91 protein-coding genes, 1 other RNA gene and 1 pseudogene (2 of these 93 running past the window's edge) are annotated in these 115,343 nt (G+C 28.2%); 49 read left to right on the top strand and 44 right to left on the bottom strand.

From position 1 onward, the window contains the following. On the top strand, window positions 1-745 hold the 3' portion of the coding sequence (gene fabD, locus MPF13_RS07875; RefSeq protein ID WP_249981836.1) for an ACP S-malonyltransferase. Its footprint begins 143 nt before the window's first position; only the last 745 of its 888 coding nucleotides appear in the window; the start codon falls outside the window, past its left edge; its stop codon occupies window positions 743-745. Window positions 746-806: 61 nt separating this feature from the next. Here the strand turns inward: fabD and MPF13_RS07870 are convergent, their stop codons facing one another. The 4 genes from MPF13_RS07870 to MPF13_RS07855 form a co-directional block, all read right to left on the bottom strand. Beyond that, complete coding sequence (locus MPF13_RS07870; RefSeq protein WP_249981834.1) at window positions 807-1,052, bottom strand: hypothetical protein; 246 nt, start codon at window positions 1,050-1,052, stop codon at window positions 807-809. A 12-nt stretch (window positions 1,053-1,064) separates the two neighbouring features. Beyond that, window positions 1,065-2,000, bottom strand: coding sequence for a tRNA modification radical SAM protein MnmL/YtqA (mnmL, locus tag MPF13_RS07865; RefSeq protein WP_249981832.1), 936 nt, complete (start codon window positions 1,998-2,000; stop codon window positions 1,065-1,067). A gap of 70 nt (window positions 2,001-2,070) precedes the next feature. Beyond that, a complete protein-coding gene (gene galE / locus MPF13_RS07860; RefSeq protein WP_249981830.1) occupies window positions 2,071-3,081 on the bottom strand; it encodes a UDP-glucose 4-epimerase GalE in 1,011 nt (336 codons plus the stop codon). Between the two features lie 9 nt (window positions 3,082-3,090). Then, window positions 3,091-4,239 carry a DegT/DnrJ/EryC1/StrS family aminotransferase gene (locus MPF13_RS07855; RefSeq protein ID WP_249981828.1) on the bottom strand — a complete coding sequence of 383 codons (1,149 nt, stop codon included), beginning with the start codon at window positions 4,237-4,239 and terminating at the stop codon, window positions 3,091-3,093. 99 nt (window positions 4,240-4,338) lie between these two features. On the opposite strand from MPF13_RS07855, the gene MPF13_RS07850 reads away from it, so the two are divergent. Then, a complete protein-coding gene (locus tag MPF13_RS07850; protein ID WP_249981826.1) occupies window positions 4,339-6,726 on the top strand; it encodes a penicillin acylase family protein in 2,388 nt (795 codons plus the stop codon). Here MPF13_RS07850 and MPF13_RS07845 read toward each other — a convergent pair. From MPF13_RS07845 to MPF13_RS07835, 3 genes are read right to left on the bottom strand one after another with little or no spacing between them, the layout of a single operon-like run. Further along, window positions 6,723-7,409: an RluA family pseudouridine synthase gene (locus MPF13_RS07845; protein WP_249981824.1), complete on the bottom strand. Its 687-nt coding sequence runs from the start codon at window positions 7,407-7,409 to the stop codon at window positions 6,723-6,725. The genes MPF13_RS07850 and MPF13_RS07845 overlap by 4 nt on opposite strands. A gap of 5 nt (window positions 7,410-7,414) precedes the next feature. Beyond that, window positions 7,415-8,026 carry a ribosome biogenesis GTP-binding protein YihA/YsxC gene (gene yihA / locus MPF13_RS07840; protein WP_249981822.1) on the bottom strand — a complete coding sequence of 204 codons (612 nt, stop codon included), beginning with the start codon at window positions 8,024-8,026 and terminating at the stop codon, window positions 7,415-7,417. 2 nt (window positions 8,027-8,028) lie between these two features. After that, window positions 8,029-8,796, bottom strand: a complete 768-nt coding sequence (locus tag MPF13_RS07835) for an alpha/beta fold hydrolase (RefSeq protein ID WP_249981821.1) — start codon at window positions 8,794-8,796, stop codon at window positions 8,029-8,031. Between the two features lie 202 nt (window positions 8,797-8,998). Between MPF13_RS07835 and mraZ the strand changes: the two genes are divergently transcribed. The 15 genes from mraZ to MPF13_RS07760 all read left to right on the top strand — a co-directional run bounded on the left by mraZ (window position 8,999) and on the right by MPF13_RS07760 (window position 27,649). Continuing rightward, on the top strand, window positions 8,999-9,466 hold the full coding sequence (gene mraZ, locus MPF13_RS07830; RefSeq protein ID WP_249981820.1) for a division/cell wall cluster transcriptional repressor MraZ: 468 nt from the start codon (window positions 8,999-9,001) through the stop codon (window positions 9,464-9,466). Then, the gene (rsmH, locus tag MPF13_RS07825; protein ID WP_249981819.1) at window positions 9,453-10,352 is read left to right on the top strand and encodes a 16S rRNA (cytosine(1402)-N(4))-methyltransferase RsmH; all 900 of its coding nucleotides are present in this window, start codon (window positions 9,453-9,455) and stop codon (window positions 10,350-10,352) included. The genes mraZ and rsmH overlap by 14 nt, the downstream gene beginning before the upstream one ends. 1 nt (window position 10,353) lies before the next feature. Continuing rightward, window positions 10,354-10,683, top strand: a complete 330-nt coding sequence (locus MPF13_RS07820; protein WP_249981818.1) for an FtsL-like putative cell division protein — start codon at window positions 10,354-10,356, stop codon at window positions 10,681-10,683. Window positions 10,684-10,739: 56 nt separating this feature from the next. After that, entirely contained in the window at window positions 10,740-12,701 is a 1,962-nt protein-coding gene (locus MPF13_RS07815) for a PASTA domain-containing penicillin-binding protein (protein ID WP_249982324.1), read from the top strand. Between the two features lies 1 nt (window position 12,702). Next, window positions 12,703-14,169, top strand: a complete 1,467-nt coding sequence (locus tag MPF13_RS07810) for a UDP-N-acetylmuramoyl-L-alanyl-D-glutamate--2,6-diaminopimelate ligase (RefSeq protein ID WP_249982323.1) — start codon at window positions 12,703-12,705, stop codon at window positions 14,167-14,169. A 2-nt stretch (window positions 14,170-14,171) separates the two neighbouring features. Then, entirely contained in the window at window positions 14,172-15,398 is a 1,227-nt protein-coding gene (gene mraY / locus MPF13_RS07805) for a phospho-N-acetylmuramoyl-pentapeptide-transferase (RefSeq protein ID WP_249981816.1), read from the top strand. Window position 15,399: 1 nt separating this feature from the next. Beyond that, window positions 15,400-16,734 carry a UDP-N-acetylmuramoyl-L-alanine--D-glutamate ligase gene (gene murD / locus MPF13_RS07800; protein ID WP_249981815.1) on the top strand — a complete coding sequence of 445 codons (1,335 nt, stop codon included), beginning with the start codon at window positions 15,400-15,402 and terminating at the stop codon, window positions 16,732-16,734. A 67-nt stretch (window positions 16,735-16,801) separates the two neighbouring features. After that, window positions 16,802-17,986 carry an FtsW/RodA/SpoVE family cell cycle protein gene (locus MPF13_RS07795; protein WP_249981814.1) on the top strand — a complete coding sequence of 395 codons (1,185 nt, stop codon included), beginning with the start codon at window positions 16,802-16,804 and terminating at the stop codon, window positions 17,984-17,986. Then, on the top strand, window positions 17,970-19,064 hold the full coding sequence (gene murG / locus MPF13_RS07790; RefSeq protein WP_249981812.1) for an undecaprenyldiphospho-muramoylpentapeptide beta-N-acetylglucosaminyltransferase: 1,095 nt from the start codon (window positions 17,970-17,972) through the stop codon (window positions 19,062-19,064). The genes MPF13_RS07795 and murG overlap by 17 nt, the downstream gene beginning before the upstream one ends. After that, window positions 19,061-20,413 carry a UDP-N-acetylmuramate--L-alanine ligase gene (gene murC / locus MPF13_RS07785; RefSeq protein WP_249981811.1) on the top strand — a complete coding sequence of 451 codons (1,353 nt, stop codon included), beginning with the start codon at window positions 19,061-19,063 and terminating at the stop codon, window positions 20,411-20,413. Before murG ends, murC begins: the two co-directional genes overlap by 4 nt. Further along, window positions 20,403-21,128, top strand: a complete 726-nt coding sequence (locus tag MPF13_RS07780; RefSeq protein WP_249981809.1) for a cell division protein FtsQ/DivIB — start codon at window positions 20,403-20,405, stop codon at window positions 21,126-21,128. Before murC ends, MPF13_RS07780 begins: the two co-directional genes overlap by 11 nt. Window positions 21,129-21,135: 7 nt before the next feature. Then, on the top strand, window positions 21,136-22,470 hold the full coding sequence (gene ftsA / locus MPF13_RS07775; RefSeq protein WP_249981807.1) for a cell division protein FtsA: 1,335 nt from the start codon (window positions 21,136-21,138) through the stop codon (window positions 22,468-22,470). 56 nt (window positions 22,471-22,526) lie between these two features. Continuing rightward, window positions 22,527-24,434, top strand: coding sequence for a cell division protein FtsZ (gene ftsZ / locus MPF13_RS07770; RefSeq protein ID WP_249981806.1), 1,908 nt, complete (start codon window positions 22,527-22,529; stop codon window positions 24,432-24,434). 180 nt (window positions 24,435-24,614) lie between these two features. Continuing rightward, on the top strand, window positions 24,615-27,239 hold the full coding sequence (locus tag MPF13_RS07765; RefSeq protein ID WP_249981805.1) for a DUF6923 family protein: 2,625 nt from the start codon (window positions 24,615-24,617) through the stop codon (window positions 27,237-27,239). Window positions 27,240-27,433: 194 nt separating this feature from the next. Further along, window positions 27,434-27,649, top strand: a complete 216-nt coding sequence (locus tag MPF13_RS07760) for a hypothetical protein (protein WP_249981804.1) — start codon at window positions 27,434-27,436, stop codon at window positions 27,647-27,649. 166 nt (window positions 27,650-27,815) lie between these two features. On the opposite strand, the gene MPF13_RS07755 is transcribed toward MPF13_RS07760, so the two are convergent. The 6 genes from MPF13_RS07755 to MPF13_RS07730 form a co-directional block, all read right to left on the bottom strand. After that, window positions 27,816-27,980, bottom strand: coding sequence for a hypothetical protein (locus MPF13_RS07755; protein ID WP_249981802.1), 165 nt, complete (start codon window positions 27,978-27,980; stop codon window positions 27,816-27,818). Between the two features lie 17 nt (window positions 27,981-27,997). Next, window positions 27,998-32,134, bottom strand: a complete 4,137-nt coding sequence (locus MPF13_RS07750) for a LamG-like jellyroll fold domain-containing protein (protein WP_249981801.1) — start codon at window positions 32,132-32,134, stop codon at window positions 27,998-28,000. 575 nt (window positions 32,135-32,709) lie between these two features. Further along, the gene (locus tag MPF13_RS07745; protein ID WP_249981800.1) at window positions 32,710-33,600 is read right to left on the bottom strand and encodes a hypothetical protein; all 891 of its coding nucleotides are present in this window, start codon (window positions 33,598-33,600) and stop codon (window positions 32,710-32,712) included. A 94-nt stretch (window positions 33,601-33,694) separates the two neighbouring features. Beyond that, complete coding sequence (locus MPF13_RS07740) at window positions 33,695-34,759, bottom strand: 7TM diverse intracellular signaling domain-containing protein (protein WP_249981798.1); 1,065 nt, start codon at window positions 34,757-34,759, stop codon at window positions 33,695-33,697. 123 nt (window positions 34,760-34,882) lie between these two features. After that, window positions 34,883-36,070 (bottom strand): pyridoxal phosphate-dependent aminotransferase, encoded by a 1,188-nt coding sequence (locus MPF13_RS07735; protein WP_249981797.1) that lies wholly within the window; start codon window positions 36,068-36,070, stop codon window positions 34,883-34,885. Window positions 36,071-36,104: 34 nt separating this feature from the next. Then, a complete protein-coding gene (locus MPF13_RS07730) occupies window positions 36,105-37,196 on the bottom strand; it encodes a fatty acid desaturase family protein (protein ID WP_249981796.1) in 1,092 nt (363 codons plus the stop codon). 122 nt (window positions 37,197-37,318) lie between these two features. Between MPF13_RS07730 and rsmG the strand changes: the two genes are divergently transcribed. Then, window positions 37,319-37,948, top strand: a complete 630-nt coding sequence (rsmG, locus tag MPF13_RS07725; RefSeq protein ID WP_249982322.1) for a 16S rRNA (guanine(527)-N(7))-methyltransferase RsmG — start codon at window positions 37,319-37,321, stop codon at window positions 37,946-37,948. A gap of 15 nt (window positions 37,949-37,963) precedes the next feature. On the opposite strand, the gene MPF13_RS07720 is transcribed toward rsmG, so the two are convergent. From MPF13_RS07720 to MPF13_RS07705, 4 genes are all read right to left on the bottom strand, one after another. Continuing rightward, window positions 37,964-38,881: a glutaminase gene (locus MPF13_RS07720; RefSeq protein ID WP_249981795.1), complete on the bottom strand. Its 918-nt coding sequence runs from the start codon at window positions 38,879-38,881 to the stop codon at window positions 37,964-37,966. A 72-nt stretch (window positions 38,882-38,953) separates the two neighbouring features. After that, window positions 38,954-39,877: an SMP-30/gluconolactonase/LRE family protein gene (locus MPF13_RS07715; RefSeq protein ID WP_249981794.1), complete on the bottom strand. Its 924-nt coding sequence runs from the start codon at window positions 39,875-39,877 to the stop codon at window positions 38,954-38,956. A gap of 139 nt (window positions 39,878-40,016) precedes the next feature. Next, a complete protein-coding gene (gene lysS, locus MPF13_RS07710) occupies window positions 40,017-41,711 on the bottom strand; it encodes a lysine--tRNA ligase (RefSeq protein ID WP_249981792.1) in 1,695 nt (564 codons plus the stop codon). A 693-nt stretch (window positions 41,712-42,404) separates the two neighbouring features. After that, window positions 42,405-42,905 carry a DUF456 domain-containing protein gene (locus MPF13_RS07705; protein WP_249981790.1) on the bottom strand — a complete coding sequence of 167 codons (501 nt, stop codon included), beginning with the start codon at window positions 42,903-42,905 and terminating at the stop codon, window positions 42,405-42,407. A 167-nt stretch (window positions 42,906-43,072) separates the two neighbouring features. Between MPF13_RS07705 and MPF13_RS07700 the strand changes: the two genes are divergently transcribed. The 5 genes from MPF13_RS07700 to MPF13_RS07680 all read left to right on the top strand — a co-directional run bounded on the left by MPF13_RS07700 (window position 43,073) and on the right by MPF13_RS07680 (window position 47,725). Beyond that, window positions 43,073-43,435: a BlaI/MecI/CopY family transcriptional regulator gene (locus MPF13_RS07700; protein ID WP_249981789.1), complete on the top strand. Its 363-nt coding sequence runs from the start codon at window positions 43,073-43,075 to the stop codon at window positions 43,433-43,435. Between the two features lie 132 nt (window positions 43,436-43,567). Beyond that, the gene (locus MPF13_RS07695) at window positions 43,568-44,986 is read left to right on the top strand and encodes a M56 family metallopeptidase (protein WP_249981787.1); all 1,419 of its coding nucleotides are present in this window, start codon (window positions 43,568-43,570) and stop codon (window positions 44,984-44,986) included. A gap of 5 nt (window positions 44,987-44,991) precedes the next feature. After that, window positions 44,992-46,245, top strand: coding sequence for a tetratricopeptide repeat protein (locus MPF13_RS07690; RefSeq protein WP_249981785.1), 1,254 nt, complete (start codon window positions 44,992-44,994; stop codon window positions 46,243-46,245). 35 nt (window positions 46,246-46,280) lie between these two features. Then, window positions 46,281-47,207, top strand: coding sequence for an energy transducer TonB (locus tag MPF13_RS07685; RefSeq protein ID WP_249981783.1), 927 nt, complete (start codon window positions 46,281-46,283; stop codon window positions 47,205-47,207). Window positions 47,208-47,248: 41 nt separating this feature from the next. Then, complete coding sequence (locus MPF13_RS07680) at window positions 47,249-47,725, top strand: hypothetical protein (protein WP_249981781.1); 477 nt, start codon at window positions 47,249-47,251, stop codon at window positions 47,723-47,725. A 71-nt stretch (window positions 47,726-47,796) separates the two neighbouring features. On the opposite strand, the gene obgE is transcribed toward MPF13_RS07680, so the two are convergent. The 4 genes from obgE to MPF13_RS07660 all read right to left on the bottom strand — a co-directional run bounded on the left by obgE (window position 47,797) and on the right by MPF13_RS07660 (window position 53,907). Next, window positions 47,797-48,786, bottom strand: coding sequence for a GTPase ObgE (obgE, locus tag MPF13_RS07675; RefSeq protein ID WP_249981780.1), 990 nt, complete (start codon window positions 48,784-48,786; stop codon window positions 47,797-47,799). A gap of 170 nt (window positions 48,787-48,956) precedes the next feature. Then, on the bottom strand, window positions 48,957-50,075 hold the full coding sequence (locus tag MPF13_RS07670) for an adenylate kinase (RefSeq protein ID WP_249981779.1): 1,119 nt from the start codon (window positions 50,073-50,075) through the stop codon (window positions 48,957-48,959). A 96-nt stretch (window positions 50,076-50,171) separates the two neighbouring features. After that, entirely contained in the window at window positions 50,172-53,150 is a 2,979-nt protein-coding gene (secDF, locus tag MPF13_RS07665) for a protein translocase subunit SecDF (protein WP_249981777.1), read from the bottom strand. Window positions 53,151-53,304: 154 nt separating this feature from the next. Then, the gene (locus tag MPF13_RS07660) at window positions 53,305-53,907 is read right to left on the bottom strand and encodes a hypothetical protein (protein WP_249981776.1); all 603 of its coding nucleotides are present in this window, start codon (window positions 53,905-53,907) and stop codon (window positions 53,305-53,307) included. A gap of 186 nt (window positions 53,908-54,093) precedes the next feature. Here MPF13_RS07660 and MPF13_RS07655 point away from each other — a divergent pair, with 186 nt between their 5' ends. Together MPF13_RS07655 and MPF13_RS07650 are read left to right on the top strand one after the other, a co-directional pair. Then, window positions 54,094-55,770: a formate--tetrahydrofolate ligase gene (locus MPF13_RS07655; RefSeq protein ID WP_249981774.1), complete on the top strand. Its 1,677-nt coding sequence runs from the start codon at window positions 54,094-54,096 to the stop codon at window positions 55,768-55,770. Window positions 55,771-55,779: 9 nt separating this feature from the next. Next, window positions 55,780-56,208, top strand: coding sequence for an SRPBCC family protein (locus MPF13_RS07650; RefSeq protein WP_249981773.1), 429 nt, complete (start codon window positions 55,780-55,782; stop codon window positions 56,206-56,208). A 57-nt stretch (window positions 56,209-56,265) separates the two neighbouring features. Here MPF13_RS07650 and mdh read toward each other — a convergent pair whose 3' ends face one another. The 3 genes from mdh to gyrB form a co-directional block, all read right to left on the bottom strand. Further along, on the bottom strand, window positions 56,266-57,192 hold the full coding sequence (gene mdh / locus MPF13_RS07645; RefSeq protein WP_249981772.1) for a malate dehydrogenase: 927 nt from the start codon (window positions 57,190-57,192) through the stop codon (window positions 56,266-56,268). Between the two features lie 133 nt (window positions 57,193-57,325). Continuing rightward, window positions 57,326-58,363, bottom strand: a complete 1,038-nt coding sequence (locus MPF13_RS07640; protein ID WP_249981770.1) for a DUF6588 family protein — start codon at window positions 58,361-58,363, stop codon at window positions 57,326-57,328. A gap of 188 nt (window positions 58,364-58,551) precedes the next feature. Further along, on the bottom strand, window positions 58,552-60,489 hold the full coding sequence (gyrB, locus tag MPF13_RS07635; RefSeq protein WP_249981769.1) for a DNA topoisomerase (ATP-hydrolyzing) subunit B: 1,938 nt from the start codon (window positions 60,487-60,489) through the stop codon (window positions 58,552-58,554). Window positions 60,490-60,855: 366 nt separating this feature from the next. Here gyrB and MPF13_RS07630 point away from each other — a divergent pair, with 366 nt between their 5' ends. The 14 genes from MPF13_RS07630 to trpA all read left to right on the top strand — a co-directional run bounded on the left by MPF13_RS07630 (window position 60,856) and on the right by trpA (window position 76,117). After that, the gene (locus tag MPF13_RS07630; protein WP_249981768.1) at window positions 60,856-62,124 is read left to right on the top strand and encodes a porin; all 1,269 of its coding nucleotides are present in this window, start codon (window positions 60,856-60,858) and stop codon (window positions 62,122-62,124) included. A 279-nt stretch (window positions 62,125-62,403) separates the two neighbouring features. Next, the gene (locus MPF13_RS07625) at window positions 62,404-62,673 is read left to right on the top strand and encodes an Asp-tRNA(Asn)/Glu-tRNA(Gln) amidotransferase subunit GatC (protein WP_249981766.1); all 270 of its coding nucleotides are present in this window, start codon (window positions 62,404-62,406) and stop codon (window positions 62,671-62,673) included. A 2-nt stretch (window positions 62,674-62,675) separates the two neighbouring features. Further along, the gene (locus tag MPF13_RS07620) at window positions 62,676-64,076 is read left to right on the top strand and encodes an amidase family protein (RefSeq protein ID WP_249981764.1); all 1,401 of its coding nucleotides are present in this window, start codon (window positions 62,676-62,678) and stop codon (window positions 64,074-64,076) included. After that, a complete protein-coding gene (gatB/aspS, locus tag MPF13_RS07615; protein ID WP_249981762.1) occupies window positions 64,076-67,405 on the top strand; it encodes a bifunctional amidotransferase subunit GatB/aspartate--tRNA ligase AspS in 3,330 nt (1,109 codons plus the stop codon). The genes MPF13_RS07620 and gatB/aspS overlap by 1 nt, the downstream gene beginning before the upstream one ends. Before the next feature lie 172 nt (window positions 67,406-67,577). Then, a complete protein-coding gene (locus MPF13_RS07610) occupies window positions 67,578-68,138 on the top strand; it encodes a helix-turn-helix domain-containing protein (RefSeq protein WP_249981761.1) in 561 nt (186 codons plus the stop codon). Window positions 68,139-68,202: 64 nt separating this feature from the next. After that, on the top strand, window positions 68,203-69,027 hold the full coding sequence (locus tag MPF13_RS07605; RefSeq protein ID WP_249981759.1) for a CPBP family intramembrane glutamic endopeptidase: 825 nt from the start codon (window positions 68,203-68,205) through the stop codon (window positions 69,025-69,027). Window positions 69,028-69,273: 246 nt separating this feature from the next. Next, entirely contained in the window at window positions 69,274-70,665 is a 1,392-nt protein-coding gene (locus tag MPF13_RS07600; protein WP_249981757.1) for an anthranilate synthase component I family protein, read from the top strand. Between the two features lie 71 nt (window positions 70,666-70,736). Beyond that, window positions 70,737-71,339, top strand: coding sequence for an anthranilate synthase component II (locus MPF13_RS07595; protein ID WP_249981755.1), 603 nt, complete (start codon window positions 70,737-70,739; stop codon window positions 71,337-71,339). A 5-nt stretch (window positions 71,340-71,344) separates the two neighbouring features. After that, on the top strand, window positions 71,345-72,334 hold the full coding sequence (gene trpD / locus MPF13_RS07590) for an anthranilate phosphoribosyltransferase (RefSeq protein WP_249981754.1): 990 nt from the start codon (window positions 71,345-71,347) through the stop codon (window positions 72,332-72,334). 1 nt (window position 72,335) lies between these two features. Next, complete coding sequence (locus MPF13_RS07585; protein WP_249981753.1) at window positions 72,336-72,506, top strand: hypothetical protein; 171 nt, start codon at window positions 72,336-72,338, stop codon at window positions 72,504-72,506. Window positions 72,507-72,597: 91 nt separating this feature from the next. Further along, window positions 72,598-73,386, top strand: a complete 789-nt coding sequence (trpC, locus tag MPF13_RS07580; RefSeq protein WP_249981752.1) for an indole-3-glycerol phosphate synthase TrpC — start codon at window positions 72,598-72,600, stop codon at window positions 73,384-73,386. Between the two features lies 1 nt (window position 73,387). Beyond that, window positions 73,388-74,083: a phosphoribosylanthranilate isomerase gene (locus MPF13_RS07575; protein ID WP_249981750.1), complete on the top strand. Its 696-nt coding sequence runs from the start codon at window positions 73,388-73,390 to the stop codon at window positions 74,081-74,083. Window positions 74,084-74,161: 78 nt separating this feature from the next. Continuing rightward, on the top strand, window positions 74,162-75,346 hold the full coding sequence (trpB, locus tag MPF13_RS07570) for a tryptophan synthase subunit beta (protein WP_249982321.1): 1,185 nt from the start codon (window positions 74,162-74,164) through the stop codon (window positions 75,344-75,346). Window positions 75,347-75,349: 3 nt separating this feature from the next. Continuing rightward, entirely contained in the window at window positions 75,350-76,117 is a 768-nt protein-coding gene (gene trpA / locus MPF13_RS07565) for a tryptophan synthase subunit alpha (protein WP_249981749.1), read from the top strand. 77 nt (window positions 76,118-76,194) lie between these two features. Here trpA and MPF13_RS07560 read toward each other — a convergent pair whose 3' ends face one another. The 4 genes and pseudogenes from MPF13_RS07560 to MPF13_RS15680 form a co-directional block, all read right to left on the bottom strand. Further along, complete coding sequence (locus MPF13_RS07560) at window positions 76,195-76,833, bottom strand: TonB-dependent receptor plug domain-containing protein (protein ID WP_249981748.1); 639 nt, start codon at window positions 76,831-76,833, stop codon at window positions 76,195-76,197. 128 nt (window positions 76,834-76,961) lie between these two features. Beyond that, the gene (locus tag MPF13_RS07555) at window positions 76,962-77,780 is read right to left on the bottom strand and encodes a T9SS type A sorting domain-containing protein (protein ID WP_249981747.1); all 819 of its coding nucleotides are present in this window, start codon (window positions 77,778-77,780) and stop codon (window positions 76,962-76,964) included. Between the two features lie 198 nt (window positions 77,781-77,978). Beyond that, entirely contained in the window at window positions 77,979-78,395 is a 417-nt protein-coding gene (locus tag MPF13_RS15685) for an FKBP-type peptidyl-prolyl cis-trans isomerase (RefSeq protein ID WP_249982320.1), read from the bottom strand. Continuing rightward, a pseudogene (locus MPF13_RS15680) lies at window positions 78,387-78,809 on the bottom strand (FKBP-type peptidyl-prolyl cis-trans isomerase); the annotation flags it as partial. The gene MPF13_RS15685 and the pseudogene MPF13_RS15680, both read right to left, overlap by 9 nt. Before the next feature lie 174 nt (window positions 78,810-78,983). Between MPF13_RS15680 and MPF13_RS07540 the strand changes: the two are divergent. Next, the gene (locus MPF13_RS07540; protein WP_249981746.1) at window positions 78,984-81,200 is read left to right on the top strand and encodes an FUSC family protein; all 2,217 of its coding nucleotides are present in this window, start codon (window positions 78,984-78,986) and stop codon (window positions 81,198-81,200) included. An 18-nt stretch (window positions 81,201-81,218) separates the two neighbouring features. Here the strand turns inward: MPF13_RS07540 and MPF13_RS07535 are convergent, their stop codons facing one another. From MPF13_RS07535 to MPF13_RS07515, 5 genes are all read right to left on the bottom strand, one after another. Then, on the bottom strand, window positions 81,219-82,841 hold the full coding sequence (locus tag MPF13_RS07535) for an amidohydrolase (protein WP_249981744.1): 1,623 nt from the start codon (window positions 82,839-82,841) through the stop codon (window positions 81,219-81,221). A gap of 9 nt (window positions 82,842-82,850) precedes the next feature. After that, complete coding sequence (locus MPF13_RS07530) at window positions 82,851-84,284, bottom strand: M20/M25/M40 family metallo-hydrolase (RefSeq protein WP_249981743.1); 1,434 nt, start codon at window positions 84,282-84,284, stop codon at window positions 82,851-82,853. Window positions 84,285-84,333: 49 nt separating this feature from the next. Continuing rightward, window positions 84,334-85,065, bottom strand: coding sequence for a hypothetical protein (locus MPF13_RS07525; protein WP_249981742.1), 732 nt, complete (start codon window positions 85,063-85,065; stop codon window positions 84,334-84,336). A gap of 67 nt (window positions 85,066-85,132) precedes the next feature. After that, on the bottom strand, window positions 85,133-86,896 hold the full coding sequence (locus MPF13_RS07520) for a hypothetical protein (RefSeq protein ID WP_249981741.1): 1,764 nt from the start codon (window positions 86,894-86,896) through the stop codon (window positions 85,133-85,135). Next, a complete protein-coding gene (locus tag MPF13_RS07515; protein ID WP_249981740.1) occupies window positions 86,896-89,967 on the bottom strand; it encodes a tetratricopeptide repeat protein in 3,072 nt (1,023 codons plus the stop codon). The genes MPF13_RS07520 and MPF13_RS07515 overlap by 1 nt, the downstream gene beginning before the upstream one ends. 162 nt (window positions 89,968-90,129) lie before the next feature. Here MPF13_RS07515 and MPF13_RS07510 point away from each other — a divergent pair, with 162 nt between their 5' ends. Together MPF13_RS07510 and MPF13_RS07505 are read left to right on the top strand one after the other, a co-directional pair. Next, a complete protein-coding gene (locus MPF13_RS07510) occupies window positions 90,130-90,816 on the top strand; it encodes a cell division ATP-binding protein FtsE (protein WP_249981739.1) in 687 nt (228 codons plus the stop codon). Then, entirely contained in the window at window positions 90,816-91,691 is an 876-nt protein-coding gene (locus MPF13_RS07505) for a glycosyltransferase family 2 protein (RefSeq protein ID WP_249981738.1), read from the top strand. The genes MPF13_RS07510 and MPF13_RS07505 overlap by 1 nt, the downstream gene beginning before the upstream one ends. On the opposite strand, the gene MPF13_RS07500 is transcribed toward MPF13_RS07505, so the two are convergent. Continuing rightward, a complete protein-coding gene (locus tag MPF13_RS07500) occupies window positions 91,665-92,750 on the bottom strand; it encodes a glycosyltransferase (protein ID WP_249981737.1) in 1,086 nt (361 codons plus the stop codon). The genes MPF13_RS07505 and MPF13_RS07500 overlap by 27 nt on opposite strands. A 446-nt stretch (window positions 92,751-93,196) precedes the next feature. Next, window positions 93,197-93,589, bottom strand: a transfer-messenger RNA (tmRNA) gene (gene ssrA, locus MPF13_RS07495). 131 nt (window positions 93,590-93,720) lie between these two features. Between ssrA and MPF13_RS07490 the strand changes: the two genes are divergently transcribed. The 3 genes from MPF13_RS07490 (at window position 93,721) to MPF13_RS07480 (ending at window position 95,583) form a co-directional block, all read left to right on the top strand. Continuing rightward, on the top strand, window positions 93,721-94,923 hold the full coding sequence (locus tag MPF13_RS07490) for an NAD(P)-dependent oxidoreductase (protein ID WP_249981736.1): 1,203 nt from the start codon (window positions 93,721-93,723) through the stop codon (window positions 94,921-94,923). Continuing rightward, window positions 94,913-95,146: a DUF3820 family protein gene (locus MPF13_RS07485; protein ID WP_249981735.1), complete on the top strand. Its 234-nt coding sequence runs from the start codon at window positions 94,913-94,915 to the stop codon at window positions 95,144-95,146. Before MPF13_RS07490 ends, MPF13_RS07485 begins: the two co-directional genes overlap by 11 nt. 65 nt (window positions 95,147-95,211) lie before the next feature. Continuing rightward, window positions 95,212-95,583: a DUF1801 domain-containing protein gene (locus MPF13_RS07480; protein WP_249981734.1), complete on the top strand. Its 372-nt coding sequence runs from the start codon at window positions 95,212-95,214 to the stop codon at window positions 95,581-95,583. On the opposite strand, the gene MPF13_RS07475 is transcribed toward MPF13_RS07480, so the two are convergent. Both MPF13_RS07475 and kdsA read right to left on the bottom strand, forming a co-directional pair. Then, window positions 95,584-96,534 carry a transglutaminase domain-containing protein gene (locus MPF13_RS07475; protein WP_249981733.1) on the bottom strand — a complete coding sequence of 317 codons (951 nt, stop codon included), beginning with the start codon at window positions 96,532-96,534 and terminating at the stop codon, window positions 95,584-95,586. Window positions 96,535-96,752: 218 nt separating this feature from the next. Further along, entirely contained in the window at window positions 96,753-97,571 is an 819-nt protein-coding gene (kdsA, locus tag MPF13_RS07470) for a 3-deoxy-8-phosphooctulonate synthase (protein ID WP_249981732.1), read from the bottom strand. A gap of 162 nt (window positions 97,572-97,733) precedes the next feature. Here kdsA and MPF13_RS07465 point away from each other — a divergent pair, with 162 nt between their 5' ends. Then, complete coding sequence (locus MPF13_RS07465) at window positions 97,734-98,732, top strand: M28 family peptidase (protein WP_249981731.1); 999 nt, start codon at window positions 97,734-97,736, stop codon at window positions 98,730-98,732. Continuing rightward, on the top strand, window positions 98,732-99,088 hold the full coding sequence (locus tag MPF13_RS07460) for a TfoX/Sxy family protein (RefSeq protein WP_249981730.1): 357 nt from the start codon (window positions 98,732-98,734) through the stop codon (window positions 99,086-99,088). The genes MPF13_RS07465 and MPF13_RS07460 overlap by 1 nt, the downstream gene beginning before the upstream one ends. Window positions 99,089-99,120: 32 nt before the next feature. Here the strand turns inward: MPF13_RS07460 and MPF13_RS07455 are convergent, their stop codons facing one another. Together MPF13_RS07455 and MPF13_RS07450 are read right to left on the bottom strand one after the other, a co-directional pair. Beyond that, a complete protein-coding gene (locus MPF13_RS07455; protein ID WP_249981729.1) occupies window positions 99,121-99,567 on the bottom strand; it encodes a hypothetical protein in 447 nt (148 codons plus the stop codon). 36 nt (window positions 99,568-99,603) lie between these two features. Beyond that, on the bottom strand, window positions 99,604-105,993 hold the full coding sequence (locus MPF13_RS07450) for an alpha-2-macroglobulin family protein (protein ID WP_249981728.1): 6,390 nt from the start codon (window positions 105,991-105,993) through the stop codon (window positions 99,604-99,606). Between the two features lie 159 nt (window positions 105,994-106,152). Here MPF13_RS07450 and MPF13_RS07445 point away from each other — a divergent pair, with 159 nt between their 5' ends. Beyond that, window positions 106,153-107,508: a UDP-N-acetylmuramate--L-alanine ligase gene (locus MPF13_RS07445; RefSeq protein ID WP_249981727.1), complete on the top strand. Its 1,356-nt coding sequence runs from the start codon at window positions 106,153-106,155 to the stop codon at window positions 107,506-107,508. Here MPF13_RS07445 and MPF13_RS07440 read toward each other — a convergent pair. The 5 genes from MPF13_RS07440 to trkA all read right to left on the bottom strand — a co-directional run bounded on the left by MPF13_RS07440 (window position 107,489) and on the right by trkA (window position 113,674). Continuing rightward, on the bottom strand, window positions 107,489-108,535 hold the full coding sequence (locus MPF13_RS07440) for a nucleotidyltransferase family protein (protein WP_249981726.1): 1,047 nt from the start codon (window positions 108,533-108,535) through the stop codon (window positions 107,489-107,491). The genes MPF13_RS07445 and MPF13_RS07440 overlap by 20 nt on opposite strands. After that, window positions 108,525-109,664, bottom strand: coding sequence for a hypothetical protein (locus MPF13_RS07435; RefSeq protein ID WP_249981725.1), 1,140 nt, complete (start codon window positions 109,662-109,664; stop codon window positions 108,525-108,527). The genes MPF13_RS07440 and MPF13_RS07435 overlap by 11 nt, the downstream gene beginning before the upstream one ends. A gap of 336 nt (window positions 109,665-110,000) precedes the next feature. Then, complete coding sequence (locus MPF13_RS07430; RefSeq protein ID WP_249981724.1) at window positions 110,001-110,792, bottom strand: hypothetical protein; 792 nt, start codon at window positions 110,790-110,792, stop codon at window positions 110,001-110,003. A gap of 32 nt (window positions 110,793-110,824) precedes the next feature. Further along, window positions 110,825-112,324, bottom strand: a complete 1,500-nt coding sequence (locus MPF13_RS07425) for a TrkH family potassium uptake protein (protein ID WP_249981723.1) — start codon at window positions 112,322-112,324, stop codon at window positions 110,825-110,827. Between the two features lie 3 nt (window positions 112,325-112,327). Beyond that, window positions 112,328-113,674, bottom strand: a complete 1,347-nt coding sequence (trkA, locus tag MPF13_RS07420; RefSeq protein ID WP_249981722.1) for a Trk system potassium transporter TrkA — start codon at window positions 113,672-113,674, stop codon at window positions 112,328-112,330. A 182-nt stretch (window positions 113,675-113,856) separates the two neighbouring features. Here trkA and MPF13_RS07415 point away from each other — a divergent pair, with 182 nt between their 5' ends. Further along, a protein-coding gene (locus MPF13_RS07415) for a multiheme c-type cytochrome (RefSeq protein ID WP_249981721.1) crosses the window boundary here: on the top strand, window positions 113,857-115,343 show its 5' portion. Its footprint extends 406 nt past the window's final position; only the first 1,487 of its 1,893 coding nucleotides appear in the window; the start codon lies at window positions 113,857-113,859; its stop codon lies off the right edge, out of view.

Genomic DNA, 115,343 nt, shown 5'->3' with positions numbered 1-115,343 from the left:
AGGAACTGCAGAACAATTAAAAGAAACGAAAGTTACGCAACCAGCTATCTTTTTACATTCTGTAATTTTAGCAAAGGTTTTGGGTGATTCTTTTCAGCCAGAAATGGTTGCAGGACACTCTTTAGGAGAATTATCTGCATTAGTTGCTAATGGAGTATTGTCTTTTGAAGATGGATTAAAATTAGTTTCTAAACGAGCTTTAGCAATGCAAAAAGCATGTGAAATTGCACCTTCTACAATGGCTGCAGTTTTAGGTTTAGCAGATGATATAGTAGAAAATACTTGTGCAGAAATTGATGGAGTAGTGGTTGCTGCAAATTACAATTGCCCAGGGCAGTTAGTTATTTCTGGAGAAATTGAAGCTGTAAAAAAAGCATGTGAAGTATTGACTGAAAAAGGAGCAAGAAGAGCATTGTTATTACCAGTTGGTGGAGCATTTCACTCACCAATGATGGAGCCTGCAAGAGAAGAATTAGCTGCAGCAATTGAAGCAACTCAATTTAGTGAACCAACTTGTGCTGTGTATCAGAACGTTGTTGCAAAGGCTGTTACAAACCCTGATGAAATTAAAGAAAACTTAATTGCACAATTAACTGCGCCAGTAAAATGGACGCAATGTGTACAAGCTATGATTGCTGATGGTGGAACTGAATTTATTGAAGTTGGACCAGGTAAAGTTTTACAAGGTTTAATGCGTAAAATAGATAGAAGTGTTGCTGCTAGTGGAGCAAGTTTAGTTGAATAAGGTGGTTTAAATCAAACTTATAAAACAAAAAAGCGAACTTTTAAAAGTTCGCTTTTTTGTTTTATTTTATAACTACAATTTCATCAAATTCATTTTTCCAAACCCCATCTTTAAGAGTTATTGCTCCATATGTATCATGCATGTATATATTTCCTATTTCGAAATTATGATCTTTTCCGTTTAAAAATTCTGGAATACAAATTTCATGACCATTAGAGTTATAAGGTTTATAACCTTCGTCACAACGATCTGAGTCGCAATTATAAAATAAAGTAATTCCTACAATTAATAATAATGCTTTTTTCATGATTTTTGTTTTTTAAAGATATTGATAATTTTTTCCTTGCCAAATATTTTCTGTTTCTAATTTTTTATCAATTTTAGAAACTATTTCAAAATTTTTAATTCGATTCCAATTAGGTGCAATTAGTAAATCTGATGGAGCTTCGCTTATAAAGCGTTCAATAACAATGTCTGGTCTTAGTAAACTTATAAATTCTGTAATAAAATCGATATAGCTTTCTGATGTAAAAAGATTAAAGTCTTCTGGATTTTGTTTGTATTGATTTGCCATTATTGACTTTTTTACAATTTGTAAATGATGTAATTTTAAAGTTTTTATAGGAAGTTTAGAAATTTCAATAGCATGATTTAGTAAATCTTCTTTTGATTCTCCTGGTAAACCTAAAATTAAATGCGCTCCTAAATGAAATCCTTTGTTTTTACAAAGTTGATAAGTTGCAATTGTATCTTCAAAAGAATGACATCTGTTTACTTTTTCTAAAGTTTTATTTAGAGTGCTTTCTACTCCAAACTCCAAAGAAATAAAATACTTTTTTGATAGAAAATCTAAATACTCTATAATTTCTTTAGAAATACAATCTGGTCTAGTACCAATTACCAATCCTATTACATTAGGAACACTTAAGGCTTCTTCATACATTTTTTTTAGCGACTCAAAATCTGAATAGGTATTTGTGTATGCTTGAAAATAGGCTAGATATTTTTGTGATTTGTATTTTTTTGAAAACCTTAAAATACCTTCTTCTAATTGTTGTTTAATTTTTTTTTGAGGCTCGCAATAATCTGGATTAAAAGTGTCGTTATTACAGTATGTGCAACCTCCATAACCTTTAGATCCATCTTTATTTGGGCATGAAAAACCAATGTCTAATGATATTTTTTGAACTCTTTCTCCGAAGTTCAATTTTATAAAAGAAGAAAAATCTAAATACCTTTTTCCTGTAAACTTCATTTAATTATAAATGATTTTGAGTTTGTAATAAAAAAAAACTCCAATGTTTTATTGGAGTTTTTTTTGTTATTTAGTTTTGAGCTTGCTGCCATTTCCAAGCAGACTCTAAAGCTTCTTCTAAACTTTTTTCTGTTTCCCAGCCTAGTTCTTTATTCGCTATAGTTGTATCTGCAAAAGCTGCTGTAATATCTCCTTCTCGTCTTCCAACAATTTTATAATTTAATTTTAAATTATTTACTTTTTCAAAAGCGTTGATAATTTCTAATACAGAGCTACCTTTTCCTGTACCAACATTAAAATACTCATAGTTTTCTTTGTTGTTTTTATTGATTAATCTCTGTAGAGCTGCAATATGTGCTTTTGCTAAATCTACCACATGAATATAATCTCTTACAGCTGTACCATCTTCTGTTTCATAATCATCACCAAAAACAGATAATTCATCACGCATTCCTGCTGCAGTTTGAGTTACAAAAGGAATTAAATTTTGTGGAACTCCTAAAGGTAATTCACCAATTTTTATAGAAGAATGGGCTCCAATTGGATTAAAGTATCTTAAAGCAATAATATTTAAATCATGTGCTTTACTAGCATCTTTTAAAATTTCTTCACCAATTTGTTTTGTGTTTCCGTAAACAGATTCAGCAGTTTTTACAGGAGCTTTTTCTGTAATTGGTAACTCATCTGCTTGACCATAAACTGTACATGAAGAAGAGAAAATGAAATTATCTAATTTTCTATCTCTCATTTCTTGCAATAAGTATACTAAAGACCCAAGATTGTTTTCATAGTAATCTAATGGTTTGTGCATGCTTTCCCCTACAGCTTTAAAGGCTGCAAAATGAATGATTCCATCAACTTTATTGTTATCAAAGAAGTTTTTTACATCATTTTTAACTCTTAAGTCTATTTGATGAAAGTCTGGTTTAGTACCAGTTATTTCAGCAATTTTATCTAATACACCAATAGAAGTGTTAGATAAGTCATCAATAATTACTACTTCAAATCCTTCGTTTTGTAATTCTACTACAGTGTGAGAACCTATAAAACCTAATCCACCAGTTACTAATATTCTTTTCATGTTATTTTATTAATTAACGAAATTTAAAATCGTTTGTGTTATAAATGTTAATTGCTCTTGGTCTAATTCAGTATGCATTGGTAAAGAAATTACTGTTTTTATTAACTCGTTAGTAACAGGGAAATCACTTTCTTTATAACGAGAATCTGCATATGCTTTTTGAGAATGTAGTGCAACTGGGTAATAAATTGCATTCGGAATTCCTTTTTCTAACAAATGTTTATGTAAAGCATCTCTTTTACCATTTGTAATTTGTAATGTGTATTGATGAAATACATGGCAGTTACAAGTATCACAAATTTCATTACAAGCATTTGTAGTTGGTGTAATAATATTTTCTGATACAGATAATGTTTTATTGTAAAAACGAGCTGCATTTCTTCTAGCTTCACAATAAGAATCTAATAAAGGGAGTTTTGCTTTTAAAACCCCTGCTTGTATAGAGTCTAACCTAGAATTTACACCTACTACATCATGGTAATAGCGAGTGTACATTCCGTGATTTACAATTCCACGAATTGTATGTGCTAATTCATCATCATTGGTAAAGATTGCTCCACCATCACCATAACATCCTAAATTTTTAGAAGGGAAAAAAGAAGTTGTTCCTACATTTCCAATAGTTCCTGCTTTCTTTTTTGTTCCGTCTTTAAAAGTGTAATCTGCACCAATTGCTTGGGCATTATCTTCAATTACAAAAAGATTATGTTCTTTTGCAATTTCCATTACTGCATCCATATTTGCTAATTGACCAAATAGGTGAACAGGAACAATTGCTTTTGTTTTAGGTGTAATTGCTTTTTTTAATGCATCAATGTCAATGTTAAAAGTTTTTGCATCAACATCGACTAAAACAGGTGTAAGTTTAAGTAAACCTATAACTTCTACAGTTGCAGCAAAAGTAAAATCGGCAGTAATAACTTCATCTCCTTGTTCTAAACCTAAACCCATCATTGCAATTTGCAAGGCATCAGTTCCGTTTGCACAAGGTATTACATGTTTAACGTTTAAGTATTTTTCTAAGTCTGCTTGAAACTCATGAACCAAAGGGCCATTTATATATGCAGATGAATTTAAAACCTGCTCAATTGAGGTGTTTACGGTTTCTTTTATTTGTTGATATTGACCTTGGAGGTCAACCATTTGAATTTTTTTCATATAAAAAATTTTGCTCATCAAAAATACAAACTTCCTTTCATTTTCTTTGTAGTTATACGTAAATAATATTTCTGTTATCTTTGAAAAAAATCAATTTTTATGAAGTTTTTAAAGCGTTCGTTAAGAATTCTATTATTTCTTGTTGTTTTAGTGTTTGTTTCTGTTTGGTTGTACTCTAAAACATACAAACCAAACTATTCAGGAGAACTAGAATTAAAAAATATTTCTAAAGAAGTTACTGTTTATTTTGATGATATTGGAGTGCCTCATATCAATGCAGAAAATCAGAAAGATGCCTATGTTGCTCTGGGGTATTTACATGCTCAAGACAGGTTGTGGCAAATGGAATTAATAAGAAGACTTGCAGCAGGAAGATTGTCTGAAATTTTTGGAAAGAAATTAATAAGAACAGATAAGTTTTTTTCTGGGTTAGGTATTGAAGAAGCATCAACAAAAACTATTTTGAACTTAGAAAAAAATTCTGAAAATTATAAAATGGTTGTTGCATATTTAAATGGTATAAATCAATATATAGCAGAAGGTAAAACCCCAATTGAGTATACTTTAGTTGGTGTTGAAAAAGAAAATTTTACAATTAAAGACATGTACAATGTTTTTGGTTATATGGCCTTTAGTTTTGCAATTGCTCATAAAACAGATCCGATATTAACAGAAGTAAAAGAAAAGTTAGGAAAAGCTTATTTTAATGAATTAATTGGTGTTGAAAACAAGAATTTAACATTAATTAAAAATGAAATAAACGAAGAAATTAAAGGTGATTTAGCTAGAGAAATGCATCGTTTATTTGAAGGTTTACCAATTTCGCCATTTATTGGTAGTAACTCTTGGGTAATAGGAGCAGATAAAACTAAAAACGGAAAAGTGATTTTTGCAAATGATCCTCATATTTCATTTGCACAACCTTCAGTCTGGTATCAGGCTCATATTAAAACTCCAAATTACGAATTGTATGGTTTTCATTTAGCTTTGGTTCCTTTTCCTTTGTTAGGTCATAATAAAGATTATGCTTACGGTTTAACAATGTTTGAAAATGATGATGTAGATTTTTATATAGAGGAAGAAAATCCAGAAAATGCTAATCAATACAAAACAGAAGTTGGTTTTGTTGATTATGATTTAGTAAAAAAGAGGATTAAAGTAAAAGATGAGCAAGATGTTGTTTATACAATAAAAGTAGGTAGACATGGCCCAATTATGAATGATATAATTGATCATTTAGATGATGAAAGGCCTATTGCAATGCAATGGATTTATACAAAATTAGAAAACAAGATATTAGATGTTGCATATGAAATTTCTCATGCCAAAAATTTGTCTGATTTTAAAAACGGAGCAAGTAAGTTGCATGCTCCTGGTTTAAATATGATGTATGGAGATGCAAAAAACAATATTGCATGGTTTGCATCTGGTAAGTTGTATAAATACAGAGATTCCTTATACACAAAAACCTATTTAAATGGAGCTTCTGGTGAAGATGAGATTTTAGAGTATTTAGATTTTAAAGACAATCCTCAATCTATTAATCCTGCTGTAAATTATGTTTATTCTGCAAACAATCAACCAGATTCTATTGTTGGAATGTTATATCCTGGGTATTATTTAAATGAAGATAGAGCAAAAAGAATTGTAAGTTTTTTAGAACCAAAAAATGATTGGACTAAAAATGATGTTGCAAAAATGATTAATGATGTTACCTCACCAAATGCACCTATTGTTGCAGCAAATTTAATTAAATCAATAAATGTTTCTGAGTTTTCTGTCAGTAAAAAAAAGGCCATAAGTATTCTTGGTGATTGGAAAGGTAATTTTGAAAAGCATGAAGTTGGACCTGTAATTTATAATAGGCTAGTATATGAATTTCAAAAAAATACTTTTGCTGATGAATTGGGTAAGGGCTATAATCAATTTGTAAACACACCTTTTGTAGAAAAAGTTTTACCAGTTCAAGCTAAAAGAAATCAATCTATTTGGTGGGATAATGTTACTACTAAAGATAAGATTGAAACAAAGCAAGAAATAGTAACTAGTTCGTTTAAGAAAGCATTTAGTTTTTTAGAAAATCAATTGGGAGAAAATGTTGATAATTGGACTTGGGATAGAGTAATTTCTGTAGAATATAAGCATGCAGTAGGTGAGGTTCCAGCTTTAAGAAAATATTTTAATGTAGGTCCATTTGTTACAACGGGAGGAGATCAGGTTATAAATAATCAAATTTATAATATAGATTCTACAGGATATTATAAGGTAAAAGCAGGTCCTTCTACAAGAAGAATTGTCGATTTTTCTGATGTAGATAATAGTTTAGCAATTATACCAACAGGTCAATCTGGTAGAGTTTTTAGTAAGCATTATAAAGATCAAGCTAAAAAGTACTTAAATGGGGAGTTTGTAAAAATGAAAATTAATCAATCAGAAATTGAAAAAAGCGAAAACATTTTAATTTTTAAACCTACAAAGGGTAATTAATTACAAGCATTCCAAATTACTTCATTTGGTGTTGGAGCAAAAACTTTAATTGATTCTTTAGAAACAGGATGTGTAAATTCTATTTTACGAGCATGTAAATGTATGCTTCCGTCTTTGTTGCTTCTGTTAAAGCCATATTTTAAATCACCTTTTATAGGACTTCCTATATTAGATAATTGTGATCTAATTTGGTGATGTCTTCCAGTTTCTAAATCAATTTCTAATAAAGAATAATTATCTAGTTTTTTTATAACAGAATAATGTAGGATGGCTTTTTTACTTCCTTCAATTTCTTTGCTGAAAGCAGTAGATTTATTGTTTTTAGGATTCTTCTTTAAGAAATTTATTAAGGTGTCTTTTTCTTTCTTTGGATGATTTTTAACAACTGCCCAATAAGTTTTATTAATTGTTTTATCTCTCAGCATTTTGTTAAGACGTTCTAAAGCTTTAGAGGTTCTTGCAAAAATTATAATTCCAGAAGTGGGTCTATCTAATCTATGAACAACTCCTAAATAGACATTTCCTGGTTTGTTGTATTTATCTTTTATATATTCTTTTACAACATCGCTTAAAGGTTTGTCTCCAGTTTTGTCACCTTGTGTAATGTCTCCTGCACGTTTATTTATAATAACAATATGATTGTCTTCAAAGAGAACTTGTAAATTTTCTTTAGTAGAATGCATGCTGATTATTTAAAATCTTTGGCAACATCTTCGTTGATATTGTCAATAAAGTTTAAAAAATCTTTACGACCTAATCCACTAGAAGATGAAGTAATAAAAGACATTGGTAAAGATTCCCAAGTGTTAAGAAGTTTCTTTTTGTAAGAAGTAATTTGTTTATTTAGTTTAGAGCTTCCTAATTTATCAGCTTTTGTAAAAACTATACAAAAAGGAATTTGATTTTCACCTAAAAACTTCATAAATTCTAAATCAATTTTTTGAGGATCGTGTCTAGAATCTATTAAAACAAAAGTACAAACTAGTTGCTCTCTTTCTTTAAAATAATTTTCAATAAAATACTGAAAAATCGTTCGCTTCTTTTTAGATACTTGAGCATATCCATATCCAGGTAAATCAACTAAAAACCACTCGTCATTAATTTTAAAATGATTAATTAGTTGTGTTTTTCCTGGTTTTCCAGAAATTTTAGCTAAATCTTTACGCTCCATCAACATATTTATTAATGAAGATTTACCCACATTAGATCTACCAATAAAAGCGTATTCAGGAATCCTGTCTTTTGGAGCTTTTGTAACATTGCTGTTACTCATTACAAACTCAGCTGATTTTATTTTCATAGTTATGCTAAGTTTTTAGAAATCAACCAATTTTGAAGAATTTCATTGAATTCTTCTGGTCTTTCCATCATAGCAGCATGACCACATTTGTCTATCCAAAACAACTCTGAGTTAGGTAATAATTTATGAAAATCATTAGCTGCTTCTGGTGGTGTAACTTTGTCTTGTTTTCCCCAAATTAAACAGGTTTGCTGTTTCATTTCAGGCAAATCTTTTGCCATGTTATGTCTAATTGCACTTTTAGCAATTGCTAATGTTCTAATAAGAGAGTTTCTATCATTAATAACTACATAAACATCATCAATTAACTCTTCTGTGGCAATTGCAGGATCATAAAAAACATCTTGTGCTTTTTTGGTTACATAACCTCTGTCTCCTCTTTTTGGGTAACTATCTCCCATTGAGTTTTCATAAAGGCCAGAACTTCCTGTAAGTACAAGTCCACTTACTTTTTCAGGGTAATGTTTTGTAAAATATAGTGCTATATGTCCTCCTAAAGAGTTTCCTAATAAAATGGCGCTTTCAATTTCTTTAAACTCCATAAATTCTTTTAAAAACTTAGCTAAGTTTTTAACATTAGTTTTTATAAGAGGAAGAGAGTATAAAGGTAATTCAGGAATTAAAACCTTATACCCGTTTTTAGAAAAATGATCATAAGTAGAGCCAAAATTACTTAGAGCTCCCATTAAACCATGTAAAATAATAATAGCAGGTCCTTCACCAGCTTCTGCATATTTAAATTTTCCTTCAGTAATTAACTCGTTAGTCATTTATTTTCAATTCGCTTAATAGCAAATGTAATTCTTTTTTATGAATTAAATAATGTTTTTAGACTTCCCTTAGTTTTAATAATTAGCAATAAGAGTGTGCAATGAATTGTTAATAAAAGCGTTATTTATTAACAAAGTGGTAAAAAGTGGTAAAAAGTGGTAAAATTTATATATTTTTGATTTCAATTAAACGTTTTTTTGAGTGATTAACCTAATAGGTACATATGAATGTAAGGCAGATGCTAAAGGGAGGATGATGTTTTCATCAGCTTTCAAAAAGCAATTGTCTTCTGTGTTACAAGAAGGTTTTGTGGTTAAAAGAGCTGTTTTTCAGCCTTGTTTAGAGTTGTATCCAATGAAGGAGTGGAATTTAATGATGGAGAAAATTAACAAGCTAAATAGGTTTAATAAAAAGAATAACGATTTTATTAGAAGGTTTACTGCTGGTGTTAAAATGGTGGAGTTAGATGCTTCTGGTAGGATTTTAATTCCAAAAGATTTATTTGAATTTGCAGGGATTAAAAAGCAAGTGGTAATGTCATCCTCAGTAAATATTATTGAGATTTGGGATAAAGAAAAGTATGAAAAAGCAATTGATGATGCGTCAGATGATTTTGCTGATTTGGCTGAAGAAGTAATGGGAAATACAAGTGTAGATGAATTATCATAATCCAGTTTTATTGCATGAAAGTATAGATGGACTCGCTATTAAAAAAGATGGGGTTTATGTTGATGTTACTTTTGGAGGTGGAGGTCATTCAAAAGAGATTTTGAATAGACTTGGTGAAAATGGAAGATTGTTTGGTTTTGATCAAGATCCTGATGCACAAGAAAATGTAATTGATGATAAGCGTTTTGTTTTAATTCCAGAAAATTTTAGATATATATCTAGGTTTTTAAGGTTTCATGGAGTTAGAAAAGTAGATGGGGTTTTGGCGGATTTAGGGGTTTCTTCTCATCAGTTTGATGAAGCTGAAAGAGGTTTTTCAACTCGTTTTGATGGTGATTTAGATATGAGAATGAATCAAAAATCTAAAACATCTGCAAAAGAAATTATCAATAATTATTCTGAAGAAAAATTAGCTGAGATTCTGTTTTTGTATGGTGAGTTGAGAAATTCAAGAAATATTGCAAAAACAATTGTAGAAAAAAGAGAAGAAGAAAAGATAGATACAAGCTTTCAGTTAAGAAAAGCTTTACAAAGATATTTGCCTAAAGCAAAGGAGCATAAAATTATAGCTCAAATATTTCAAGCAATTAGAATTGAAGTAAATGAGGAGTTGGATGTGTTAAAAGAGTTTTTAGAGCAAATGCCTAATTTGTTAAATGAAGATGGGAGGTTAAGTGTAATTTCTTATCATTCTTTAGAAGATAGGTTAGTAAAAAGATTTATAAGGACAGGATTATTTAGTGGCGAGCCTGAAAAAGATGTTTTTGGAAATAGTGATGAACCGTTACAAAAAGTTGGAAAGTTAATAGTGCCTACCCCACAGGAAATTAAGCTCAACAATAGGGCTCGCAGCGCTAAATTAAGAATAGCAACATTAAAGAAATAGAATGTCTAAAGTTAAGAAAGGGGTTTATGGATTTCTTAGAGGAAGCTTTCTAACAGATGAGTCTGCTTTTAAGAATTGGCGAATCATATTTTTTGTTGTTGGATTGCTTTTAATTATGATAACAAGTGCTCATAATGCAGATAAAAAAGTAATACGAATTTCTGAATTAAATAAAAAAAAGAGAGAATTAAGAGCTGAATATGTAGATACTGGGACGATTCTAATGAGAATGAAAATGGAATCTAATATCAGGGAAAAAGCAAAAAAAAGAGGATTGAAGCCTTTGCAATCTCCACCAAAAAAAATAAAAGTAACAATTAAAGATAAATAATATTGGCAACTCACAAAAAAAGCATACTTACAAAATTCTACTTGGTAGCTGCTTTTATGACGCTGTTTTTGCTAGTAATTGTATTTAGGGTTTTTACTATTCAATATTCAGAAGGAGATAAATACAAAAAACTTTCTACAGAATTAACAATTAGACAAGATACCATTTATGCTAATAAGGGTAATGTTTATGCTTCTGATGGTAATTTGTTAGCAACATCAATGTCAAAGTTTACAATAAGGATGGATTTGGTGGCTGTAAACAACAATCTTTTTGAGAAAAATATTACTGGTTTGTCTAGTGAGCTTTCTAAAATGTTGGGCAAGTCTCAGAAATATTATCAAGAAAAGTTAAGAAACGCTAAAAAGAGAAAGCATAGGTATTTGTTAATTGCCAGAAATATAGGTTATACAGATTATCTAAAAATGAAGCAATTCCCAATTTTTAATAAAGGAGTTTATAAAGGAGGGTTTATTGCAGAGCATAAGACTGTTAGAGCGCATCCAATAGGAAAAATAGCAGCAAGAACAATTGGTTATGATGATTATAGAGGTGGAGCAGGAATTGAGGGGGCTTTTTCAGATTTTATGGAAGGTGAAAATGGGTTGAGATGGAAGCAAAAAATTGCTAAAAATCAATGGAAGCCAATTAATGATGTAAATGAAAAAGAGCCAATTGATGGTCATGATATTATTACTACAATAGATGTAAATATTCAAGATATTACACATCATGCTTTGTTAGATAAGTTAGAGTATTTTGAGGCTGATCATGGTTGTGCAGTAGTAATGGAAACTGCAACAGGAGAAATTAAGGCTATTTCTAATTTAGGTAGAACTTCAAGTGGTGCTTATTATGAAAAAAGAAATTATGCAGTTTGGGAAAGTCATGAGCCTGGGTCAACTTTTAAATTAGCAAGTTTAATGATTGCTTTAGATGATAAAGTAATAGATACTTCAACAGTTGTTGATACAGAAAAAGGAAAAATATTTATACATAATAGAAAAGTAGAAGATTCAAGAAGGGGTGGTTATGGTAAAATTTCTGCAGGAAGAGTTTTTGAAGTTTCATCTAATGTTGGAATTGTAAAGCTAATTAAAAAGCATTATGATGATAAACCAGAAAAATTCATTTCTAAATTAGAAGATTATGGCTTTACAAAACCTGTAGGTTTTCAAATTAAAGGAGAAGGAAAACCTTATGTTCCAAATCCAAAAGAAAAATCTTGGAATAAGATTTCATTAGAATGGATGTCTTGGGGGTATGGAGTTTCAGTAACACCAATGCAAACTTTAATGTTTTATAACGCTGTTGCAAATAATGGTGTTATGGTAAAACCAAGATTTATTAAAGAATTGCGAAGACAAGATAAAACTGAGAAAATATTTGAAACACAAGTTTTAAACTCTAAAATAGCTTCAAAAGAAACTTTAAGTAAACTTAGAAAAGTAATGGAAAATGTGGTTATAAAAGGAACTGCAGATAATATTTACTCTTCTAATTTTTCTATGGCAGGTAAAACTGGAACTGCAAAAAAATACATACCAAGAACAAAAAATAAAAACGGAAAATGGGAAGGTGGTTATTATTCTACAAAACATTATGTAGCATCTTTTGCTGGTTTTTTTCCTGCTGATAAACCTAAGTATTCTTGTATAGTAGTTGTTCATGATCCTAAAAAAGAAAAAGGATATTATGGTGCAACTGTAGCTGCTCCTGTGTTTAAAGAAATAGCTCAAAAAATTTATACAACAACTCCAGTAGATAATCAGTCTGTAGAAGATAAAGTTGAGTTTTTAGCAATTAAAAATCAATTTGAAAATTTTGATAAAAAATTAAATAAAGAACATCAGAGAGTTCCAGATGTTAGAGGAATGTCTGGTATGGATGCTTTGGCTTTGTTAGAAAATATTGGGTTAAAAGTGAAGTTTTCTGGTGTTGGAAAAGTGAAATCACAATCACTTAAAAAAGGTGAGAAATTAATAAAAGGTAAAACAATTTTTTTAAAACTTTCTTAAGCTGAAAAATTTAAAAGACATATTATATAAGGTTTCAATTAATCAAGTATTTGGAAATACAAATGTTGAGGTTCAAAACATTGTTTTTGATTCAAGAAAAATTGAAAAAAATGATGTTTTTGTTGCACAAAAAGGTGTAACAGTGGATGGTCATTTATATATAGATAAAGCAATAAATTTAGGTGCTTCAGTAATAATTTGTGAAGATTTTCCTATAGAGAAGAAAGAGGGAGTTGTTTATGTTGAAGTTGCAGATGCAAACATTGCTTTGGCAATAATGGCTTCTAATTTTTATGATAATCCTTCAGAAAAATTATCATTAATAGGAGTAACAGGCACAAATGGAAAAACAACAATAGCATCATTACTGTATCAATTATTTAAAAAAGCTGGTTTTAAAGTTGGTTTATTGTCTACAGTAAAGGTTTTGGTAGATGAAACTGAATATAAATCAACACATACTACACCAGATTCTGTGGCTATAAATAGTTATTTAGATAAAATGTTAGATGCTGGTGTTGATTATTGTTTTATGGAAGTGAGCTCTCATGGAATTCATCAAAAAAGAACAGAAGGATTAACTTTTGAAGGTGGAATTTTCACCAACTTATCTCATGATCATTTAGATTATCATGAAACCTTTGCTGAATATAGAAATGTAAAAAAATCTTTTTTTGATTCATTATCAAAATCTGCTTTTGCATTAACAAATTTAGATGATAAAAATGGCAACTTTATGTTGCAAAACTGTATAGCTAATAAGCAAACTTATGCAGTTAAAACCTTGGCAGATTATAAAGCTAAAATTTTAGAAAAACAGTTTTCTGGAACATTGCTTAAAATAAATGACACAGAAGTTTGGACAAAATTAATTGGAGAATTTAACGCTTCTAATTTATTAGCCATTTATGCAGTTGCAGAATTATTGGGGTTAGAAAAATTAGAAATACTAACAATTATTAGTCAGTTAGAAAATGTTAGTGGACGTTTTGAGTATGTTATTTCTGATGACAACGTAACTGCAATTGTAGATTATGCACATACACCAGATGCGTTAAAAAATGTGCTTGAAACCATAAATGATATAAGAACAGGAAATGAAAACTTATACACTGTAGTTGGTTGTGGAGGAGATAGAGATAAAACAAAAAGACCAAAAATGGCTCATATTGCTTCGCAATTAAGCAATCAAGCAATTTTTACTTCAGATAATCCTAGATCAGAAAACCCACAAGCAATTTTAGACGAAATGGAAGTAGGGGTGTCTCCAGAAAATTATAAAAAAACGTTATCAATTTTAGATAGAAAACAAGCAATAAAAACAGCGTGTAAGTTTTCAGAAAGTGGAGATATCATATTAATTGCTGGTAAAGGACATGAAAATTATCAAGAAATAAATGGAGTAAGAACTCATTTTGATGATTTAGAAGAAGTAAGAAATTGTTTTAATCAATTAAAAAATAATTAAGAATGCTATATTATTTATTCGAATATTTAGAGAGTCAATTTAGCTTTCCTGGAGCAAGTGTTTTTCAGTTTATAACTTTTAGAGCAGCTGCAGCATTTATTTTGTCGTTATTAATTTCTTCTATTTATGGTAAGAGAATTATTAACTTTTTAAGAAAACAACAAGTTGGTGAAACAGTTAGAGATCTTGGTTTAGAAGGACAAAAACAAAAATCTGGAACACCAACAATGGGAGGTGTTATTATCATTTTAGCAACATTAATTCCAGCTTTATTGCTGGCCAAATTAGATAACATTTACATTATACTTTTAATAATTACCACAGTATGGATGGGCTTAATTGGTTTTATAGACGATTATATTAAAGTTTTCAAAAAAGACAAAGGAGGTTTAAAAGGTAAATTTAAGGTCTTAGGTCAGGTTGGTTTAGGTGTAATTGTAGGTTCTATGCTTTATTTTAATGATGGTGTTACAATAAAAGAACAGTTGCCAAAAGATCAGCAAATAGTTAATAAAGAAGGAAGAAAAATTGTTTTTGGAGAAGCACATAAATCAACAAAAACAACTGTGCCGTTTTTTAAAGACAATGAATTAGATTACTCTAAAACGTTAAGTTTTTTAGGAGATGGTTATGAAAAATATGGCTGGATTGTTTTTATACTAATAACTGTATTTATTGTTACAGGTATTTCTAATGGAGCAAATTTAACTGATGGTATAGATGGTTTAGCTGCAGGTTCTTCTGCAATTATAGTAGTTACGTTAGCGGTGTTTGCTTGGGTTTCTGGTAATATCATTTTTGCTGATTATTTAGATGTAATGTATATACCAAATTCTGGTGAAATGACTGTTTTTATTCTGGCGTTTGCAGGAGCTTTAATAGGATTTCTTTGGTACAATACATATCCAGCACAAGTGTTTATGGGAGATACAGGTAGTTTAACTATTGGAGGTATTATAGCAGTTATTGCAATTGCCATTCGAAAAGAATTATTGCTTCCAATTTTAGCAGGAATATTTGTTGTAGAAAATTTATCTGTAATAATGCAGGTTTCTTGGTTTAAGTACACAAAAAAGAAATTTGGAGAAGGAAGAAGAATATTTAAAATGTCGCCTTTGCATCACCATTATCAAAAATTAAGTTATCACGAAAGTAAGATTGTTGTTCGTTTTTGGATTGTAGGAATTTTACTTGCTGTGTTTGCAATTGTAACTCTAAAATTAAGATAAATTGAAAAGGTTAGTAATTCTTGGTGGAGGAGAAAGTGGTGTGGGTACTGCACTTTTAGGAAAGCAAAAAGGATATGAAGTTTTTGTATCTGATAAAGGAGAGATTGCTACAAAATATAAAGAAGTTCTTGTAAATAATGAAATCTCTTTCGAAGAGAAACAACATACAGAAAGCAAAATTATAAATGCAGATGTTGTTATGAAAAGCCCTGGAATTCCAGATAAAGTAGCTTTAGTAAAAAAGTTGAAAGAAAATTCAGTTCCTGTTATTTCAGAAATAGAGTTTGCAGCACAATTTACCAATGCAACTATTGTAGGAATTACTGGTTCTAATGGTAAAACAACAACAACATTATTAATGCATCATATTTTAAAAAGTGCAAATTTTAATGTTGGTGTAGCAGGAAATATAGGAGATAGTTTTGCGCAACAAGTTGCAGAACAAAATTTTGAAAACTATGTGTTAGAGTTAAGTAGTTTTCAGTTAGATGGAGTTGAAAAATTCAATAGTCATATTGCAATTTTAACCAATATAACACCAGATCATTTAGATAGATATGATTATGATTTTAATAATTACATAGAATCGAAATTTAGAATAACAAAAAATCAAAAAGCAACCGATTATTTAATTTATGATGCAGATGATGAAGCAATCAATAATTGGTTAAAAAATAATAAAACAGAAGCAAAATTAGTTCCGTTTTCAATAGAAAGAAAATTAAAATTCGGAGCCTTTTTAGAAAACAACAATATTATAATCAACATTAATAAAGATAAACTTACTATGCCATTATCAACTTTGTCAATTAAAGGAAAACACAATACTAAAAACGCTATGGCAGCAACAATGGCTGCTCAACTTTTAAAAGTTAGAAAACAAACTATTTTAGAAAGTTTAGAAAACTTTGAAGGTGCAGAACATCGTTTAGAAAATGTATTAAAGGTAAGAGGAGTTGAATATATTAACGATTCTAAAGCAACAAATGTAAATGCTACATTTTACGCATTAGAGTGTATGGATAAAACTACAATTTGGATTGTAGGTGGTGTTGATAAAGGGAATGATTATAATGATTTATTACCACTTGTAAGAGAAAAAGTTAAGGCTATAGTTTGTTTAGGTTTAGATAACGATAAAATTAAGAATACGTTTGGTAATGTGGTTGATATTATAGTTGAAACAGCAGGTGCAGAAGAAGCAGTTAAGGTTTCTCATAAGCTAGCAGAAAGAGGAGAAACAGTATTGTTGTCTCCAGCTTGTGCAAGTTTTGATTTGTTTGAAAACTATGAAGATAGAGGTAGAAAATTTAAAAAAGCGGTAAGAAATCTTTAACAAAATTAAAGAATACAAAAGTAATGAATCTAAAAACCTAGTAATCTAGGTATTTGTAAATCTAGTAATGAAAACCATTTTTCAACATATTAAAGGAGATAAAACCATTTGGGCAATAGTTGCAATTTTAGCAATATTCTCATTTATGCCAGTGTATAGTGCAAGTACAAATTTGGTTTATGTTGTTGGTAATGGTTCTACTTTAGGGCATTTGGTCAAACATATTGTTTTATTAATTATGGGTTTTGCTATAATTTATGGTGTTCATAAAATTCCTTATAGATATTTTTCTGGAGGTTCTGTTTTAATGTTACCAGTAGTTATTGTTTTGTTGATTTTTACTTTAGCTCAAGGAACAACAATTGGAGGAGCCAATGCAAGTAGATGGATTAGAATTGGAGGAGTAGGGTTTCAAACATCTACATTAGCAGGCTTGGTTTTAATGGTTTATGTTGCTAGGTATTTGGCTAAAAACAAAGAAAAGATAATTAACTTTAAAGAGAGTTTATGGCAATTATGGTTGCCAGTTTCAGTTGTTTTAATGTTAATTTTACCAGCAAACTTTTCTACAACAGCTATTATTTTTGTGATGATTTTAATGGTTGCTTTTATTGGAGGATATCCATTAAAATATATAGGTTTTATTTTAGGAGCAGGTGTTGTTGCTCTTTCCTTTTTTATTCTTATAGCCAAAGCTTTTCCAGATGCAATGCCTAATAGAGTTCAGACTTGGCAAAGTAGAATTGAAAGTTTTTCTGACAAACAAGGTAAAGAAGCATATCAAGTTGAAAAAGCAAAAATTGCTATAGCTACAGGAGGAACAATTGGTTTAGGTCCAGGAAAAAGTGTACAAAAGAATTTTTTACCACAATCTACGTCCGATTTTATTTTTGCAATCATAGTAGAAGAATATGGGTTGATAGGAGGTTTTTTAGTAGTCTCAATATATTTTATTTTATTATTTAGAATTTTTGTTGTGATAAAAAAGACAACAACAATTTTCGGAACTTTATTGGTGCTTGGTGTAGGTATTCCAATTATTTTTCAGGCAACAATAAATATGGCTGTAGCAACAAATTTATTTCCAGTTACAGGTCAAACGTTACCACTAATTAGTAGTGGAGGTACTTCTATTTGGATGACGTGTTTTGCATTAGGTATGATTCTTAGTGTAAGTGCTTCAAAAGAAGAAACAGAAGAAGATATTTTAGATGATAACCCATTAGACATACTACATGAAACAATCGATTAACATATTAATTTCTGGTGGAGGAACAGGAGGACATATCTATCCTGCAATTGCAATTGCAAATGAAATAAAATTGCGTTATCCAGATGCTAATTTCTTATTTGTAGGAGCAAAAGATAAAATGGAAATGGAAAAAGTTCCGCAAGCGGGATATGAAATTAAAGGATTATGGATTTCTGGAATTCAAAGAAAATTAACTGTAGATAATTTATCATTTCCTTTTAAAATGTTGAGTAGTTTAAGAAATGCGTCTAAAATTATTAGAAAATTTAAACCAGATGTAGCTATTGGTACAGGAGGTTTTGCAAGTGGACCAACTCTAATTGTGGCCAATTCTAAAGGGATACCAACTTTAATACAAGAACAAAATTCTTATCCAGGAATTACTAATAAATTGTTGAGTAAAAAAGCAAATAAAATTTGTGTTGCTTATGATAATTTAGATAGATTTTTTCCAGCTGATAAAATTGTGAAAACAGGAAATCCTGTTCGTCAAGATTTATTGTCTGTTCATACTAAAATAGAAGAAGGTAAATCGTTTTTTAAGGTAGATAAAACTAAACAAACAATTTTAGTTTTAGGAGGAAGTTTAGGTGCGCGAAAAATAAATCAATTAGTAGAAGAAAACTTAGAATTTTTTAAAAATCAAGAAGTACAAGTTATTTGGCAATGTGGTAAGCTGTATTTTGAAGAATATAAAAAACACAACGAATTAGAAAACATACAAGTACATCAGTTTTTAAATAGAATGGATTTAACTTACGCTGCTTCAGATATTATAATATCTAGAGCAGGAGCTAGTTCGGTTTCAGAATTATGTATAGTTGGTAAGCCAGTAATTTTTATACCTTCTCCAAATGTGGCAGAAGATCATCAAACAAAAAATGCAAAATCAATTGCAGATAAACATGGTGCAATATTGTTAAAAGAAAGTGAGTTAGAAACTTTTCCAATAATATTTGAAACCTTGTTAAAAGACAAAGGGAAACAAGAACATTTATCAGAAAATATTAATGAATTAGCATTGCCAGGAGCAACAACAGATATTGTTAATGAAGTTGAAAAATTATTAAAAAAGTGAATTTAAATACTATACATAACGTCTATTTTGTCGGAATTGGAGGCATAGGAATGAGTGCAATAGCTCGTTACTTTGCAGCTAATGGAAAAAGTGTGGCAGGTTATGATAAAACTCCTTCTCAAATTACAGCTGAGTTAGAAGGCTTAGGAGTAGAAATTCATTTTGAAGACAGTTTAAAAAGTATCCCAATTTCATTTTTAAATAAAGAAAAAACATTAGTTGTTTATACACCAGCAATTCCTAAAAATCACGTAGAATTAAATTATTTTTTAGATCATAATTTTACAGTTTTAAAAAGGTCAGAAATTTTAGGTAAAATTACTGAAACTACATTTTGTTTAGGTGTTGCAGGTACTCATGGTAAAACAACAACTTCTTCAATTTTAGGTCATATTATGGCTCAGGTAAAAGCAACGTCTTTTTTAGGAGGAATTGCAGAGAATTATAATTCGAATTTAATTTTAGGAGAAGATAAAGTTAGTGTTGTAGAGGCAGATGAATTTGATAGGTCTTTTCTTAGGTTGAGTCCTAATATTGCATGTGTAACTTCTATGGATACAGATCATTTAGATATTTATGAAAAACCAGAAGCTTTGCAAGAATCGTTTAGAGAATTTGCAAACAAGGTATCAGAAACGCTTATTGTAGCAAAAGGGGTGCCTTTAAATGGTTTAACTTATGCAATAGATGAAGAAGCAGATTATAAAGCATTCAATTTAAAAATAAAAAACGGAAAATATATTTTTGATGTTAAAACACCCTCGTCAGAAATAAAAAATATTGAATTTAATTTACCAGGACAACACAATGTTATGAATGCTTTGGCTGCATTAGCAATGGCAAATGTTTATGGAGTTTCATTAGAAAATATTAAACAAAGTTTGGCAACTTTTAAAGGTGTAAAACGTAGATTTTCGTATAAAATAAAAACAGAAGATTTTGTTTTAATTGATGATTATGCACATCATCCTACAGAAATAAATGCAGTACAAAATTCTGTTAGAGAAATGTATCCAGAAGAAAAAGTTTTGGTTGTTTTTCAGCCTCATTTATTTTCTAGAACAAGAGATTTTATTGATGATTTTGCTGAAGCTTTATCTAAGTTTGATGAAGTGTTGTTGTTAGATATATATCCTGCTAGAGAACTTCCAATAGCTGGAGTTGATTCTGATTGGCTATTGAGTAAGATAGACTGTAAGCAGAAAAAAATGACACAAAAAAATGATTTGGTAAAAGATATTAAAAATTCTTCAGCAAAAGTGTTAACAATGCTAGGTGCAGGAGATGTTGGGGTTATGGTAAATGAGGTAACTAAAGAACTTTTAAAAACTATGAAAAATGAAGTTTAAAAGGTTTTTAAAATATGTTGTTTTCCTATTGTTAATAGTAGGTTTGGGCTTTTTGTCAAGTTTTTCAATTAAAAGAAATTTAAATAAAAAGGTAGCCAAAGTAGAAGTAGAATTTGAAGCAGGAGATAATAATTTTTTAACTCATTCTATGGTTAATAAATTGTTAATACAAAATGGAACAAGTGTGAAAAACCAAGCAAAATCTGTAATAAATTTATACAGTTTGGAAAGAACCATGTCTAAAAATCCATATGTTGAAAAAGCATCTGTTTTTTTAACAATTGCTGGTACATTAAAATCAATTATAAAACAGCGTACACCTGTTGCAAGAATTATAAAAGAAAATAGTTCTTATTATGTTGATAAGCAGGGAGTAAAAGTTCCTTTGTCTACTAATTTTTCAGCAAGAGTTATGTTGGTTTCAGGCATAAAAAAGGATGCAGAAGTAGAAGAAGTTTTACCTCTAATTTCGTTTATTTTAGAAGATGATTTTTTAAAAAAAGAGGTGGTAGGAATAACCAAATTTGAGAATCAAGAATATCAAATTTCTGTAAGAAGTGGAGATTATAAAATAGATTTTGGAAAATTATCTAAAATGGATATAAAATTTAAGAAGTTAAAAGCGTTTTATAATAAAACATTTGAAGATAAAACGATTCAGAATTATAAATTGATTAATGTAAAATATCACAACCAAGTTGTGTGCACTAAATAAATCTAAAATGGAAAACAATAAAATAGCAGTTGGTTTAGATATTGGTACAACCAAAATTGTTGCCATGATTGGTCGTAAAAATGAATACGATAAGATTGAGGTTGTTGGTATTGGAAAAGCCAAAAGTTTAGGAGTAAAACGTGGTGTTGTAAGTAATATTACACAAACTATACAATCTATTCAACAAGCTGTAGATGAAGCAGAAAGTGTTTCTGGAGTTAAAATAGAAGAAGTTGTTGTAGGTATTGCTGGTCAACATATTCGTAGTTTACATCATAGTGATTATATCACAAGAAATAATGCTGATGAAGTTATTGATGAAAATGATATTGAAGATTTAGTAAATCAAGTTCATAAATTGGTTATGCTTCCTGGAGAAGAAATAATTCATGTTTTACCGCAAGAATTTAAAGTAGATTCTCAAGCAGATATTAAAGAACCAATTGGTATGTATGGTGGGCGTTTAGAAGCTAATTTTCATGTTGTAGTTGGTCAGGTTTCATCTATTAGAAATATTGGACGTTGTGTAAAAAGTGCTGGTTTAGGTTTAAATGAAATTACATTAGAGCCTTTAGCATCAGCTTCTGCTGTTTTAAGTCAAGAAGAAAAAGAAGCAGGAGTTGCTTTAATTGATATAGGTGGAGGAACAACTGATTTGGCAATTTTTAAAGACGGAATAATTAGACATACTGCAGTAATTCCTTTTGGAGGAAATGTAATTACTGATGATATAAAAGAAGGTTGTTCAATTATAGAAAAACAAGCCGAACTTTTAAAAGTAAAATTTGGTTCTGCATGGCCTGGAGAAAATAAAGAAACAGAAATAGTTTCTATTCCTGGATTAAGAGGTAGAGAACCAAAAGAAATAACATTAAAAAATTTATCTAAAATAATACACGCAAGAGTTCAAGAAATAATAGAACATGTGTATTTAGAAATAAAAAATTATGGACATGAAACTGCAAAAGGAAAATTAATTGCAGGTATTGTGTTAACTGGTGGTGGATCTCAATTAAAACATCTTCGCCAATTAGTAGAGTATATTACAGGTATGGATGCAAGAATTGGTTTTCCTAATGAGCATTTAGCAGGAGATTCAGATGAAACTTTATCAAGTCCATCTTATGCAACAGCAGTTGGTTTGTTAATGGAAGGGTTAGAAAAAGGGTTTAAAGAAGAAGAAGTAGAAGAGGTTGAAGAAGAAATTATAGAAGAAAAACCAGAAGATTCTATTAAAGAAGAGGTAGAGCCAATTCCAGAAGCAAAGCCAGTACCAAAAAAGAAGTCGTTTTTTGAAAAGTTTACAGAAGGTTTAAAAGACTTTTTAGACAACGCAGAATAAAGTTGATAAAAGAGAACAAAAAATTTAAAATTAAAATAAACAATAGATAGGTTATTATGAGCGCAGAATTTGATAACATTTCATTTGACATGCCAAAAACACAATCTAATACCATTAAAGTAATTGGTGTTGGTGGTGGTGGAAGCAATGCAGTAAACCACATGTTTACGCAAAATATTAAAGGAGTAGATTTTGTAATCTGTAATACAGATGCACAAGCTTTAGAAAACAGTCCTGTTCCTAATAAAATTCAATTAGGAGCAAACTTAACTGCTGGTTTAGGAGCTGGAGCAAATCCAGAAGTTGGAGCACAAGCAGCTAAAGAAAGTATGCAAGAAATTCAGCAAATGTTAAATACCCAAACAAAAATGGTATTTATTACTGCTGGTATGGGAGGTGGTACAGGAACTGGAGCTGCCCCAATTATTGCTAAAATTGCTAAAGATATGGATATCCTAACTGTGGGTATTGTAACTATGCCATTTGCATTTGAGGGTAGAAGACGTTCTAAACAAGCTCAAACAGGAATCGATCAACTGCGCCAAAATGTAGATTCTTTAATTGTTATTAATAATAATAAACTACGTGAAGTTTATGGAAACCTTGGTTTTAAAGCAGGTTTTTCTAAAGCAGATGAAGTTTTATCTACTGCTTCTCGTGGAATTGCAGAAGTTATTACACATCACTATAAACAGAATATAGATTTACATGATGCTAAAACTGTACTTTCTAATAGTGGAACTGCAATTATGGGTTCTGCAAAAGAAGAAGGTCAAACAAGAGCTAAAAATGCTATTGTAAAAGCATTAGATTCTCCTTTATTAAATGATAATAAAATTACAGGTGCTAAAAATGTATTGTTATTAATTGTATCTGGTACTAATGAAGTTACGTTAGATGAAATTGGAGAAATTAACGATTATATCCAAGATGAAGCTGGTTACGATGCTAATATTATAATGGGTATTGGTGAAGATGAAGAATTAGGAGAGGCAATTGCTGTAACTATTGTTGCTACAGGTTTTGCTGCAGATCAACAAAATACCATTACAAATACAGAGGTAAAAAAAGTGGTTCATACATTAGAAGATGAACAAAAAGCTACTTATGATTTTAGTGAGAAAAAAATTACGAAATCACCTACTTTAGAAGAACCTTTAACTAATAAAACAGAACAAAAAATAGTTCATGTTTTAGAAGAAGAGGAAGTTGTAGTGCCAAAAACAGATACTTTAAAATCGAATGAAGAAGTAACAAATACAAATGTTATTTTTGATAATGTAGAAGTTGAAAATATAACTGAAGACGATTTTGTAATTACAGATGTAACTCCAGTTATAGAAGAAAAGGTAATTGAAGAAGTAAAACCTACTCAATTTGAATCATTGTTTGATATGCCTTTAAATTCTACAAACGATATTAAAGCAGATGAAGAAATTCGTTTTTCTTTACAAGAAGAAACTCAAGTAAATGTTAACGAAATTGAAGTTTTTGATGCAGAAGAAATTGTTTTTGAAAGAAAAGAAGTTGAAACTCGTTATGTTTTAGAAGATTTTGATGCGCAACCAACAATTGGTAAAAGTTCTGCTTTTGTAGAAAAAAAGATTGAAAACAAAGTTGAAGAAGAAGAAATTAAGTTTGAATTAAAAACAAAATCTCCATCAGTAGATGTTAATCAAACACAAATTCAAAGCGAAGAAGTTTCTCCTTTAGATTTAACAATTACAGAACTACAAAAAAGAGCAGAAGAACGTCGTAAAAAAATGAAAGGTTTTAACTATAAGTTTAATGACCAAATGAATAAGAATATAGATGAAATAGAACGTCAACCAGCTTATAAAAGATTAGGGGTAGATTTAGATACTAATGCATCTATTAGTAATAATAAGACATCTATGAATAAAGATACAGATGAAATTATTTTAAAATCTAATAATTCTTTTTTGCACGATAATGTAGATTAAAAATTAATTAAATATTTATAAAAAAATCACATCTTTTAGGTGTGATTTTTTTTGCAATAAACACAAGAAAACAACTTAGCTATATTAATAATACCATTTATCGAAACTTTTAAGTAAATAATCTTTCCTAAGCATATTTTAAGTCTATTTAAAGCTACTTTTATAATAAAAAGTACAAAAATGAAAACAATTCTACACTCAACAGGAAAAAAAACATTATTTACATTAATAATATTATTAGGCTTTTTTGGCTACGCTCAAGAACCTTTTGAATGCGATTACAATGCGTATTTATTTCAAAAAAACGATGTTTACGCTTTAGATTTAGCTTCAGGTAGTTCTTATTTAGTAGCAGAAAATATAACTGAAGATTATATTAACGCTACAGGATACAACTCTGCTGATGGTTACATTTGGGGGTCTTTAAGATCTAGTAAAGATATAGTTAGAATTGGTAAAAACTTTAATGTAGAAAAATTTACGATTGATGAATTATCAACAACAAATAGATATGTTGGAGATATAAGTGTAGATGGTATTTATTATGTTAAAGCAGGTAGTTCAACAACTTTTTACAAAATTGATTTAAACCCAAATTCTCCAACTTATACACAATTAATAAGTGAAGAAATATTATCAAAGAATTTAAATATTCATGATTGGGCTTTTAATGCAGTAGATGGAAATTTATATACAGTAGAAAGATCATCAAATAAATTATATAGAATTGATTCTGAAACGTATGAAATTACAGATTTAGGAGAAGTACCAATTTTATCGGGTTTAAGTTATACTTATGGAGCAGTATATTTTGATGCATCAGGACGTTTTTATGTTTCTGCTAATCAAACAGGTACTGTTTATATGATTAAAAATGTTCAAGGTTTAAATGTTGGAGATTCTATGGAATCTAATCTGTTTGCATTTGGTCCTTCTAGTAGTTCTAATGATGGTGCAAGATGTCCTACAGCTCCAGTTCCTCAAGAAGATTGTATTAATGGTATTGATGATGATGGTGATGGTTTAACAGATTGTGAAGATCCTGCTTGTTCAGGTGTAGCAGCTTGTCCTGTAATAATTGTTCATGAGGTTTCTAGTGGTAGTGATGGTGGTTTAGAAAGTAACGATCGTCTTTCAGAAAAAATAAATTTAAGAAATTATTTAAGAAAAAAAACAAACTTTAATTTTGATAAAACAAAAGCTAAAAAAATAGTAAAAACAGAAAGTTATAAGAAAAAATCTACAAATGCTGCAGGTTTTAGTTTAACAGATTTAATTCCTTTAGATGCAATTACAGGAACCACTGCAGTAGAATCTTCACCTACAGATTTAATAGATTTAACAAATGCAACAGAACTTTACTCAGTAGATTATGTAAAAGATAATCAAACAGTTGCTGTAATACTTGCAACTAAAACAGAAAATGGAGTTTATGAACATACTAAGTTTATTTGCGACAGATTATTAGGAGCAGAATTACAGTCTGTTTCTACTATAGAGTTAGTAGATGATGAAGTTTTTGAAGATGTTAAGTTTATAAGATCAATCATAAAAAACACAAATGGTAATATTGAGTTTGTTCTTAGTTTTTCTGGTAGATTAATTAATAACGAGCAAAATTTTGAAATTGATAGTCACTGGAATATTGATAAATATGAAAAGGATGTAACTTATTATAATTTCCAAATTTGGGCAGATTCTGTAGATGATTTATATAGTTTAGCAACAGAAACGTTAGAATTATTTGAAGCACAAAAACCTATATCAGAATATAGTACATCAAGTCCTCCACCATTATTTGTTAAAAAAGGTGAGTATAAAAACGGGGCATTAGAATTACAATTAATAAATATTAGAAGAAGCAAAAGTATTGTTGTAGATGCTGGTTTTAAAAGAACAGAAACTTCGCAAACAGAGTATTTTAATGAGTCAATAGCTTTACAAGGAACTTATATTGAGAATTTAATTATAGATACTGGAAATATTTTTGATATAGGATTTAGAATTGAAAACGAATACAATTTAACACCAGATGATATATTTATGTCTGATGGAGTTTGGGGGAAAGATGATTCTCCAAAAGGTACAACAGTTAGTGAGTTTGTAATATCTCAAAATGATGATATTTATTCTGGAAATGGTCATAGGGTAGAAAGAAATATATCTTTAAAATCTACAACTAGCGAATACGTATCTGCTTTTAGATCTTTTACACCTAGATACACAGCTGTAGATTTATCTCAATATGATGTTTTTGAAATTGATGCAAGTGGTACAGGAGAATTAGAAATTACAATAGCAAAAGAAGGTATTGGTGAATGGGCTAATCAATTTAGAACCACAATAACTTTAAATGAAAATGAAACCCATTATGCAATTCCTTTTGCTCATTTTACATCAGCAGCTGGTGGTAAGATGGATTTATCTGACGCTTTAAACTTAGTATTTACAATGTCTTCAGATGGAACTAAAGTTGTAGATAAAGAAATGAATTTAAAAAATATTCAATTTACAGAGCAAGTATTAAGTGTTGGCACAGAAGTAATTGCAGAGAATGAAGTTGTTGTAAATCCAAATCCTTTAAATATAAGTTCAGAATTAAGCTTTTATGCAGAAACAGATGCAAACACTCATATTGAAATTTATAGTATAACAGGTGCCTTAGTAAGAAAATTTGAAGAAAATACGATGATAGGTAATAATAAGTTCCAATTAAAAAGAGATGGCTTAAAAACAGGAATGTATTTCATTAAAATTAGAAATGATTTTAGAAATTATAAAACTTTAAAACTTATAGTTGATTAAAAATTAGTTAAATAAATTTTGTTAAAAAACATCTCGTTTTTATTTAATTACGAGATGTTTTAAAAAATAAAATACCATTGTCGTAAACTATAAACACTACAAGTGTTTGTTTTTAAGGTGTTTAGTTGGTTTTTGTTTTGTAACATTTGTTTTAAAGAGTCGTCTGTAATATATAAACAACTAAACCATAAACCATGAAATATTTACAAGCAATACCAGTACAAGAAAGAGGAATTTTAACTTCTACATACAAACAAGAAATTAAAAATAGTAAAGTTTTAATAAAGACTAAATCTGTTTCTAGAGTTAAATCTATGATTTTAAATCATCATGGAAAAATTGAAAGTCAAACAGGAACGATAATACAGGTTTCTTTATTTATAGCTGCAATTATTTTATTTTCTTCTTAATAATATTTAAAGTCATTTCACTTTAAGAAAACAAATAATTAAAATAAAAACATTTTTTTTTTTTTTTTTTTTTTGATATCTCATAGCTTATGCTATGAGGTGTCTTTTTTAGGTAAAAAAAATCCCACAGAAAAACTGTGAGACTTTTAAATTTCCCCTTTTTCAATTAAAATCCGTTTCCTGGACTTTCTGGACTTGCAGCTTGTGCTGTTTTAGGATTTAATAAAATATACATTCCTAAAGCAGATAATGCAGTGTATTTTCCATAGTTACCAATTTTCTTAATAGCTTCTTTACGAGATATTTCTTTATGTGTTGAGTTATTTTTCATTTTTCTACAGATTTAAATTATTTTAAGATAATTGTTTTGCTCAAAATTCCTTTTTCGGTTTCAAGTTTTACAATATAAACACCAATTGAAATATTAGATAAATCTATATCCATTGTACCTGTTTTTTTAAATTGAGATTTAAAAACCTGTTTTCCAATGGATGAGAAAATTTGAAGATTCGAATTATAGTTATCTAAGTTTGTTATTTTTATAGTTTTACCAATATTAAAAATGCTAACTTTAGAAAGAGAATTATTAATATTTGTGCTTAAAGTTTTATTTGAAGTATGTAAATAAAATCTACCAATAGCATTTATATCATTTTCAATTATAATTTCTTCTGTTGTGTTATTGTTAGTTAAATCGATAAATTTATTTTGAATTTTGTCTTCTAGAAATAAATTTAAATTAGAAGGTAGGTTGTTGTAGCTTGCAGAAAAACGAATAATTTCTCCTTTTTTGGCAGTTACTCCAATTGGTATTACTATGTTTTCAAAATTATTATTTGGTAATGATTGAATTGTATAATTATTGTTGTTTTCGTTGTTTATTAAACGTGTAAAAACATCTAAACTAGCTCCGTTAAAATTGCCTATATCATAACCAGGGTCTAAACCTAAAGTAGCATTTTTAAAATATTTAATATCAGTAGTTACATAGTTGTTTTTATTTGATAGTTTTAAAGTTATACTAGGAGTTGATAGATTTTTTTCAAAAGTAGATGTGCTAGATACTGGTTTTATGCTTCTTTTGTTTTCATTGAATTTAATTTCTGTTTGTCCAGACTTCATAAAAACAAAGAATCCTTGTCCAGGAGGAAGAGAACGACTTGTTGCATCTACTTCAGAAACCGCAATATATTTATTCTGTGTATTATCCCACAAGTACAAGCTTTTAAAGTTATCATCTAAAGCAGTAAAGTTATCATTTAAAAAACTAGATGAAGTATTTTTATTTGCTGGGTAATAGGTTGTAAATGGGTTCCCAATAGCATTCCATTTATTATCAATTAACGTTTTTGTAAGATCGTCAACAGCTAAAGTTCCAGTAAAACTAACTTCACCATCAGTACTTCTTGAAATTGAGTAGCTCTGTCCTGCTATAAATTCTGTAACTGAAGATACATCTGCATCATAATATATCCATTTGTTTCCATCTGTTTGTGAGTCATCATAATAAGCAATTGCATATCTATTTGGATTTGGAGTTGGATTAACACGAATATCATTAGCTGTATTTTCTGCAAAAGTTTTTATAGTTTGTCCAGAAACAGGAGGAGTTACAATACTCCACTTATTAGCTAATAAACCACCTCTTTTATAAGTAATGTTTCCAGTAGAAGTACCTTCTACAAATAAAACACCACTAGTAGTTTTGTCTGAATTTAAATTTAGTATACCATTGGTTGAAAATGAGTTTTGAATAGTAAGTTCTTTGTCTTTTGGAATATTTAAAGTAGCAGTGTTTTCTAATGTAAAATCATCAATAACTAAATTATCTACATCTATTGTAACTGTTTGACCAGAAGCGATAATTGTTTTGTTTACTTGAGAGGGTACAACACCTAAACTCCAATTACTTGCTGTTGACCAATTACCAGTTATAGCAAAAGTATTAGTTGCCATTATTCCGTTTTGAAAAGTATTTGTAACACCTTGTACAAAATTTGAAGAGGTACCTGATTTTGCAAACCCATTAAGTGAACCAGATAAATTGTTAGAACTACTATCTGTAATTGTTATAATTCCAGAATTATCTGCTTCTGCTATTCCTTCATTCATTTTGTAATAAGCAGCTAGATTTGGTGTGTTTGATGGAAGTGTTTTATCTTTTTGAGCTAATATTTCTGAAGCTGATAATACTTTTGTCCATATTCTAACTTCATCTATATCTCCATTAAAAAAGTGTGCATTATTTCTTGCTCCTATTTCAATATCTGCACTACTGCTAAACATAGTACCTGATACATTATATGAACCAGCAGCTATACCATTAATATATGCATTCATTACAGAGCCATTAAAAGTTAATGCTATATGAGACCAGGTACCAGCATTAATAGCTGTTGAAGATTCAAAGTATTGGTCTGTACTACCATCTGTAGTTACTGTAAATTCTATCTTACCAGAAGAAAGTAGTATAAAGGCAAAAGCTTCTTGGTTATTTGCATATTGACTTAAATATGTTTGTGTTCCTAAAACATCTGGTTTTATCCAAGCTTCTGCAGTAAAACCTGAACTAAAATCAAAAACAGGATTATCTGCAATGGTAATTCTATCATTAGTGCCATCAAAATTAAGCGCATTATTTAGTAAAATGACTTTTACATCTCCATAAGAGGTTCCTTGGGTATTAGTAGCGTAGGCTCTGTAATAATAAGTTGTTTGACTTGTTAAACCTGTTATGTTTTCAGAAAATATACCTACTCCAGTTCCATTTGTACTTTTTGTTACTCCAGGATCTCCAATTTTAGGGTTTGTATCTGTAGATGAATATAAAATACCACGTTCTGTGACTGGACTGTATCCTTGACTGGTAATATTACCTGCTAATGATGCAGAATTGGCAGTTACTGTGGTTGCATCTGTTGTAGAAACGATTGGGATATCATTTAAAGTAGTGAAACTTTTTATAGCTCCATAGGCAGTTCCTTTACTATTAATAACATATGCTCTATAATAATAAGTGGTTCCTTTTTTTAAAATAGAAATGTTTTTGGTGAAATCTAAATTTCCAGTGCCATAGGTGTCTTTTGTTACACCTGTTTTTCCAATTTCAGGATTTGTATTTGTAAATGAGTATACAATACCTTTTTCTGTGATAGCATTTCCTTTATCATCTATACTGCTTCCACCTAAATTTGCACCATTTAAAGAAATGTTATTTGCATTATCAGTAATAATTGAAGGTAAATTATTTATGAAAATAAATGTATCTAAAAATTCTACAAAAGGATAATAATAATTTACATTAGTTATAACTACTTTGTCAATATTTGTAAATTTTGAAGCGTCCATTGTATAACTACCATCCGAAAAAATATTGGTTTCATCTACACCATTACTTATAGCACCATCGCTAGTGAAGGCTTCAATTTTTTCTATGTATGAAGCCCCAGATCCATTATAATAAAAAGAAATAAAGTCAAATTCATCAGTATTATTTTCGGCAGTAATAGTTATTGTTTCTCCACCTCCTGTTGTTGCACCTCTAAGTGAGTTTGACCCATTTTCTCCTTGATTAGTGTCTCTTTCCCAATTGCCATTAGAAACAACAAATTTTAAACCTTTTGAGATATAGGTGTTAGAACCATGAGTATCACCATCGTTCCACGTTTCATTATCAAAATCAACAATAGTTGGAGAAGCTTTATAAGTTGTAAAACTTTTTACTTTTCCATACCCTGTTCCTTCACTATTAATGGCATAGGCTCTATAATAATATGTTGTGTTTGCAGATAATCCATTTATAGTTTCAGAAAAACTTCCTAAACCAATAGTTCCGTTTGTATCTTTAATAACGTTAATTTCTCCAAACTCTGGGGTTGGATCTGTAGTAGAGTAAAGTATACCTCTTTCTATTATTGCTAAGCCATTATTGTGAGTTACATTTCCTCCCATTATTGCAGAGACATTTGTAAATTTATTTTTAGCTATTGTATTTGTTGTTAGAACAGGAATTAGACTTGAAGGATTTTGCGAAATAATAAAAGCTACATCTTCTGTACTTCTTTCACTAAAAACAAACATAGTACCATTTTGATAAGGGTTTAAATATGAATAACCTAGTTCAGTTAATCCTATAAGCTGAAAAGTGTAAATAGTATTTTTAGTAACTGCTAAAGGAGTATTAAGTATTAAATCTTGATAAGAGTAATCTGATGATGAAGTATAATTATCAATTAATGTGACAGATTGACTTACTAATTCTGTTCCGGAAATAGTTGCACCTGCATATATTTTTAAAGTACAGTTGCATGCTAAGTTATTTGTTACACCTATACTTATTATTGTTCCATCCACAGATGTTTCAAAAGATTGCCCAGTCTGAGTTCCAAGATAAGTAGCAGCAACATTATCGTTTGTAACGTTTACTTGTGAAAAAATTAGCCCAATATTAAAGAAAAACGTTATTAAAAGTATTATTTTTTTCATTACATATAAATTTATTTATTCTTAAAGTGATTTTATTTTCTGTTTTATCTTTTTATGTATTTGCCATATTGAAACTATTTTGTATGAAGCATATAGAATGTATATTACAATTGGAATTGTAATAAAAAGATAAGTTTGGGTTTCTTGCTTTATACTTAATAATAATAATATGATACAAACACTTATAGAAAAAACTATGAGGTATTTTGTAAATGTTTTAACTTTTATCCTATTTTCTTTTAAAGTATATAACAATGATTTTTTATGTATTTCTTGATGCATAGCTTTTTAATTCTGGTACAATTTTATGAAGATATTGAAATGATTTGCCCATCTTTTCAGATAGTTAAGCCTATCCTTTTAGATAGTTTATTATATACAAACCCTTTATTTCATTGGTTTTTTAGTAAATGAAACTTGTTTTTTAAAAAACTTTAAATTTTAGATGCTTTAGTAACTAATATTAGTTACTATTTTAGTTTGTAGTAAAAAGAGAAATTATAGTGTAACAAAAAACCGTAAAATAATTTTATAGTTAAAATTGTTTTACGGTTTGTTATAATAAAATTAAAGAGTTATTTTTTATGAGACAAATATCCAATAATTGCTACACTTTGAGATTCCATTATTTGTCTTGGTGTTACTACAGTATCATTAGTTACAGAAAAAGGCATTTCTAGTTTAATATCTTTTTCATTTATGTCCCAAGAAACTAGATCTAAATCAACTAGTGTTAATTTATCTTCTGGTTTAGTTGTTACTAATGTGTCAATAGCTAAAGGGATTTTAGCATCCATAAAGATATCTGCAACCAAGGGAGAGCAAGCAATCATCTCTTTTTTGTGAAACTTACTATAATATTGCACTAATGTTGTGATGGATAAGATTAAAAGGCTAGCTTTAGTTAAGCCATATTTTTTTACTAAAACTTTATATAAAGTTCCTGTATTGTAGCGTAAAGAACATAAAACAGACAGTAACCAAGCTGTTTCAAAGGAATATTTTAAAGAAGTATTGTTATAGTACTCTCTAATTACTGTATTGATTTTTGTCTCAAAATCATCAAATTTAGTTTTATTGATATGTCTACAAACATAAATGGTTTGAACACTTGGTTCTTTCATTGTATCTTTTAGACTAGCTTGATCTATACCACGTGTACCAGCTTGAACTATTCTGTCTTGGAAGTTCGGTTGTTCTAACGTAGATGCTCTATAAATATCTACATTACCCCAAATTGCTGCATGATAAATATTCTTATAGGTTTCTGGGTTTTTTCCTGGATCACACCAAGCAATTGCAAAATGTATTAAATACCAACCAATTGCTTTCAGTTTTTCTGACTGATTTTTATATTTCTGCTCTTTATTTTTCCAAATATTTTCTACTTCCTCCCAATTAAAATCTGGATATTCAAAAATTAAAATATCCCCAATTTGTATGTCTGAATGTTCTAACTCTTTCATTTTTTTAAAGTTTAAATTGAATACAATTCTAATAAATAGCATTTAAATTAGTGCTACTATTTTAGGTAGTTTTGTGTAAAAAAGAAAGTATTTACTAGGTATAGAGTATTCTTGTATTTATTTCATTTCTCTTTTTAATATCTAATTTTTCATAGATATTTCTAGTATGAAATTTTACCGTGTTTATAGAAACAAATAATTCATCAGCAATTTTTTGATTGTTAAGTCCTTTTGCTAAATACAAAAATACATCAGTTTCTCTTTCAGTAAGTTTATGTTCTTGAGCAATAATTTCAATCTTTTTTTCAAGAACATTTTCTTCTGGAGAATTTTTAGATTGTATTTTTTCTTCTAAAATTAATACTCTTGAGATATATTCTTGTAGTTGCACACTTATTAATGTGTTTTCTTTTTGGATTTTTTTAATTCTATATGCCAAAGCAAAAGAAAGTAACATGATTTCTAAAGCTCCACCAATTTCTATAGATGATAATACAAGTTGATTGGTTGGTATCCAATTGGCACCATGCATGGTTCTTATTAGTAGGCCTAACACATAAGGTATCCAAGCCAATAAGTAAAACTTTGCAACTACTAATCCCTTTCTGTAGGCAATAATAGCTACGATTATATAAGAAGGAAAAGATAATAATACTAACCATCTGCCAAATGGAGTAATCTGTTTTAATGTGAGAATAAAACTAAGAAGAGTTAATAATAAACTTAAGCAGGCAATTACCCACATAAATTTGTTTAGTAGTTTATGGTGTTCTTTTAATTCTAAGAAAATCGCCGCAAATCGACTGGAAAAAAACATACTAATTCCAGCAAAAGTGATGTAAATAGTTTTATCTAAATTTGGTTGATTTGGCCAAAAATATTGACCACTTATTTTATTAATTGCTAAAGAGGTTAAAAGCCCAAAAATTACAGTGCCAACATAATACAAATAAGCTTTATCTCTTAAAGAAAAATATAATAAGAAATTATAAATTGCCATCACCAACATTAAACCTATGAAGATGCCTAAAAGTAAACTTCTAGGATCTGTATTTACAATAAAGTTATTGATTGCTTCTGAGTTTTGGTTATCTATAAAAAGGATGTAACAATAACTAGAAACATTTGGATTAATGATTGATAGTAAAAATGAAAGCATAAATTTTTATAAGATTAAAAACAGAAAAATCTACTTTTATAGATTGGTTAATGAGGTAAAAATAAAAAATCTCACAGAAATTCTGTGAGATTTTTAATATTGTTTACTGAGTTGAAAATAAATTTAACTCAAAGCTTCTTTTATTCTTTTAATAGCTTCTCTTATTTGTAATTCTGATGCTGCATAAGAAATTCTAATACAGTTTGGTGTACCAAAAGCATCACCAGTAACTGTAGCAACATTTGCTTTTTCTAAAATAAATAAAGAAAAATCACTTGCAGTTTCAATTTTTACACCATCAATAGTTTTACCAAAGAACTCAGAAACATCAGGGAATACATAAAAAGCACCTTCAGGAACGTTTACTTTAAAACCATCAATTTCTCTTAATAAACCTATAATTATATCTCTACGAGTTTTAAACTCATCAACCATAAATTGTATTTTAGAAACAGGTGCTAATAAAGCAGTAATTGCAGCTCTTTGAGCAATACAGTTTGTACCAGAGGTAACTTGACCTTGCATTTTTGTACAAGCTTTAGCAATCCATTCTGGTGCACCAATAAAACCAATTCTCCAACCAGTCATAGCAAAAGCTTTTGCTAAACCATTAACTGTAATTGTTCTATCATACATGCTTTCAATAGCAGCAAAACTAAAAGGTTTAGTCTCGTAATTTATGTGTTCATAAATCTCATCTGATAAGATGTAAATCTGTGGGTGTTTTTCTAAAACTGCAGCCAAAGCTCTATATTCTGCTTCACTGTATATAGTTCCACTAGGGTTATTTGGAGAGTTAAAGAAAATCATTTTTGTTTTAGGAGTAATAGCAGCTTCTAATTGTTCTGGAGTAATTTTAAAATCAGTTTCAATAGAAGATGGTATTTCTACATAAGTTGCTTCACATAAAGTAGCAATTGCAGAATAACTAACCCAATAAGGAGCAGGTAATAATACTTCATCTCCTGGGTTTAATAATACTTGAGCAATGTTTGCAATAGATTGTTTTGCTCCTGTAGAAACAACAATTTGACTTGGTTTGTAGTCTAAATTATTATCACGTTTAAATTTTGTACAAACAGCTTCTTTTAAATCTGCATAACCATCTACAGGTGAATATGAATTGTAGTTTTGGTTAATTGCTTCAATAGCAGCGTCTTTAATAAATTCTGGTGTATTAAAATCTGGTTCTCCCAAACTTAAACCAATAATATCTTTGCCTTCTGCTCTTAATTCTCTTGCTTTAGCAGCCATTGCTAAAGTTTGTGATACAGGTAAACTGTTAATTCTGTCCGATAATGGATTTTTCATTTTTGTATTAGTTGTGTTGTGGTTGTTGTATTACTTATGCTACTTCTGGTTTTTGTCCTAAAACTCCTAAATGTCTAAAATGCTCTACAATTGCTTTACTCATTGTATTGTATTCGTTGTAAGGTAAATTAAACTCCTTAGCAGTTTCTTTTACAATTTTAGCTAATTTGTTATAATGTACATGAGAAATGTGTGGAAAAATATGATGTTCAACTTGATGATTTAACCCACCAGTATAGAAATTTACCAACCAGTTGCTAGGTGCAAAGTTAGAGGTTGTGTATAATTGATGGACTGCCCAAGTGTGTTCTAAATTTCCATCTTTATCTGGTAATGGCATCTCTGTATTAGGAACAATATGTGCCAATTGAAAAACCAAACTTAAAATCATTCCTGCAGTATAATGCATTACAAAAAAGCCAATTAAAACTTTCCACCAAGAAACATCTAAAACTAAAATTGGTAAAGCAATCCATAAAAAATAATAGATTATTTTAGAAATAACCAATTTAGTCCATTCTGTAGCTGGATTTGGAAATTTACCATAAGACAATTTTCTTTTTAAATAACGATGCATTTGTTTTACATCTGTTGTTATTGCCCAATTAATAGTTAATAATCCGTATAAAAAAATAGAATAATATTTTTGAAATTTATGAATATTAAACCATTTAGAGTGTTGAGAAAAACGAATAATTCTTCCAGCATCAATATCTTCATCATGACCTTCTACATTTGTAAAAGTATGGTGTAATACATTGTGTTGTACTTTCCAGTTATAAACGTTACCAGCTAAAATATAAATACTGCTTCCCATCAGTTTATTTACCCATTTTCTTTTAGAAAAAGAATCATGATTTGCATCATGCATTACATTCATACCAACACCAGCCATTCCAATTCCGGTAACAACCATTAAAAGTATCATTGTCCATTGAGGCATAGCTACTGTTAATACCAAAATAAATGGTACTAAAAAAAGCGAAAACATTATAATTGCTTTAGTGTACAATTTCCAGTTACCAGTTCTTTTTAACTTATTATCTTTAAAATAAGTATTCACTCTTTTGTTAAGAGTTCTAAAGAACTTAGCCTTATCTACCCTAGAAAAATTTATTGTTTTCATTTGTGTTATCTATAATCTACAAAAATATACAATTTGTGATATCTTTTTATGATAAACGTCAGAATTTGTTAAGAATTGTTCCAAAACAAATAACTATTTTTGCAATTCAAATATATTTATTGATGGAAATTATAAAGAAATATTTTAAAGATTTAACTGAAATTCAAATTGAACAGTTTTCTAAGTTACAAGAATTGTATAAAGATTGGAATTTAAAAATAAACGTAGTTTCTAGAAAAGATATAGATGAATTGTATTTACGTCATGTTTTACATTCTTTAGGTATTGCAAAAGTTATGCAGTTTAACCCTGGAGCTAAAGTAATGGATGTTGGTACAGGAGGTGGCTTTCCTGGGATTCCGTTAGCAATTTTATTTCCAGAAGTACAATTTCATTTAGTAGATTCTATTGGTAAAAAAATAAAAGTTGTAAATGAAGTTGTAGCTGGTTTAGGTTTAGAAAACGTAAAAACTACTCATGGTAGAGTAGAAGAAGTAAAAGATACTTATGATTTTATTGTAAGTAGAGCAGTAGCTCAAATGGAAACTTTTGTACGTTGGAATAAAGGTAAAATTGCGAAACAACAAAACCACGATTTAAAAAACGGAATTTTATACTTAAAAGGAGGTGATTTAACAGAAGAGTTAAAACTTTATACTTCTGCAACTATTTATAATTTACCAAATTATTTTGAAGAAGACTTTTTTGAAACTAAAAAAGTGGTTCATTTAGCAATGAAGTATAAAGGATAATCTTAATTATAGTTTTTAAAATATAGAGTTTTCTGTATTTGTTGTAAATTTTTCTAAAAATAACATGCCTTTATAAGAGTTTCCTTTTGGGTTTAATTTTGGGCTCCAAACAGTAATACAAAATTCATTTGGATGCACTGCAATAATACCACCACCAACACCACTTTTACCTGGTAAACCAACTCTAAAAGCAAACTCACCAGATTCGTCATAAAAACCACAAGTAAGCATAATTGCATTAATCCTTTTAGCTTCAGAAGTTGTTAAAATGTTTTCATTTTTGTTATTTGTATAAGTTTCATCTGCTAAATAGAGAAAAATTTCTGACAATTCTTTACAACTCATTTCTAAAGAACAGGTATAAAAATAAAAATCTAAAACTGCATCAACATCGTTTTTAATGTTACCAAACGATTTAATAAAGTTACAAAGTGCAATATTTCTAAAGCCAGATTTTTTTTCTGATTGTGCTACTTTTTCGGAATAATTTAAAGAAGAATTGTTAGAAATGTTTCTACAAAAAGTTAAAAAATCTTCTTTAGGGTTTTTTAAATGACTCATTAAAATATCACAAACAACAATGGCTCCTGCATTAATAAATGGGTTTCTTGGTTTTCCAAAATCTGCTTCTAATTGTAATAAAGAATTAAACGGATTTCCAGAAGGTTCTACATCTACACGATTCCAAATATTTTCTCCTATAAGTTTGTATGCTAGTGTAAGAGTTAAAATTTTAGAAATACTTTGTATTGAAAATTTCTTATTGGCATCTCCAATACCAAAACCTTCATTATTTATTGTACTTATATGAATTCCAAAATTATTTTCATCAACATTTGCAAGTTCAGGAATGTAATTAGCAACTTTACCAGGATCATCAATACTTTTTAAATCCTTATAAATGTTTGTAATAATCTTTTTATAATTCTTCATTGAAAGTTGTTTTTTAATTTATCAAAACTAATGAAAATATAAATTGAAAAAACGAATCAATATTAATAGAATTTAATGTTTTATCTCTGGTAAATCAAAAGGATGCTGAAACCCTTTTTTAGTTAAATCCACACGATATAAATTTTTGGTTGCAGTAACAAATAAAGTTTTTTTATTGATACCTCCAAATGTACAATTGGTGGTAGGTTCTGGAAATAAAATCGAATTTATTTTAACTCCTTTTTTATTAAATACTTGAACTGTTAATTTAGATGTTATGTATAAGTTTCCTTCTGTATCTAAAGCCATTCCATCTGCAAGCGATTTAACGTTTCCATCATTAGCATTTGTTAAAGTTGTAAAAACGGTTTTATTATTTATCGATCCGTCTTTTGTATTGATATCATATTTGTAAATATTATGAGAGTCAGAATCATTAACAAAAAGAGTTTTACCATCGTTAGAAATTAAAACACCATTAGGAAAAGTATAGTTATCACCATTATCAGCAATTGTTAAATTACCATTAGGGGTTATGTAGTAAATTCTTCTTTTAGATTGAAATGCAGGATTTCTTCTAGTAGGGTCAGAAAAATAGATTCCTCCTTTTTTGTCAATACATAAGTCATTAGGATTGTCAAAACGATTGTTATTATAACTAGAAAATAAAGTTTTTATTAATGTTCCATCAGTTTTTCTTTTTGCAATATTTCCTGCTCTAAAACCACAAATAACTAAATTGTTATTATTGTCAAACATTAAACCATTACAACCATCAGTATTATTATTAAAAGCTAATGTAAAAGTATTTTTAGATACAGAATATTTATATATTTTTTTAGCTGGAATATCAGAAAAGTAAATGAAATCTGAATTATCCCAAACAGGACCTTCTATAAAACGAAATTGATCTGTACTTAATTTAATTACTTCTTGTGATACGTTTGTGTAAGAAAAAGTAATTAATAATAAAAGAGTTAAAAGTTTTGTTTTCATGATGTGGTTTTTAGAATCACGAAACTAAAGTTTAAAACAAGTATTTAGGTAAAAATTTTATCTCATAATTGATTAAAATTACCTCATAAAAAAAGCACCTATAAAAAATAGGTGCTTTTTATTATATATAAGTTGTGTTTTATAAAACTTCTACAAACAAACCTTCATCTGTTTTAGAAACTTTGGCAACTTCTTTCTTGGTTAAGCCTTTAATGGTTTTATCCCATTTTTTGTTTGATAAACCAGATTGTGTTTTTAATGCTGATAAATCTATTTTTTCTGCTTTCGTGATAATTGCTAAAACAGCTTTTTCTTCATCATTCAATTCTACAGCAGGTGCTTTTTTCTCAGGTCTCATTTGAGGGAAGAATACCACTTCTTGTATAGATTGATTGTTTGTTAAGAACATAATTAATCTATCCATTCCAATTCCCATTCCAGAAGTTGGAGGCATACCATATTCTAAAGCACGCAAGAAATCATGATCTATAAACTCTGTAGCTTCATCATCTCCTTTTTGGGCTAATTTTAATTGATGTTCAAAACGTTCACGTTGGTCTATTGGGTCATTTAATTCAGAATATGCATTTGCAATTTCTTTACCACAAACCATCAACTCAAATCGTTCTGTTAATTCTGGATTGTCTCTGTGTTCTTTACAAAGAGGAGACATTTCTTTTGGATAATCTGTAATAAATGTTGGCTGAATGTAGTTTCCTTCACATTTTTCACCAAAAATTTCATCAATTAATTTTCCTTTACCCATAGTTTCATCAACAGGAATATTCATTCCTTTTGCAGCTGCTCTAATTTCATCTTCAGTTTTTCCAGTAATATCAAAACCAGTAAAATGTTTAATAGAATCTGCCATTGTTACTCTAGCATAAGGTGCCTTAAAGTCAATTTTATGCTCACCAAAAGTAGCTTCAGAAGTTCCATTTACAGCAATTGCACAATGCTCTAAAAGTTGCTCACAGAAATCCATCATCCAATTGTAATCTTTGTAAGAAACATAGATTTCCATGGCTGTAAATTCAGGATTATGAGTTCTGTCCATTCCTTCATTTCTAAAGTTTTTAGAGAATTCATAAACACCATCAAAACCACCAACAATTAGTCTTTTTAAATATAATTCATTAGCAATTCTCATATATAATGGAATGTCTAAAGAGTTGTGATGTGTAATAAAAGGTCTTGCTGCTGCACCTCCAGGAATTGGTTGTAAAACTGGAGTTTCAACTTCAAAATATCCAGCATCGTTAAAGAAAGAACGCATTGCATTAAACAATTTTGTTCTCTTAACAAATACTTCTTTTACATGCGGATTTACAACTAAATCTGCATAACGTTGTCTGTATCTTAACTCAGGATCTGTAAAAGCATCATACACTTTACCATCTTTTTCTTTTGGTAAAGGCAAAGGTTTTAAAGCTTTACTTAACAAAGTAAAATCTTTAACACGTACTGTTTTTTCTCCAACTTTAGTTGTAAACAATTCTCCTTCTATACCAACAAAATCTCCTAAATCTAATAATTTTTTAAAAACATCATTGTATTTGGTTTTGTCTTCTCCTGTACAAATTTCATCTCTGTTAAAGTACACTTGTACTCTTCCTTCACCATCTTGTAATTGTGCAAATGAAGCTTTTCCTTGTACATTAATAGACATTAATCTACCAGCTATAATTACCTTTTTACCTTCAGCATAATCGTCCTTTATTTTTGTAGAATTAGAGTCTATTGGAAATAAATCTGCAGGATAAGGATTGATGCCTAATGCACGTAATTTTACAAGCTTTTCTCTACGTACAACTTCTTGTTCTGATAATTGCATTTTAATGTCTTTGTTTACTGTTATTTATTAAAGAATGCAAAGATACAATGCTTTGTTTTAATAGACAATTGAGAATAAAATAAAAAAGTGCTATAAAATTTGCGAATATGTAAAAACGTTGTATATTTGCCAGCTGCTTTTTGTTAGGGCAGCATTAGTTGTGTTGTTTTTGGCATTTTTGTAAAAGTGTCATGGTTTTGTTAACCAATGGAAAGCTACCCTGAAATGGGTCGCTTTTTTTTTGTCCTAAACTTTTTTTTTTGAAGCTATTTCCTGCTTTTCGCACTCGCTTTTTTTAGTTTGTTCTCGATACTAATTTGCAAAAAAGCAAATTACTCGAACTTACACTAAAAAAGAGCTCAAACAATGCTTCAATCAGGGCTAAACTTGTTTGCTAACTTTTTGTATGACATTAATAAAGTTTATTTAGATCTTAAATGGGCCTATTTTTAATTTTTGTAAGAATTCAAATTGTATAAATTGGCAAGCATCTAAAGAACGAAGTGGTCTGTATGAGAAATTGAAATACAATGTAGAATTCAATAAAATTAAAATCAGTCTAGATTTTTGTTTCTTTTCATCAATGGAAAAGAAAAAGAATAAAAAGAATTCTAGCAACTACAAAATATAAGATAAAAGGTGTTGGATAACTTATATCTTTTTAACGCTCTATTTAGTCCTGTAATATGAGAATTAAAAAAACTCTCCTTTTACTTCCCAAAACTGAATTAAAAACAATACAAAATACACTGCAGCAATAGAAAACTTAATAGTTGCAGATGCTAAAAAGCCTAAGAAAGCTCCAAAAGATGCTTTTAAAGCTCTGTTTGTGTCTTTACTATCATATAACATTTCGCCTATAAATGCACCTAAAAATGCACCAATTAACATACCAAAAGGAATAGGTGAGAGCAAACCAACAATTAACCCAATTGTGGTTCCATAAACTCCATATTTTGTTCCTCCAAAACGTTTAGTACCCATTGCAGGTATAAAATAATCGAGAATCCAAATTAAAACTGCTAATCCTAATGTAATTCCTAAGAAAGTCCAATCCATAGGAATAATTTTTGTTGTGTGTAGCAGCAATAACCCAAACCAACTTGTTAAAGGTCCAGGTAAAACAGGTAAAAATGAGCCAACAATTCCTAAGCAAACTAAAATAAAGCCTAAGAGTAATAAAAATATATCCATAGTTTTTTTTAATAATTATACTAGCTTAAAGTCAATAATCGCGCCAGTTTTCTAAATATAAGACGAAATATTTAATTGTTTGTTACAAATCTTATCAACTAAAAAATTAGTTTAAACTAAATATTTAGTTATATTTGTTTTATTAAACTAAAAAATTAGTTGAAAAAATGAGCAAACAATTAACAAAAGCAGAAGAACAAATAATGCAAGTTTTGTGGGATTTGCAAGAAGCAACTGTAAAAGAAGTAATTGAAAAATTACCAGAGCCAAAACCAGCATACAATACTGTTTCTACAATTATAAGAATATTAGAAAATAAAGAATTTGTTGGGCACAAGCCTTTAGGAAGAGGTTTTATTTACCATCCTATAATAGATAAAGAAGCTTATAGTAACCAAAGTTTACACAAATTAATGAATGGTTATTTTAATGGCTCTTTTAAAAGTATGGTTTCTTTTTTTGTAAAAGAAAATAAAATGGATGTTTCTGAATTAGAATCTATTTTAAAAGAAGTGAATAAGAAAAAGTAAGTAAGCAGTTTGCAGTTGTAGTTTTCGATAAAACTTGTCATTTAGAATGAAACGTAGTGAAATTGAGAAATCGTTTAAATTCAGATTTCTCCACAAGGTCGAAATGACAAATCAAAAATAAAAATTAAAAATATGATAAATTATATTTTACAAGTAATCTTATTCCAAGTGTTATTCTTGGCTATTTATGATTTCTTTTTTAGTAAAGAAACTTTCTTTACTAAAAATAGATGGTATTTAATGGCAACTCCATTATTGTCTTTTTTAATTCCATTTATTAAAATACCAACGTTTCAAAAAGCAATTCCTCAAGAATTGATTATTCAATTACCAGAAATTGTTTTATCACCAGAAAAAGTAATTCAAGAAACAGAAATTTATCAATCTGTAAGTTATATTTCCATTTTATTTTGGATAGGAGTAATAGCTTTTTCAATCTTGTTTTTAGTTAAATTGTTTAGAATAGCTAACTTGGTTAGAAAATACGAGGTTCTTAAAAAAGATAAATTTACTCTTGTCTTTATTCCTAAACAAACAAAGGCATTTTCTTTTTTCAATTATATTTTTCTAGGAAATGAAATTTCTATTTCACAACAAAAATTAATTATAGAGCATGAGTTGGTACATAGTAAACAAAAACACTCTTTAGATTTATTGTTCTTTGAGTTTTTAAAAATAATGATGTGGTTTAATCCTATGATTTACTTCTATCAAAAAAGAATCACTTTAGTGCATGAATACATTTCTGATGCAATAGCTGCAAAATCTGAAACTAAAGAAACCTATATAAATAATTTGCTATCCAACTTTTTTCAGGTTGAAAACATTGCGTTTGTCAACCAGTTTTACAAACAAACCTTAATTAAAAAAAGAATTATTATGATGAAGAAAAATCAATCAAAAAAAATGAATCAATTAAAATACTTATTGTTGGTTCCTGTAATAGTAAGTATGCTTTTTTATACTTCATGCGCCTCTAAACAAGTAAAAAAGGAACTTTCTAATTTAGAAAAGAAGTTGAAAGAAGAGAGGGTAATTAAAGATTCCCAAATAAAAGAACTAACTCAAATCAATCAAAAATTAGGAGATTCTATTGTTAAGTTAAATGAAGATAGAAAGTTTCATTTAAAGACAGTAAATTTTTTAAAGAAAAAGATTTATAATGTTTCATCAAAAGAATATGTGGAAACTGAAGAAGTTTCATTTATGGCAATAGATAAAGCACCCACTTTTCCTGGTTGTGATTCTGGAGATAAGGCTTGTTTTTCAAAAGGAGTTCAAAAACATTTTATAAAGAATTTTGATTCAGATTTACCAAATAAGTTAGGTCTAGAATCTGGAAAGAAAAGAGTTTTTATTGGTTTTAAAATTGATAAAGAAGGGAATATTGTAAATGTAAATGCAAGAGCTCCTCATCCAAAAATTAAAGCAGAAGTTATTAGGGTAATGAATACTTTGCCACAAATGATTCCAGGAGAAAATAATGGTAAAAAAGTGGTCGTTAAATATTCAATACCATTTACTATTTTTATTGCAAAAGACACAAAATAAAATTTATGAAAAAGAAAATTTTACTTGTATTATTATTTGTAATTGTAAAAGTCGGGGCACAAACTTCGACTTTTTCTGCTATAGATAGTTTGTTTGCAAAAGGAAGATATCAATCAGCTTTAAAAGAATTAAAAGCTATAAAACCACCTACATTTTTATCAAATTATAAAACTGCAATTATTTATGAATCTATAGATAATTATAAAAAATCAGCTGAATTTTTAGAAAAGGCTTTAATTTTTAAAGATGATTATCAAACTAAAATAAAACTAGCAAAAGCTTATCAAAGATTAAAAAAATCTAATAAATCTATTGCTATTTATAAAGAATTGGTAGAGTCAGATTCATTAAATCTTATCTTAAAATATCAGTTAGGTAAATTGTATTTAGCTTCAAAAAAAGGAACCAAAGCTATTGAAACATTTAAGTATTTAATTAAAAAAGATGCTTTAAATGCTCATTATTCTTATCAATTAGGTATTGCTTATGCTTTAAATAACGATAGAAATAGAATGATTAATAGCTTTTTAGATACTTATAAAAAAGATTCTTTACACCTAAAAGCAATTATAAGACTAGCTTCAGGTTTTAGTAAATTAAAAGAAAAAGATTCTACACAGATTTTTGTTGATAAAGGATTGAAATTAAATGAACTAGAAGTAAATTTAAATAAGTTAAAAATAAATCAATTATACAGAGATAAAAAATATACAGAAGCAATTCCGTATTTATTAAAGCTAGATACAATTGTAAAAGGTGACACTTATTTTACATCTATGTTGGGCAGAAGCTATTATAATATAGATAGCTTAAATATTGCTATGAAATATTTTAAAAAATTAAGTTCTATTGATAGAGAAAATTTTAAAGCACATACTTACCAAGGACACATTTTATTAAAAAAAGAAAAATATAAAATAGCAAGTCTTAAATATAGAATTGCAACTTTTTTAGGGAAAGAAAAACGTGATGAAGAATATTATGGGTTGGCAACAGTTTATTATAAATTAAAGAACCCAAAAGATGCAATTATTAATTTTGAAAAAGCCTATAAAGAGAATAGAAATAATTATAAAGCACTGTATCAATTAGCAAAACTATCTGATGATTTTTATAAAGATAAAAAAATAGGATACAAGTATTATATAAGATATTTAGAGAGGTTTCAAGAAAGAGATAGTGTAATAACTAATTTTGTAAAAAAGAGGGTTTCAGAAATAAAAAAAGACTATTTTTTAAGAGGAGAAAAATTAGAATAAATGATTATTTTTGCAGTAACTACTAAAAGTTTGCAATGAGAATATTTATTTTATCCTTAATATTAATTTTCAATATCTTATCTACAAATGCCCAAGACAAAAAAGATATTGCTAAGGTGTATTTTAAAAGAGCAAAAATAAGTTTTAAAGAAAACGACTTTATTAAAACTGAAAAATACTTAGAGAAAACAACTTTTTATAATGAAGGAATTTTACATAAAGAAATTGCTATTTTTGGAGCTAATTTTTATTTTAAAACCAAAAAATACAAGAAAGCTAAAGAGTATTTAACTGCTTATTTTAAATTAGAAAAAAATAAAAAAACAGCAGAATATACAGACATGCTAGTTTTGTATACAGATACTTTAGACGCAATAACAAATTCTTCTAAACCAATTAAAGAAACTAAAAAAGTTATACCCGTTGTTAATCCAGAAATTATAAAAAAGCCAATTAAGGAAAAAACAAACGTAAATAAAAAAACAACTATAAAGGAGGTTGAAGATAATTCAGAAGAAGAAGAAGGATCTAACTCTGTAAATGAAAGTACTACTACAAATGAAGAGCTAGATAGTGGTTTAGTAAAAGATGTACCTTTTTTAATTATAGAAAATGTGCCCGTTTTTCCTGGTTGTTCAGGTAGTAAAACAGAACTTAGAGACTGTTTTTCTAAAAAAGTTCAGTATCATTTTTCTAGAAAATTTAATGCAGATTTGCCTAATAAATTGGGTTTGTCTGCAGGTAGAAAAAGAGTTTTAATTAATTTTACAATTAAAAGAACTGGATTTGTAGAAGATATAGTGGTTAGAGCTCCTCACCCTGCAATTAAAAATGAAGTGATAAGAGTAATGGAGCTTTTGCCAAAGATGAAGCCAGGTACTCAAAGAGGAAAAAATGTGAATGTAAAATATGGAATTCCATTTACATTGATAGTTGATGGTATTGAAGAAAAAAAAGAGTAAATGTCTTTATATTTTAGTAAATTCACGCAATAAATAGTTTTATGTTTTTGCGTTTACTTACTTTTTTATTAATTATTGTTTTTTGCACTTCGTGCGATAAATTTTCGTTTTCAAAAAATACTCAAAAAAGTACGTTAGATACAATAGTAGATTATTCATCAGTAGATACTTTTCCTTCTTTTAAAGAGTGTGATTCTATTATAGATAAGAATCAAAAATCTACTTGTTTTAGAAACACAATTCATCAAAAAATAGGAGAGGAGTTACAAAAAAATACGTTTACTATAAAAGATTCTATAGATGAAGTTATTTATGTTGATTTGTTAATTAATTCTAATGGAATTTTTTCTTTAGATTCAATACAGTCTTCATTAAAAATTAAAACAGAAATACCTAGTTTAGATAGTGTTATTAAAGCTAGTATTAAAAAGTTACCTAAGATTTTTCCTGCAAATAAAAGAGGAATTCCAGTTACTACAAAATATCAGTTGCCTATTAGAATTCAGTTAAAAGATTAATTACATTTTTGTAATAAAAAAATCCTGCAATTTGCAGGATTTTTATTTTTGAATTCGATTGAAAAATGCATTTAATTTAGCATTTCCCAAAGTTTATCTTTTAATTCTTGCAAACCTTTTTGAGCTACAGAAGAAATAAATATAGCTTCAACACCTTCTGGTAATTCAGCTTTAATTTCTTCTTTTAACTCCTCATCTAACATGTCAGATTTAGAAATAGCTAATAACCTTTCTTTATCTAATAATTCAGGATTGTGCTTTTTAAGCTCATTTAAAAGAATTCCATATTCTTTGTTAATATCATCACTATCTGCAGGTATTAAGAATAACAAAGCAGAGTTACGTTCTATATGTCTTAAAAAACGATGTCCTAAACCTTTTCCTTCTGCTGCACCTTCTATAATTCCAGGAATATCTGCCATTACAAAAGTTTTATGATTTCTATGCTCAACAATTCCTAAGTTTGGTTTAAGAGTTGTAAATGCATAATCTGCAATTTTTGGTTTTGCAGCAGTTAAAACTGATAATAAAGTAGATTTTCCTGCATTAGGAAAACCAACTAAACCAACATCTGCTAGTAATTTTAATTCTAATCTAAACCAACCATCAAAACCATCCATACCAGGTTGTGCATATCTTGGTGTTTGATTAGTTGATGATTTAAAATTCCAGTTTCCAAGTCCACCTTTTCCACCACGTAATAAAATTACTTCTTTTTGGTCTTCAGTAACTTCAACAATTACTTCATCTGTATCAGCATCTTTTATTATTGTACCTAATGGAACATCAATATAAATATCTTCTGCATCATGACCTGTACTTCTACTAGCACTTCCTGCACCACCACTTTCTGCTCTAAAATGACGTTTAAATTTTAGGTGAAATAAAGTCCACATATTTTTATTTCCTCTTAAAATAATGTGTCCTCCACGTCCTCCATCTCCACCATCAGGACCACCTTTGGTAATAAACTTTTCTCTATGCAAGTGCATAGAACCTTGGCCACCTTTACCAGAAGAAGCGTATATTTTTATGTAGTCTACGAAGTTACCTTCTGTCATTTTTTCTTGTTTTAAACATTGATTTAAATTACCTAACAGCCACAGGTTGTTCTCCTTATTAATTTACAATCTTCAGTCTTAATTATTGTTTAAGCGTGTAATTGTTAAATCGCCTTATGCAATAAATGTTTAAAGGTTATACATTTAAACAATTACACAGTTACACATTTTTAAAGTGTATCAAATACTTTAGAAATACGTTGTGTAATGTCTTCTATAGAACCTACACCATTAATTCCATAATATTTATTTTGCGCATCAAAAAAGTCTTTTAGGATGGCAGTTTTAGTATTGTATTCGTTAAAACGATTTCTGATTTTTCCTTCATCAGTATCATCTGTTCTTCCACTTGTTTTACCTCTTTCTAACAAACGAGTTACTAAAACATCTTCTGGTACTTCAAGAGCAACCATACCGTTTATTTGTTCACCTTTTTCTGCTAAAAAAGCGTCTAAAGCTTTAGCTTGAGATTCTGTTCTTGGAAAACCATCAAAAATAAAACCTTTTGCATCTGCATTTTTGTTTACTTCTGCTTTTAGCATGTTAATAGTTACTTCATCAGGAACTAAATCTCCTTCATCCATATATTTTTTAGCTAACAAACCTAGTTCTGTTTGGTTTTTAATGTTAAATCGGAATACATCTCCTGTAGAAATATGTACAAGGTTGTACATGTCTTTTAAGAATTCTGCTTGTGTTCCTTTTCCTGCTCCTGGAGGGCCAAATAATACGATGTTTTTCATTTTAGGTTTTGTTGATAGTTGATATATTGCTGGGTAATTTCTTCCAATACCATTATAATCTAATCCGTAACCAACAATAAATTTATCTTCAATACTTTTTCCGATATAATCTATTGGAAGTTCTTTTTTAAATACATCTGGTTTAAAAAATAACGTCGCAACTTTTAGTTGTTTTAAGTTTTTGTCTTTAAAGATATTATAAATTTCTTGAAGTGTGTTTCCAGTATCTATAATATCTTCTAAAATAATAACAGTTCTTCCTGTTAAATCTTCATTAATACCTACTAATTGTTTTACATTTTCGGTAGAAGTTGTACCACTATATGAAGCTAATTTTACAAAAGAAACTTCACAGTCATTATTAAATTCTCTAATAAAATCGGCAGCAAACAAGAAACATCCATTTAAAATACCTACAAAAATAGGAACTTCATCTTTTGGTAAATCTGCTTGTACTTGTGCTGCTAAATGTTTTACAACTTTAGCAATTTCTACCTCATCTATATAAGGTTTAAAGTATAAATCTTGAAGTTTAATTATGCTCATGAGAATGCAAATATAATAGTATATGTTTAATGAAAAAACCGTTTTTAAATTCTGATTGTCAGTTTAAAAACGGTTTTAAATTATTTTAAAATAAAATTAATTATTTTTTTCTTCTTTTTTTGAAGTATCAAACATTATAGGTGTTGCCACAAATAATGAAGAATAAGTACCTACTGCTACACCAATTATTAAAGCAAACATAAACCCTTTAATAGAGTCTCCTCCAAATAAGAAGATTGCTAACATTACTAATAATGTTGTTAATGATGTATTAATTGTTCTTCCTAATGTAGAGCTTAATGCTTTATCTACTACTTCACTGTATTTCCAGTTAGAGTGGATTCCTGCAAATTCTCTAATTCTATCAAAAATTACCACAGTATCATTCAGAGAGTAACCAACTACTGTTAGAATTGCTGCAATAAATGATTGTCCAATTTCCATATCAAAAGGCATAAATTTATATGTAATAGAGAATACTCCTAATACAATTAAAACATCATGGAATACTGCAATTACAGCTCCAATAGAGAAAGATACCTTTCTAAAACGTAATAAAATGTATAAGAAAACTACTAATAAAGACCCAAATACTGCATATAAAGCTGATGTTTTAATATCATCTGCAATTGTAGGTTCTACTTTAATAGAACTCATAACACCTGCTCCTTGTTTTTCGAAACCTGGTTTAAAGTTTTCGTAAGTAGTATCTCCTAAATAAGATTTTAATCCTTTGTATAAAGCATTTTGTACTTCTTCATCTACTTCTTGACCTTCTTCATCAATTTTATAAACTGTAGTTATTTTTAATTGATTAGCAGTACCATAAGTTTTTACCTCTGGAGCTGTACCAAAAGCATCTTTTAAAGTATTAGCAACTTCTGTAGCATTCATGTCTTGTTCAAAACGAACAACATAAGAACGTCCTCCTTTAAAATCTACACCTTGTTTTAATCCAATAGAGAAAATAGAAACAATACCAGCAATAATGATAGCTCCAGAAATTACATAAGCAATTTTACGTTTCTTTAAGAACTCTACATTTATGTTTTGGAACCATCCTTTAGATATAGATGTGTTAAATGTTAAGTTGTTTCCTTTATTTACAGATCTGTCAATTAATAAACGAGTAATAAATACTGCAGTAAATAAAGAAGTAGCAATACCAATCATTAATGTTAAAGCAAAACCTTTAATTGGTCCTGTACCAAAAACATATAAAATAATACCAGTTAATAATGTAGTAATATTAGCATCAATAATAGCAGATAATGCTCCTTTTACAGAGAATCCTTCTTCTACAGATTGTTTTAAACCTTTCTTTTTAAATAAACCTTCTTTAATTCTTTCGAAGATAATTACGTTGGCATCTACAGACATACCAATTGTTAAGATAATACCAGCAATACCAGGTAATGTTAACACAGCTCCAAATGAAGCTAGAATACCAAAGATGAATAAAATGTTTACAACTAAAGCAATATCAGCATAAATACCTGCTTTACCATAATATAAAATCATCCAAAGTAAAACTAAAACAATTGCTAAACCAAATGATAAGAAACTTGCATTAATAGCTTCTTTACCTAAAGAAGGTCCAACAACTTGTGCTTGAATCATTCTTGCAGCAGCTGGTAATTTACCTGCTTTTAAAACAGTTGCAATATCTTCTGCTTCTGCAATTGTCATGCTTCCACCAGAAATAGATGTTCTACCACCTGTAATAGGTAAATTAACTGAAGGAGCAGTATATACATAGTTGTCTAAAACTACAGCAACAAATTTACCTTGATTTTCGGTAGTCATTTTTGCCCATTGTTTAGTTCCAGAACTATTCATAGTCATGCTAACTTCTGGTTTGTTTAATTGGTCAAAAACTTGGGCAGCATCTAAAATTACATCACCTTCAATATTTGCTTTCCCTTTTCTGTTTCCTTTAATTGCATATAATCCAATTAATTCTGTAGTTCCATCTGAAGATTTATTAGATTTATAATCCCATAAGAATTTTACATATTTTAAATTAGTAGGTAATAAAGCTCTAACTTCTTTTCTATTTAATAAACTATTAACAGTAGCAGTATCTAAAACTTTAGCTTGCCCAACTAAAGAACTCATTTGTTGTTGAGACTGAGCTACATTTGGGTAAAAGTATGTGAAAAGGTTTTTTTGATTTACGTTAGTAGAATCTTTAGTTTCTCCTAATAAATCATCAATATCATCTTTTTTAGTAGAATCTACAGCTTTTTCAATTACTGAAGTGTCTTTTAATAATTCTGCAATTTTTGTGTTTGCAGAGAAAAAGAAGTTTTGAACTTCTGCATTTGTATAAACTTCCCAGAATTGTAATTCTGCTTTACTAGTAATTAACTTAGATACACGATCTATATCTTTTGCTCCTGGTAATTCAATTTGAATTCTACCAGAGTTTCCAATTCTTTGAATTTTTGGAGAAGCAACACCAAACTTATCAATTCTACTTCTTAAAACCTCTAAAGTAGTTATAATAGAACTGTTAATTTCTTCTTGTAAAGTTTCTTTAACAGTTTCATTTGCTTCATTAAAAGAAATTTTTTCGCTTAAAGCTTTCGTTCCAAAAATAGATGGAGCACTTAATTTTGTGTCTCCAGCAATATTTTCAAATTCTTCAAAGAATAAGTCTAAGTAATTTTCATTACTGTTTCTTTGCTTAATGTCTGCAGCGTTTAAAGCGTTGTTAAAAGCTTCATTTTTAGAGTCGTTAGATAAACTTTTTAATACCTCTTTTACAGAAACTTGTAAAATAGCATTAATACCACCTTTTAAATCTAAACCTAAATTCATTTCTTTAGATTTAACATCATCATAAGTGTAAGAAGCTATTCCTAAATCTATAACATCTTTGTTAGCTACACTGTCTAAGTATTTTCTTTCTAAAGTTACTTTTTGTCTAGCATCTTTATCAGCACCTTTAGATTCAGCATATTTTACAGCTTTGTCTTCTACATTATTTACAAAAAATGTAAATGATAATTGGTATAAACTTACCAATCCAAAAAGGATTGCAAATAATTTTATAAGTCCTTTGTTTTGCATTTTATAATTTATTTATGGGTCAAATTTTTTAAAACGAGCAAATATATAGTTTCTCGCAAAACCTGACAATAATTTTTATTGATTGTTTGTTGTTATTATGAGTTTGAAACTCATTATTTTAAAGGGATTTAAAAAACGTAAAAGATTACACTTTTTAACTAACAAAGTTAAAAGGACCTGCTCTAACTTCTGGTTCTTTACATGTAGATCTATCCTTTGTAAAAGGATTGTTTTGAGATGCTTTAAAAGTGTTTGTAAAAAGTTTATCAGCTTTGCGTTGAGTTACTTTTTTAAAGAAAGCATAATGGTTGTATGTGGTAAATCTATCTGAACTTGATTTAAATTCAAAAACAAATTTAAAATCAGAATTAGAAATGTCACTTTCATTAGTTAGCTCATAGATATCTAAATTATAACTATAAGGGTTATTATTTTCTTCTTTATTTTTTGAGCTCTTATTTATGAGTAATTTACTTTCTTTAGCAAGTTCTTTTTTAACATTATCAATATCGATATTGCTGAAATAAGAAATCTTTAAAGTACCATTTTGATTTTTTTTGATATTGATATTTACAATACCAACTTTTTGAAGCTTTTCTTTAACTTCTGTTATTGCTTCTGCAATATTTTTTTTGTCAATTTTAGAATCAACAAACTCTAAAACAATTTCTTGATTAGGTATAGAAACCTGCTCTTGAAATGCTCCAAAAGAAATAAATAGTAAGAATAAAGTACCAAAGTACCATTTTGCTCTCATTTGCCAAATATATAAAAAGATTGCTTTTTACGTCTCAAAATTGTCATCTATTTTTATCAAAATGTAAGATTATTTAATTGTGTTATGTGTAATTTTTTTATGTTTTTATGAGGTGTTTTTGTGAAGTATTAAAAATGATTATATTTATTTGATTAAATTCGTAAATAATAATACTTAATTTCAAATATGACACATTTAACAGATATAGAAATTGCTCAGGCAAAAAAACTGAATCATATTAAAAATATTGCTAAAAAATTAGAAGTTGATGAAGATAGTTTAGAAATGTATGGAAAATACAAAGCTAAACTTCCTTTAACTTTAATCGATGATAAAAAAATTGCAGCTAACAATTTGGTCTTAGTAACAGCTTTAACTCCAACACCTGCAGGAGAAGGAAAAACTACAGTTTCTATAGGTTTAACTGAAGGGTTAAATAAAATTGGGAAACAAGCTACAGTTGTTTTAAGAGAACCTTCTTTAGGGCCTGTGTTTGGAATTAAAGGTGGAGCAGCTGGTGGAGGTTATTCTCAAGTAGTTCCTATGGAAGATATTAACTTACATTTTACTGGAGATTTTAACGCTGTTGAGAAAGCTAATAATTTATTGTCTGCTTTAATTGATAACAATATACAAAGCAAAACAAATAACTTAAATCTTGACCCAAGAACCATTCTTTGGAAACGTGTTATTGATATGAATGATCGAGCTTTAAGAGATATTACTATTGGTTTAGGAGGTACTGCAAATGGTATTCCAAGACAAGATGGATTTAATATAACTCCAGCATCTGAGGTAATGGCAATTCTTTGTATGGCTTCTAACTTAGAAAATTTAAAAGAAAGATTAGGAAATATTTTTATTGGTTTTACTTTTGATAAAAAACCAATATTTGCTAGAGATTTAAAGGCAGAAAATGCGATGGCAATTTTATTAAAAGATGCTATTAAACCAAATTTAGTACAAACTTTAGAAGAAAATCCAGCAATTATTCATGGAGGTCCGTTTGCAAATATTGCACAAGGAACCAATACAATTATAGCTACTAAAATGGGTTTGTCTTTATCTAATTATGTAGTTACAGAAGCTGGTTTTGGGGCAGATTTAGGTGCTGAAAAATTTTTAAATATTAAATCTTCATTTGCAAAACTAAATCCTAAATGTGTTGTGTTGGTTGCTACAATTAGAGCTTTACGTCATCATGGAGGTGCTGCAAAAGAAGATTATAACAGACCAAATTTAGAAAGAGTTTCTATTGGTTTTAAAAATTTAGAAAAACATATAGAAAATATTAGAAAATTTAATATTGAGCCTGTTGTGTCTGTAAATTCATTTACTTCAGACTCTAAAGAAGAGGTAGAGTTTGTAATTAAAAAATGTGCAACTTTAGGTGTTAAGGCAGTGTTATCTGAAGGTTGGGCAAAAGGAGGTGAAGGAACAAAAGCGTTGGCTGAAGCAGTAGTAGATGTTGTAGAAAATAAAGCAACCCAATATAAACCCTTATATGATTGGAATTCTCCTATAAAAGATAAAATAGAAATCATAGCCAAAGAAATTTATGGAGCTTCTAATGTTGAGTATAGTAAAAAAGCGCAATTAAATTTAAGAAGAATAGATCGTCTAGGGTTTAATGATTTTGCTATTTGTATGGCAAAAACACAAAAGTCATTTTCTGATAATGCATCATTAATAGGAAGACCAGAAGGTTTTACTGTAACTGTTAGGGAAATTGAAATAGCTGCTGGTGCACAATTTGTAATTCCTATTTTAGGTAAAATGATGAGAATGCCAGGGTTACCTGCTGTACCTGCTTCTGAAAATATGACTATTGATAATGATGGAGTTATTTTTGGGTTATCTTAAAATATAAATATGAAGCCAATTGTTGTTGATATAAATATAAAAACTTCAAAAGAACGAATTTGGAACGCAATTACTAATGTCAATGAAATGAGGTATTGGTTTTTTGATAATATTCCTAATTTCAATGCAGAAATCGGTTTTAAAACGTGGTTTGTTGTTAAAAATGAAGAACGTGTTTTTTATCACCTTTGGGAAGTTGTACAAGTTGAAAACTTTAAAAGCATAAAAGTAGCTTGGACATATCCTGATTATGTTAAAGATTCCTTTAATGTAACTTTTTATATAGAAGAATTGGAAAATGATTTTATCAACTTTAAAGTAAAAGCAGAAGGAATAGAAAAATTTGAACAATTTTCGATTCCAGAGTTTACTAGAAAGAGTTGTGTTGAAGGGTGGACTTATTTTACAAGCAGATTAAAAAAATATATAGAGCAATAAAAAAAGTCCAGCTTTAAAGCTGGACTTTTTTTATTTTATAAAATCTAAAATAGGTTTTTATAATTCTAACAATCCGTTAGTTTTAGAAACACCTGCAGCAGATTCTTGCATATGAGCTTTTTCAGCATCGTTTAAGTTGATTTCTACTATGCTTTCAATTCCGTTTTTACCTAAAACAACAGGAACTCCAATACATAAATCATTTAAACCATATTCTCCTTCTAATAAAGTAGAACAAGGATAAATTTTCTTTTGATCACAAGCAATAGCTTGAACTAAACCACTAACAGCAGCTCCAGGAGCATACCAAGCAGAAGTACCTAATAAACCAGTTAATGTTGCTCCACCAACTTTAGTATCTTGTAATACTTGTTCTAATCTTTCTTCAGAAATAAATTCAGAAACAGGAACAGAATTTCTTGTTGCTAATCTTGTTAAAGGAACCATTCCTTTATCAGAGTGACCACCAATTACCATACCATCAACATCAGAAATAGGAGCACCTAAAGCTTCTGCTAATCTGTATTTAAAACGAGCAGAATCTAAGGCTCCACCCATTCCAATAATTCTATTTTTAGGTAATCCTGTAGTTTTATGAACTAAATAAGTCATAGTATCCATAGGATTAGAAACAACAATAATAATTGTATTTGGAGAATGTTCAATTAAACTAGAAGAAACAGTTTTTACAATTCCAGCATTAATACCAATAAGCTCTTCACGAGTCATACCTGGTTTACGAGGAATACCAGAAGTAATTACACAAACATCAGAACCTGCTGTTTTAGAATAATCATTTGTACTTCCTGTAATTTTTGTGTCGAAACCATTTAAAGAAGCAGTTTGCATTAAATCCATTGCTTTACCTTCAGCAAAACCTTCTTTAATGTCTAAAATAACAACTTCTGAAGCAAAGTCTTTAATTGCAATGTATTCTGCACAACTTGCACCTACTGCACCAGCTCCTACTACTGTAACTTTCATATCTTTTGTTTTTAAGTTTTATAATCAAATTGATAATTGCAAAAGTACAAAAATTAAGCAAGGTTTTAGTTTTGTATAACAAAAAAAAGACACCTATACAAGATGTCTTTTTTTGTTATATTTTTATTTATTATTATCTAATACTAATAGCAACTCCTGCAGAAAAAGTATTGTATTCTTGAAAAGCATAACTACCAAATATTTTAAAGAATCCTAAACTTAATCTAGCTCCTAATGTTGTTGTAACACCACTAGACTCAAAATCTAAATTAGATGGAACGCTTAGGTTTTTTGTTACTTTGTCGTTTGGAGCAGGGAAACCTGTGTCGTATACACCAGTAAAAGTTCCAGACATAGCATAACTAGCATTACCACTGTTGTAGCCAAAACCTCCGTAAATATTAATAATAGGGAAGTTTAAAGAAGCAATTGCTTGTACTGTATAAGCTTTTAAATTGAATTCAGTTAATGCATTTTGTACCTGAATCTCTCCAGAACTCTGATCAGCAATTCCATAATTTACATCCATAGTTGTATAGGCTGCTAAAAGAGAAATATGCAAAGGTGTTTTGTCTAGAGGTCCAAACCAATTTGTGATTTCTTTTTTAAGCCCTACACCTAACATTTTTACAGACCCATCATCTTCTCCAATATTAGTTTCAGGAACAAATCTTAACATTCCTTCAAGTTTAAAAGGAAGACCAACACTTAGTTGAACTATAGGTGCTGGAACTGCTTTTGCAGGTAAATCAGATAAAATTCCACCAGGTGAATCAAAGTTTGCAGATACATTATTTCCGTTAATTGTAGTGTTTACAGTCATAGAAGTAGTTCCACTTGGTCCTGCAAAAGTTGAAGCTGTGGTTGATGAGGAAGTTACAGAAGTTAATCCAAGTGCAGAAATATTAAATAATTCCTTTTCAGTAGGTATTGCTGCTCCACTTAGACCAATAGCTAAATCAAATCCAAAAGTTTTGTGAACTTTAGCTGTATGGTACCATCCGTTATTCATTGCATTAATAAAGCCTTCCATTCCTGGAGAAAAATAGGCTTCCATAAGTTTTTGAGAATCTGATGCATCTGCTAAAAGAATTGCTTCAAACCCTTCTTGTGCGTTTGTATTAAATGATAAGGTAAATATACTTATCAGAATTAAAATGTACTTCTTCATTTGTTTAGTGTTTAGTTAATATTTGTTTAAGTTTTTGGGTAATAATATAAGCTAATATATAAAAATATGTTAAAATATTATGGGATAAGTTGCTTTTTTGTTGGTTAAATGCTGATTTTGGTTATTAATTTTCATAAAAAAAACTCAACAATTTGTTGAGTTTTTTTTATGAAAATTAATATTTGGCTTTATGCATCAATATTAGCATATTTAGCATTACGTTCTATAAAGTCTCTACGTGGTGGAACTTCATCTCCCATTAACATAGAAAAAACTCTATCTGCTTCTGTAGCATTATCAATAACAACTTTACGTAAAGTTCTAAATTCTGGGTTCATTGTTGTGTCCCAGAGTTGTTCTGCGTTCATCTCTCCAAGACCTTTATATCTTTGAATATTAACAGATCCACCCATTTTTTGAGCAATTAAATCGCGTTGGTTATCATCCCAAGCGTATTCTCTTTTTTGTCCTTTTTTAACTAAATATAATGGAGGAGTAGCAATGTAAATATACCCTTGCTCAACCATTTCTCTCATGTATCTAAAGAAGAATGTTAATATTAAGGTAGCAATATGCGATCCATCAACATCGGCATCACACATAATAACTACTTTGTGGTAACGAATTTTAGATAGATTTAAAGCCCTTGGATCTTCTTCTGTACCAATAGAAACACCTAAAGCAGTAAACATGTTTTTGATTTCTTCGTTTTCAAAAACTTTGTGTTGCATTGCTTTTTCTACGTTCAAGATTTTTCCACGAAGTGGTAAAATTGCCTGAAAGTTTCTGTCTCTACCTTGTTTTGCTGTTCCACCTGCAGAATCTCCCTCAACTAAGAAAATTTCACATTGAGCAGGATCTGTTTCTGAACAGTCTGATAATTTACCAGGTAAACCACCAATAGACATTACAGTTTTACGTTGAACCATTTCTCTGGCTTTACGTGCTGCATGTCTAGCAGTTGCTGCTAAAATTACTTTTTGAACAATAGTTTTTGCATCATTAGGGTTTTCTTCTAAGTAATCAGTTAACATTTCTGATACTGCTTGAGATACTGCAGAAGAAACTTCTCTATTTCCAAGTTTTGTTTTTGTCTGTCCTTCAAATTGAGGTTCTCCAACTTTTACAGAAACAATTGCTGTTAACCCTTCTCTAAAATCATCACCAGCAATTTCAAACTTTACATTTTTAAGTAATCCAGACTCATCTGCATATTTTTTTAAGGTATGTGTTAAACCTCTTCTAAAACCAGATAAATGTGTACCTCCTTCATGAGTATTGATATTATTTACGTAAGAATGTAAATTTTCTGAATATGAAGTGTTGTAAACCATAGCAACTTCAACAGGAATACCATTTTTTTCTCCTTCCATAGAAATTACAGAAGCAGTTAGTTGCTCACGAGTAGAATCTAAATATTTTACAAACTCAGATAATCCTTCAGTAGAATGAAAAGTTTCAGCAATAAAGTTTCCTTCATCATCTGTATTTCTTTTATCTGTTAAGGTTATTGTAATTCCTTTATTTAAATAAGCTAACTCACGCATACGTGTAGCTAGTGTATCGTAATTGTATTCTGTAGTTTGTTGGAATATAGACTTGTCTGGTAAAAAAGTTACAATTGTACCTGTAAAATCTGTTTCTCCAATAGTTTTTACTGGGTATAAAGTTTTACCTCTTTCGTATTCTTGTTGCCAAACTTTTCCTTCTTTATGAACTGTAGCTGTTAAGTGATCTGATAATGCATTTACACAACTAACACCTACACCATGTAACCCACCAGAAACTTTGTAAGAGTCTTTATCAAATTTACCACCAGCACCAATTTTAGTCATAACAACTTGTAGAGCTGATACTCCTTCTTTTTGATGAATTCCTACAGGAATACCACGTCCATTATCTTTAGTAGTAATAGAGTTGTCTTCGTTAATTGTAACATCTATTCTGTCACAATGTCCTGCTAAAGCTTCATCAATAGAGTTGTCTACAACTTCATATACTAAGTGGTGTAAACCACGTACACCTACGTCTCCAATATACATTGACGGACGCATTCTAACGTGCTCCATACCTTCCAGCGCCTGAATACTGGAAGCGTCATAATTATGTTTTTTTTCTTCGCTCATTATCTGTCTCTAATATTTGTTTTTATAGGTTTGTTGCCTAAAAATGCAACCTACCAAATATAAATAAAAACATAGGTTTTTAAAGGTGTTTGTTAATAAAAATGAAAAATGTTAATAACTAAGAAAGTGTCTTAAAACCTCTAAAAATCATCTTATTTTATAATTTTATAAATTTTGAAATAGAAATTATAATAAAATTATTGAAAGTTGTTTATTTGTTAGATTTTGAAATTCATTTTTTTAAGAATTTAACCTAAAGGAATCGTTTTAGTAAAAAAATGAATTATTTTTTTAAACATGATGTTTGTCACTTTATGCAAAATAATATCAGCATAGTTTTGTGGCTAATTTAAGAATAAGAATAGAATGAATTTAGTAAAAAGTAGCATTAAGATTTTTGTAGTAGCAATTATTTTATTGTCATCAATTTTTGTAAGTGCACAAGAAAAAGAAAAATTTAAACCAACAATTAAATGGAATGTTAGAGCGCAATTATGGTTGCGTTATTCAGATTTAAACGAAGGTTCTTTAGTAAATGGTGAACCTACAAGTACTTATGCAGATGTTTCATTAAGAAGATTAAGAATTCCTGTTACCTCTCAATTAACTCCTAAGTTATATTTCTATTCTATTATTGGTGGAAATAATCATAATTTTAAATCTAAGAATTTTCCTATGAGAATTTTAGATTTGTATGCTGAGTATGCTTTTAGTAAGGCTTTTGAAATTGGTATTGGTAAATCTGGTTGGCAAGGTTTAAATAGATGGAATGTTCGTTCTAATAAAACATTAATGGGATTAGATTCTCCACTTTTTTCATTAAACACAGTAAATAAAACTGATGATATTGGTAGGGTTTTAGGTGTTTGGGTTAAAGGTCAGGTTGGTAAAATAGATTATCGTTTATCTTTTGGAAACCCAATTGCTGTTACTAATATTCCTTCTGGAGGAGTAGATTTTGCAAATAATAGACCAAGAATTAAAACTTCTTCTTATGTAATGTATCAATTTTTTGAGCATGAATCTAATAAATCAGCGTATCCTACTGGAACCTATTTACAAGCTAAAAAAGTTTTTAATATTGGAGCAGGTTTTCAGTTTCAAGAAAAAGCAATGAGTGATGGAGATGCTTTATTAGCAACTACTAATTTATACGATATGAAACATTGGGCTGTAGATTCTTTTTTAAATTTACCTTTAAATAATGAGGGTGCAATTACAGCTTATTTAGGTTTTTACGATTACGATTTTGGTAAAGATTACATTAGAAATGTAGGAGCAAACAATCCTACTTCAGGAGGAGGATCTGATTTTAATGGGGCAGGTGTTGCATTTCCAATGATTGGTACAGGTACCACTTGGTATACTCAATTTGGATACGCTTTTAAAAAATCTAAATTTTTAGGATATCCAATGGTAATTCAACCTAATATTGCAATTCAAAGTGCTAATTGGGATGCTTTAAATGATCAAATGACTGTTTATGATTTTACAGTAAACTTCTTAATGGATGGTAAACACGGAAGAAAAATGAGTTTTGGGTATCAACATAGACCAATTTTTGATGCAACTACCATGAATCAAAAAAATTATAAAGGAATGTTTGTAATGCAATATCAAATTTCTTTAAAATAAATTTAATTAAAATTCTCTTTTTTAAGGTTTTTTAATGTATTCATAATTTAGTGTAGATATTTTATGAATCTAACAATCCTTTTACAAAATCTTAAAAAAGAAGTTTTTATAAGATATATTCTGTCTATATTTGTCAACGTTAAAATTAAAAAATGACAAATAATAATAACAATCGTAATTTCAATAATCCTAATTTTTAGGGTAGGAAGGTTGTTGTTTAAAAATATATAAATAAAGCCTTCCAAATTTGGAAGGCTTTTTTAATTTAAAATCGAAAAGATGAGTAAAATGATGACAGTCGACGTTCTGTCGAGTATTAAAGGAGCAAAAGAGTCTGAAACTGTAAGTAAATTATTTGATGTAATTAAAAATGCAAATACATCAAATAATAATTCTTTTAATATAAATCATAATAATGCTGTGTCTTTAGATGATTTAAGAGAAGATGAAGTAATTGATAGTCCTCAAATTGAAAAGGATATTATCATTGAAAATTTTCCAAACAAAAAAAACGGATATTTAGTTGTTTCTAAAGTGATAGAAGAATAAATATGGAATCGCAAATACATCAAATTCATCAACAATTGATGAACAAAGAAATCTCTTGTACTCAGTTAGTTCAAGATAGATTAGATTTATTAAAATCAAACACTCAAAATACAGTCAATTCACTTTTAGATGTAAAAGCTTTAGAATTAGCAGCTAATGTTGATGCTAAAATTGAAAGCGGGCAAGAAATTGGTTTGTTAGAAGGAATTCCTTTCGGAATTAAAGATGTGTATATGGTTCAAGGAACATTAACAACTTCTAGTTCAGAATTGTTAAAAAACTATAAATCATCATATACTGCAACTGCAATTCAAAAATTGTTAGATGCAGGTGCAATTCCGTTAGTAAAAGAAAATTGTGATTCTTTTGGTCACGGTTCATCTTCTGAAAACACCATTTTTGGAGCAGTTAAAAATGCTATAAATCCTGAGTTAGTTGGTGGAGGTTCAAGTGGAGGTTCTGCAGTTAATGTAGCTAAAGATTACACTGTTTTTTCTATAGGAGGAGATACAGGAGGTTCAATTCGTCAACCAGCAGGTTACAATAAAGTGTATGGTTTAAAACCAACCTATGGAAGAATTTCTAGATATGGAATTATGGCGTACGCTTCTTCTACAGATTGTGTTGGTCCAATAGCAAAATCAATAGAAGATATTAGAATTGTTTTAAATGTGATGAGTGGTAAAGATGTAAAAGATCAAACTACGTATCAATCAAAAGCAATTTCTGAAGAAGCTGTTTTAAATGCAGATGAAATTAAAACTGTTGGGTACTTTAAAAACTTTATAGAAAGTGAAGCAATTGATGCTCAAGTAAAGTCAGATTTTTTAGCATCGATAGAAAAAATAAAAGCAAAAGGAATAGAAGTTAAAGAATTAGATTTCTTTGAATCTGATACGTTAGTATCTACGTATTATACATTAGCAATGGCAGAAACTGCTTCTAATTTATCTAGATTAGATGGTACAAATTACGGAGCAAGAATTGAAGGAGATAATTTAAAAGATACATATTCTATTACACGTTCAGAAAATTTTTCTGAAGAAACAAAACGTAGAATTGTTGGTGGAAACCAAGTATTATCTCAAGGTTTTTCTGATGAAATTTATTTAAAAGGATTGAATTTAAGAGATCAGATTTCAGAAAATTTTGAAAAAGATTTTAAAGAAGTAGATGTAATTTTATCACCAGTAACACCAAATTCGCCACCAAAAATTGGTGATAGTTTAAAAGATCCTTTGGCTATGTATTTGTCAGATGCTTATACAGTTGGTTTTAGTTTAGGGCAATTGCCAACCTTAACAGTACCTCAAGGAACAGAAACAGGAATTCAAATTTCTGCAGCAAAAAATAATGACGAACTTGTTTTGAAGTTTGCTAACTTCTTAAAAGACACGATATAATGGAATTATCACAATTAAATGAGCTTTTAAAACAGCACGAATTAGAGTTAGTAATCGGTCTAGAAACACACGTTAGATTAAATACAAAAACTAAACTTTTCTGTTCTTGTGCAAATCATGAAATAGAAGAGCCAAATAAAAATATTTGTTCAGTTTGTACAGGGCAAATGGGGGTTTTACCATCTATAAATAAAGAAGCTATTAAAAAAGCAATTTATTTTGGAAAAGCAGTAAAGTCTACTTTTGAAAACGAAGTAATTTCTTGGGATCGTAAACATTATGAATATCCAGACAATCCAAAGAATATTCAAATTACGCAATTTCATAATCCTGTAATTCCTGATGGACAAGTTTCTTGTTTTAGAAACGATGGTTCACAGTTTACAGTAAACTTAACACAAGTTCACATAGAGGAAGATGCTGCAAAATTGATGCACGAAAAGAAAGTTTCTTTGGTAGATTTTAATAAAGCTGGTGTTCCTTTAATAGAAATTGTAACAGAACCTTGTATTCGTCATATAGAAGATGCTTCAATCTACGCACAATATATTCAAAGAATTGTTCAGAATTTAAAAATATCGGAAGCAAACCTTGAAAAAGGAGAGTTTAAATCGGATGTTTCTGTGTCTTTACGTAAGAAAAGAAGTTATGATTTAAACCCAAGAACAGAAATCAAAAACTTAAATTCATTTAAGTTTATGGTAGATGCTTTAAAGGAAGAAATTGAAAAACAACTTAATTATTACATAGAAAATAAAGAGTTTAGACCAGATCAAACTACGGTTTTATGGGATGCAGATTTAAAGCAAACCAAAACAATGCGTAAAAAAGAATTTGAAGCTGATTATCGTTTTATTTCTGAACCAGATTTACCATTTGTAAACATAAAACAAGTTGTAGAAAGTATAGATGTAGATGTAAGTTCTTTACCTTTTGCTGTAGAATCTATTTTAATAAAAGGTGGTGTTTTACCACAAGATGCTAAGTTTTTTACCGCAGATTCGTTAAGATCTAAAACATTTGTAGAGATAAATAATGTAATTAAAGATCCTTCTTTTGTTGCAAAAACTTTAGTTAACAATTTAAAAGCAGATGAGTATGCAAATATTCATAGTGTAGAACAGTTAATTGAAATTTTCCAACTATTTAAAGATGATAAAATTACCTCTGTTTTAGTTCAAAACGGAATTACATCTTACTTAAAAGATAGAGATTTCGATTACAACAAATACTTTGAAGACAATACGATTTCTGAAGATAAAATTAAAGATGCTGTTGCCAAAGTAATTGCAGAAAACGAAGCTATTGCTGCAGATATTAAAGGAGGAAATCAAGGAAAAGCAGGAATCTTAGTAGGTAAAGTAATTCAAATTATTGGTAAAGGAGCTTCAGGAAAAGTGATTCGTGAAGAAATTTTAAAAGCTGTTAGTGATAAGCCAATTGAAGCAACTCAAAATCAATCTGCTAAAAACGATAAGCAACCAACTCAAAATAAAAAACAAAAAGTAGAAGAAGAATTACAATCGGTTCCAATTGTAATTAAAGATGAATACAGAACTCATAAAATTTCTGAATTATCTGATGATTCTATAAATGATGAAGTTACATTATCTGGTTGGGTATCTAGTGTACGTGATCATGGAGAATTAATGTTTATTGATTTAAGAGATTCTAGCAATCAAGTTTTTCAAGTTCGTTTAAGTAGAGAAACTTTTCCGAATTTAGATGAATTGGTAAAACTAAAACCAGAAACTGTAATTATGGTTACTGGTGTGGTTGTTCAAAGAAATGAAGACGATTATAATGCAGGTTTAAGAACAGGTAAAATTGAATTAGAAACTGCTGCTTTAGAAATTTTAAACTTATCTAAAACATTGCCTTTTGAGATAAAAAGAGCAATGAAAACAAACGAAACTACTCGTTTTCAATACAAGTTTTTAGACCATAGAAATGATGAAGTTCGTAAAGCAATTGTTAATCGTCATAAAGTAATTAAGTTACTACGTGATATTTTAGATGAAGAAGAGTTTTTAGAAATTGAAACACCTATTTTAACTGCAGGTACAGATGAAGGTGCAAGAGAATTTATTGTGCCAACCAGAAAACAGGCAGGTTCTTTTTATACATTACCACAAGCACCACAACAATTTAAACAAATGTTAATGGTGGGTGGTTTTGAAAAATATTTTCAAATTGCACGTTGTTTTAGAGATGAAGATTCTAGAGGAGACAGACAACCAGAGTTTACACAATTAGATATTGAAATGGCATATGCGAGTATGCAACAGATTATAGATTTAAACACTAAAATGTTTAATGAAATCGTGAAGAAAATCTATGGTAAAAAATGGATTTTACGTCCTTTCGAAGTTATAACTTACAAAGAAGCTATGGATAAATATGGTTGTGATAGACCAGATTTACGTTATGGTTTAGAAATGCAAGACATTACTGATATTGTAAAAGACACAACTTTCCAAGTATTTAGCAAACCTATTGATGATGGTGGAATTGTAAAATGTATCAAGGTTTCTGCTCAAGAGCAAGGAAACAAACGTATGTCTAAAGGTCAGATTGAAAACTTAACTGCCATTGCACAACAAAATGGTTTAGGTGGTTTGGCTTATATTATTGTAAATGAAAACGATTTACAATCGCCAATTATTAAGTTTTTAGGAGAAGAAATTGCGGCTAATATTATTAAAGCAACAGATGCACAAGTTGGAGATATTGTATTCTTTTCTGCAGCAGATTATGCAACTGCAAACAAAGCATTAGATGCTGTTCGTCAAGAATTGGGAAGAATCTTAAAATTAATCAATCCAAAAGAATTAAGACCAGCTTGGGTTGTAGATTTCCCAATGTTTGAAAAAACGGATGAAGGAAGATGGACGTTTACACACAATCCATTTTCTATGCCAGCAGTTTATGATTTAGAAAAGCATATGAATGGGAATGATGATGAAATAGGAACTATTATTGCTCAACAATACGATTTAATCTTAAATGGTTATGAAATTGGTGGAGGTTCAGTTCGTGCACACAAAGCAGAAATTCTAGAAGCAACCTATAAAAACATGGGTTATAACAAAGAAGAAATGATAAAAAGTGTTGGAACAATGTACAAAGCGTTTCAATATGGAGCACCACCTCATGGAGGAATTGCTTGGGGTGTAGATAGGTTAATGATGATTTTAGAAAAGAAAGCATCTATTAGAGAAGTAATGGCTTTTCCAAAAACTGGAACATCAGAAGATTTATTATTTAATGCACCATCAATTTTATCTGATAAAAAGGTAGAAGAAATGAATGTGAAAATTATGAGATAAGACATATAATTGTAATTTCTTAAAAAGTGTAAAAATCTCGCGAAAGCGAGATTTTTTGTTTTATATTAGCTTCTAACCCTTGTAAATGCTGAAAATGACAGATAGGTGACATTTAAATGGCGTGTAAAAAACAAGAAGTAAGCCTTAGATTTGTAGCATCAAAACAAGTAAAATGAAACAACAATCAATTAAAGAAAATTTATTGTATCATAGAAAGTTAAAAGGGTTAACTCAAGATCAACTTTCAGAAAAAACAACTGTTGGAGTTCGAACAATTCAAAGAATTGAAAAAGGAGAAGTGCAACCTCATTTACAAACTGTAAAATTGTTAGCTGTAGGATTAGATGTTGAAGTAAGTGATTTAATAGTTATAGATAATCCTAATGAAGAAAAGGTTGAAAGAAAATGGATGTTGTTATTACATGCAATTCCTTTTTTGGGATTAATTATTCCTTTTGGAAATATTATTTTTCCAACATTTCTTTGGTTGCAAAAATCTAAAGACAATAAGGTTTATGATTCACATGGTAAAGCAGTTGTAAATTTTCATAGTTCTATAACTTTGTATTTTATCCTTTCTTTAATTTTATTTTTTCCTTTTCCTGGTTATAATTTCTTCTTAACAGGTGCTATTGTTTTATTCGGAATTATAACCTCAATTTCAAATATTATTGCTGCATTAAATTCAGGGAAATATAACTATCCATTATCTATTCCCTTTTTAAAGAAATAAAATGTATTTCACTTCTTCCTCCTAAAATAAAAACCAAAGTAGGTTTAACCAAACACGTTTAAAAATGAAAAATTTAATTAAGAAATATCCAATAATATCAAAATACGTTTTTGCTATTATAATATTTTTTTTAGCTCTTTTTGTATCAGGATTACTTAATAAAGGTGTAATAAAACAATATTTTCCATATTCTTCTGCAATTTGTCTTGGTATTGCTACCTGGGTTTTATTAAAATCAGATAATAAGAAATTGAGTGATTATGGCTTAGATTTTAAAATTAAAAATTTAAAGTTTTTTCTTTTAGGAATTTTAATAGGAGCAATCGCTTTTTTATTGGTTAAATATTTAAGAGCCTTATGTTTTGGAGAAACAATTAATTTAAGTTCTACTTTCAACTATAAAAATATTTTAAACGGTTTTTATATAATGTTACCAATGGTTGCAGTAGAAGAATTTCTTTTTAGAGGATATTTATTTAAAAAAACCATAGAAGTCAGTTCTGTTTTAAAAGCAAATATTATTTTTTCATTTCTATTCATGTTAGTGCATGTTTTTGATATTGGAGTTATCAATAGCACTCCCATGATTATTTTTACGGTAATTACCATACCAATTGGTCATTTACTTTTTGCAACAGCATTTTTAAAGTCTAAATCCTTATATTTTGCAATAGGAATTCACCTAGGCAATAACTGGGGTACAAGGCATCTAGTATCAAAATTTCAAAATGGTGATAGCATATTTTATATTACTGAAAATGCTCGTTTTGATACTTGGTTATCATTTATTGCTTTTATATTATTGTGGAATTTATTTTACCTTCTCATTATATTTATCATTTGGAAATGGAATTTTAACTCAAAAATTAAAAGGTTTAAAAAAGGATAATTCATTAAACCTTTCATTTTTTAGATAAATACATAATTTTATAACACATTTTAAATAAAGTTCATATAAAATTTGCTCTTTAAAAAATCTATCTTATTTTTGTCATTCAAATGAAAGAAAATACAAACAATACATGGTGGTGGAACTCTCTTATCTAAATAAGTGAGAAGTAAACTATATGTAACAATATAATAAAAAGGCTTATCTCACGATAAGCCTTTTTTTATGATAATTTTTATCATCAGAATGAAAAAAATACAATTTAAAACAATACATAAAACGAAAATGGCAGATACAGTAACTCCTGTAGGACTGTATTTACGTTTTAGAGACAAATACGCTAACACTTTGTTGTTAGAAAGCTCAGACTATCATAGTAAAGATGAAAGTTTTTCTTTTATTGCTATAGATCCAATAGTTTCTATAAAAGCAGAAAACCATCATTTAAGTTTTTCTCATAATGGAGTTGAGTTAGAAAATATAGAAATTGGTAGAAACTTCAATTCAATTTTCGAAAAATATAGCAATACAATCGATTTAGATTGTCCTGCAGAATTAAAATCGTTTAATGGTTTGTATGGTTATACAACATATGATTCTGTGCAGTATTTCGAAAATATAGAATTAAATGTTAATGAAGCTCCATCTGCAATTCCTTTAATGCAATACAGTTTTTACAGATTTATTATCGCTATCAATCATTTTAATGATGAAATGACATTGATAGAAAATATTGAAGAAGGAACTGAATCTCATATTAAAGAAATTCAAACAATTATTGATGCACAAGCATTCAATACACAAAAATTTGAAATTATTGGAGATGAAACATCAAATATTAAAGGAGAAGAATTTATAGAGTACGTTAAGAAAGCAAAATCTCATTGTAAAAGAGGAGACGTTTTTCAACTAGTATTATCTCGTCAATTTCAACAAAAATTTAAAGGAGATGAATTTAATGTGTATAGAGCATTACGTTCTATAAATCCATCACCTTATTTATTTTATTTTGATTATGGATCGTTTAAGTTAATGGGGTCATCACCAGAAGCACAAATTAAAATTTCTGCAGGTAAAGCAACCATTAATCCTATTGCTGGTACTTTTAGAAGAACTGGTGATATGGCTAAAGACATTCAGTTGGGTAAAAAACTATCAGCAGATAAAAAAGAAACTGCAGAACATGTAATGTTGGTAGATTTGGCTAGAAACGATTTAAGTAAACATGCTGATAATGTAGAGGTAGAGGTGTTTAAAGAAGTGCAATATTTTAGCCACGTAATTCATTTGGTATCTACAGTTTCTGGAAAGTTAAAAGGAAATCCAATAGAAATTGTGGGTGATACTTTTCCTGCAGGAACCTTAAGTGGAGCTCCAAAATACAAAGCAATGGAATTAATAGACACCTATGAAAATCAATCACGTGGATTTTATGGAGGAGCAGTTGGAATTATTGGACTGGATGGTTCTGTAAATTTGGCAATTGCAATTCGTAGTTTTGTAAGTAAAAATAACGTGTTGTATTACCAAGCAGGAGCAGGAATTGTTATTCATTCTGATGAAGAAAAAGAATTACAAGAAGTAAATAATAAGTTAGCAGCGTTAAAAAAAGCGTTGATTTTAGCAGAGAATATATAAAAAATACTTTTAGCTGTTAGTGGTTAGTTTTTTTCTAATTGCTAAAAGCCAAAAGCCAAAAGCTTTTATAAATGAAAATATTAATTTTAGATAATTACGATTCGTTTACCTATAACTTAGTTCATATGGTAGAAAAAATTACAGGAGATTTTCCTGCAGTTTTTAGAAACGATGAAATCAGTATTGCAGATGTAGGAAATTACGACATTATTATGTTGTCTCCAGGTCCTGGAATTCCTGATGAAGCTGGTATTTTAAAGGAAGTAATTAAAACCTATGCAGGTGTTAAACCAATTTTTGGAGTGTGTTTAGGCTTACAAGCAATTACTGAAGTTTTTGGAGGAACCATTATCAATTTAGATGAGGTTTTTCATGGAGTAGCAACAGAAATGAAAGTTACAGATGTTTCAGCAACTATTTTTAAAGATGTTCCAGAAACGTTTTTAGCAGCTCGTTATCATTCTTGGGCAGCAACAGATAATGGATTTCCAGAAGAAATTCAAGTTACAGCAAGAGATGAAGATGGATTAATCCAAGCAATAGAACATAAAGCTTATAATATTTCTGCAGTTCAATTTCATCCAGAGTCTATTTTAACAGATGTTGGTGAGCAGTTAGTTACCAATTTTATAGAAAATGTTGCTAAAAGTAAATTGCAAACAGCTAAAAGCTAAAAGAAATGAAAGCAATTTTAAATAGATTATATAACCATGAAAGATTGTCTAAATCTGAAGCAAAACAAATCTTAAAAGATATTGCTGCAGAAAAATACAATGATGCCCATTTAGCGTCATTTATGACCGTTTTTATGATGCGTCCAATTACTGTTGATGAACTTTCTGGATTTAGAGATGCCTTAAAAGAACTATCAATAAAAGTAGATTTATCAGATTATAATACAATTGATATTGTTGGAACTGGAGGTGATGGAAAAGACACGTTTAATATCTCTACCTTAACTTCATTTATTGTTGCAGGAACTGGGCAAAAAGTAGCGAAACATGGTAATTATTCTGTGTCTTCGCAATCGGGTTCTTCAGATATGTTAGAGAGTTTTGGATATAACTTTACAAATGATGAAAACGTTTTAAGAGAACATTTAGAAAAAGCAAATATTTGTTTTTTACATGCGCCTAAATTTCATCCAGCAATGAAAGCTGTTGGTCCAACAAGAAAAGCTTTAAAGTTAAAAACGTTTTTTAATATGTTAGGGCCTTTGGTAAATCCAAGTTCGCCTAAAAATCATATGTTAGGAACTTTTAATATGGAAATTGCACGTTTGTACAATTATATTTTGCAAGATGAAGTTATTAATTACGGAATTATTCATGCTTTAGATGGGTATGATGAAATTTCGTTAACAAGCGGATTTAAGTTATTTACTAAAAATGGAGAACAGTTAATCAATCCAGAAGATTTAGGATTGAAAAAAGTGAAACAATCAGATATTTTTGGAGGAAGTTCTGTTGCAGATGCAGCAAAAATTTTTAAAACGATTATAGAAGGCAAAGGTACAGAAGCACAAAATAATGTGGTGTTAACAAATGCTGCTTTTGCGTTAACAATTGTAGATGATACAAAACCTTTTGAAACTGCTTTTGAAGAAGCAAAAGATTCACTTTTCGGATTAAAAGCAAAACAAACATTAGACAAATTAGTAAGTATATAAGATGGCTAAAAAGAAAAACAATTTAATTCTAATAGTTCCTGCTTTTTTATTAATGGGAATGGCATTAGGTATTCAAACAAAAGAACTGTTTAAACAAACAATTATTGGATTGATTGTTGGAATAATTGTTTACTTTTTTTTAAGGTTAAGGAATAAGAAATTAAACAATTAAGAATTACGAATTAGAAATTACGATGATGAAAAATCTCTTGTTAATAATTTGAGGTTTCTCCATAAAGTCGAAATGACAAATCAGTATACAAATGACAATTTTAGATAAAATAATAGCATTTAAAAAGAAAGAAATAGCTAAAATAAAAGCAGAAGTACCTGTTCAAAATTTAGTTAAAAGTCCAAGTTTTGGAAGAACTACTTTTTCATTAAAAAAGTCTTTATTAGAAGTTGGTTCTACAGGTATAATTGCAGAATACAAACGTCAATCTCCTTCTAAAGGAATTATCAATGATAAAGCAACTGTAGAAGAAGTAACAAACGGATATTTAGATGCTAATGTAGCAGCACAGTCTATTTTAACAGATACTTCTTTTTTTGGAGGAACCATGGCAGATTTAATGGAGGCAAGAGTTATCAATCAACAAAAACCAATTCTAAGAAAAGATTTTGTTGTTGATGGTTTTCAGATTGTAGAAGCCAAAGCTATTGGTGCAGATGTTGTTTTATTAATTGCTTCTTGCTTAACATCTAAAGAATTAAAAAACTACGGAAATTTAGCTACAGACTTAGGTTTAGAAGTTTTATACGAAGTACACACACAAGAAGATTTAGATAAAATTAATGATTTAGATAACAAGATTATCGGAATTAATAATAGAAACTTAAAGACTTTTGAAGTCGATTTAGAGCATTCTATTAAGTTGGCAGGTCAAATTCCTGATACTTGTATTAAGGTTTCAGAAAGCGGAATTTCTGACCCTAAAATTATAACAGGATTAAAAGAATTTGGTTTTCAAGGATTTTTAATTGGCGAAAACTTTATGAAAACAGAGAACCCTGGAGAAGCTTGTCAAGACTTTATCAATCAAATTAGGTAATATGAAACTGAAAGTTTGCGGAATGAAATATGTAGAAAATATCCAACAAGTTGCAGATTTGCAGCCTGATTATTTGGGATTTATTTTCTATGAAAAATCAAAAAGAAATTTTGAAGGAATCATTCCAGAATTTTCTAATTCAATACAAAAAACAGGTGTTTTTGTTAATGAATATATTGAGATTGTTATTTCTTTAGTAGAAGAATATCGGTTAGATGCAATTCAATTACATGGAGATGAGTCTGTTGCATATATAAAAGAATTAAATTTTCAGTTAGAGCAAAGTAGAGAATTAAAGATTGAAGAAAACAAGCAGATTAAAAAGAAGAAAAATCAACATTATATTTCTAAAAATAAAGTTGAAATCATTAAAGTTTTCGGTATAAAAGACGAGTTTAATTTTGATGTTTTAAAACCTTATTTAGAGGTTGTAGATTACTTTTTGTTTGACACAAAAGGAAAAGAAAGAGGTGGAAATGGAACTAAATTTGATTGGTCTGTTTTAGAAAATTATCCTTTTGATAAACCTTTCTTTTTAAGTGGAGGAATAGGGTTGGAAGATGTTGAGCAAGTACAAAAAATATTGAAATCTAATTTACCAATTTATGCACTAGACGTAAATAGTAAGTTTGAAATAGAACCAGGGAAAAAGAAAATAGAAGAGTTGAAAAATTTCAAAAAAGAAATTTTTGTGTAATTGTGTAAAAGTTGAAAGGTGTAAAAAGCACAACTCAACAATTACACGATTAAACAGATAAACAATTACACAATGAAAATAAAATCAAAATTTCACCCAGACAAAAATGGATATTATGGACAATTTGGAGGAGCATTCATACCAGAATTGTTATATCCAAATGTGAAAGAATTAGAAGATAATTATATTCAAATTATCCAATCTGATGAGTTTCAAGAAGAATATAAAGCATTATTAAAAGACTATGTAGGTCGTCCAAGTCCTTTGTATTTAGCAAAACGTTTGTCTGAAAAATATGGTGCTTTTATTTATTTAAAAAGAGAAGATTTAAACCATACAGGTGCTCATAAAGTAAATAATACAATTGGTCAAATTTTGGTAGCTAAGAAATTAGGAAAAACCAAAATTATAGCTGAAACAGGAGCAGGTCAGCATGGAGTTGCAACAGCAACAGTTTGTGCTTTAATGGGATTAGATTGTACCGTTTTTATGGGAGAAAAAGACATTGAGCGTCAAGCTCCAAATGTGGCTCGTATGAAAATGTTAGGAGCAAAAGTTGTTCCTGCTACAAGTGGTTCTAAAACGTTAAAAGATGCAACCAATGAAGCCATTCGTTATTGGATTCAGCATCCAGAAACGTTCTATTTAATTGGTTCTGTTGTTGGGCCTCATCCTTATCCAGATATGGTGGCTCGTTTACAAGCTGTAATCTCAGAAGAAATAAAGTGGCAATTAAAAGAGAAAACTGGTAAGGAAAATCCTGATACGATTATTGCTTGTGTTGGAGGAGGTTCTAATGCTGCTGGTGCATTTTATCATTATATGGATGATGAAGAAGTAGAATTAATTGCGGTTGAAGCTTCTGGTTTAGGCGTAAATTCAGGTGAAAGTGCTGCAACTTCTCAATTAGGAGATGTAGGAATTATACATGGATCTAAAACCATTTTAATGCAAGATGAATATGGACAAATTATTGAACCTTATTCAATTTCTGCAGGTTTAGATTATCCTGGAGTTGGACCTTTGCATGCATATTTATTCGATTCTAAAAGAGCTACTTTTATGGATGCTACAGATAAAGAAGCCTTAAATGCAGCTTATGAATTGACAAAAATTGAAGGAATAATTCCTGCATTAGAAAGTGCCCACGCGTTGGCTGTTTTATCAAAGATTAAGTTTAAAAAAGATCAAGTTGTGGTTGTTAATTTATCTGGTAGAGGAGATAAAGATTTAAGTACATATATCAAACATTTAGAAGACTAGGTTATGAATTCAATTCAAGAATTATTTCAGAAAAAAGATAAAAATTTATTGTCTATTTATTTTACTTGTGGATACCCAAAGTTAGATGATACCACAAAAGTAATTTCTGCTTTAGAAAAAAGTGCAGTAGACTTTATTGAAGTAGGTTTACCTTATTCTGATCCATTAGCAGATGGACCTACAATACAAGATAGTAGCCAAAAAGCATTAGAAAACGGAATTAATTTAGATCTTGTTTTCGAACAATTAATGGAAGTAAAGGGTTCAAATAAAACACCTTTGGTTTTAATGGGGTATTTAAATCAAATGCTAAAATATGGTGAAGATAAATTTTGTCAGAAAGTAGTAGAATGTGGTATTGATACAGTAATTCTTCCAGATTTACCAATGGTAGAATTTGAAAATCACTACAAAGATTTGTTTGAAAAATATGGTATAACTAATGTGTTTTTAATTACACCTCATACATCAGAAGAAAGAATTAGAAAAATAGATTCTTATTCTAAAGCTTTTATTTATGTAGTTGCTTCAGCTTCTATTACAGGTGCTAAAGGAGATATTTCTAATAATCAAGTTGCTTATTTTGAAAGAATAAAGAACATGAATTTACAAAGTAAGTTAATTATTGGTTTTGGTATTTCTGATAAGCAAACATTTACTACCGCTTGTAATTATGCAAATGGTACTATTATTGGTTCTGCTTTTATTAAGTACTTAGGAAAAAATGGCGTTGATAAAATAGGCGATTTTATAAAACCAATTATATCATAAAATTAAAAAAAAGCGAAACTAATAATTTTCGCTTTTTTTTAATTTTATTTTTAAAATATGAATTATGGTTAAAGGTACTAATAAGTTGTTATCATTATTACTCCTGCAGAACCTCTAACACCCCACATAGTGGCTTCAGAACCTTTAATAACTTTCACTGATTTTATGTCTTTAGGGTTAATGTATTCTAAACCTTCTAAAGTAATAGCTAACTTATTAAGTACAAACAAAGGTTGATTAGACCCTTTAAGACTGGTTACTCCTCTTACAATAATTGTATTGTCTGGTAATACTCTAACGCCAGCAACTTGACCTCTTAAATAAGAATAAATATCATTAAATCTAAACCTATTTTTGTTTTCTTTTTCAACTTTAAAAAGTTTTGAATACTTAGTTTCTTCTTTAATCCCCATTTTTTTAAATTTAACATTTATAATTCTCTTACCTGGGTAATTAATTTCTGTTAGACCATGATTACTAGAGTAGAATGTTATTTTTTGGGGAACCTTATTTAACTTAAGATTATAAAATCCTTTTTTATTAGTTTTCTTTTTTTGTTTAACATCATCAATAAAAATGACACAATCTTTTATAGGTTTATTAAGAGAATCTTTAACATAACCAGAAATTTTAATCCTCTCTTTTTTTTGAGAAAAAGTATTATTAGATACTATTAAAGTAAAAAAAATGAATAATATTTTTATTGAAGTTTTCATACAATGAGATTTGTGATATGCTAATTTAATATTTATTTTATATAAAAATCATATTTTTTGATTTTGCTTGCATATAAAAAAAGCGAAACTAATCAGTTTCGCTTTTTTTTATTTTTTTTAATTCAGTTTTAATGTTGAATTACAATCTTTTTAGAAGTACTAATATTATTTTCATCAGATAATTTAACTAAATAAATTCCATTTGTTAAACTTGATGTATTAATAGTTTGAATGTTTTTAGAAAGATTAACTGATATAAGTTTTTTTCCAATTAAATTAAAAATTTCTACTTTAGAAACTACATTGTTGTTATTTCTAATTTGTAATTGGTTATTTGCTGGAGAAGGAAATAAAGAAGTTTGTTTTAATTCGTTACTAATGGTAGATGCTGTTGTACCTTCTTTATAAAATTTTAATTCACTGATTGTGTTCCATGCACTATCTGATCTTCCATAACATTTAATCATAACATATTTCGCATTAGCTATTGTATTAGCTATAACAAAGCTTTTATAAGTTAAATCACCACTACTAACTAAGTGTCCATTTGCATCACCTTCTGTAGGAAAAGCATTTGTAAAATCTCCAGAATCTGTACCAGTTGTTGAAACCCATATTTGAAATAAGTATAATTTAGCTACAGATAATAATTGAATTTCTGCTAAATCATAAGAACCATTTAAATTAAGAATTAATGTTTCTCCTCTGTCACCAGAACTTTGTCCAGCCCAATCTGTATCTTCATCACCGTCTACTAAATGAACAGCAGCATTGTTTTTACCTGCAGAAGCATCAACTTGTTCTGCAAAGAAAGACTCTACTGTTACACCAGAAATTAGGTCGTTAGAAGTTGTAACTGGGTCTTGAGAATACGTGTTAATAGTTAATAAAAATACAAGGGCAGTTATATATGCCTTAAGTTGTTTTGTGAAGTTTAAAGTAATCATTTTTTCGATAGATTTAAGTTTTAGTTAATATATTTGGTAAACCAAAGTGGTTTACCAAATATAGGGAAATTAATTAATTTATGAAACTTTAATTTATTAGTCTGTTTATTAAAGATATAGGTTTAATTTTTTTGAGATTAATGAAAATAATGAGCAAAAAAAAACGAAACTTAATAAGTTTCACTTTTTTAAAATTTTCTAATTTACTTTAAGTAGGCTAACATCAAAAATGAGGACTTCACCTCCAGGAATTGAGCCACTTCCATTTATTCCATATCCTAAGTTAAAAGGAATTAATAAAGTTCCTTCACCACCCTCTTTAAAATAAGTGATTCCTTCTGACCATCCTGCAATTACTTGATTTAAGTTGAAAGAAACTCCATCAGAACTACTTTGGTCAAAGATTGTATCATCTAAAAAATAACCTTTATAAGCAACTGTTACATTAGAAGTATTTGTTGGTTGTTCTCCTGTTCCTTCCTTATTAATGACATAATATAAACCAGAATCACTTTTTATAGCATTAGTAATATTATTATCATTAATATATTTTAAAATTGCAGTTTCATTTTGAGAAACATAATCTGCAATTGTAAGTTTTATATCAAAAACCAATACTGCTCCTCCAGGAATTGAAGCATTACTATTACCAGCTGTACCATAGGCAAGTTCTGAAGGAATGATTAAAGTTCCTTCACCACCTTCTTTAAAAAGTTGTATTCCCTCTTTTAACCCTTCAATTATTGTGCTTAAATCTAGAATAGCAGAATTACCTTCAAAAATCAAACCTCCATCTAAATAATATCCTGCATAATCAATATTTACAACAGAGTTTTCAGTAGGTCTTTGTCCAGTTCCTTCATTTTTAATTATATAATATAAACCAGAAGTTGTTTTAGATGCATTTAAGTTTTTTTCTTCAATATAATTTAAAATATCTTCTTCATTTTGAGGTTCAAAACTGTTGTCATCATTAGAACAAGAGCTTAAAATGAATATTGAAAAAAGTAGGTAAATGTAAGATTTCATTTTTATAAGAATTAAATTTAAAGCGAATATACTTTGATTATTTTTAAATAATCTTTTCTTTTTTTAATAAGTTATATTTTGTGTTTTTTTAGAAATATTAATTTAAGTTTAAATATTTTAAATTATAATAGGTGCCTTAAAAATACTTCTTAAATTTGAAGTTTATTAAACGTTATGGTAAAAAAGTTAATTAGATATTTAAAAAGTATCTATTTTATAAAAGCAGTTTTAATTGCTTTTGCTATGGCTATTCCTGTATTAGTATCTGTTTATTTTTTCGATAGTCCTGAAATAGGTTTTAGTATTGCTTTAGGTGCAATTTTTTGTGCACCATCAGATATTAATGGTAGTTTAAAACATAAACTTTATGGTATAATAGCTTCTATAGTTTTAGTTTTTGTAATCACTTTATTAGTTGGATATTTTAGTAGTTCTTTAATATTAATTATACCTCTGCTAATTGTTTTAGTTTTTACAGTTTCTTATATTTCTGTATTTGGTTTTAGAGCTTCTTTAGTATCATTAGCAGGCTTATTATCTTTGGTTTTGGCATTTGCTTACCAAAGTGTAGAAATTTCTATTTTTCAACATTCTTTATTTATTGTTTTAGGTGGTATTTGGTATTTGTTTTTAACAATTTCTACTCAATTATTATGGCCTCAAGTTCAAACGGATTATCTTTTTGTAGAATTACTAGAAAAAACTTCAGAATTTATTAGAATTAGAGGAAAGTTGTTAGTAGAACAACATGATAGAAGTAAACTTTTAGAACAAAACTTTAAACTTCAAACTGAGTTAAATGAGCTTCACGAAACGATTAGAGAAGTTATTTTAGAAAAAAGGTTAAGCTCTGGATTTAGTAATAGAATTAGGCGTCAGCAATTAATATTTTCTAAAATAATTGAAATTTATGAATTGGCTATTTCTAATACAGTTGATTATAATAAGTTTGATGATTTATTTAACGAGCATATTGAAAAATTAGATGAATTTAAAGTTTTAATATTTGAAATTTCTGAAAGATTAATGCACATTTCTAAAGTAATTTTAAAAGAAGAAAAACTTGAAATTAATAACACTTATAAAGTATTACTTAAAAAGATTCATAATCATATAGAAATTTATAAAGTTAATGTGGGGTTGCAAGAATCTAGAGAAGGAGTAATACTCTTATTAAATTTTAAAGCATATCAAGAAAAACAATTAAATAACTTGCAAGATATTTTTAGAATATTAAACAACTATTCTAAGAATGATACAATTAGAGGAATAAAAGATGCAGAACAGTTTATAACTCCTCAAGATTATGATTTTAGAAAATTAAAATCTAACTTCAGTTTCAAAGCTCCAATTTTTAGACATTCTTTAAGATTGACCTTAACCATGTTAATTGGTTATATTGTTGGTTTAACCTTAGAGTTACAACAACCTTATTGGATTTTATTAACTATTGTGGTAATTATGAGACCAAGTTATAGTTTAACTAAAGAAAGATCTAAGAGTAGAGTAGTAGGTACTTTAATTGGAGCAGCAGTTGGAATAGGAATAATTTTTCTAACTCAAAATATAGTTGTCTATATTTTAATTGCTTCTTTATCATTAATTATAGGTTTTTCTTTGGTAAAGCAAAATTATAGAAATGGAGCTGCATTTATAACATTGTATGTAATTTTTATGTACGCAACAATTCATCCAAATATTTTAACTGTAATTGAGTTTAGAGTTTATGATACTTTAATTGGATCTACTTTAGCTTTTATTGGTAATTATTTATTTTGGCCAGCTTGGGAAGCTAAAAGTATTAAAGAATTTTTTAGTAATTCTTTAAATGGTTTTTCAGATTATTTAAAGCAAATTGATAATTTATATCATGTAAAAGGAGAAGCATCAACAGAACTAAAACTAGCAAGGAAAGAAGCTTTTTTACAAGTAGGAAACCTTAATGCAGCATATCAAAGATTAGTACAAGAACCAAAATCTAAACAGAAAAATGTAGCAACAATTTATGAGTTAATTACAATATGTAATACTTATTTATCAGCACTTTCTTCTTTAGGAATGTTTTTTAGAACTAATAAAACTGGTGAAGTTCCTGTTCAATTCGAAGTCTTTGTAAAACATATTTTGTCTAATTTAGAAAACGCTATTAATGTTTTAAATAACAAAGATGTTGAGAGTTATTTAAAAAATGATGATTTACTAAATGCAAAAAAGAATTATATAGATAATTTTCAAAGTCTTTCATCACAAAGAGATGTAGAAATTGAAAAAGGATTACCCATTTCTAAAGAAACAAAAGAACAATTACACGAAACTCAATTGGTTTTTGAAGAATTAAGATGGTTATACAACTTATCTGATAATCTTGTTAAAAAAGTGAAACAAATTTAGTTTCGTGTAAAAAATTAATTAATAAACTTTTTCTCCATTTACATAAGTAGAAATAACTTTTGTTTCAGGAATTTTATCTCCATCAATTTCCATTATATTTTGATTTAAAACCACAAAATCTGCAAATTTTCCAACTTCAATAGAGCCTTTTTCATTTTCTTCAAAATTAGAATATGCAGCCCAAACAGTCATTCCTTTTAAGGTTTCTTCTCTAGTTAAAGCATTTTCCATTTGATATCCATTTTCTGGATAATTATGAATATCTTTTCTAAAAGTAGCTGCATAAAAAGTTAAAAAAGGACTTACTTGTTCTACAGGAAAATCTGTTCCCAAGGCTATTTTACCATATTTACCTAATAAATTTTTATAAGCGTAAGCACCTTTTATTCTTTTATTTCCAACTCTATCTTCTGCCCAATACATATCTGAAGTAGCATGTGTAGGTTGAACAGAAGGTATGATGTTGTCGAATTTATCAAAATCTTCTGGAGCAATAATTTGAGCATGTTCTATTCTCCAACGTCTGTTTTTTGCGTCTTTTAAAACATCTTTGTACGTTTTTAATAACCACGTATTTGCAGAGTCTCCAATTGCATGAGTGTTCATTTGAAATTCTGAAGCTGCAATTTGTTTTGCAATTTCTTGATATCTTTCTGGTGAATAAATTAAAGCACCAAAATGATTTTCTCTGTCTGAATATGGTTTCTTCATGGCTGCACCTCTAGAGCCTAAAGCGCCATCACCATAAACTTTAAAAGAGCGTACATTTAATCTGTCTGTTTTATAAATACCTTTTTTAATATAATAATCAATTTGTTTTTGCTTGTCTGCAGAAACCATAGCATAAACACGCATTTTTAAACTTCCAACTTGTTGTAAACTATCAATTAATTCAATAACATTTTTATCTAAACCAGCATCATCTACAGTTGTTAACCCATAAGAAAAAGATATTTTTTGAGCATCTAATAATCCTTGAACGACTTCTTTTTTAGTTGAATTTGGAGTTTTGATAAAATCCATTGCTGCATCTATTAAAATACCTGTTAATTTTCCGTCTTTTTGATGAAATTCACCTCCAGTTACACTTTGTGGAAAATTTGTACTAGATAACCCAGAATAATTTAATGCGGCTTCATTAACTAATAAAGCATGACCATCTACTCTTCTAACAGCAACAGGAATTGTTGGAAATAATTGATCTAATTTTTCTTTAGTAGGAAACACCTTTACTTTCCAATCATTTTGGTCCCAACCACGACCAGTAATAAAGTTAGCACCTTTTTCTTTTTGAAAGTCTACTAACTTTTGTAATACTTCTTCATAACTTTTAGTGCCTCTTAAATTTACTTTTTGTTGTTGCATACCTAAACCGTAAAAATGACAATGAGCATCTATTAATCCTGGTACAATGGTTTTATTTTTAGCATCTATAATGTTTGATGAAGAATAATTTTTCTGAATTTCATCATTAGTGCCTACAGCAATAAATTTTCCATCTTTAATAGCAAAAGCTTCAGCTTTGTCAAAGTTATTATTAACAGTATAGGTGTTAGAGTTTAAAATTATAATATCTGCATCTTGTTTTTTACAAAAAGCAAATAAACTGATGGTTAAAAAGTATAAAAATATTTTTTTCATGACTTTAATTTAGGGTTTTACAGGTGTGTTGTTGTATAAATATTTATCCATTAAATAAATAATACTAGCCATAGAAGCGCTACCCATTTCTAATTCTCTTTTGTTTACTTTGTCAAAAGTATCTGTACTTGTATGATGATAATCAAAATAACGTTGAGAATCTGGTCTGTAGCCAACAAGTGTTACATTTTCTCCTTTTAATGGACTAATATCTGCACCAGAACCACCCTTGTCTAAATCATGCAATCCATAAGGAGATAATAATTTTTTCCAACTTTGTAACAATTTTGTATTTACAGAATTTGCATCAATAGAAAAACCTCTAGGTGTATGACCACCTGCATCAGACTCTAAACCACCAATATGATTTTCTTTATTTAATTTGGCTAATTCAGCGTATTTTTTTGCACCTCTTGTTCCATTTTCTTCATTCATAAAAAATACAACTCTTAAAGTATTTTTAGGTTTAATGTTATTTTTCTTGAATAAATAGGCAACTTCTAATGATTGAACAATTCCTGTTCCATCATCATGAGCACCTTCACCTAAGTCCCAAGAATCTAAATGACCACCAACAACCATAATATTTTCTGGAGTTTCAGTTCCTTTAATTTCCCCAACAACATTAAAAGAAGGAGCATCAGGTAAAGTTTTACAATTTTGTTTAAAGTAAAATTTTAAATTAGGATTTGTTTTTAAATCTTCACTTAAAATATTAGCAGCTCTACTACTTATTGCTGCAGTTGGTATGTATTTGTCTTTAGGTAAGTTTCTATAACTCATTGTACCTGTATGAGGATAATCATCAATACCATTTGTCATAGAACGTACAATTACGCCTTTTGCGTCAAATTCTCCACAAATTGCTGCACCTGCAACTCTTTGATCTACACAACCACCATAAGCTCTAAAAGTATTGATTAATGTATTGTCGAATGGACGATTAAAAAATACAATTTTACCTTTCATTTTGTTTCCAAGAGCTTTAGCTTCTTCTATACTTTTAACTTCAATAACTTCTGCAGTTACACCATTTTTTGGAGTTGCAATAGAAAATCCTAAAGCACAAATTGGAACATTTTTTTTATTTCCGTTTATAGAATAATTGGCAACCTCTTTTTCTCCACGAACCCAATGAGGAACCATAACAGGTTGTAACCAAACAGAATCTAAACCAACTTTTTCCATTAAGTTTTTACCCCAAATTACACTTTTAGCAGCTTGTGGAGAACCAGATAATCTACCACCAATATTTTGTGTTAAATCTCTTAACCATTCATAAGATTGACCTTGTGTAAGAGCAGTATTAAATAGCGTTTTGATGTTTGTTGAGTCAATTTTTTCTTCTGAAGAAAATGCTGTAGATTTTACTTTTTTTTCGGGCTTTTGATTACAAGCAACAATTAAAATAGAACCTAAAAGTAGGAGTGATAGTTTTTTCATATTAAGTAGATTATTAGATTTTATAAATCTACAAAAATGAATTGAGAAATTATTTTATTTGAAAATGAATATGATCATCATGTCTAACAGCTTTACAACCATGAAATCTAATTTTTGAATTATTGACTTTAAGTCTTAATTTTAGATGTGGTTCAATAAAAAGTTTACTTACTTTTTTGTTTTCTACAATTGTATTGATGAGTTTTTTTGTAGCATAATTTGAAAGCCTAACTTTTTTATTATTACTACCAAAAGTTAAATATTTAGTAAAATCATATTGCAAAAATCCTTTGTCTTTACAGATTTTGGATTGATTTATCTCTTTATTATGAGGTTCTACAAATATCCCATATCCACTATTTGATGGTTTTAGATTTGTTAACTTTTTATTGTGGTCTTCATATATAAATGAAATGTCGATTTTTTTACCATCATTATGGCTCAAGTGAGGTAGAAGAGGAAAACCATTAAAAAAAGGGAAATTAGCATCTAAATATGTAATTTTAATATTTGGTAATTCTTTACTAATTTCTTTAGAAACAGAAATTAAAACCGAGTTTAGTTTTGGTTTTACATAATTTCTATTACAAATGATTGTAAAAAAATTATGAGCTTCTAAATTATAAGTGTTTTGAATTTTAACTCGACCAAATTTAGGTGCAAGTTTTGGGATAATAAAAAATGTAGAAATTAAATAAATAAAAATAAATACCAAAAACCTTTTAAGTTTATATTTTGATTTATGCTTAGAGATACTAATTAAAGATATTAAATATATCAATCCACCTATTTGGGTTGTGATTGTTAGTAGTATAATAATTAAAAAATGAATAATTTTTTTCACTTACTTAAAAATCAAACTTATAAGTAATTCCTCCTAAAACCTGAAAACCTTGTGTATTGTAATTTGCAAAACGTTGGTACTCTGTATTTAATATGTTATTTAATTTAAGAAATGCAGAAAATTTATCATTAAAATGGTAACCACCATTTAAATTTACATCAACAAAAGCATTTATAGTTTCAATTCCTTTAAAGCTAGATGGGTATTGTGCATTATAAAGTGCATCTTGTCTTTCACTCACATAAAATATATTAGAAGAAGCAAACCATTTAGCTTTTTTATATTTGGTAGAAAAAGAAGCTTCTATAGAAGGTAAATTCCATGTTTCTAAAGCGTTTTTTAAAGTATATATATTATAGTTTCCTAAAATGCTAAAAGAAAGATTTTTAGAAAAATCATATTCTATTTCACCAAGTAGGGTAGTAGTTTTTACATCATCATAATAAATGCTAAAAGAATTTCCATATTCATAACCTTTAAATGTGTTTCCATTAATTGCATTATTGGTTCCATCAGATTTAGAAGCATTTCTTAAAAATAGTGGTTTGTCTTCTTCTGTTTTATTACTAGCCTTAAAATTAAAACTTAAACTGCTATTAATTTTACCATTTAATCCTATAAATAAAATTGATTTTTCTAACGTTTGTGTAATAAAAAGAGTAGGAGAAACATAAGGATTTTCGTCTGTAAAATTTTTGAATGTATTTGTATGCAAATCTCCTGAAAGACCTGTGTAAATATTTAAATAGTTTTTTAAAATAGGACCATGAATTAACACATCTGGTATTAAAAAGAAATTATTGGAATTATTTTCAGGATCTAAAGAGGCAATTAAATGAAGACCAGTTTTTATATTAAAATTTAGAAAAGACATTTTGTACTCTGGCTTTACTTTAAAAGTAGTTGTAGCATATTTAATAGAATTTCTATTTTCATAATTAGATTTAAATTCACCTTTTAAAAATTCTATGCTAGTTCTAATAGAAATTTCATTTAAATTCCTGAAGAAATAAGATAAAGGGAGATTTAATTTTGAATCAAAATTTGCTAAAATTTCTGAACTATTATAACGATCTGTAAAATATGTAGCACTTATTTTTCCATAATCTATATAAGAATCTTTAAAAGTGAAATGGCCAATTAGCTCAAAATAATTGTATTCTTGTTCAGGATTAATGGAATTAGTTGTTGGTTCTGAAAAAGTAATATTAGGCAAACCATACCAATTGTATAATTTTCTTTCGGAATTTAAACTTACTTTCCAATCAAAATAACGGACTTGTTGTTTGTAAAAAGCGCCAATATTATAATTTGAAAAATTACTAGCTAAAATAGAGTTGTTAACATTGTTTTCTGAAGCTAAATATTTTGCATTAAAACCAAATTCATTTTTAAAACGTGTACTATGATGCAAGTAAGTTTCAAAATATGGGGTTGTATAATTTCCAAATCCAAGTGCTAAATAATTTTTATAGATGCGTTCTTTTATACCCACATCAATACCCTTAACAGCTCCACTTTTAGGAATAAAAGTAGAAGCAACAGGAGCAGAAAAAATAGTGTATTCTAATTTTTTCTTTTCATTCTTTTTTAGCAACTTTATTTTTGGGTTCTTTTTTATTTTTTTAGCATCAGCAATTTTAGGGTTGTATTTTGTAACAATATTTACAACTTCTGTTTTTACAGTGTCTATAGGTTGTTTCTTTTTTTGAGCATAAAAGTTCAAAAAAACAAAACATGTTAAAAATAATGTGAAACCTTTTTTCATTAATTTTTATTCTTTTTAGCGTCTTTTTTATTAGTGTCTTCTTCTATAATTGGAGTTACAGAATTGTTAGTTTTGGCTTCGTTTTCTTTAATTATTTTTAATTCTTTTTCTGCTTCTTCAATTATGTCTTTAAATTGTTTAAAGTTCTTAATTATGTTTTCTAATACAAATGTTGCCTGATAAACATCTCTTAATCCGTAATAATTTTTACCCATTATTACATAACTTTTTACAGCCCAATATTTATAAGAAGAATAATTTGCAATTAGATTTTGTACAATTTTGTTAGATTCTGCAAATTCTTTTTGCTGATTCTTAAAAAATGCATTGTAGTATAATGCTTCTGCTTTTAATTGACCTGTTGCGTTTCTTTCTATTTCTGTATAGTATTCTTCTGCAGTATAAAAGTCTTCATTTTTAACAGAAGTACGAGCAATTATAATTTTAGCATCGTTTTCTAATTTAGTTTCTAATTTATCTCTTAAAAGTATTTTTTTAGCGTATTCTAAAGCAAGATCAAAAGCTTCTGTTTCATAGTACCCTTTCATTAAATTACTTTGAGCAAATAAAATGTTTTCATTTGCATAAGCTTCTTGTTCTAGTCTGTCTAAAAGAGGTAAAGCATTGTTAAATTGGTTTTTCTCTAAATATATTTGAGATAATTTACTTAAAGAATCTTCACTAAACTCATTTTGTTCTTCTTCTAAAACTACTTCATAATAGGCTATAGATTGTTCAAATTGTTTTACTTTAAATAAAATATCTGCTAAATAATAATTTGCTTTTAATTTGTGTATTCCTGTAGGGAAAGATCTTGTGTATTTGGTAAGTAAATCTATTATTTCATCGCCATTTTTAGAATCAAAATATTTTTTTTCGGCAACTGCAAAAGTAGTGTTGTCTAATTCTGCATTTGTAATATTTATAAATTTTAAAGTACTAATCCAATTTACATAATCATCTAAGTTACCTTCATCTATATAAATGTTTCTAGCATTTGCTACAGCTTCAAAAGCATCTGGAGAATTTGGGAATCTACTAGCAGTTTCTTTAAATTTTTCTAAAGCATCTAAATTTTTATTATCATTATAAAACAACAATCCTTTTCTTACCAAAACCTTTGGTAAAAATATACTGTTAGGGTGTTTTTCTATAATTCTATTATAAGCTAAATGTGCTTTTTCATTATCTTTTATTAATGTATATGTATTTGCTAATTGAAACAAAGCATCGTCTTTTAATGTTGATACATTATATTCATTTACAACATTTGTTAAGGCTTTTATTTTAGCGTTATTGTTTTCTGTAAATCCATAACTCATACCAATTTGATATTGAGCATAATCTGAATTTGAACCAGAGTTTTCTACAACTTTAGTATACGATTTAATAGCATCAGAATAATTTCTAATTGCAAAATAACTATCTCCTAAACGTATTTGTGCATCATCTTTTGTTTCTGTATCAATAGAAGAATTTTTTAAGAAATTGTAAAAAGAAGTAACAGCATTATTATAATCTTTTAATTTAAAATTACAGTAACCTAAGTTATAATCAATTAAAGTAAATTCTTCATTTTTAGAAGTTAACTCTTTTTTTAAAGTAGTAAATTTTGTTAATGCTTCTGTGTAATTATTTAATCTATAAAGGGTTTCTGCTTCCCAATATTGGGCTTTTTCTTTTACAGAAATTTCTTTGGCTTTTTTGCTTTCTATAAAAAAGGGTAAAGATTCTTTTAGTTTACGTTCATTAAATAATTGAATTCCTCTATACAATGAAATTTCAGGAATTAATTCTAAGTTAGATTTAGATTTTTTTTGATTTAAAAACTCTAAAGCACCTTTGTAATCTTGTTGATGTAAGAATGAAGAAATTACTAAATCATTTATTTCTTTGTATTCTTTAGATTTAGGATAAGCTTTTAAATAATCTTGTAAAACTTCTGCGACACTCTTAAAAGGATTACCTGCTTCATAACTTAATTTGGCGTAATTTAAAGCTGCATCTTGTTTTATTTTTTTATTAAAATCCATTTCAGAAGCAGTTTTAAATGCATTTAATGCCTCTGTTTTTTTGTCTAAATTAAGATAACATTCACCTAAATGATAGTATGCGTTTTGAGAAACGTAATTCTTTTCATCAATAATTTTATTAAAATTACTAATGGCATTTTCAAAATCGTTCTGTTTGTAATATGCAAAACCAAGTTGATAAAAATCTGTATTAATCCATTTCCCTTTTTTTCCTTTATAAGCTTTTAAGTAGGGTATAGCTTCACTATATTTTTTTAAATTGAAATAACTTTCTCCAATAATTTTAGAAATTTCTGATTTTTCTTTTCTTTTTACAGTCTTAATTAGTTCTTCACCAACTAATACACAACGTTCAAATTTTCCTGCTTGAAAACTAATATCTAGTAAATAGTAAGAAATTTCTATTCTATAAGTATCATTATCAGCAATTTTCTTTAAAGTAGATTCTGCAATTCCGTAATCTTCTAATTTATAAGCAATGTATCCATAATAATATCTAGAATCATTACCATACTTAGGGTCATTTATTAAAGGAAGAAATTGCTCTTTAGCTAAGATTAAATTATTAGTTACTAAATATGCATATCCCATTTTAAAATTAAGTTCTTTTCTATCTTCTTTAGAAAGGATATCTACATTAATTTTTAAAAACCATTTTAAAGCGTAAGCTGCTTTTTTATTCGCAAAATAATAATTAGCAACATTAAAAAAAGCTTTGTTTTTTTTACTACTGTTAGGGTTTTCTTCAATAAAAGTTAATATTTTTTTATCTGCTTTTGGCTGATTTAATCTAACAGCACAAATAGCATCATAATAAGCAGCATCAGATTTTAAGTTAGAGTTTAAAGCAGCATTTTTATTTATTGCTATAAATTTTTTCTGAGCAGCAGCATATGCCTTGTTATTAAATAACCTAGTTGCTTCATTATATTTTGTTAAAATATTTGCATCTACAATTGTTTGTTGGCTAAAACCAACAAAAGTTATTAGAAAAATGAAACAGGTAAAAAAAAGTTTTTTAAAAAAAACAAACCTCATACAATTATTTTTGATACTTAAAATGAATAACGAACATTTTTAAATTTTGTTTGATGGGGGAAGAAAAAATGTGAAAACATTTTAGACCAAAAGTAATAATTGTTTATAATTCATAGTATAAAATCGTTCAAAAATTTTAAGTTTGTAGAAACAAGTTATTTTATGGAAAAACCAATCTTACATTTAGAAAATGCAGATATTTATCAAAGAGATAATTTGGTCTTGTCTAAAGTTAACTTGTCATTACAAAAAGGAGAGTTTTATTATTTAATTGGTAAAACAGGAAGTGGTAAAAGTAGTTTAATGAAAACTCTTTATGGTGATTTAAAACTGCAAAGAGGTATAGGTAATATTGTAGATTTTGATTTAAAAAAAATTAAAGAAAAAGAAATTCCTTTTCTAAGAAGAAAAATTGGAATTGTTTTTCAAGATTTTAAATTATTAAGTGATAGAACTGTTTTTGGAAATTTAGAATTTGTTTTAAAAGCTACTGGTTGGAAAGACAAAGAAAAAATAAAAGAAAAAATAAACGAAGTTTTAGATAAAGTAGGCATGAAAGCCCAATACTATAAAAAAACTTTTGAACTTTCTGGAGGAGAACAACAACGAATTGCAATTGCTAGAGCATTATTAAATGATCCAGAATTAATTTTAGCAGATGAACCTACAGGTAATTTAGACCCAAAAACATCTTTAGAGGTTATGGAGCTTCTTAATGAAATTCATAAAAGCGGAAAAACTATTTTAATGGCTACTCATGATTATCAATTAATTGTAAAATATAAAAAGAGAACAATTAAATGTGAAGCAGGAGAGTTGTTTGAAGTTACTCAAAAAACTACAGTTTAATGCTATCCATATTAATTGCTTCCTATAACAGAAATGTGGTTCAATTAATAGAAGAACTTAATTGTCAATTAATAAATTCTAAAATAGATTTCGAAATTATTTGTTTTGATGATGCTTCAAATAGTAAAGAAAATTTAGCAAATCAAATAATTAATAATTTACCTTTTTGTAGTTTTCAATCTTTACAAAAAAATATTGGTAGAAGCGCAATTAGAAACTTATTAGCTTCTAAAGCAAAGTATAAATGGTTGTTGTTTTTAGATGCAGATGTTTTACCAACTTCATCTACTTTTATTTCTAATTATCTACAAGAAATAAAGAAAACTAAATATGCTGTTTTTTTAGGAGGAATTAAATATAGAGATATTGATAATAAGAATTTACTACGTTGGAAATTTGGTAAACAAAGTGAAGAAATTTCTATAATTGATAGAACTAAGAATCCATATAAATACTTTTTTACAGCAAATTTTTTAATAGATAAAACAACTTTTGAATCTGTTAAGTTTAACGAAGATTTGTTAGAATATGGTTATGAAGATTTATTGTTTTCTAAAGAATTATATTCTAAGAATGTAAAGATAAAACAAACTAAGAATGAAGTATTTCATTTAGGGATAGATGAAAATTTAGCCTTTCTTTCTAAAACTAAAAAAGCAATTTTAAATCTACATATTCTTTTACAAAAAGGCCTGTTAAAAGAAGAGGATACCAATCTTACAAAAGTTTATTTTAAATATAAAAGCTTTGGATTGTTTCGTTTTTTAAACTTATTTTCTGATGTTTTAGAAAAATTAGCGCTAAAAAAATCTTCAGTATTTTATTATAATTTATTTAGGCTTGTTTATTTACATCAAGTTATTAAAAATAGATAATAATTTTTCTTCTTGTTTTTCCCAAATTAATTCTGCTTTAGCATAGTTTATTTCAGTAGAAAAGTTTTTTAATAAAATATTATTAATCTGATTAGCTAATTTTTTAGGTTCTCTACTTTTAATTATTTCTCCAACTTTAAAATTTTCTACAACTCTTTTCATTTCTGGTAAATCAGACACTAAAATTGGAACTTCTGCTTGTATATAATCGAAAATTTTATTTGGTAGCGCAAATCTGTAATTTAATCCTAAATCTTCTTCTACACTAATTCCTAAATTGGCTAAAGGGGTTATTTTGTGCAATTCATCTGGAGGTAATTTTCCTAAGAAAAAAATACGATCATTTAATTTTTTTTCTTTTACTTTAAGAATCAACTCCTCATAAATGTCTCCATCACCAACAATAACTAAAATGCAATTATCTAAAAATTGCATAGTATTAATCATCATTTCTAAACCTCTTCCTAAATTAATTGCACCTTGATAGAGTATAATTTTTTTCCCTTTTTTATCAAAAGGAAAATTACTTACAATTACATTTTTTTTGATAGGAAGATTCATAATTACCTGAAATTTTGAATCATATTTTTTATCATAATATACAGCAATACTGTTACAAACTGTGTAAGAATTTTTAAGTTTTGGTAGTATAAAACTTTCTAAAGTAGACCAGATTTTTTTTACGAATGGTTTTTTTACAAGTTCTGGTATTTCAGGAAATAATTCATGACTATCATAAACTACTTTTTTATTTTGAATTTTGCTAACCAGGAAATTTGATAATAGAGTATCTAAATCATTAGAAAGTAAAATATCTTTTTTAGTGAATAAAAGAATAAAAAAAAGCCTAAAATTATATTCAGCATAGAACAAAAAACCTTTATTAAAAATTAAATTGATTCTTTTAGTGTTATATTTTCTATTTAAAACTGTGCTTTTCTTTAGTTTTCTACCAATTAACAAAACATTAAAACCATTATTATGTAAAGTATTACAAACTTTATCTACACGTTGGTCTGTAGATAAATCGTTAGTTACTGAAACAATAATTCTTTTCAATGGATTATAGTGTTTTAAGAAAACAAAATTACTTTTTTTTAAGGTCTTTTTAATTATAAACCTATAATAGGTTTTTTAAATTTTTTTATCAACTAATTTGAATTAAATATAAAGTTTTAGTTTAAAAATTACATTATTAAAAATAATTAACTTAAATTTGAATCAATAATTGCACGAAAAAGTTAAAAAATATTATTAACTTATTTCAATCCCCCAAAAATGTGTAAATGCCCATCATGTGATTCTAGTTCTAGAAGAAGGCTAGAAAGAAATTTTATTTTAAAATTAGTGCCAAAAGCAAAATATTATAAATGCTATAGGTGTAAAACAAAATTTTTAAAGGTTCCTTTTATTTTAAATTCGTTTGTAATAAAAAGAGAATTACCAAGAGATATTCAAGTAATGAACTAAAAATAAAAACCTCCAAATTTGGAGGTTTTTATTTTTTGTGGAGACGCCGAGAATCGAACTCGGGTCCAAACAAGCAGCCAAAAAGCTTTCTACATACTTAGTTCTTTCTTAATTTTCGATTTAAAGCTGATTAAGAACAATCCACTTTAAACTTATCTTTTTTAGTTTCAAAAACCTGCCAAAGCTTCAAGTTTTCTATATTTACTTTTACGATGCCCAAAAGTGAAACGCCGTAAATCAAGGCTTTTCGTGGACATAAAGCTTGCTCACCTTGTGAGCCTAGGCTAATCTTACTATAATTCAGATTATGCAGCTAAAGCGTAGTTATCTTCGCCGTTTAAAAAGTTGAAATAAGTTTTACAAGAATAATTTCATTCCTTGATATGCTTACAAATTCACTGTCCTTGCTGTCAAAACCAGTCGTCCCCAATTTGTCAAAGACAAGATTGCAAAAGTATAAAAAATACAGTTGCTTATCATTATAAATTCTAATATCTTCGAGCAAATATTATACCATTTATACTGAATTTGTTTCAGCTTCATTTAAAATATTAGAAATATGAAATTTGGCATTATTAAAGAACGTAAAAATCCACCAGATAGAAGAGTAGTTTTTTCACCAGAAAAATTACAACAATTTAAAAATCAGTTTTCTAAAGCAACAATTAAAGTTGAAAAATCTGATATTAGAATTTTTTCTGATGAAAATTACATAAATGCTGGATTAGAAGTTACTGAAAATATGTCTGATTGTGATGTTCTTTTAGGTGTAAAAGAAGTGCCAATTGATGCTTTAATTCCAAATAAAAAGTACTTTTTCTTTAGTCATACAATTAAAAAACAACCTTATAATAGAAAGTTATTATTAGCTATTTTAAATAAAAATATAGAATTGTACGATCATGAAACAATTGTAAGAGAAAATGGAATGCGTTTAATTGGTTTTGGACGTTATGCAGGAATTGTTGGTGCTTACAATGGTTTTAGAGCAATTGGATTGAAAAATAAATCGTTTAATTTACCAAAAGCTGAAACTTTATATAGTCAAAAAGAATTAATTGAAGAATTAAATACTATTAAGCTACCAAACTTAAAAATTCTTTTAACTGGAAATGGAAAAGTTGCTTATGGTGCTAAAGAGATGTTAGATGCAATGCATATTAAAGAAGTTTCTGTAGAAGAATATTTAAAAAAATCTTTTGAAGAACCTGTGTATTGTTTAGCAGATGTTTTAGATTACAATAAACGTAAAGATGGACAAGTTATAGACAATTTCGATTTTTATAATCACCCAGAAAATTATGAATCTAATTTTATGCGATTTGCAGAAGTAACAGACTTTTTTATTGCTGGTCATTTTTATGGTAATGGAGCTCCTTATTTATTTACTAGAGAAGATGCCAAAAAAGATAATTTTAATATAAAATTTGTTGCAGATATTTCTTGTGATGTTGATGGACCAGTAGCTTCTACTATAAAAGCTTCTACAATTGCAGATCCAATTTATGGCTATAACCCAATTACTGAGTCTGAAGCTGATTATAAAGATGATAATGTAATTGTTGTAATGGCTGTAGATAATTTACCATGTGAATTACCTAAAGATGCCAGTGAAGGTTTTGGAGAAATGTTTTTAGAAAATGTTATTCCTGCTTTTTTTAACAATGATAAAGATGGAGTTTTAGCAAGAGCAAAAATGACTGAAAATGGAAAGCTAACAGAAAGATTTTCTTATTTACAAGATTTTGTTGATGGAAAATAGTAATGTAGAAAATCAAAAAATACTTATTGATTTAGCTAAAATGAAAATGCCTTTTGGTAAATACAAAGGACGTTTTCTAATTGATTTACCAGAACATTATGTAGTATGGTATCATAACAAAGGTTTTCCAAAAGGTAAGTTAGGACAACAGTTAGAGTTGGTTTATGAACTAAAATTAAATGGATTAGAAGATATTATTAGAAAAATTAGGAGGAAGTTTTAGTTTTACTATTTTTTGTTTTCTTCTATTTACTTTTTAATTTTTTAATCTAATTAAAAATAAAAAAAATGAAACCAGCAGAAGCTTATATTTTAAATCAACCAGAACCTTTTAAATCTATCTTGTTGCACTTGCAAATTTTAATTGAAACTAGTTTTCCTGAAGTTGATTTACAGTTTAAATGGAAAATTCCTTTTTATTATTTAGACGAAAAACCTTTTTGTTATTTAAATCCTTCTAAAAAGAAAGGATATGTAGATGTTGCTTTTTGGGTTTCAGCTCATCTTACAAAATACAATGAGTTTTTAATTTCTGAAAATAGAAAAGTTGTAAAATCTTTACGATACAAGACTATAGAAGATATTAATGAAGAAATATTATTAACTGTTTTAGAAGAAGCACATCAATTAAAAGACAAAGGTTTTTATAAAAAAAGTTAACTATTTTGTTTTAAATTGAATTGCTATTTCGTTGTTTATAAAAATATTTAAAACCGATTTTCTCTTAGCTTTTAAAAAAGTTAAAGTTGTAATGTTTTTATCAATGCTAATTTTTGGTTTTTTAGCATAACGTTGTCCTTTAAAAGTATAGTAAATCAATAAGTTTGGATCTAATTTTTTTAATTTTAGAGTAATTTCTTTTGATTGATTTACCTTTAAAATTCCTGTTTTTTGATTTATTAAAGTAGCTTTAGAATTTAAAAAGGAGTTGCTAAATATAGGTTGATTGTAAAACTCTTTTTTAACAAATTTGCTATTATCTTTTCTCCATTTTAAGTCTTCAGAAAAGTGTGTTTTTAAAATTTTTTCTTTTGGAATATTGTAAAAATAGTCATCAAATTTTTGAATCCATTTTCCATTCATTTCGTAACCTGCAGCCCAAGTAGCATCTATAATTAACCAATTTCCATTAATTTTTACAGCGTTCCATGCATGGTTTGTATATTTTTCTGGTTTGCCAATTTTATTAGGATTTACTCTAACGTTTCCTTTTATAACTTCAGATTCTAATCCAAGAATATCACATGTTTTTTTAAAAGCTTGGGCATAATCTTCACAAACCCCAACTTTTGTTTTAAATACTTCTAAAACTAGTTCATCTTTTAAAGCTTGTAATTTTTGCTGTTTTTCATCTTCTGTAGCATAACTAAATTTATAACTTCTAGAAGGATTGTAATACTCTTTTAAATTATATCTAATGTTTTTAGATAACCAAAAAAATACTGCTCTAGCTTTATTTTTATCAGTAGTAAAATCTTTGGCAATTTTTTTTGCTAAATCTTCAACCTTAGAAAAGGTAGTGTATTCAGAAACAATGTCGTCTACTTTTGTATAGTCTTGACTATGTAGCGATGTTGTAAATAAGATTAAGAAAAATAAAAGTTGTTTCATTATAAAAAGATAAACAACTTTATAAAACAAAAATTGTGCCTTTAATATTTTATAAAAGTAAAACCCTTTAGATAATTAAAAATCTAAAGGGTTTGTACATTTATTATTGAATTGGCTATGTGCGTTAAGGATTGAGCGGTTTGTTTGAGCTCTTTTTTCATTTTTTAGAAAAAAAGCGAGTAGCGAAAGCCTGTTAAAACGCCCAAAAAATCTATTTTTTATAATTTATTAATCGTTTTTCTAATAGTAACTAAGTTTGTTAACAAACTTTCTAAATTGTCTAAATGTAACATATTTGCGCCATCAGATTTTGCATTTGCAGGGTCAAAATGAGTTTCTATAAATAAACCATCTACATTATTTACAACTCCAGCTCTTGCAATTGTTTCAATCATTTCTGGTCTACCACCAGTAACACCTGCAGATTGATTTGGTTGTTGTAAAGAATGGGTTACATCTAAAACTGTAGGAGCAAAGGCTCTCATTTCTGGAATTCCTCTAAAATCTACAATCATGTCTTGGTAACCAAACATGGTACCTCTGTCTGTGATCCACGCTTTTTCAGAACCAGCATCTTTTACTTTTTGTACAGCATGTTTCATGGCATCTGGACTCATAAATTGTCCTTTTTTTAAGTTGACAACTTTACCTGTTTTTGCAGCAGCTACTACTAAATCTGTTTGACGAACTAAAAAAGCAGGAATCTGCAAAACATCTACATATTTTGCAGCTTTTGCAGCATCTGAAACTTCGTGAATATCTGTAACAGTTGGTACGTTAAAAGTTTCTGAAACTTTGCGTAAAATTTTTAAAGCTTTTTCGTCTCCAATACCTGTAAAACTATCAATTCTACTTCTGTTTGCTTTTTTAAAACTACCTTTAAAAATATAAGGAATTTCTAATTTATCGGTAATTGAAATTACTTTTTCAGCAATCCTTAAAGCCATTTCTTCTCCTTCTATAGCACAAGGACCAGCAAGTAAAAAGAAATTATTAGAATCTGTATGTTTTATATTTGGTATAAGAGATAAATCCATTTGTAAAATTTTATGCGAAAATACGAAAAATTAAACGTTAAAAACGTTTGAATTTTAGATTCTGAATCAAGTTCAGAATGACAGTTTCAAATGTTTTCTAAACAAAGTTTAGAAGTCTCTTTTCAATTAATTAGCTATATTTAGCCTTTAAAACCAAATAAAATGAAAAAAATATTCACTATAATTTTAATGTCTGCAGTTGTTTTTTCTTGCAAAACTAATTCAGAAAAGAATACAGTAATAAAAAAAGAAGCAACTATAGATTCTGTAACTGTTAAAAAGCATTTATACACTTTGGCTGATGATGATATGGAAGGAAGAAGAACTGGTACTCCAGGAATTGAAAAGGCTGCAAAATATATTGAAAACGAATTTAAAAGAATAGGTTTAAGCACTTATGATACGTTAAATGATTATAGACAAACATTTACGTTTACAGATAGAAGATCTAAAAAAGAGATAACAACAAGTAATATTATTGGTGTATTAGAAGGAAAAAGTAAAAAAGATGAAATTGTAGTTGTTTCTGCTCATTATGATCATTTAGGAATTAGAAAAAAAGAAGGACAATTAGATAGTATTTATAATGGTGCAAATGATGATGCTTCTGGAGTTACAGGAGTGTTAACTTTGGCAGAATATTTTAAAGCAAAAGGAAATAATGAAAGAACCATTCTTTTTGTAGCATTTACAGGAGAAGAAATGGGTTTAATAGGTTCTACTCATTTTGGAAAAGGAATAGATGCTTCTAAATTTGTTGCAGGTATTAACTTAGAAATGATTGGTAAAACACCAAGTTTTGGTCCAAATACAGCTTGGTTAACAGGTTTTGAACGTTCAGACTTTGGTAAGATTGTACAAAAGAATTTAGAAGGTTCTGGTTATGCTTTACATCCTGATCCTTATGTGAAATTTAATTTATTTTTTAGGTCTGATAATGCTTCTTTAGCAAGATTAGGTGTGCCTTCTCATACTTTTTCTACTTCACCAATAGATACAGATAAAGATTACCATAAAGCTTCTGATGAAGCAGCAACTTTAAATATGACTGTGGTAACCGAAACTATTAAAGCTGTAGCAAAAGGAACAGAAAGTATTATTAGCGGAAAAGATACACCAACTAGAGTAGTTTTAGAAGAAAAAAAAGCAACTAGAACATAATGGCTTTTTCTGAGTTTTTAGCTGATAGAGTCTCTCAATTTTTTAGAGAAAAAAGCATTCATTTTCTTGCAAAAAAAATGTTTGGAGGATTGGTTTTTATGGTTGATGATAAGATGTGTGTGGGGGTAATGAAAGACCAAATTATGGCTAGAATAAATCCAGATATTTACGACGAATCTTTAAGAAAAGAAGGTTGTACAAGTATGGATTTTACCAAAAAAACAATGAAAGGCTTTGTGTATTTAAATGATGAAGCTATAGATTTAGATGAAAATTTATATTATTGGTTGCAATTGGCATTAGACTTTAATCCGTTAGCAAAAGCAAGTAAAAAAAAGAAATCCTCTAAAAATTAATTTAGAGGATTTGTTATTTTTTTAATATATTTCTAGAATTGATATCTTACAGCTAAAGCAATATTAGAGTTTAATCCGTCTAAACCACCAGCAATACCAATTTCTGGTCTATAATCAATAGATATTAATATAGGTTCATCAAAACTATATTCAATACCAATAACACCACTTCCATAAATACCAGTTCCACTTGCAGAAACCAATCCTGCACCAGCACCAGCATACCAATTAAAATTGTTTTCTAAATTCCAGACCCATTGATATAATCCTGTAGCTTTAAAATTACTGAATTCATTAGCTAAACCTAAATCAATTTCTAATCGATTATTATCACCCAATGCTTTTTGATAAGAAATTTCTGCACCAGCACCATTTCCACCACTAAAACGTAATCCAATTGCATTGTCTGATATTTCTTGGGCATTTGCAGAAAATGTTGCAGCTAAAAATAAGCTAAATACTAATAATACTTTTTTCATTTTTTAAATTTTTATTTTAAACAAAATTACATTTTTTTATTTTACTTGTATTCTTACACCTTTTGAATGACTACTAAATTCTGGTGCATACATACTTTGTATTGTTGTTATTCCATTACTAAAATTACCTGCATTATTTACTCGAACATCATATTCAAACACATAAACTCCTTTTGGTAAACGATCAAAAAAGAAATTGGTTGCAGCATCTTTAGTACTTTCATAATAACCCAAATTGTCTTGCCATTTGTATTTAGAAAGAACATTTACAGGCTCTACACCTGAAGCTCTCATGTCTTTCATATGAATGAATTCCATGTTTCTATCACTTCTTAATTCTATACGAACTGTAATTAAATCGCCAACTTTTAGTTGAGATTTATCCGTAATTTCTTTTAGTGTTTTGCCTTTATCAGAATTAACTTTTAAGAATAGTTTTTTATTTAATTTAAGAGGTGTTTCTGCAGATGTAATTTTGTCTAAATCTTCAAAATATTGCCAATACAAGCTTCCCCAAGCAATTCCATTTCCTTTTTTATTGATGGTTACATTAGCCATTTCTTTTTTAATATCATTTCCATTCCAAGAAGTTTTAAAATAGCCAGATCCAGCTTCAACTTTTACATCTTTCATTTCTAAAGGATTTATTTTCTGATTTCCTAATTGAATGTCTACCATTTCAGTAACTGAAATCCAATCGCTTCCATTTAACAATAAAGCATAAACAGCCTCTGTGGTTGCTTTGGTGGTTTTCCATCTATTAGTTTGCTTGTTTTTAAGTAACCAAACTTTTAAATTATCTATGGTTTTAGTATCGTTTTCTATTTCAGAAAAAGTTTCAATTAGTAAAGCTTGGGTTTCTATTGGTGCTTGATAATAATAGTAACCAGCTGTATTAGATTTCCAGTACATTCCTAATTCATCAGAAGTAATACTATTTTCTTTTAACGACTTTAAAATTTTGTTTGATGTTTGTTTTTTATCACTTCTAAATAAAGACAATGCAATTTGTCCTTTAGCATATAAATTGTAATCGTTCCAATATTTTTCTGTTTGATTTTGATAGTAACTAACTGCACTTTTTACATCATTATTCATTGCTAAATCAGTATAAAAACTACGCATATATAAATACTGAATGTTAAAATAATCTAAGTTGTTTTTTGCCAAATAATCTCTGTAAGCTTTTTCTCCTTTTTTCTTGGTTTTAGCTATTTCTTTGATTTCGGAAGCTCTTTCTAACAATTTATTGTATTGTTTTACCAGTTCATTATCTAAAAAGTGAACAGATTTTTTAATCATTTTTTGAGTTGAATTGTCAAAGTTTGTAACACCTAATTTTTGTAGATGACCAAAACCTGTTGCAATATGTTGAGTAATAAATGTACTTGGATATCTACTTCCTTTAAACCAAGGAAATCCACCAGAATTCATTTGAATATCTTTTAATTTATTGATGGCTTTATCTTGCTCATTTTTCATTTTATTTAAATCGAATAATAAAGCAATTCTTTTCTTTTGTTCTGTTTCTGATTGTGCATCTCTTAACCAAGGAGTTTCTTGAATAATTAAAGATTTTAATTCTTGATTTTTTTCTAAATTAGATAACAATGCATCTGAAGATTTCCAAGTATTAAATACTTCTTGAATTCTAGGGTTTGAATTTGCTACAAAACTTGCCAAAGTATTTGCATAATATCTAGAAAAGGTTTGTTCTGCACATTCATAAGGATACTCCATTAAATAAGGTAAAGACTGAATTGCATACCAAACAGGGTTAGATGTCATTTCTAACGTTAACTTATGATTTTTTAATGTTGAAGAAGTATTGTTTTTTAACTTATCTAACGTAAAAGTTTTGGTTTGATTAGAGCGAATCCACATTGGTAATGTTTCTGTAACCAACATTCTGTTAGATAAAACTGGTAAAACATTTTGTTCTCCATCAGAAAAATCACCAGCTTTTGCTACAATTTTATATTGAACAGCCTGCACAGTTTCTGGAATTGATAATTGCCAAGAAACATTTGTATTTCCTTCTTTGTCAACTGTAAAGTTTTTATTAGAATTTAAATTATCTAATTCAGTATTAATTTCTTTTCCTGTAATTGCATCATTTAAAATTAATTTTGCAAATCCACTTAAAGTGTTGTTTGTTAGATTGGTAATTTTTGCACTCAAAGTAATTTTATCTCCTTCTCTTAAAAATCTTGGTGCATTTGGAACTATCATTAACTCTTTTTGAGTAACAGTTTGTAATGTTTTTGTACTAGATTTTAACTCTTTAGTATGTGCTAAAAGTTGTAATTTCCATCTTGTTAATGCTTCTGGCATTGTAAAAGAAAAACTAACTTTACCGTCTTTATCTGTTCTTAATTGAGGAAAAAAGAAGGCTGTTTCGTTAAAGTTTTTACGTGCTTTAATACCATTTAAAGAAGTCTTTAACTCATCTTCATACTCAAAAAGATCACTTTCATCAGTTTCTGTAGATTCTATAATAGTTTCTTCAACTTCAAATGTTTTAGAATCTGCAACCATCATTTTTTGAACTCCTGCAGCTTTACCTTTTAAAGTTCTTGCTATCCTACTTGCTTTTCTTTTTTTTCTAGATGTTCCATAACCAACTACAACCACTTCATCTAATTGATTTGAATCTTCTTCTAATGCAACATCTAAATTTGTTTGATCATTTATTGTAAATAAGTTAGGTTTATATCCTAAATAACGAAAAATTAAGACGTCTCCTTTTTTAATTTTAATTGAATAATTACCATCAAAATCTGTTTCAGTTCCAAATTTAGTATCCTTAATAACTATTGAAACACCAGGTAATGGATTTCCATCATTATCTGCAACAAAACCTGTTAGTAAACCATCAAAATCTTTTCTAGATCTATTTATTTTTCTTTCAGTTTCTCTTAAATATTGTTGATACTGCCATCTGTTACCATTTAATGAAAACCCAAACCAATTATAAGAATTATAAGAATTTTCAAAAAAACCATAATGTCTTTTTCGATTATTTAAAATGTTAAACTTTGTAGTTTTAAAACTTTTATAAGCATTACTAACAGCATAAGAATAGTAAGTTGATTTAGGTTTTATTGGATTAAAATACCAATTATGAGATGTAAAAGCATCTAAAGAAGCATCATAAATAGATGCTAAAACTTCTGCAGCAATAGCATTGTTTTTATCATTTTTTATAGTGAAACTCCAAGTTTCATCTTCACCTGGTTGTAATTTATCTCTAAAAATATTAGTTTCAATATTTATTGTTTCTATTTTTTCAGGAACATTAATTAACAAGGTTCCACTATTAAAATAATTATAATTTACATAGTGGTATTTAACAGCAAAACCACCTAAATCTTCTTTTTCTACAGGTATTTTTATGGTTTTTGTATTGTTGTTTAATATAAATAAACAAGTTTCAATAATTTTATGATTTTTTTCTATTTGAACTGTTACAGAAATATCTTTTGAAGCAGAGCCAATTGTTAATTCAACTTCATCACCAATTTTATAGAGTGTTTTATCTGTATTTATAGTAAAAAGTTTATTGTCTGTTATCTTTTTTTCTTTAACGGAATAAAGTAAAAATCGTTGTTCATCTTTTACTTTTTGTCCAAATTTATCTTCACTTTCTAAAACAACTATGTATTTTCCTGAAATCCATTTGTTAGTATTTTTTAAAATTACCTCTTTAGAATTTTCGGTATTAAATTCTGTATTAAAAACTAGATTTCCTTTTATCCAATTACTTTCATCAGATTCATTTTTAGTATAAACTTCATGAGGAAACAATTTTCTAAACTCATTTTCTGAAATATCTTGATAATCTGGTATTGCCCAAGGTCTTTTTCTTAAAGGCTTTTTGGGAGCTTGTAATTTGTATATTTTGATGTTACCTTTTGCAGGCACAAACTCTTTATTTAAGTTTTTTGTATCTATTTTTAAAGTTGTTTCTTTTTTTGTTTTATCAATTTTGTCATCAATTAAAATAGTAGCAAGTAAGCTATGATAGCCAATTTTCACATCTGTTTTAGCACTTCTTGTTTCACCATTTATATCAGTTACATCTGCAGTGATTTCATAAGTAAAAACAGGTAAGTTTTCTTTTGAAACACTTTCATCAGGAATTGCTTTAAAGATAATATCGAATTCTCCTTTTTCATTTGTTATAGTTTCACCATGAGTTATTTCTTGGGCAGTAGAAATAAAATTAGGTTTTCTCCAATAAAACCAACTTGGGTATTGTACTTTTCTGTAAACTCTATAAACTACAGTGGCATCTGTAATATTTGCGCCAGAAAAAGCTTTAGCAAAACCATTTACTGTTATAGAATCGTTTAGTTTATAGCTATCTGTAATTGGTTTAAAATCTGAGTTAAATTTTGGTCTTTTATATTCTTCAACAGAAATATATATAGAATTTGTAAAAAAATCTAAATTGCTTTCTAGTATAAAATTACCTGTTAATCCATTATTTGGAATAATAAATTCTCCAGTAAATGAACCAAACTCGTTTGTTTTTAATTCTAGTTCTTTTATCTCTTGTCTGTTAACATCTTTTAAGCTAATTGTTACATTTTGATTAGTTACAATTGTAGATTTTCCTTTATGAGTTTCTATGGCAATACCTTTAAAATATATTGTTTGTCCTGGTCTATAAATGCTTCTGTCTGTAAATAAAAACGTTTTATTTTCAGCATATTTATTTCTATTTCTGTTATAAGAGTAATTTTTTGAAAGATAATAGTTGCCAAATGTTGCAATATCATTTTTAGTTTTTACAGTAATTTCTACATTATTATAATATTTTCTGTTTTTAAAAGATGCAAATCCATTTTTGTTAGTAATTAAGGTTTTATTAATGTAAGTATCCTCATGATTACTATTGTTTTTTAGGTTAATAGTAGCCTTTTTAACAGGTTTACCATTATTTCTATTTACTATTTGATAATTATGTTTGTCATTAAAACTATTTTCTATCAGAGTTAAGTTTGTTGCTTGTATAAAAGTTGTTCCGTAAATAAAACCTTCTTTTAATTCTTCATTTTCTGAGGTAACAATTAAATACTCACCATTTTCAAATTTTGGAAGAATTATTTCTGTTGTGTGTTGTAAATAGTCTTTTTCATTTCTTAACGTTGATTTCCAATTATGCGTTTTATTTAGAGAAGAAATCATTTTGATTTTTTCTTCTTGCTTATAAAGTTTGTTAAGAGCTTTTATTTGTTTAGAAGTTACTTTGTAAGCACTGAAATAAAGTTTATTAATGTTTTTATAATTTACTAATAACAAAGAATTTGTGTTAATAGGAATGTGTTTTTCTGCAGTAATAGAAAGCGATTTTTCTTCAATTTGATTCTTAAGAATTGTACAGTTTTTTGCACCTATACTTTTGGGGAATTGTTTAATTATTTTATCACAGATAGAAATTGCAAGTTTGTTTTCTGTTTTGTTTCTGTGAATTTTAGCGATTTCAAAAGCATAAATTCCGCTAACTTCATTTTTATCAAATTTGTTTTTTGATGAGTTTAAGGTTGCTAGAAATACAGTTTCTTTATTATTAAAAGTTGCATTTTGATGTACAAATTTTAATCTGTGAATATCAATATCAACCAAAGCATTTAAGTTATTTTCTTTTAAATGAAATTGAATTAATTTTTGATAGATTTTTAAAGCATGGAATTGTAAAGACAGTTTATCTTTTGTTACAAGATTTAGCTTAGAAAAAGATTTGTAATCACTTAAAAAAGAAGGATTATCAATTTTAAATCTGTAAGAAGGTCTTGTAATTGATGTTTCTGAGGATTTATAAAACTCTAAAGCATTGTTTGCTAAGAAATCGTATAAAGTGGGTCTGTATTTTTTTGTGTCTTTTTGAATATTTAATATGTCAGAAAAATCATGAATACTTGTTTTTTGTAGTAATTCTGAATTCTGTAAAGAGTTATTAAAATGACAATGAATTTCTTCAAACAAAGTATCTAAATCCCAAGTTCTAAAATCGTTATTATTTATTTTTTTATTGGTTTTAGTTCTTTTGTAAAATTTATATCTATTTTGAGTAAAATATTGCCAATATAAATTGGCTAAAACGTTTTCTAAAACATTTTTAGTAGGAAATTTACTTGTAGAAATGTGCTTTTTAAAATTATTTATAATTTTTAATTGTGCATCTTCTTCTAAAATGATAGAAAATTTACTTTTATAAAAAAGTGCTTTAATAATTTGTGGAGTGTTTTTTGCTTTCTCTGCTTTTAAATAAATATTATCTACAATTGTTAAAGCAGATTTAGGTAAGTTTTCAACTTCTAGTTTTTCAACTTCTAACCAAAGGCCTTTAAAGGTGTTTTGAGCTTTAGATAAAGAAGAGAATGCTATAATCATTAATAAAGTTGTTGTAATTTTTTTCATAATCAATAAATTTTATGCTTTTAAAGCACATGTATATCAATCTTAAAAAAGTTAATGAGTTGTTACACTGCATAAAACTATTTTTTAATTGAGTTTCGTTCTAAAGATACTTTATATTGTACAAAGCTTTTGTATTTTTACTTTTTAAAATTTTGTTAAATGAAAATTCATTTTATTGCTATTGGTGGAAGTGCAATGCACAACTTAGCAATTGCTTTACACCAAAAAGGATACCAAATTTCTGGAAGTGATGATACAATTCATGATCCTTCTAAATCTCGTTTAGAAAAGTATGGGTTATTACCTGTAGAATTTGGGTGGTTTCCAGAAAAAATATCTTCTAATTTAGATGTAATTATTTTAGGAATGCATGCTAAAAAAGACAATCCAGAATTGTTAAAAGCACAAGAATTAGGATTAAAAATTTATTCTTATCCCGAATTTTTATATGAGCAATCTAAAGATAAAACAAGAGTAGTTATTGGAGGTTCTCATGGAAAAACTACTATAACTTCTATGATTTTACATGTGTTAAAATACCATGAAAAAGAAGTAGATTATATGGTAGGAGCACAATTAGAAGGTTTTGAAACGATGGTTCATTTAACAGAAGAAAATGATTTTATTGTTTTAGAGGGTGATGAGTATTTGAGTTCGCCAATAGATATGCGTCCTAAATTTCATTTATACAAACCAAATATTGCTTTATTAAGTGGTATTGCTTGGGATCATATTAATGTTTTTCCAACTTTTGATGGTTATGTAGAGCAATTTAAAATCTTTACAGATTCTTTAACTAATGGAGGAATGATGGTTTATAATGAAGAAGATACAATTGTTAAAGATGTTGTAGAATCTTCAGAAAACCATATAAAAAAATACCCATATTCAACTCCAAAATATTTTATTGAAAATGGAATTACTTTTTTAGAAACAGAAGAAGGAGATCTGCCTTTAGAAGTTTTTGGAAAACACAATTTACAAAATTTAGCAGGTGCAAAATGGATTTGTCAACACATGGGAATTGATGAAGACGATTTTTATGAAGCAATTGCAAGTTTTGCAGGAGCAAGTAAACGTTTAGAAAAAATTGCTGAAAATGATTCTACAGTAATTTTTAAAGATTTTGCACATTCTCCTAGTAAGGTTGAAGCTACAACAAAGGCAATTAAAGAACAATATTCAGAAAGAACTGTTTTGGCATGTTTAGAACTGCATACGTATTCTAGTTTAAATGCAGAGTTTTTAGCGGAATATAAAGGAGCTTTAAATGCAGCAGATAAAGCTGTTGTTTTTTATTCTCCTCATGCAGTAAAAATTAAGCAATTAGAAGAGGTTACAGAACAACAGATAGCAAATGCATTTGAGCGAGATGATTTGATTATTTATACAAATCCAAAAGAATTTAAAGATTTTCTTTTTACTCAGGATTTAAATAACAAAGCAGTTGTTTTAATGAGTTCTGGTAATTATGGAGGATTAGATTTTGAGGAGGTTAAGAAAATATTCGTTTAAGGTAATATTTTCTAAATTTTCTTTTCATAATAAACCTAATTGTACCAAGATAATTTCTACGAATAAATAATAATAATTTCCAAATATTTGTATGTAATTTATTAAAAAAGGAATTTTTTAATTTTAATTCCAAAATTTTATAATATAGTTTTGAACTATTAGTTTTTTTAAATTTTATAATATTACTATTAAAAAAAATATTTGAAACTAAGAAATATGAATTTAATAATTTATAAAAATTCTTGTTATTTAGGCATTTTAAATTGTTTTCTTTTAACGACAATAAAAAAAGATCATAACTATTTCTAAAACTTAAACTTTTATAATAATACCCATAATCGTTATGTTGAATAGCTAAAGTAGTTAATGTAATTTGATCCTTAAAACTTAAGAAAGTATAATTATTTTGTTTGATAAAGTTTTTATTTAATGTTTCATAGCTAAAATATAAAGAAGATTTATCTCGAATTATTTTTAAATGAACTTCTACAGCAGCTAATTTATTTTTATTAAATAATCTAGGATAATGCTTTTGAAAAATTGGGCTAGCCAAACCTTTAGAAACCCTTTCATAATTTATTTTTTTTAAAAGTTCTACAGATTTTAAAAAGTCATTTTCTGATACAAGAAAATCTATATCACCAACCATTCTTTCTGCAATGTCATCATATAATCCTTCTAATAGATTTCCTGTGCCCTTTAAGAAAATAGGAGTAATGTTGTTGGCAAGTAAAAGGTCGTTAATTTCTTTAGCTTGCTCAATTATTTCCTGATTCCTTTCACGATTTAAATCTGTAATATGAATCATATAATTTACAAGTTCTTCAGGAAGATAATGAAGAAAATTAGCTTTTTTTAGATTACAATATAAAGCAGGAAAAACAAAGTGAGCAGTACTAATTTTAACAATAGATTCCCAATCTACATCTAAAGATTTTAATTTTTCTTCAACCAAAACCTTGTTTTTTTCTTCATGATTTATGGTTAAACATTTTCCTACAAAAAATAAAGTTTCTTTATAATTCATTATTAAATATTTTAGAAACTGTTTGTATCATTTCTTTGTTATTAGAATATGTTAATTGGTAACAAGTTAAAGAATCAAACCAATCTAAAAATATTTGTGCATTTTCTTTTTTTGGAGATAACCAAGAATCTGGAACCAATTGCTGAAATGCGTCTACTTTAGATATTTTTGTGCAAATTAAGTCTGAATTTTTTTCATATTTAATGAATACAAGTTCATTACAAGGTAAATGACTAAAATAATTTTTATTGTTTGGTTTTAGATAACGTACAATTTTATTTAACCTTTTAAAATTATATTCTGCAGATGTTTCTAATTCAGGATAAATGGGTAATAAGGTCTCTAAACTATTTTTCTTTATAGAAATTGCAGAAGGAAAACTATATACTTCTCTTTTTTCAACATCCATTGGTACAAAATCATCTGCTAAACAAGTAAAACCATTAGCTTGTAATAGAGCTAAAGAAGTACTTTTTCCATTTCCAGAGTCACCTAAAAAAAGGATTGATTTTTTTTCATTACTTACTGCTGAAGCGTGAAATACTCCCATCCATTCATCTTCTTCTTTTTGATGAATTTTTTGAATTAGTAACATCGAAAATTTACCTTGAAAATAATGAATGTTTTTGTTATTCCAAGCACCAATAATTTTCTGGTCAACAAAAAGAAATATAAATTTATTATTAATAAAAACATCAAATTCTACATCAAATTTATCAGAGTTATCAATTACTAAATGTGAAAACTTTGGATGTACTAATGATAGTTCTTTTTCACTTAAAAAGGATACTTTAAAAATAAGGTTATTAATTTTATAATATTTAGTGAATTCAAATACTTTAGGAATTTCTATATCTCTATAATCATTTATAATTTCTTCTAGTTTATTGTTTTTAGGTTCGTAAACTCTTTTTTCTAAGTCTAAAATAAAATCAATTGCTTTTTCTTTTGGTACAGAAAGTTTTTTAGATAAAGCTTCTGCAATTTCATTTACAGAAATACCTTTGCTTAATCTTTTTAAAATATCTGCAGTTGTATTTTCTAAAATTATATATTCATTACTGTTCTCAAACCAAACTATGGTCTTGTCATCAGCAGTTTTTGATAAAAAATTTGTTTGTGTTTTCATGAAAAATAAATGTAGCTATTTTATTGTTTAAATAAAAAAAAAACACCTCATAATTGAGGTGTTTTAATACAGTTTTTAAAGATATTTTTTAAAACCCAGAACCAGGGTCTTCTATACTTTGAGCCTGTGCTTTTTGTGGGTTTAAAATCATATAAGATTCTAAACATATATTATTAATTATTAAGTGTTATTGCATCACATCAGTATTAAACCCTACAAAAGTAAAAAGCAGTTTGTTAGTCTTGTAGAACTGTATTTAGTACTAGTTAATTTTAAAATAAAGAAGTTTTGTTTATCTTTAAAATAACATAAATAAAACAAAGAATTAATACTAGTTTATTTAGTTAAAAAAAGTATTTCATTGAATAAGTAGACTACTTCTTCCTTTGCGTTTTCTGAATTAATGTATTCGAAAGTTACTTTTACTAAATTATTAAAACTGGTGCATTTTTCTCTTATTAATTTTTCTTCAGATAAGAATTTATATCCTTTTTCTGTCTTTTCAATGGTAACCTGTTTTCCTAATGGTATATGTACTTCGCAGTTTTTAGTTTTACCATAAATATAATTTTCCTCCCAATTAGCAAACCATTTATTTTTGTATTTATTTTCAGTATTAAATATTTCTGTTAATCTATTTAAAATATTTTTTACGTTTTCTTTGGTGTTGTTAGAATATTTTCTTGAAGAGTTCCTGTTTACATTAATGTGATTATTAGACTTTGTATAGTTTCCATATTCTATTCTTATTTCATCAAATTTTTCGATAACTGATGCTAAGTTTTTACTTAAACCCATTGAGTAGTTATTTTTATTTGGGGTAGTAGCATTTGATTCTCTTAAACAATCTCCTGAAATGCATTTAAAATTTAAAATATCAGAATCTATTGTTTTTTTTTCAATAATAATTTCAGATATTTTTCCATGATAACTACCAAACTTGTCAAAACAATAAAATTCTTTTGACTTGGTATCTATAGCCCAATAAGTATTATAATCATTATACAAACTAAATTGTTTATTTATATAATCGAGATTTTTATACACTAAGTCTAAATCTTGACTTTTTGTGTTTTTAATAGAAAATAAAGAAGTTAAGATAAGTAAAAGAGTAATTTTTTTTATCATTTTAAATAAAGTATTAATTGTTATAAAAGTTTCTAGTTTTTACGCCAAAAGAATGGTGTAAATAAAATAAGTACAGTAAAAAGTTCTAAACGTCCAATTAGCATTAGAAAAGAACAAAACCATTTTGCAGCAATAGATAAATGAGCATAACTATCAACAGGACTAACAGAACCTATTGCTGGTCCAATGTTACCTAAAGAAGATGCTGCTGCACCTAAAGCAGAAATAAAATCTAATCCAAAAAAAGTAAGAACAACAGAAGACATTATAAAGATTAACATGTAAATAATAAAGAAAGAGAGAATATTAAATACAATAGATTTATTTACAGATTTTCCATCATATCTTACAGGTAGTATGGCATTAGGGTGTAAAGCTTTTTTAAACTCCAAAAAACTGTTTTTTAACATAACTATATGTCTAACAACTTTTACTCCACCACTTGTAGATCCTGCAGAACCACCTGTAAAAAATAAAGCAAAGAAAATACCAGTAGCAAAGAAACTCCACATTGTAAAGTCTGCAGTTACAAAGCCTGTGGTGGTTACTACAGATGTAACCATAAATAAAGAATGTCTTATGGCACTTTCTACTTTTCCATAAACCATTGGATGCTCAATTGTAGTTTGTAAATTTGGATCTTGAAAAAATATAATAATTACTGAAACAATTGAAGCAACACCAATAATTCCAAAGAAATAATACTTAAATTCTTCACTTTGAAAAACTCTTTGAATTTTACCTTTTAAAGCAAAGTATGTAAGTACAAAATTAGTTCCTGCAATTAACATAAATAGAATTATTATGTATTGTGCAAAAGGTAAGTTGTTATAAAAAGCAACACTACTGTTTTTTGTTGAAAAACCACCTGTACTCATTGTTGCCATAGCATGATTAATAGCATCAAACCAAGTCATACCAGCGACTTTTAATAATAAAAACTGTATTAAAGTTAAAGAAACATATATAAGATATAAACGTTTTGCAGTGTCTGTAATTCTTGGATGTAATTTATCTGCAGAAGGTCCAGGTGCTTCTGCCATAAATAATTGCATACCACCAATTCCTAAAAGAGGTAAAATAGCAATGGTTAGAACAATGATACCCATTCCACCAATCCAATGAGTTGCACTTCTCCAAAATAAAATTCCTTTTGGCATGGATTCTATATCAGTTAATATAGATGATCCTGTTGTAGAATATCCAGAAATTGTTTCAAAAAAAGCATTACTTATATCTGGTATTGCACCAGAAAGTAAGTAAGGTAACATACCTGTAATAGATAAGGTTAACCAACCTAAAGTCACAATTAAATATCCTTCTTTTTTTTGAATATTTGTGCTTTTAGGTTTATTTAAAAAATAAAGTAAAAGCCCAACTATTATAGTAACAATTCCAGATCCTAATATTCCCCATTTAGCATTTTCATCATTATAAACACTAAAAGGGTAGGCAATAAACATAAATAATCCGTTTAATATGGCTGTAATACCTAAAAAGCGAAATATTATTTTTGTGTTTAAAGTGCCCATTTTTTATTTAAATAACTTTTCAACCTCACTTATAGCTTCTGGTAAACAAAATACAATTACTTTATCTCCAACTTTAACTTGTACTTCTCCAGTAGCAATAATTGCTTTTTCATTTCTAATTATTCCACCAAAAACGGCTTCTCTAGGAAAACGTAAATCTTTAATTGGTTGTTTGGTTATTTTGTCTCCTTCTTGAACTTCAAATTCAAAAACTTCTGCATCAATATTATGTAAGTTAGCCAATGCTAAAATTTCTCCTTCTCTAATATGTCTAAAAATATTACTTGCAGCAATTAGCTTTTTATTAATTAAAGATTGAATTCCAATAGTTTGAGAGATATCAATATAATCCATGTTTTCAACCAAAGCAATAGTTTTTTTAACTCCTTTGGATTTTGCTACTAAACAAGACATTATATTGGTTTCAGAGTTATCTGTAACTGCAATAAAAGCATCCGTTTCTCTAATATTTTCTTCTTCTAAAAGTTCTAAATCTCTACCATCACCATTTATAACAAGAGTATTATTAAGTTCTTCTGCCAATAACTCTGCTTTGGTTCTGTTTTTTTCTATCAATTTAACTCTAAAATTGTCTTTACAAAGATTACGAGCAGTTTTTTTACCAATACTACTACCTCCAAGAATCATAACATTTTTAATTGTAAATTGTTTTTTACCAATTATAGGGTAGAGGTCTTTCATACTATAATTTGGTACACAAAAATATACTTGGTCATTAAGTTGATATGTAGTATCTCCTCTAGGTATTATTGTTTGAGAAACTCCCTGTCTTTTAATAGCAATCGTAATAAAATCAACATTAGGAAACTGTTGTTTTGCCTCACTAACTGTTAAATCTAAAATTGGCGAATTATATGCTAAAGGTGTTCCCATTACATTAAATACACCACTTTCAAAAGCTACAGTATCATTAAAAGAAGACTGATTTAACAACATTTTAATTTCGTTAGCAGCTAATTCTTGAGGAGAAATCATAAAGTCTAATCCAAATTTTTGGAAATCTACTTCACAATCATTTAAAAATTCAGAATTATCTATTCTAGCAATAGTTTTTTTTGCTCCTAAAGATTTACCAATAACAGAAATTGTAAAATTGGTATTTTGACTATCTGTAACTGCAATCAATAAATCAGCAGAATCTATACCTAATTCTTTTAATAATTTAATTGATGTAGCATCACCTTTTTTAGTAATAACATCTAGATGATTATTAAGATACTCAAGCTTGTCTCCATCAAAATCTATGATGTAAGTATCTTGAGATTCGTAAGATAGAAGTTTAGCTAAGTGAAAACCAACATCTCCAGCACCAGCTATAATAATTTTCATATGTAAAATATAGAATGTAAAACACAAATATATAAAGAGTTTTGATGCAAATAACAATAAAAGGAGTTTTTCAGTTTTTAGCTTGTTTTTGATTATCTTTTTTTGAAAAATTGATGATTATCTTTTTTTTTAGAGTATAGAAACTTTAATTTTACTTTTTACAATTAAAATAAACACATTTCGTGAAATTATATAATAATAGTATTTCGTCTTTTTATAAAATTAGTGCTTTTTTCTTTTTAATAGTTTTTGCTTTTTCTTCTTGCGATAAAAAAACAGCATACAAAGAAGTAGAAAAAGATAAAGGTGTTTTTCTTTCAGGAAAAATTATTCCAGACAGTCATTTTTTAGGAGATCAGAAATGTAAAGAATGTCATCAAGATCAATTTAAAAAATGGGAAGGTTCTCATCATGATAAAGCAATGCAAATTGCAGATAGTACTACCATTCTTGCAAATTTTAATAATAAAAAATTTACCAGTCAAGGTGTAACTTCTAAGTTTTACAAAAAAGGAAATGATTTTTATGTAAATACAGATGGACCAGATGGAAAAAATCACGATTATAAAATTGTGTATACTTTTGGAATTACTCCTTTACAACAATATATAGTTCAATTTCCTGACGGACATTATCAGTGCTTAAGAACTGCATGGGATTCTGTTAAAAATAAATGGTTCGATTTATACCCAGATTTTAAAGTGGTACATTCTGAGTGGCTTCATTGGTCTAGAGGAGGTCTAAATTGGAATAACATGTGTGCAGATTGTCACTCTACAAATGTTAGAAAGAATTATGATGAATCTACACACAGCTATAATACTGAATTCTCTATTATTAATGTAAATTGTGAAGCTTGCCATGGATCTGGAAAACAACATGTTTCTGATGTAGAAAAAATGGGAGAGCAGTATGTAGCAAGTGGTAGTTTTCAAATGACTACAGAAACAGAACCTAAACAATTGGTAGATCAATGTGCAAGATGCCATATGAGAAGAGAACAATTCTCTGAAGCGTTTAATTTTGAAGGTACTATGTTAGATCATTATTATCCTCAATTATTAGAAGAAAGATTGTACCAAGCAGATGGACAAATTTTAGATGAAGTTTATGTTTATGGATCTTTTACACAAAGTAAAATGTATCAAAATGATGTTACTTGTACTAATTGTCATGATGCACATTCATTAAAACTAAAGTTTGATGGAAATAAATTATGTGCTCAATGTCATGTTCCAGAAACGTATGACACTCCAAAACATCATTTTCATCCTCAAAATACAGAATCTTCAAAATGTGTAAGTTGTCATATGCCAGGGAGATATTATATGGGTAATGATTTTAGACCAGATCATAGTTTTAGAGTGCCAAGACCAGATTTAAGTGTAAAATATGGAACACCAAATGCTTGCTCTGGATGTCATAAAGACAAAGATGATGCTTGGGCAGCTAAAAATTTTACTAAATTATTTGGAGCTGTAGACTCTATACATTTTTCAGAAAAATTAGCACCTGGAATTACTATGCAACCTAATGGACATGAAGGGTTAATTGATTTAATGCATGATAAAAATCAGCCAGAAATTGTAAGAGCATCAGCTACTAAAGTTTTATCAAATTATAACGCACAAAATTTTGTTCAAGATTATATATCACTTTTAAATGATGA

Source organism: Polaribacter sp. Z022, assembly GCF_023555495.1.
GTDB lineage: Bacteria > Bacteroidota > Bacteroidia > Flavobacteriales > Flavobacteriaceae > Polaribacter.
This window is presented reverse-complemented; position numbering and strand designations above follow the sequence as displayed.

Excerpts from the sequence above, each read along its gene's own strand:
- MPF13_RS07640 (WP_249981770.1), bottom strand. The coding sequence starts at position 58,363 with ATGAAGAAGTACATTTTAATTCTGATAAGTATATTTACCTTATCATTT.
- MPF13_RS07700 (WP_249981789.1), top strand. The coding sequence starts at position 43,073 with ATGAGCAAACAATTAACAAAAGCAGAAGAACAAATAATGCAAGTTTTG.
- MPF13_RS07460 (WP_249981730.1), top strand. The coding sequence starts at position 98,732 with ATGGCTTTTTCTGAGTTTTTAGCTGATAGAGTCTCTCAATTTTTTAGA.
- MPF13_RS07575 (WP_249981750.1), top strand. The coding sequence starts at position 73,388 with ATGAAACTGAAAGTTTGCGGAATGAAATATGTAGAAAATATCCAACAA.
- kdsA (WP_249981732.1), bottom strand. The coding sequence starts at position 97,571 with ATGGATTTATCTCTTATACCAAATATAAAACATACAGATTCTAATAAT.
- galE (WP_249981830.1), bottom strand. The coding sequence starts at position 3,081 with ATGAAAAGAATATTAGTAACTGGTGGATTAGGTTTTATAGGTTCTCAC.
- MPF13_RS07520 (WP_249981741.1), bottom strand. The coding sequence starts at position 86,896 with ATGAAAAAAGGTTTCACATTATTTTTAACATGTTTTGTTTTTTTGAAC.
- MPF13_RS07625 (WP_249981766.1), top strand. The coding sequence starts at position 62,404 with ATGAGTAAAATGATGACAGTCGACGTTCTGTCGAGTATTAAAGGAGCA.
- MPF13_RS07620 (WP_249981764.1), top strand. The coding sequence starts at position 62,676 with ATGGAATCGCAAATACATCAAATTCATCAACAATTGATGAACAAAGAA.
- MPF13_RS07745 (WP_249981800.1), bottom strand. The coding sequence starts at position 33,600 with ATGAAAGAGTTAGAACATTCAGACATACAAATTGGGGATATTTTAATT.
- mraY (WP_249981816.1), top strand. The coding sequence starts at position 14,172 with ATGCTATATTATTTATTCGAATATTTAGAGAGTCAATTTAGCTTTCCT.
- mdh (WP_249981772.1), bottom strand. The coding sequence starts at position 57,192 with ATGAAAGTTACAGTAGTAGGAGCTGGTGCAGTAGGTGCAAGTTGTGCA.
- MPF13_RS07655 (WP_249981774.1), top strand. The coding sequence starts at position 54,094 with ATGACACATTTAACAGATATAGAAATTGCTCAGGCAAAAAAACTGAAT.
- MPF13_RS07480 (WP_249981734.1), top strand. The coding sequence starts at position 95,212 with ATGAAACCAGCAGAAGCTTATATTTTAAATCAACCAGAACCTTTTAAA.
- secDF (WP_249981777.1), bottom strand. The coding sequence starts at position 53,150 with ATGCAAAACAAAGGACTTATAAAATTATTTGCAATCCTTTTTGGATTG.
- MPF13_RS07515 (WP_249981740.1), bottom strand. The coding sequence starts at position 89,967 with ATGAGGTTTGTTTTTTTTAAAAAACTTTTTTTTACCTGTTTCATTTTT.
- trkA (WP_249981722.1), bottom strand. The coding sequence starts at position 113,674 with ATGAAAATTATTATAGCTGGTGCTGGAGATGTTGGTTTTCACTTAGCT.
- MPF13_RS07795 (WP_249981814.1), top strand. The coding sequence starts at position 16,802 with ATGAAAACCATTTTTCAACATATTAAAGGAGATAAAACCATTTGGGCA.
- MPF13_RS07680 (WP_249981781.1), top strand. The coding sequence starts at position 47,249 with ATGTTTTTGCGTTTACTTACTTTTTTATTAATTATTGTTTTTTGCACT.
- rsmG (WP_249982322.1), top strand. The coding sequence starts at position 37,319 with ATGGAAATTATAAAGAAATATTTTAAAGATTTAACTGAAATTCAAATT.
- MPF13_RS07605 (WP_249981759.1), top strand. The coding sequence starts at position 68,203 with ATGAAAAATTTAATTAAGAAATATCCAATAATATCAAAATACGTTTTT.
- ftsA (WP_249981807.1), top strand. The coding sequence starts at position 21,136 with ATGGAAAACAATAAAATAGCAGTTGGTTTAGATATTGGTACAACCAAA.
- trpA (WP_249981749.1), top strand. The coding sequence starts at position 75,350 with ATGAATTCAATTCAAGAATTATTTCAGAAAAAAGATAAAAATTTATTG.
- lysS (WP_249981792.1), bottom strand. The coding sequence starts at position 41,711 with ATGCAATTATCAGAACAAGAAGTTGTACGTAGAGAAAAGCTTGTAAAA.
- MPF13_RS07560 (WP_249981748.1), bottom strand. The coding sequence starts at position 76,833 with ATGAAAACTTCAATAAAAATATTATTCATTTTTTTTACTTTAATAGTA.
- MPF13_RS07740 (WP_249981798.1), bottom strand. The coding sequence starts at position 34,759 with ATGCTTTCATTTTTACTATCAATCATTAATCCAAATGTTTCTAGTTAT.
- MPF13_RS07425 (WP_249981723.1), bottom strand. The coding sequence starts at position 112,324 with ATGGGCACTTTAAACACAAAAATAATATTTCGCTTTTTAGGTATTACA.
- MPF13_RS07685 (WP_249981783.1), top strand. The coding sequence starts at position 46,281 with ATGAGAATATTTATTTTATCCTTAATATTAATTTTCAATATCTTATCT.
- mnmL (WP_249981832.1), bottom strand. The coding sequence starts at position 2,000 with ATGAAGTTTACAGGAAAAAGGTATTTAGATTTTTCTTCTTTTATAAAA.
- yihA (WP_249981822.1), bottom strand. The coding sequence starts at position 8,026 with ATGAAAATAAAATCAGCTGAGTTTGTAATGAGTAACAGCAATGTTACA.
- MPF13_RS07815 (WP_249982324.1), top strand. The coding sequence starts at position 10,740 with ATGACGCTGTTTTTGCTAGTAATTGTATTTAGGGTTTTTACTATTCAA.
- MPF13_RS07870 (WP_249981834.1), bottom strand. The coding sequence starts at position 1,052 with ATGAAAAAAGCATTATTATTAATTGTAGGAATTACTTTATTTTATAAT.
- MPF13_RS07695 (WP_249981787.1), top strand. The coding sequence starts at position 43,568 with ATGATAAATTATATTTTACAAGTAATCTTATTCCAAGTGTTATTCTTG.
- MPF13_RS07820 (WP_249981818.1), top strand. The coding sequence starts at position 10,354 with ATGTCTAAAGTTAAGAAAGGGGTTTATGGATTTCTTAGAGGAAGCTTT.
- MPF13_RS07475 (WP_249981733.1), bottom strand. The coding sequence starts at position 96,534 with ATGAAACAACTTTTATTTTTCTTAATCTTATTTACAACATCGCTACAT.
- MPF13_RS07485 (WP_249981735.1), top strand. The coding sequence starts at position 94,913 with ATGGAAAATAGTAATGTAGAAAATCAAAAAATACTTATTGATTTAGCT.
- MPF13_RS07670 (WP_249981779.1), bottom strand. The coding sequence starts at position 50,075 with ATGAGCATAATTAAACTTCAAGATTTATACTTTAAACCTTATATAGAT.
- rsmH (WP_249981819.1), top strand. The coding sequence starts at position 9,453 with ATGAATTATCATAATCCAGTTTTATTGCATGAAAGTATAGATGGACTC.
- MPF13_RS07595 (WP_249981755.1), top strand. The coding sequence starts at position 70,737 with ATGAAAATATTAATTTTAGATAATTACGATTCGTTTACCTATAACTTA.
- MPF13_RS07540 (WP_249981746.1), top strand. The coding sequence starts at position 78,984 with ATGGTAAAAAAGTTAATTAGATATTTAAAAAGTATCTATTTTATAAAA.
- MPF13_RS07505 (WP_249981738.1), top strand. The coding sequence starts at position 90,816 with ATGCTATCCATATTAATTGCTTCCTATAACAGAAATGTGGTTCAATTA.
- MPF13_RS07435 (WP_249981725.1), bottom strand. The coding sequence starts at position 109,664 with ATGAAAACACAAACAAATTTTTTATCAAAAACTGCTGATGACAAGACC.
- MPF13_RS07755 (WP_249981802.1), bottom strand. The coding sequence starts at position 27,980 with ATGAAAAATAACTCAACACATAAAGAAATATCTCGTAAAGAAGCTATT.
- MPF13_RS07465 (WP_249981731.1), top strand. The coding sequence starts at position 97,734 with ATGAAAAAAATATTCACTATAATTTTAATGTCTGCAGTTGTTTTTTCT.
- MPF13_RS07855 (WP_249981828.1), bottom strand. The coding sequence starts at position 4,239 with ATGAAAAAAATTCAAATGGTTGACCTCCAAGGTCAATATCAACAAATA.
- MPF13_RS07690 (WP_249981785.1), top strand. The coding sequence starts at position 44,992 with ATGAAAAAGAAAATTTTACTTGTATTATTATTTGTAATTGTAAAAGTC.
- MPF13_RS07450 (WP_249981728.1), bottom strand. The coding sequence starts at position 105,993 with ATGAAAAAAATTACAACAACTTTATTAATGATTATAGCATTCTCTTCT.
- MPF13_RS07720 (WP_249981795.1), bottom strand. The coding sequence starts at position 38,881 with ATGAAGAATTATAAAAAGATTATTACAAACATTTATAAGGATTTAAAA.
- MPF13_RS07650 (WP_249981773.1), top strand. The coding sequence starts at position 55,780 with ATGAAGCCAATTGTTGTTGATATAAATATAAAAACTTCAAAAGAACGA.
- MPF13_RS07585 (WP_249981753.1), top strand. The coding sequence starts at position 72,336 with ATGGCTAAAAAGAAAAACAATTTAATTCTAATAGTTCCTGCTTTTTTA.
- MPF13_RS07780 (WP_249981809.1), top strand. The coding sequence starts at position 20,403 with ATGAAGTTTAAAAGGTTTTTAAAATATGTTGTTTTCCTATTGTTAATA.
- MPF13_RS07555 (WP_249981747.1), bottom strand. The coding sequence starts at position 77,780 with ATGATTACTTTAAACTTCACAAAACAACTTAAGGCATATATAACTGCC.
- MPF13_RS07765 (WP_249981805.1), top strand. The coding sequence starts at position 24,615 with ATGAAAACAATTCTACACTCAACAGGAAAAAAAACATTATTTACATTA.
- MPF13_RS07835 (WP_249981821.1), bottom strand. The coding sequence starts at position 8,796 with ATGACTAACGAGTTAATTACTGAAGGAAAATTTAAATATGCAGAAGCT.
- MPF13_RS07735 (WP_249981797.1), bottom strand. The coding sequence starts at position 36,070 with ATGAAAAATCCATTATCGGACAGAATTAACAGTTTACCTGTATCACAA.
- MPF13_RS07600 (WP_249981757.1), top strand. The coding sequence starts at position 69,274 with ATGAAAAAAATACAATTTAAAACAATACATAAAACGAAAATGGCAGAT.
- MPF13_RS07490 (WP_249981736.1), top strand. The coding sequence starts at position 93,721 with ATGAAATTTGGCATTATTAAAGAACGTAAAAATCCACCAGATAGAAGA.
- MPF13_RS07530 (WP_249981743.1), bottom strand. The coding sequence starts at position 84,284 with ATGAAAAAACTATCACTCCTACTTTTAGGTTCTATTTTAATTGTTGCT.
- MPF13_RS07850 (WP_249981826.1), top strand. The coding sequence starts at position 4,339 with ATGAAGTTTTTAAAGCGTTCGTTAAGAATTCTATTATTTCTTGTTGTT.
- MPF13_RS07445 (WP_249981727.1), top strand. The coding sequence starts at position 106,153 with ATGAAAATTCATTTTATTGCTATTGGTGGAAGTGCAATGCACAACTTA.
- MPF13_RS07705 (WP_249981790.1), bottom strand. The coding sequence starts at position 42,905 with ATGGATATATTTTTATTACTCTTAGGCTTTATTTTAGTTTGCTTAGGA.
- murG (WP_249981812.1), top strand. The coding sequence starts at position 17,970 with ATGAAACAATCGATTAACATATTAATTTCTGGTGGAGGAACAGGAGGA.
- MPF13_RS07510 (WP_249981739.1), top strand. The coding sequence starts at position 90,130 with ATGGAAAAACCAATCTTACATTTAGAAAATGCAGATATTTATCAAAGA.
- trpC (WP_249981752.1), top strand. The coding sequence starts at position 72,598 with ATGACAATTTTAGATAAAATAATAGCATTTAAAAAGAAAGAAATAGCT.
- ftsZ (WP_249981806.1), top strand. The coding sequence starts at position 22,527 with ATGAGCGCAGAATTTGATAACATTTCATTTGACATGCCAAAAACACAA.
- obgE (WP_249981780.1), bottom strand. The coding sequence starts at position 48,786 with ATGACAGAAGGTAACTTCGTAGACTACATAAAAATATACGCTTCTTCT.
- MPF13_RS07610 (WP_249981761.1), top strand. The coding sequence starts at position 67,578 with ATGAAACAACAATCAATTAAAGAAAATTTATTGTATCATAGAAAGTTA.
- MPF13_RS07730 (WP_249981796.1), bottom strand. The coding sequence starts at position 37,196 with ATGAAAACAATAAATTTTTCTAGGGTAGATAAGGCTAAGTTCTTTAGA.
- MPF13_RS07750 (WP_249981801.1), bottom strand. The coding sequence starts at position 32,134 with ATGAAAAAAATAATACTTTTAATAACGTTTTTCTTTAATATTGGGCTA.
- MPF13_RS07760 (WP_249981804.1), top strand. The coding sequence starts at position 27,434 with ATGAAATATTTACAAGCAATACCAGTACAAGAAAGAGGAATTTTAACT.
- MPF13_RS07455 (WP_249981729.1), bottom strand. The coding sequence starts at position 99,567 with ATGAAAAAAGTATTATTAGTATTTAGCTTATTTTTAGCTGCAACATTT.
- MPF13_RS07845 (WP_249981824.1), bottom strand. The coding sequence starts at position 7,409 with ATGCATTCTACTAAAGAAAATTTACAAGTTCTCTTTGAAGACAATCAT.
- MPF13_RS07630 (WP_249981768.1), top strand. The coding sequence starts at position 60,856 with ATGAATTTAGTAAAAAGTAGCATTAAGATTTTTGTAGTAGCAATTATT.
- MPF13_RS07440 (WP_249981726.1), bottom strand. The coding sequence starts at position 108,535 with ATGAATTATAAAGAAACTTTATTTTTTGTAGGAAAATGTTTAACCATA.
- MPF13_RS07660 (WP_249981776.1), bottom strand. The coding sequence starts at position 53,907 with ATGAGAGCAAAATGGTACTTTGGTACTTTATTCTTACTATTTATTTCT.
- gyrB (WP_249981769.1), bottom strand. The coding sequence starts at position 60,489 with ATGAGCGAAGAAAAAAAACATAATTATGACGCTTCCAGTATTCAGGCG.
- gatB/aspS (WP_249981762.1), top strand. The coding sequence starts at position 64,076 with ATGGAATTATCACAATTAAATGAGCTTTTAAAACAGCACGAATTAGAG.
- MPF13_RS07430 (WP_249981724.1), bottom strand. The coding sequence starts at position 110,792 with ATGATAAAAAAAATTACTCTTTTACTTATCTTAACTTCTTTATTTTCT.
- trpD (WP_249981754.1), top strand. The coding sequence starts at position 71,345 with ATGAAAGCAATTTTAAATAGATTATATAACCATGAAAGATTGTCTAAA.
- MPF13_RS07535 (WP_249981744.1), bottom strand. The coding sequence starts at position 82,841 with ATGAAAAAAATATTTTTATACTTTTTAACCATCAGTTTATTTGCTTTT.
- MPF13_RS07715 (WP_249981794.1), bottom strand. The coding sequence starts at position 39,877 with ATGAAAACAAAACTTTTAACTCTTTTATTATTAATTACTTTTTCTTAC.